The following is a 115,343-nucleotide window of genomic DNA, read 5'->3' on the forward strand; positions in this document are numbered from 1 at the left end:
GGGCGCCTCGAGCACCTGCGCGGTATCGGGTTGGGGTTTAGGAACTTCGGCCACTACGTGCTGCGCTGTCTTCTCCACTCCGGGCAGCTATCAGCCCGGGTCAACGCACTCTAGAACCGGAAGAGCCTCTATACCCAGGAGTTCAAGCAGCTGGCGTTGCGTTTGATGGAGGATCATCTTCACCACACGCAGTGCTCGCAGTGGTCGGCCGCCCAGGGTGAGCCAAACGCGCCTATCACACCGCCTTCACTGTCGGTTACCGCTACAGCGCCGGTTGCCGCGTCCAGGTCAACGCTGGCTCCTTCGGGAAGTGCCACGGGAAGCGGTACTCTGTCGGGGCTTGTTCTGACTCGATCGTGATGACCGATCGAACACCGGCATCAATATCAGGGTTGACAGCGGTGTCTACCTGCTGGACTGCGACGCTGAAATCGTCTTCGGCATCAGAGTAGACAGCAGTCCCATCGGCAGTGACCTCAGTGCCATGCATCGGATAAATGTCGCCGACGCTTAGCCAAATACCCGAGCATCGCCGCCTGCCAGTTGCGCAGACGAGTGCACTCATCGTCTAGGTTCTGAGGTTCTCTGCGCAATTGGATGTAGCTAGGTGTACTGACCGGGAGTGGCGGCACAACCTCCCCGGACATCACATCTAGCCAGCAGAATCTCCGCGCTGCAGCGGACGACTGAACCGATTGTGGCGCGCGTTTAGGACGAATCCTCGCGTCACACAACCGTGTAGGCGGCAACGAGGACAATCGTCGTCAGAACAGCTGCCACCCAGAATGCGGTTCGCGCGGCAGGGCTGCTTGCCGGGACGACGGGTGTGGGCTCCATGCCGATGCCGCCGCGCACATAGCGTTTGGCAAGGATGCCGGCGCCGCGCGGCATAACGCGGGCGATCCCGAGCACGAATCCCACGGCGAGTCCGCCCAGGTGAGCCTGCCAGGCGATGTTCGAGTCGATCGTCACGAGTGCCATGTTGAGGCACAGAAACAGCACGATGCCCATGAGGTTCCGGTCCAGCCGGCTGGTGGGGGCCAGCAGTGTGCCCACAACGGCGAACACAGCACCCGATGCGCCCACGTACGCAGAGCTGAACTCGGGTGTTCCGGGTGCAGCCAACAGCAGCGTGAGGACGGACCCGCCGAATGCGCCCACAACGTAGGTGACCAGCATGAACACGTGTCCCACGGAACGTTCGACAAACGACCCGAAGAAGAACAGGCCCAACATGTTGAACAGCACATGGCTGGGGTTGGGCTGCGCGTGGACGAGTGCGGCAGTCAGTGCGCGCCACGGCTCTTCGTGCGCAAGGACAGGAGCGAAAGCAAAACGCCTCTGCAGTTCGAGCGACGGCAGGAACTGCAGCAGGAAGAACACGAAGGTGATCGCGATGATCGTCCACGTCACGTACGGCCGCGTCAACACGATTGCCGAGCCGCTTGAGCTTGCCTGCTGAGCGGGCACACTGTTCGGGTCGGGTTCTTCCGAAAAGGGGGCCGCACCTGCTGATTCGCTCATGCACACGAGGATAGCCGAGCACCTCCACCACCCTGATCAGGCTTGGGATGACGAGGTGCCGCCCGCCTTACTCAACACCAGAACCCGGGAGGTGCTGGGGAAACCGAACGGCACCTCGGCGGTCTGGTTCAGGACCGGCACCCGGGTGGCCGGGGCTGGGGCTGGATCGGCGCCTCGTGGGTGTGGCCCTGGGAAAGCAACAGCGCCGCAGCAAAAGCTGCGGCGCTGCAAAAAGCTCAGATCAGAGAACTTCGACCGATTCGATGACAACGTCCTCGATCGGACGGTCCATGGCGCCGGTGGGCGAGGCTTCGATCTTTTCGACAACCGCGAGGGACTCGGCATCGGCAACTTCACCGAAGATGGTGTGCTTGCCGTTGAGCCACGGAGTTTCGGCGGTGGTGATGAAGAACTGCGAGCCGTTGGTGCCGCGGCCGCCGCGGGTACCGGCGTTCGCCATGGCCAGAAGGCCCTTCTTGGTGAACTGCAGTTCGGGGTGGATTTCATCGTCGAACATGTAGCCGGGGCCGCCGGTGCCGGTGCCGACCGGGCAGCCGCCCTGGATCATGAAGTTCGAGATGATGCGGTGGAAGCCCAGACCGTCGTAGTACGGGGTGGGGTTGGAACGGCCGGCGTCGTCCTTGTATTCGCGTTCGCCCTTGGCCAGTTCAACGAAGTTGGCAACCGTCTTCGGAGCGTGGTTGCCGAAGAGGTCAAGTTTGATGTCGCCCTTGTTGGTGTGCAGGATGACCTGCTGTGTAGCAATACTCATGACCTCAGTCTGTCATGAACCACTGACATGAACCTTATTTGCCCCTGATGTTCCGCTGGGAGCTTACGCTGTCAGTGGAAAACGTATGGAATGCGGTCAGCTGTTGGTGGAAATACCGTCAAAATCTGGCTTTTCAGCCGCCTGGGGTCCCCTCGTGTCAGTGCCGACCAGTACGATGGAGAGGACGAATGGCGCACACATATGCCCTGCACTGTGCAGGGTCGAACATCCCAGGAGGGTGAAATGTTCAAGAAGAAGTCCGCACCGAAGTCGTTTCTCGAGAACGTCGACAACGCCGTACACAACCTGACCGAAAAGGCAGGTCAGCTCCTGCAGGACGGCACCGAGGCTGCACGCCCCGCCCTGAAGGAAGCCGGAGACCGCCTGCAGAAGACCGCCGACAACGTCCGCCCCCAGCTCGAAGACTGGGCTGAGCAGGGCCTCGGCAAGATCGAAGACGGTCTTGAATACGGTCGCTCCAAGGCTGCCGAAGCCCAGGGTCTCCTGGTTGCTCGCGGCGGCGAACGCGCTTCCGACCACGCAAAGACGATTGCCGCTGGTTCGAAGGACGCAGCGAAGGCCATTCGCAACGCTGAAACCCCCAAGGCTCTTGACGAACTGATTGAACGCGTCACGGGCAAGAAGGGCCAGGTCAAGAAGTTCAAGAAGCTCGCCGCTAAGCGCGCTGACGAACTCGCCAAGGCTTCGCGCAAGGCCTCGAAGCAGGCTGCGAAGGAAGCTCGCAAGGCTCAGGGCAAGCGCGGCATGTGGATCGTGTGGCTGCTGGCTCTGACCGGTGTTGGCCTGATCGGCTACTACGTCTGGACGAAGGTCAAGCCGGTTGAAGACCCATGGCCGGAACCGCTGCCGGGCAACCGTCCCGCGGATGCTCGTCCGGTCGGTTCGCACCGCACCACCACCGTTGTCGAAGACGTTCCTGCGCCGCTGAACGAAGACGGCGAAGTGATTGTCGAACAGGACGGCCGCAACGTTGCTGAAGGCGACGCCGCTGTTGTCAACGACCTGATCGACGAAGACGAAGAACAGGACAAGGCCTGATCTTCGTTCTGAGGTAGGGAGCGTGGCCCGGCTGGGATGTTTGGCCCGTTAGGCGGGTGGCCCGGTAGGGGCCGCACAGCTGAAGGGCTCGCTGCCTGAGGCTTGCTGCCTGACTGATTTCCCGAGGCGGAACTCACCTGTGGTGAGTTCCGCCTCGTCTGTGTTTGGGGTAGGAGCACGAGGTGTGGGTCCGGGCGCTGGCGAGTGTGCGGGCGCGTCAGAACCAGCTAGACGAGACGAGTGTGCGGGTGCGTCAGAACCAGCTAGACGAGCCGACTAACCGGCTGCCGCCACATACCTACACCACACCAGCAAGTGAAAGAAACACCCGTTAGACGGAATCTGCGCCTTAGCCGCACAAAGACTCCCCTTAGCCGGGATCTGCGCTTTAGCAACCACTGCTAACGGGAGTTTTTGTTGCTAACCGGTGGGCGGCGCGTCAGAACCAGCTAGACAAGGCGACTAACCGGCTGCCGCCACATACCTACACCACACCAGCAAGTGAAAGAAACACCCGTTAAACGAAATCTGCGCCCTAGCCGCACAAAGACTCCCCTTAGCCGGGATCTGCGCTTTAGCGGCTCTTCCGGTTTCAGAGTGCGTGACGCGGTCTCTGACTGCCGGGTGTTGGTGATGAATGAGGGGCGGGCCTTGGGTGAAGATAGAAGTTCCTCAACTCGTCTCTCACCCAAGGCCCTGTCGTGCAATCTACCGTTTCTGCCGCGCCGTGTCCCGTCGCTGATGTCATTTGCCGCACTCTCGAGCTCGGCATCCACATCACCGGCGCTCACATCACCGATGATGACATCACTGTCATCGAAGCCTCACTACGAGAACCTCTTGGGTACTGCCCCGAGTGCGGTGCTGAAGGCCGGCTGCGTGACCACGTGATCCGCCGGCTGACGGATGTCCCGATCACCGGCCACCCGACCCGCCTGCACGTACGTCTGCCCCGCTACCAGTGTGTCCACGCCCAGTGCCCGCGCACGATCTTTCAGCACCAGCTCGAAGCGGCCGAACCCGGGGCGAAGACCACGAAACGCGCTACGACCTGGATCCTGAAACGGCTCATCCAGGACCAGATGAGCATCTCTGCTATCAGCAGGGCACTCGGACTCGGCTGGGACCTCGTCAACCAGCTGGCCACCACTGCCGCACAGTCCCTTGTCTACGCCGATCCCACTCATCTGGCCGGGGTTCGGGTCCTGGGTATCGATGAGCACTGCTGGAAACACGTGCGCGGACAAGGAGAGGACTCCTTCGCAACGATCTTCGTCGATTTGACCCCGCTCATCGACGGGACCGGTCGAGCACGGCTACTGGACGTGAAGGCAGGCCGTTCCGCGAAGGTCGTGACCTCGTGGCTGCAGGAACGTTCCCCGCAGTTCCGTGACAGGGTCGAGGTCGTGACGATGGACGGGTTCGCCGGCTACCACACCGCGACCACGAATGCGCTGCCGGACGCGGTGCCGGTGATGGACCCGTTCCACGTCGTCCAGCTCGCCGGGCAGAAACTCACTGCGTGCAGACAACGGCTCCAGCAGCAGATCCATGGGCACCGGGGCCGGAAGACAGACCTCCTGTATCAGGGGCGACGGACCCTGTTGACGAGGAGGTCCCTGCTGAACAAGAAGGGTAGGGACCGGCTGGAGCGGTTGTGGGTCGAGCATGATGACCATGTCGCGTTGGAAGTGACGTACCTCGTCTACCAGGACGTCATCGATGCGTACGAGCATCCCGATCGGAAGACCGGCAAGAAGCTCATGCAGACGGTGATCGAGAGTCTGCGCAGAGGCCTACCTGAAGGGCTTGAGGAGCTTGCTCAGTTGGGGCGGACGCTGTGGCGGAAACGGGCTCAGGTGCTGGCGTTTTTCGATCGTGGTCGCGCGTCGAACGGGCCGGTCGAAGCGATCAACGGGCGCCTCGAGCACCTGCGCGGTATCGGGTTGGGGTTTAGGAACTTCGGCCACTACGTGCTGCGCTGTCTTCTCCACTCCGGGCAGCTATCAGCCCGGGTCAACGCACTCTAGAACCGGAAGAGCCGCTTTAGCAACCACTGCTAACGGGAGTTTTTGTTGCTAACCGGTGTGCGGGTGCGTCAGAACCAGCTAGACGAGGCAACTAACCGGCTGTTCCCCTCTGACGGGTGTGCGGGTGCGAAGTTTTAGGACAAAGCAGTGGCCGGGTTCCACATGGAACCCGGCCACAGCACACACAGAAAGGAGATATCACCGGGACTTCGAAAGTACTCCGGAAGCACTGGATACGACTCAGAACACTGCCCATCGTCTTCGATACGCAGCATCCGGAGTTTTTTCCGATGCACTAGCCACACTATCCGGGAACCGCGGAATCTCAAGGATTAAGCCCGAGCTTTTCGAACGATATGTCGGACACCCCGCGATTCCGTGTTCCGAGGGTCGACCGTGGCCTGACCGCCAGCAGATCCGGCGAGCAGCCGACGAAGCTAGGAACCCAGCCGAAGCCTCCTGCCCAACCAGCCGAACCCCTCACCCAATCTTGGGCCTGGGGAACGGCATGAGCGCTTCGATAGCAGCGGCGACTCGCAGCACTGTCGCTTCGCGGTAGGGCATGCCGACAATCTGCACGCCAGTGGGCACTCCTGCCGAACCGATGCCGCTTGGCACTGACATGGCGGGCATCCGGTTGGCGATGTTGAACGGCACCACCTGGTGCGCTTCCCAGTAGAAGCTGTGCTCACCGTCAGGCCGGTCGATGCCGGTGGTGAAGTCCTCCCCAGCATCGAGGTCCTCAACAGCCGAGGTTGCCGTGATGAGCACGTCAACCTCGTCGAGCGCAGCCAGCAGCTTCTGCTGAATGTCAGATTCGATGAGAGCAGCCTCCAGCAGCGAGGTTTCCTCAGCAAAACGCTTGGTCCTGCGGACGAACTCCTGCGTGTAGGGCTCAAGAACCGTGATGTCTCCCCTAGCTTGCCGCTCAACGTTGGGCGCCAAAAGTCCACCGTAGTGAGCCATCGAGGCGCGCGTGACGTCCTCAAGCTTCAGCTGGACATCAACGGGCACGACCTGCGCACCCGCTGCCTCCAATGCCTCAGCGACTCGCTCAACACCCAGGCGTGTGGATTCATCAAGCTCATAGCAGCCCAAGTCGGCACTGACGCCGATCCTCCAGCCGCTCAGGTCGACGTTGTGCACCTCGGCCCCCGCAGGCACCTCCTGCCCCGAGGTGTAGCTGTACTGCCCGAAGTGATGTTCCACGGGAAACGATCCGCTGACGGGAATCGTCGCCATATCGAGCTTTGACGGCCCCATGATCTGGTTGAAGACCAGCGCGGTGTCCGACACGGTCCGTGCCAGAATGTGGTCGCCGCGGTACCAGTCGATGTTCATGGGCACCGCGCCGGGCGTGCGCCCGTACGAGGTCTTCAGCCCGGGCAGACCGCAGAACGCCGCGGGGATTCGGGTGGACCCGCCGATGTCACTCGCGGTTGCAAAGGGTGTGAAACCTGCAGCAACTGCCGCACCGGAACCTCCCGAGGAGCCGCCCGGGGTCTTGTTCGGGTTGTACGGGTTGCGGGTAACTCCCCATTCGCGGGTGTGGGTGAACGTTGCGCACGACATTTCCGGGGTGGTGGTCCGTCCAAAGGGAATCGCTCCGGCTTGTTTGAGCCGAGCAACGATTTCGGCGTCCTTTTCGGCAACTTTCCCCTGCAGAGCTTGGGATCCGCGTGTTGCTGACAGGCCCGCCACGTCGTGCTGTTCTTTGACGAGGAACGGCACACCCAAAAGCGGCCGCTCAGCATCGAGGTAAGAAGAACCGGTTGTGCAGCAGTCACCCGCACCGTCCTGATAGCGCTGTGTGGCTTCCGCTGCGAGCTCGCGGGCGGATTCCACCTGCAGGTCGACAACCGCGTTGATCCCAGTGGCTTTGTCGAGCGTTTCAATTCGCTCAACCAGATGGTCGAGCACCTCAAGCGGGGTGAACGTACCTGCGCGGAATCCGCTCAGGAGTTCACGAACTGATAGCCAGTGCAGCTGATCGGCAGTCATAGCACTCCTTTGTGGTGACTTATGTCGGTGCGTGGCAAGCCGTAATGGCTTTGCCCTACTTTAAAGCCCACACACGGATTTCACTATGCTCAGCCGACCGCATTCAGCCTTCACGGCTGACCAGCTGGCCCCACACCACAAGCTTCTCCAGCCAAAGACACGAGCCCAGTTCACCCCGCCCGGCGGGGCGTGTCAGTACAGTTTGTTGGCTCCACCGTCAGCCATAAGCGTCTGCCCCGTCATGTACTTCGAGTCGTCCGACAGGAGGAACGCAACGATTGGTGCGACGTCGTCGTGGGGGTCGCCGAAGCGGCCCAGCGGAACCTTTTTCAGGCTGGCTTCGTACATTTCGGGGAACGCTTTCGCCCACGCTGCAACACCTTCGGTCAACGCCATGGGGCTGACGATGTTGACGCGGATGTTGTCTGCCGCCCATTCGTTGGCCACAACGCGCGTAAGTCCTCGAATCGCCTCTTTTGCCGAGGCGTAGGCCGCCTGGGTGGGCTGGCCGACAATCGCTGCTCCGGAACCGAAGTTGACGATCGAACCGCCGCCCTTGAGGTGGGGGTAGGCGGCGAGCATGAAGTTGCGGGTTGCTTCGAAACCCGTGCCAAAGGACAGCTTCCATTCGTCTTCGCCAAGGTCGGCAAAGGGCGCTTGTTTGGAGGCGTGGGCGTTGTTGACCAGGCCGGTCAGGCCGCCGAACTCTTCTACCGCGAGCCCGACGGCCTTTTCTGCAGTTTCCGGCAGGCTGACATCGGCAGCCAGGAAGCGCACGCTGCCCTCAAATTCAGTTTGGAGTTTCTGGCCTGCGTCTTCGTTGATGTCGACGGCGACGACTTTCGCGCCGCGTTCTGCAAGGAGCCTGCTGATTGCTCCGCCGATTCCTGCGGCTCCTCCTGTGACAATGATTTTCTGACCGTCGAGCTGCATGGGCTTCCCTTTCTTCTGCTGCCTGCGCCTGCTCACTTCCATTATCGGGCTTGTTTCTGACCTAAGCCCGTCACCCCGCCTGCGCGCGTCCGCCGGCCTGCCGCACAACAATCGCCAAAAGGAGCGAGGCGCCGCCTGCTACCGCTGCGAACATGGCTCCCGCTGTGATTGTGACTGCGGCACCTCCGGCCCCAGAGGCAGCCCCGAAGGCCAGGGGGACGGCGAGTCCGGTGATCCGCTGGGACATACCCATGGCTCCGAAGTGCGCCCATGGACGGAACGAACCGATGGCCGACCGGTTGACGTTGAGCACTGTGACGACGATTGTGCTGGCCACAACAGGCCCGCCCAGAGCAATGCCGACCGCCACCATCCAGGGCTGATTGCTGATGGCCGCCATAACTCCGCCAATGCCTGCAATCACAGTCGTGATGATGAATTCAACGTTACAGCGCACAAAGCCGCCCCGGGCAATGAACGCGATAGACAGAACAGACAGCAGTTCACGCAGAACCAGGCCCACACCGATTGCCGCACCGACAGTGCTTCCGGCACTGGCCTTTTCCACCGGCAGGACAGAACCGTGAAGCAAGAACATGAGCGGCGTGCTGCAGGAGACCACGAGAGCCAACATGAGCGTCGGCGAATGCACTGTCGCTGAAACTGAGGCCGCCATGGCCGCCAGCGGGTTCAAAGAAGCGCCCTCTTCTGTGCGCACGGGCCGGGGGAATCGGTAGCTCAGTGCCCCGAAGGTCAGTCCCAGACCCACCAGGAACCACCACATGATCCACGCGAGGTCCTGAGACAAGACCGCCGAGATGATGAGAGCCGACCCGAGAGCTCCACCTCGTTGGAGGATGACGTTGATCCGCTGACCGTCGGTCTGCCGCGGCCCCAGGAGGTTCGAAAAGTAGGCGATCCCGGGGATGTACAGCAGGCTCGAACAGACCGAGAACAATGTGGCCAATACCAGCCACGCCCATCCGTGGACACCGTCCAGGGCGGCGAACAGCGCAAGAATTGTGACCAGGCCGCCGGCGATTCGGGTGACTCGCCGGTTGCCGATCCTGGCGGACAGTGCAGTGGCGAAGGAATCAAAGGCAATGCCCGCTCCCATGTACAGGGCGAGCGCAATAGGCCTGATGACAGGGTCGGAAATAGACAGCGGGATGGCAGTCATAAGCAGCGTGTGCACCCCGAAGTACAGGGAAATCTGCGTGGAAATCGCCCAGTAACGCCGGCCGCGCCTGCGAAGCTTCGCCCAGTCGATTCTGTGCTGCCGTCCCACGCTTGTCCTTTCTGCTCGCTGTTGCGTTCGCTGCGGGCTGCACCCAGCCGCCCGGTGTCCTCGGCCCCTCTGCCGTCAGCGCACTCAGTCGCCCCTACCGCCGTCACATGTTGCGGCTTCGCTGCCACAGCAGTGCGGTCAGGAGCGCTGCCGCTGATTCTGGGTTATCAAGTGACACTCCCAGTGTCGATGCTATGCGCCCGGCTTTTGCGTAAACCGCCGGCCTGCTGATTCCCAGCTGCCGCGCCACGGCAGCCTTCTGCCCGCCGCACAGCAGGTAGACCCACAGGAACTCAAGATCTGCTGACGAGGCGCCGCTCGCCTCCCGCGGCTTGTTTCCGCGGGGTTCGGGGCCGGTTGGGGTGGTGGGTTTCAGCAGCGGTCCGAGTTCGGCGTGGGCGAATGCGCTCATTCGCGGGTCGTCACTCAGGCTGGCGATCAGCCCGTTGAGCCGCAGATCGGAGAACCTGTAGAACGGCTGGCGGCGAATGGACATGCCCGCGGCCACGTGGGCGGCTTCGACCGCGGTGGGGATGTCATCGGCAACCGGGACGAGTGTCTGGCTCAGCTGACCTGCGCCGACCGTGATGGTTTCGGGGATGGCCTCGGTGAGGTCGCAGCACAGTTCAGCGGTGAGGTCGTCCGCCGAACCACCCACACTCGATGGAAGCCCCAGGATTGCGACAACTGTTCCGGTGCGCCACGCGGATGTCACGGCAGTCAGCCCCAAGCGTTCGGCGGCGGCCACGAGTTCCAAACGCAGGCCGCGTTCGCGCAGCTGGTAGTCGGCCGCTTCGTCTTTGGTGACGCTCCCGCTAGCTGCATCGCCGTCGTCCTCAGCAAAGCCACCGCCGCACATTTCGACCGCTATTGCCATGAACCCGCCCGGGCCGTGCAGGTCAGCTGCGCGGCCGCGTCTGAGCGCCTGTTCTTCGCTCATGTGCGGAAGTTCTGACACGAAGTGGTCGCTGGCGCGCATCCGCAGGTCGTATGTGGTCTGTGAGTGTGCGCGCACCAGCGTGATGGCCTGGCTTGCCCGCTGCAGGACCTCGGCCGCGTAGGGGTCGTCTTCACGTGCCGAAGGGGCGACCACCCGACCCCACCTGCGGCCTTTGACGCCCACCGGGACTGCCTGGGCAGTCGATGGCGGCCAGTTCTCTGTTGCCGCAAGGGCATCGGCAGGAGCATGAGCGAGGATCCTGTGGGCTGCGTCTTCGAGCACCACCGGGGTGCCCAAACGCCTGGCGGCTTCGCGCACGATCACGCTTTCGTCCGCACCGCTCAGACTCAGTTCGGTAAAGGCCTCGTGGAGTTCGCGGGTGCGTTCGACAATGCTGAGCTGCTGGCCGATGAGCACCCGGTGGGCTTCCTGCGTGATCCGCACAAACCGCACGCGGGATCTGAGCGCTATGACGGGCATACCCGCTCCCTTCCCGGCCTCAGTGAGCACTTCAAGAGAGCGGGGGCTGGCGAGCCCCACCTCGTCAATTGCCTCAACCGCGAACCCCACGGCCCCGGCCCTGCGCGCCTGGTCGAGAAAAGCGCGGGTGTGCTCGACGGAGTGTTGGAAGGCCGGCGAGGACGACAGCAGCATCTCGCCACCTTCCAGCAGGTCGGTGACTGCGTCAGTTTCAGCAATGTGGACCCAGCGGACCGGGGTGTCGAGGTGCTCTTCACCTGCGAGAACTACGGGATTGCCGAGTTTCACCTGCGGCAGCTGCAGGAAGTTCCTCACGGTCAGGTCGCGCAGGCCGTCGGTTTCCGGCACGGAGGCCGTGTGCTGACCAGCACTGATGTCCTGCATAGACTCCGCCTTTTCATTGTGTAAAGAAAGCTTAGGGCTGACTTTACAGAATGGCCCTTGGCGTGGCTGGTCAGCTGAGACATACTGACGCGGATAGGACGAACCGCCGCCCTTCCGAACTGCGTTCAACGCCACGTTCAGCACAGCGTCCAGCAAAGCCGCTGGATCATCGCTGAATCGGATCGCAGCAGCGAGGGGCACCGTGAGCAAAGGGGCTCTTATGAACATCGACCTCGATGACGCTGCACGCACATACGAACTCGACCGTGCGCACGTTTTCCATTCGTGGTCAGCTCAGGCGCAGATCAACCCGATGACCATCACGCGCGCCGAAGGTTCGCACGTGTGGGATGGCGAGGGGCGGAAGTTCCTCGACTTTTCATCGCAGCTGGTCAACACGAACATCGGACACCAGCACCCCACAGTCATTCAGGCCATTAAGGACCAGGCTGATTCAATTGCGACGATCGCCCCGTCCCACGCCGTCAAGCCGCGCTCTGAGGCTGCCGCGCTCATCACCGGCCTGGCACCAGACGGCATGGACTACGTGTTCTTCACCAACGGCGGCGCGGATGCGAATGAAAACGCTGTCCGTCTGGCCCGTCTGCACACGGGACGCCAGAAGGTGCTGTCGGCTTACCGCAGCTTCCACGGTGCCACGAGCCTGGCGGTGAACCTCACGGGCGACCCGCGCCGCATTCCCAATGACATCCCGGGTGAGGGCGTTGTTCACTTCTTCCCGCCGCACACCTACCGTTCGCACTTCGGCACGGACAGCGAACAGGATGAAACGGAACGTGCTCTGCGCCACCTGGAAGACGTCATTGTGCTTGAGGGCGCGCAAAACATTGCTGCCCTGATTCTGGAGACGATTCCCGGCACCGCCGGCATCTACGCTCCTCCGCCGGGGTACCTCGAAGGCGTGCGTGAACTGACCCGCAAGTACGGAATCATGTACATCGCTGACGAAGTGATGGCCGGCTTTGGTCGTTCCGGTTCGTGGTTCGCTTTTGAGCAGTTCAATGTCGTTCCGGACCTCATCACCTTCGCCAAGGGTGTGAACTCCGGATATGTGCCGCTCGGCGGGGTCATCATGTCCAATGAGATCAAGAAGACCTTTGATGACCGCGTTTTCCCCGGTGGTCTCACCTACTCCGGCCACCCGCTGGCGACCGCGGCTGCAGTTGCGACGATCAAGGCCATGCGCGACGAGGAAATGGTGGAAAACGCCGCACGCCTGGGCGATGAAATCATCCGCCCGGCGCTCGAGAAGATGCACGCCAACCACCCGTCGGTCGGCGATGTGCGCGGCCGCGGCTGCTTCTGGGCGATTGAGCTGGTCAAGAACAAGGAAACTCGCGAACCCCTAGCACCCTACGGTGCGACGAGCGAGGCGATGAACGCCACGATCGCCAAGATCAAGGAGTACGGTGTTCTTCCGTTCGCTAACTTCAACCGCATTCACGTGGTGCCGCCGCTGAACACATCGGACGAAGACGTTGCGGCGGGCCTGGATGCCATTGACCGTGCCCTCGATGTCGCGGATACGTTCACGGAGTAAGGAGCCACGATGTTCGGACTTCCCACAGCAACACTGCTCATCATTGTGGGCATCCCCCTGGGATGGATTGCCTATACGCTCATCTTCTTCTTTTCGTCGTCACACTGGGGTGCCGAAGATGCAGAAGAAACCCCAGCCGGCACCAACGGTGCCGGTGCGGGGCAGGTGAGCTCCACCTCGTCAGCTCAGGCAGGCCGCACACCAGGGGCAGCGGCTCCTGAAGAAGGAGGTGCGCTGTGAGCATCGAACTGACATTCCTCATCATCTACTTTGTCGCCATGATTGCGATCGGCGTGTGGACCATGCGGCGCAGCTCAACTGGCGAAGAGGGCTTCCTGCTGGGTGGGCGCAGTCTAGGTCCGGCGGTGACGGCGCTGAGGCTGCAGTCGTCGTCGATGTCCGGCTACATGTTCCTCGGCGCGGGATCGCTTGGCTACACGCAGGGCTACTTCGGCATGTGGTACGCGATGGGTGACATCGGCGGTGGTGTGCTCAACCTGTCGATTCTGGGCAGGCGCATGCGCAAACTGTCGCAGATCCTCGGATCGCTGACCTCAATTGAGTATTTGGAGCACCGTTACCCGTCGGCGTGGACGCGAGCGGTGGCCGCACCGATCGCGCTTGCGTGCATGTTCCTGTACGTTCTGACGCAGTTCATTGCCGGTGGGCGCGGACTGGAAATGGTCACCGGCATTGACTTCAAGTGGTCGCTGCTCATTGCGATCGGCGTGATTGTTCTCTACACGTTCCTGGGCGGATACCTGGCTGTTGCGTATTCGGACTTCGCGCAGGCGATCATCATGCTGATCGGCATGCTGTGGATTCTCATTGCCACGCTCATGGCGGTTGGCGGTCTGACCGCGGGCAACAACGCTGTTGCCGAGATCAACCCGAACCTGCTGACCATGTGGGGTCCTGATGGTTTTGAGTCCGTCCAGTGGGGTGTGATCATCGGTGCGCTGCTGATCTTCTCGATTGGCTACATGGGCTATCCGCACGTCAACGTCAGCCACATGGCCATGAAGAAGCCGTCGGTTGCGCGCACTGCGGCGCTGTACTCCACGGGCTTCAACCTGCTGTTCGTGCCGGCCCCGTACCTTGTTGGTGTTATGGCGCTGGTGCTGCTGCCGAACCTGTCGGATCCGGAGCTGGCGGTGTTCGGAATTGCCGAGGCGGTGCTGCCGAACTTCGCTGTCGGCATTGTGATGGCTGCGATTATGGCGGCGATTATGTCGACGGCGGATGCGCTTCTGCTGCAGAGCGGCACGATCGCTTCGCACGACATCTTTGAGCGCTTCATCAGCCGCAGCGGTTCGCAGCGCCAGGCGGTGTGGGTTTCGCGCATCACGGTGCTGGTGCTTGCTGTGATCGGATTTGTTGTTGCTGTGACGGGTGCGCCCGGTGTGGCTGACCTGGTCATCTTCGCGACCACGATCCTCGGCACGTCTTTTGTTCCGGCGTATGTTGCCGCTGTGTGGTGGAAGAAGGCGAACACCGCTGGAGCGATTTCGTCGATGATCGTCGGCGCTGTGGTTCCCGTTGTGTGGCAGCTAGGCGGTCTGACGGAGAAGACGTCGATCGACCCGATGGCAACGGTCGTTGTTTCTGCGCTGACGCTTGTTGTGGTGTCACTTGCCACGCAGAAGTCCAACCCGGTGCCTGAGCATATTGTCGACGCCCTGAACGAAACTGCGAAGGTTGGGCCGATTCCGGCTCGCCTGGCCATGGGGCAGAACCCCGGTCTTGCCGCGCAGGTTCCGGTCGAGGATGAGGCTGGTTCGGCGGGTGCCGGTTCGGCTGGTGCCGCGGGCGGTGCCGGTTCGGCTGGTGCCGGCGGTCAGGTGACGGAGGCTGACGAGGTGGAAGGCACCTCGCGTGACTGACCCGAACCAGATGACGGGGTCAGCTGGGCTGCGTGCAGTCCGGCTGATCCCGTCGGTTTCGGCCGCTGAGGCCGAGGAGGTTGTTCGCCGCAGATTGGGCGGCGGGCAGGCTTCCGCGCGGCTTACGCATCACCCGTTTTGGCATGTGCGGATTACTGCCCAGCGCAAGCGGGGGCCGGTGGGTGTTGTTGATGTGTTTGTTGATGCATTGGGTGGTTCGTCCTTCATCACGCACGTGCCCACTGATGGTGAAGAGGTTCCAGCCGAAGGTCCGCTTGCCGAGCCCGCTTCTGGGTCAGTTGAGCAGGCGGCCCGGGATTTGGCTGGAGCCGCGCTGCGCAAACGCTACAAGCTGGGCGCCATGTTCGATGTTGAAACCAGCCAGCCGCGTGGTGTGCTGAAGCCGAACTGGATCGTGACCGGCCAGGGCCGAGGCATTTCTGCCCGCATGATTGTTGACGGCTTCGATGGCTCCCACTGGGTCATCGAGGCAAAGAAGACGAGCTGATCGTTTTCGCGCGCAGTCGTTTTCGCGCGCAGTCGTATTCGCGCGCAGTCGTTTTCACACGCAGTCGCGCACAGTCGCGCGCGAGGTCGTTGCGGCTCTCCCCACCTCGGCGGCTTCCGGGCAGGCCAGACCCACGCTTTAATGCAGAGTCACGCGCTAATGCGCTGCTTTAAAGCGTGAATCTGCATTTCCGCGTGAGAACGGATGGCGCTCAGCCCCGAATGCAGACCAGCACCCCTCCGCCAGCCGCACGCTCACAAGGCCCGACCCGGCACCTCGGCGGTCGCCGACCAACCCAAACCTCACGCTTTAATGCAGATTTGCGCGCTAATGCGCTGCATTAAAGCGTGAGTCTGCATTTCCGCGTGAGAACGGGCCCGTGAAGGCAGGAGACCGAGGCGGGCCGCGTGAGAACGGACCGGTGACGCCCCAAAAGTAGCCGCCACCTCATCCCTGTTATCCTCCTTATTTCCCGGCTAACCTTGGAGCATCATGGATGCCGAACAGATCGACCGGTTGCGCCGTCTGAACCCCGCGTGGAAGTTGCTGCGCGCTCAGAACGCGCCCTTGATTTTGTCGTTTTTGGGTCGGTATTTCATCGAGGAAAACCACGGCGCGACGGCCGCCAGCACACTTGCGGGTGCGCTGGATGACGAGCTCTACGGGCTGAATGACCAGGCCGTCAGCCTTGGCGAACCTGCGCCGTACCCCAAGGACCCTACGGATTATTTAGAGGATTGGGCGGCGGACGATTCTGGTTGGCTGCGCAGGTTCTACCCGGTGGATTCTGACGAGCTTCACTACGACGCCACGCCTGCGCTGGAGAAGGCGTATTCGTGGGTGCTCGGCCTGCAGGTGCGCCCGTTTGTGGCCACCGAGTCGCGGCTGCAGACGATTGTAGAACTGCTGCGGCAGATCTCGATGGGTTCGGAAGAAGATCCTGAGGAACGTATTGCGGAACTCAAGCGACGCCGCGATTCAATTGATCGCGAGATTCGCCAGATTGAACAGGACCCGCAGTTTGGCATGCTCGATGGCACCAGGCTGAGGGATCGGTATCAGCAGTTTACGTCCACCGCCAGGGAACTGTTGGCAGATTTTCGGCAGGTGGAGGAAAACTTCCGGTCGTTGGATCGGAGTGCTCGAGAGAAGATCGCCACGTGGCAGGGCAGCCGCGGCGAACTGTTGGATGAACTTGTGTCGACCAGGGCCAATATCGATGGTTCGGATCAGGGACGCAGCTTCCAGGCATTTTATGACCTCCTGTTGTCGGAGGCCAGACAGGAAGAACTGTCGCAGCTGCTTGGCCGCGTGTCGGAACTTGCTCAGATACAGACAGACAGCCGGTTACGCACTATCCACCACGACTGGGCGGATGCCGCTGAACGCACTCAGCAGACGGTGCGCCAGATATCTGAACAGTTCCGCAGGTTCCTGGATGACCAAATCTGGGTGGAAAACCGCAGAGTTCTGGAACTGGTAAAAGACATCGAGCGCCATGCCATTGATGTTCGTGCGCAAGCGCCGAAGAAGGACTCTCCCGTCGGCATCGAAGTCGACGTCCCGGGCGTTGATGTGGCGCTGCCGTTGGAACGCCCTCTGTATGACGTGCGTCCAACCACCGAGGTCGACAGCCTTCTGCAGCCCAGCGAGGCCGAAGACCTCGACACCACCGCGCTTACATCACAGGTCTTTGTTGACCAGACGAAACTCTTGAGCCAGCTTGCCGCGATCATCCCACAGGGCGAATCGGCGCTGCTGGACGACATTGTGCAGATGTACCCGATAGAACAGGGCGTGAGCGAACTCATCGGCTATCTGTCCCTGCCGGCTGAGGATGTTCAGGTGGATATCAACGACGATGTCGAATCGACCATCGAAGCCCAGGATGACGAACTCACGTACCAGGTGCGGCTTGCTCAGATTAAGGTAACCAGATCTTGAGGACACTACAGCCATGAGAACTCCCGAGGAAACAGCGGCGGCGCGCAGCATCATCGCCCTGATGCGCGGTGTGGTGTACCAGGAAACTGCAGAAGACGTCTGGCGTGACCTTCTTAAGAACCCCGCCCCGGTGCGCGATCATTTCAACACCATCGGCCTGGATGTTGTGGTGGATGAAAACGAGGGCTACGCCTATCTGCGCATGCAGGAAGAACGGGAGGGCGAAGAACCACTCCCCCGTTTGATCACACGCCGCAAACTTCCCTACAACGATTCCCTGCTGCTGGTGTTGCTGCGCAGACGCTTGGTGGAATTCGAATCCCACGGCGATCAGGGCCGCCTGGCGGTGGATCGGGATGACATCGTTGATTCGCTCCGGGTCTTTCTAGCTGACTCTTCTGACGAAGCCCGGATCATCAACAACATCGACCAGAGCATAGGCAGGATCGAGAAGCTTGGTTTTCTGCGCAAATTGCGCGGTGAAAACGATGTGTGGGAAGTCCGCCGAATTCTGAAAGCCTATGTCGATGCGCAGACGCTGTCTGATTTTGCGCAGAAGCTGGACGAATATAAGTCCGTACTGAACCAGGGTGGGCAATGAGCGAAGGTCTGTTCTCCACAGTTGAAGTTGAGGCGACGGGCAAACCGGGCTACAGACTTGAACGGATTGAACTGTACAACTGGGGTACGTTCGACAACCACGTCAGCTACTTGTGCCCGAATGGCGAAACGGCGCTGCTGACAGGTGATATCGGCAGTGGAAAGTCGACGATTGTCGATGCTGTGAGCACCTTGCTGTTGCCTTCACACACGATTGAATACAACAAGGCCGCAGGTGCCGGTAGGCGTGAGCGTAGTTTGCGCAGCTACGTTGAGGGCCACTACAAATCTGAGCGCGACGAACAAACCGGCACATCCCGCCCAGTGGCTCTGCGCGGCCACAATGCCTATTCGGTGATTCTGGGGACCTTCACCAACGAGGGATACGGCGAAACTGTGACCCTGGCCCAGGTGTTCCAGCAGCGCGATTCAACGGGCCAGCCGTGGCGACGGTTCTTCTCTGCACCCAAGCGGCTGACCATCCTGGATGACTTTTCAGGCTTCGGCACCGATATCAACGACCTGCTGCGCAAGCTGCGGAAGAAGGACGTCGCTGTTGACGACACCTTCCCGAACTACGCCCGCCGCATGCGCAGGCTTCTGGGCATCCGGTCAGAACAGGCCATGGACTTGTTCCAGCAGACGGTGTCAATGAAGGCCGTGGGGGATCTCAACGAGTTTGTGCGCACTCACATGCTCGAACCCACCGATGCTGGTGGTCGGATCAGGCAGATCATCGACCACTTCGATGATCTTGAAAATGCCTACCAGGCCGTGCAGCGAGCACAGGAACAGTTGGAGCTGCTGACCCCTCTGGTAGAAAACGCGGATAAGTACGATGCCGTGATTGCCAAGAAGGACAATCTGGCCAAGCAGCGTGATGCTGTGGCTATGTTCTTTTCCGACATACGCGCGACGCTGCGAACTGCCAGTATCGAGCAGCTGGAAACTGATCTCACTACCGTCAACCAGCAGTTGGTGGCGAAGCGGGAAACCCGTGACAAGCTGTCTGCGGAACGTGACGATCTCATCGCGGCGCGTGCCTCGGCCGGCGGCGAGCGCCTGGAGACCCTGAGGCACAAGGCTGCGTCTGCGCGTGAACAGCAAGAGCAGCGCGAAGCTCGCAACCAGCGCCTGCAGGTGAAACTGCATGATGCAGGCTTGGCTGAGGTTAAAACGCGGGCTGATTTCAACCAGATTCCCGGCAAGGCTCAAGATCAACTGGCGGTGCTGGAGCCAGAGGCCACCGAACTTGATAAGAATCGTTCGGCCATCGAAGCCGAAAAGCTGCTGCTCACCGAGCAGGAACGCGAAAACAACCGCGAACTGAAAAGTCTGGCCGCCCGCCGGAACAACCTGCCCAGCAACCTGCTGGATATCCGTGAACAGCTCAGTGCCGCCACTGGAATTGCTGAAGACGAGCTCCCCTTCGCGGGTGAGCTTCTGGATGTTGCCGAAGAGTTCGAAGAATGGCGAGGCGCCGCTGAACGTGTGCTTAGAAACTTCGCCTTGTCGATGTTGGTTCCGCAGGCACACTACGCCGCGGTTGCCGAATGGGTGAACAGAACCCGGCTGCAGACCACGGGTCACGGTGGCCGCACCACGGGTGTGCGTTTGGTGTATGAACGTGTACCGGATCGGCATGTGCCGCTGCAGCGCAAACCTTCGGCTGGGCTGCGACTTGCGGACACGATCGAGATCGAGGATTCACCCTTCCGCGCCTACTTGAAGAGCGAGGTAGAGTCCCGCGCTGACCACCTGTGTGCGGACACCGTTGAGGAATTTCGCGGTGCGCAGCGCGCGGTCACGCGTGAGGGCCAAGTGCGTTCGCGTGACCGCCACGAAAAAGACGACCGGCGTCGTGTGGACGATCCACGCGGTTGGGTCTTGGGCCGGATCAGTGAGCGCAAACAAGAAGCTCTGATTCGTGAAATCCAAGAACAGTACCAGCGTCAGTCGAAGCTGAATGAGAAGCGGGAACAGCTTGTGGCCAGACAGGCAGAAGTCCAGGCCCAGTCCGAAGCCCTGCGTGCGGTTCTGGACTTTGACTCATGGGATGAAGTCGATTGGGAATCAGCTCGGGCTCGTCTGCAATCTGCTGAAGCTGAGATTGAGCGTCTGGAGAGCGGTTCCTCGGAGCTGGCGGAGATCACCCGCAGCTTTGAGTCCGTAGAACAGCAGATTAAGGAAAACGAGAACGCGCTAGATAATGTTGCCCGGAAGGCAACGACCCTCGAAGTGCGCTTAGGACAGGAACGTTCAGCGCTGGAACGTGACCGTGAAATCCTCGCGGCAGGCACTTTCGAAAAAGCCCAAGAATCCTTCGAGGACCTCCAAGCCCGCGTACCTAAGCGCATCGCGTCCGTTGAACAGGCAGACGAGCTCCAAGCCTCGACAGTCAGTGCGATTGCGAAGGAGATCGAATCGGCGCAGGAGAAGATCAACGGCCACACCACAACGCTGCTGACGCAGATGGGCAATGTGCGCGAACAGTTCCCTGCAGAAACCACGGAAATGGATGCCAGCGTGCACGCGCGCAATGCCTACCGCGAATTCCACTCGCGAGTGAAAAATGACGACCTCCCGAGGTTCAAAACGGAGTTCAAGGAGCAGCTGAACACCAACGCGATTCGCGAAATTGCAGGTTTTTCCAGTTGGCTCCGCCGGCAGGCGGATGAAATCGACGTGCGGATCGGCAAGATCAACGAGGCCTTGTCAGCCGTGGACTTCAATGAGGGCCGCTACATTCGTCTGGAGAAGTCCGCCACCATTAACCAGGATGTGCGCAAGTTCCGCAGTGATCTGCGTGATGTTACCGCCGAAGTCAGTGACAACGACGATTCGTCCCTGTACTCCGAGCAGCGTTTCCAGGATGTGCGGGCGATCATCGAGCGATTCAAGGGCCGCGAGGGGCACACAGACGCCGACAAGACATGGACGGCTCGTGTTACCGACGTGCGCAATTGGTTTACGTTCTCAGCTTCGGAGCGTGATCGTGAAACTGATGAGGAGTGGGAGCACTTCCGCGATTCTGACGGCAAGTCCGGCGGGCAGAAGGAAAAGCTGGCGTACACGATCCTCGCCGCTTCGCTTGCTTACCAATTTGACCTGAAGTGGGGTGCGGCGAAATCGAAGGACTTCCGCTTTGCCGTGATTGATGAGGCTTTTGGCCGCGGTTCGGATTCCTCGACCCGCTACGCCTTGGACCTGTTCCGCAAACTGGGCCTGCAGCTGTTGATTGTCACGCCGTTGCAGAAGGTCCACATCATCGCCCCGTACGTCAAGAGCATCGGCTTCGTCGACAACTTAGGCGGCGATAATTCTCGCCTGCTGACCATGACCATCGAGCAGTACTACAACATGGCCGACTCCGGCGGCTCGACACCCGGAGGTTCGAAGCCCGGAGGATCGGTGTGACTCGAGTCCGCGCTTGGAAATCCCCGCAAGACATCCGCACTGCGGTGCAGCGCCGCTGGAAAGACGGGTCGCTGCTGCGCGCCTACGCCCAGGGTGAGGAATTCCCGGTGATCACGGTGCCCCTGGGCGGGCCGACTTCCGCTGAGCTCGCTTCCCGCTGGGACGAATGGCGTGCCTGGTCTTCTGACCTTTCCCACGATTCGCGAGGTGGGGCTCACTACGACCTCGAACTCAAGTCTGTTGGGGGTCGGGGTGCGGTAGGTGCGAACTCGGTCCCTCACCGGGCCGTAATCAGTCGGTTCGATCAGGCTTGGAAGCTTCTTTCGGTCGGCCGGGATGTTGCCGCCTTTGATGAGTTGTTGTCGGTGACGAAAAAGCGGCAGTTGGAGGCTCCCTGGCACTGGGTTTTGCGCCGACCGCTGGAGGCGCTGCGGTTGGCAGCGGAGTGGCCGCAGGTGTTGGCGGCCTACGAGTGGTTGGATGCAGCGCGGGATTCAGGCCGCTATTTGCGGCAGGTGGATGCGGCCGGGGTCGATACGAAGTTCGTGGAGTCCAACCGGCGACCGTTGGCGGAAATGCTCGGGGTGGCTGCTGCGAAGGGCAAGTTCGAGCAGGCGTTGGGTTTGGCGACAAAGCCTGCGTATGTGCGCATGCGGGTGGACCCTGCGCGTTCGCCGGTGCCCGGCGTGGATGAGCTCACGCTGCAGGCGGATCAGTTGTCGGAGTTTGGTTTCATACCGGACATCGTCCTGATTGTGGAGAACGAAATTACGTTCCTAACGGTTCCTGTGCCTGCCGATGGGGCCGTGGTGTGGGGCAAGGGTTTTGAGAGTCAGCGCAGCCAAACACTCGCGTTTTTTGCGGGATCGGATGTGTTGTATTGGGGCGATGTGGATACACACGGGTTCAGCATTCTGCACGGGGTGCGGGCACAACTGCCGCAAGCTGAATCAGTGTTGATGGATGAAGACACCCTGGAAGCGCACCGTAAATTGTGGGGTTCTGAGCCTGCGCCGACGAATGCGTATTTGGAGAATTTGACCCCAACGGAGCGAGCGCTGTACGACGATTTGGTGTCGGATCGACTGGGCCGCAATGTGCGTTTGGAACAGGAACGCATCAACTGGGCGTGGGCGTTGCAACGGCTCGACTACCGCTGGGCACAGTAGGGGCTGGAGCGGGGTTCTGGAGGTCAGACTCACGCTTTAATGCAGACCAGCACCCCTCATCAAGCTCGCTCACACGGCCCGACCCGGCACCTCGGCGGCCTCCGGGCAGTGCAGATTCACGCTTTAATGCAGATTTGCGCTGTAATGCGCTGCATTAAAGCGTGAGTCTGCATTTCCGCGTGAGAACGGCCCGTGAAGGGACGAGGTGGAGGTTGGGTGGGCCCGTGAAGAGACGAGGTGGAGGTCGGGTGGGCCTGCAGGCCGTGGTGGCCGCATAAAGCTCACCCACCACCAGCAGCACACTGCACAACGGAATCCGAAGCTAAACAGACCTAGACAACTAATTCCGTCGTCTGATATGCTGAAACAACGATTTACGACGGAAAGGGCGATTATGTCTGCTGAAGACGCAGTTTCGGATGCCGAGCTCGACAGCAAGTCGAAGGCAATCATCGAGGCCTTGCAGCAGGACGGTCGACGCAGCTACGCCGAGATCGGCCGCGAAGTTGGGCTTTCCGAAGCGGCAGTACGACAGCGCGCAGCGAAGCTCACCGCTGCGGGAGTCATGCAAATCGTCGCCGTGACCTCACCCATGCAGCTTGGCTTCAACCGCCAGGCCATGATCGGCGTGCGAGTCAACAGCGACATCACCGGCACAGCCGAAGCACTCAGCAAACTCCCCCAGGTCAACTACACCGTCGTCACCGCCGGCGTCTACGACATCCTCATCGAAGTCGTGTGCGCCGATGACGACGAACTGATGGAAACCCTCCAACAGCTGCGCTCATTCGAAACCGTCGAATCAACCGACACGATGATGTACCTCAAACTCTGGGACCAGAAGTACAACTGGGGCACCCGCTAGCGCCTAGAACCAGCTAACACCAGGAACCGACCGGGGCCAAACGGCACCTCGCCCCACCCAAACAACACCCACAAAACCCGAAGCAGACACCTCGTCAGCGAACCCGCCAAGCCGAGGCAAGAAAGCAAGGATTCCAATGTCGAACATCGATCTTCAAGCAGGCCTGCGCGATCACCTGTGGATGCACATGGCCAGCCACGACCACCTGTTCACCGGCGGCCGCACTCCCGTCATCACCCACGGCGAAGGCCACCACGTGTGGGACGACAAGGGACACAAGCTCATTGACGGCCTTGCCGGCCTGTTCACCGTCCAGGTTGGCTATGGGCGTGAAGAACTCGCCCAGGCTGCCTACGACCAGACCAAGAAACTCGGCTTCTTCCCCCTGTGGTCCTACGCGCACGAACCGGCTATCGAACTGGCCACTCGCCTGGCCGCCTACGCACCGGGTGATCTCAACAGGGTGTTCTTCACCTCGGGTGGTGGTGATTCTGTCGAGTCCGCACTGAAGCTCGCCAAGAACTACTTCCGCCTGACCGGCAAGCCGGGTAAGCACAAGATCATTTCGCGTGCGACCGCTTACCACGGCACCCCGCACGGTGCCCTGAGCGTCACCTCGCTGCCGGACCTGCGCAACCAGTTCGCACCGCTCGTGCCCGGTGCGCACAAGGTGCCGAACACCAACTTCTACCGCGCGGACGACCGCTTCTCAGGCGACGAAAAGGCATTCGGCCGTTGGGCTGCCGACCGCATTGAAGAGGTCATCGAATTCGAAGGCGCAGACTCCGTCGCCGCGGTGTTCCTCGAACCGGTGCAGAACTCCGGCGGTTGCTTCCCGCCACCACCGGGCTACTTCGAGCGCGTGCGCGAAATCTGCGACGAACACGACGTTCTGCTGGTGTCAGACGAAACGATCTGTGCATTCGGCCGCATCGGCTCAATGTTCGCCTGCAACGACTTCGACTACGTGCCGGACATCATCACCACCGCCAAGGGCATCACCTCCGGCTACGCCCCACTGGGTGCGATGATCGCCTCGGACCGCCTGTTCGAACCCTTCGGCAAGGGTGGGGAGACCTTCTACCACGGCTACACCTTCGGCGGTCACCCCGTTTCCTGTGCCGTTGCGCTGGCCAACCTCGACGTCATGGAAAAGGACGGCCTGAACGACCGCGTGGCAACGAACTCGCTGGCTTTCCGCAACACGCTGGAAAAGCTCACGGACCTGCCGATTGTCGGCGACGTCCGAGGTGAGGGCTACTTCTTCGGCATCGAACTGGTCAAGGACAAGGCCACCAAGGAAACGTTCACAGAAGAAGAGTGCGAGCGCGTCCTCAACGGCTTCGTGTCACCGGCGCTGTACGAACGCGGTCTCTACTGCCGAGCTGACGACCGCGGCGAACCCGTCATCCAGCTGGCTCCCCCGCTGACCTGCGGGCCGGAGGACTTCGCGGAAATGGAGCAGATCATCCGCTCCGTCCTCGTCGACGCAGCCGAAAAACTGTAAGGGGAACGGGGCCGAGGTGCCGCAACCGGCACCTCGGCAACCGGCACCTGGGCAGGGGTCGGGAACTTGGTAACCGGCACCTCGGCGGCCCCCAACCAACCCAGACTCACGCTTTAATGCAGCCTTACGCGCAAATGCGCCGCATTAAAGCGTGAATCTGCATTACCGCGTGAAAACGCGCCAGAAAACGGACGAGGCGGAGGTCGGCTGGGCCCGTGGAGCCTACTGTCCACCGAACAGCCGAGGCGGCAACCTGCGGCTAGCCCCAGCCATCCCAGACTCACGCTTTAATGCAACCTCACGCGCAAATGCGCTGCATTAAAGCGTGAGTCTGCATTACCGCGTGAGAACAGTTCGCTTCAAACCGTGAAAACGGACCAGCAAACGGACGAGGCGAAGGCCGGCCACCCGGCCCAGGCCCGCTACGCCTTCACCTCGTCTTTTGGTTTGGCTGTGGCAATAAAGACAGCAGCGATCAACTGCGCTGCGGCCATGTAAAGGGCGACGGGAATCCAACTGCCGGTGGCGGCGTACAGGCTGGTTGAGATCAGCGGTGCCGGGGCCGACGAGATCAGCCCGCACAGCTGGTAGCTGATCGATGCGCCGGTGTAGCGGACGCGGGGTTCGAACAGCTCGGCGATGAAGCCTGAGGATGTCGCATACACGAACGAGTGCCCAATGGGGAACGCCAGCACCATCGCGGCGTAGGCGGCCCAGGTTTGGCCGCTCATCATGAGTGCGAAGATCGGCACCGAAACGGCCGCGGTGACGATCGAACCGACGATCATCATCTTCTTCTTGCCGTGCTGATCAGCGAAGATGGCGACCAGCGGAATGGCGATGATGTCGAGCAGCGAACCGAACGCAATGGCCAGCAGCACGGTGCCGCGACTCATGTCGGTTTCAGCCGGCGTCAGGGCCAGCAGGTACACGGTGACCAGGTAGAACAGGGTGTTTGAACCGACCAGCGTGAAAATGCCGACGAGCAGCGAGTGCTTGTGGTCGCGAAACATTTCGAGGGCGGGGACGACGGCGTGCGATTCGTCCTCGTGCATCTTCTGCATGTCCGGGGAGTCTTCGAGCTTCAGGCGGATAATGAAGCCGACCAGCACCAGCAGGGCGGACACGAGGAACGGGATGCGCCAACCCCAGCTGAGGAACTGCTCTTCGGGCATCATCTGCACCAGGAAGAACGCACCGGAGCTCAACAGCGAACCGGCGGGCACACCGGCCTGCGGCCACGAACCGTAGAAGGCCCGCTTGTGCCTGGGCGCATGTTCGACGGCCATGAGGACAGCACCACCCCATTCGCCGCCAACACCGAAGCCCTGGATCAGACGCAGGATCACCAGGAGGATGGGCGCGGCAACACCGATCGTGGTGTAGCCGGGCAACAGGCCGATCGCGACCGTCGCGCCACCCATCATGAGCAGCGACAACACGAGCATCTGCTTGCGACCGATCCTGTCACCGAAGTGCCCGAACACCAGACCACCCACGGGCCGGGCGATAAAGGCCACCGCGAAGGTCGCAAGGGCACTCATCTGGCTGGCCACCGGGCTGAGGCTGGGGAAGAACTGATCGTTGAGCACCAGCACCGCCGCGGTGCCGAAGAGGAAGTAGTCGTACCATTCGATCGCCGTGCCGAGGAAGCTGGCAAAGGCAACTTTGGCTGGGTTTTCCGGAGTTTTCGCAGCTGACGAGGTGCCGGTTTGGTCGGCCGCCGAGGTGCCTGCTGGGGTATTGGCTGGGTTGCCTGCTGGGCTGCCGGCGGGGCTGAGCTTGTCGCTCATCGTTGAGCCTCTCTGTATGTCTGTGTGTGCACGAGGTTCTGCTGAAAACAGCATTTCACCTAGTGAAAGTGGCCGCAGTCACATTACATCACGTGCGTTGGGACACAAAGGCCAGCCCAGAGTCACGCTTTAATGCAGACTCACGCGCTAATGCGCTGCATTAAACCGCAAATCTGCATTACCGCGTGAGAGCACGGCAGTGAAGGGACGAGGCGGAGGTCGGGCTGGGCCTGCCGCAACCACACCCCGGCCAAGCCACAGTCACGCTTTAATACAGAATCACGCGCTAATGCGTTGCATTAAAGCGTGAAACTGCATCACCGCGTGAGAACACGACGGGAAGGGACGAGGCGGAGGTTGGGCGGACCGGTTTGGATAGCCGGGGCAAAGCTGGGGGCGGCTAGCAGCTAAACCAGCCACAGTCACCCAGACTCACGCTTTAATGCAGACTCACGCGGTAATGCGCCGCATTAAACCGCAAATCTGCATTACCGCGTGAGAGCACGGCAGTGAAGGGACGAGGTGGAGGCGGCCAAGGCCCAACGAAGCCCGGCATGACGGGGCTCGAGTACAATGAGCCCACTCGAACTACACAGCGCTCACCTGCAAGTTGGGCACTGCACTCCCCGACGGGCGCCCCGACTTTCGTCCCGGCAGCCACCTCGGCAGAAAGAAAGATTGGTCCGCTTTGTCTGAATCGGCTTCGCACTCGTCGCACGGCGCCCCTGACGCCGCCCACATCAACGGCAACATCGACGCCGCACCGCGTCTGGTCGCCTACGACCCCGACAACAGGCGGCCGCTGTTCGCGTTCGTCCTGTACATCCTTGCGGCACTCATGATTGTCGTCGCACTTGTCATCAGCAGCGAAGCCAGCGAACCCCTGCAGGCCGCTCCCCTGTGGGGCTCAGCAGTCGTCGTCGGCGGCCTCGGCGTTGTGGCTCAGCTGCTGCAGCGTCTGTGCCGAATCCTCAAGGACATCCGCGCGGAGCTTCAGAGCCGCCGCTGAAAACTATCCCGCAGCAGAGCTAAAAGCCGACTGTTATCTACTGACGTCACGAGCTCCACAGCCCCTTGGTGAATACTCGCGTATTCCCTGAGGGGCTGTGGCGTTTGGCCATCAAGACGCACAGTTCTACCGCTTTCTTGGTCGTCGCTGACGACAATCCCGACCTCTGCAGGCTCCGAAGTGACGAGCGTCGGATCAATCAGCATTGCAACTGTCAGTGCATCATGAACCCACATCCCCGGGATGTTCCGGGTTTCAGATGAGAAGCTGACCCACGGGCGCAGTGTGGGAACTAGAGCCCGCGTGAGGGAGCTGTCTAAACGCTCGAAACCATCAAGGTCTTCGTGCGTAAGCATGGTTGTCGTCGTAACATCCATCGGGACGAGCGTCATCGGCGCGCCACTGGCAATCACGGCGCCCGCCGCTTCCGGATCCAAGAAAAAGTTGGTATCAACCGGGAACCGATCTGCGTCAAAAGCCCCGCCCATTACGACAATCCGTCGGACAGCGTCAGCTGTTTCAGGATACTTTCGCAACATCGAAGCAATATTGGACAGCGGCCCGATCGCTGCAATCGTAACTTCTCCGGGGTCAGCCAAAACCGCCTGCGCTAGCCAGTCGACGGCCCCTTCGTTGAAAGCATCCGCCGAACTCACGGCGAACGGCGCAGGCCCCCAAAGTCTCTGAGCGAGCTCTCCAGTCCGCTTGCGCTGCGCTTCCTCCACCCATTCGCGCACTCGCCGCTGGTTCACATAGGGCTCCCCGCACACGACCGGAACATCCACCTCGAGTTCTTTCAGCAACCACGATGCAGCCGCTGCGCCTTCTTCACGAGCAGTATTACCGCTGACAACTGAAACCCCTACTAGATCAACCAACTGCGAACACGCAGCCAGAGCGATGGCGATTCCGTCATCGGTATTCGCACCAGGAATCCCATTTCCGGGATCGGTATCAATCACCAAACGCAAAGAACTGTTCTCCCGTTCCATCAAGTCCGCTACACATAGCTGCTCTCGCAACCGCAAGAAGACCGCCGAATCAGATCCCCTTGGGCTGCCAAAAGCTGCGGCTCATCCGCTTGGAGCAGACATTCAACCGCGTTTTCCGCGTTGTCCGCAACGAACTGCTCAAATGTCGTTAAAGACGGGATCGTGAACGAACCCATCGATGTTCCGTTTAAGGCTGCGACTGCTACATCTTTCGGCACAGAAACGCCAGCCTCAGAGCACGCCGCAAGGAATCCAACAGCCTGGGATTCGTTTGCTGCAAACAGCCCGTCGAAATCAACGGCGGACTCAATCAGCTTTTCTCCCGCCTGATATCCACCTGAACGGGTGTAAGGCGCGCTCTGCAGCAAGCCTGAGTCTTCCTCGAACCCCCGGGCCCGGAGTGCTTCAGCCCACCCCTGCATGCGAACTCGGGAATTGCGTTGATCAAGCGGTCCTGTGACCATCGCTATTCTTTGCCGACCGTGTTCAGCAAGGTGATCAACCGCTTTGAAAGTCGCCGCACCCTCATCCAACCGCATGCAGTGTGCGAAGGATGGGGCATCCCAGGAATCGAAAACCAACACACGGGTTGTGTCTCTTAACTTCTCCAGTTCCGGAGGGCACCCATCGACACCGTAGAAAAGAAGACCCTCTACCCGGTTCAGAACGAAGCTCTCCAAAAGCTTGACTTCCTGCTGGCGGTCATCGGCAGAATCGCCCAGCAGAATATTCAAGCCCCGCTGCCGCGCCGCGTTGCCAACCGCATGCGCCAGCTCAGACAAGTACGGATTCTTGATGCTGGGAACAATCAGTCCGATCGTGCCCGTCGTACCCGAAGCCAAAGCTTTGGCCACCCCATTGGGGCGATAGCCGGTTTCCTTAATGGCTTCGATGACGCGTTCTCGCAGCGCTTTGGAAACTGGGCGCGGGCCGTTGTTGACAACATAGCTGACGACAGCGACGGAAGTTCCCGCAACACGGGCCACGTCTTTGCGGGTGACTCTTCCCCCACGGTCATGCATACTCGGCCTCGCAATCCCAGCTTCCCAGCATGGGCACCAACAATAGCTAACGGACTTAGATTGCGTCTCGAATATCGTTGAGGTCGCGTCCGCGCGTTTCCGGTGCCGCGAAAGTCGTAGCCAGACCGATTCCAGCCATCACCATCCAGTAGATGGCGAGCGGCCACCAAGCTCCAGCCATGGCCAAGAGAGCAGAGGCGACTGCCGGGGCGGTACCACCGGACAGAATTGATCCCAGTTCCTTCGCGACCGCCATCTTGGTAAAGCGGTTCTTTGCGCCGAACAGTTCCACGCCATAGGCAGCCTGCACACCAAAGATTCCCAACGAGGCTACGCACATAGCAACAACAATGACGATAACGGTCACCACGGGATCGCGAAGTTCAAGGATCCAAAAGACGGGGACTGCCATCAAAACGAGTGCGAAGCAGAACCAGCGGTACACGATGCGACGGCCGAACTTATCGGACAGGTGGCCGGCCAGTGGAATGACAGCAAATCCGAGGAATGATGCAATGAGCACCGCCGTCGTTGAAACAGATTTGTCGATCAGAAGAATGTTGGCGACATAGCCGACAAGGAATCCCTGCGCCATGTATGACGGCCCATTTTCACCGATGCGAAGACCGAGCATGACGAAGAAAGCGCGGTTCCGCTGCCAAAAGCTGCCTTCCTCGGCAACCGACTGAACCTTCTGCGTACGCTGTTCGAGCTCTTCCTTGTGCTGAGCGAAAACCGGAGTTTCTTTCATAGTGCGGCGAATCAGAAGTGCACCGAGAGCAACGAGAATCGAGGCCAGGAATGGAATTCGCCAACCCCAGGAGTAAAGCGCCTCATCTGGCATCTGGACTACAAGGAGCCAAGCGCCTGAAGCGAGGAGCGTACCGCTGTTCGAGCCAATGGCAACGATCGACGCAACAAGCCCGCGCTTCTTCGCGGGGGCATACTCAGTCAGCACGATCGCCGCGCCCGACAGCTCAGCGCCAGCACCAAAGCCTTGAAGGACGCGCATCAACAAGAGAAGAAGCGGTGCGCCAAGACCAATCTGCTCATACGTCGGCAGCAAGCCAATAGCAGTAGTGGCCCCACCCATGAGCGCAACGGTCACGACCAGGACGACTTTCCGCCCCTTCTTGTCACCCAGGCGGCCGAAGAAAATCGCCCCCAACGGCCGCGCGAAGAAACCAACCGCGTAGGTGGAGAAGCCCGCGAGCAGGGATACCGCCGGCGACTCCGAGGGGAAGAACAGGGTATTGAACACCAAAGCAGTTGCCAGGCCGTAAAGCGCAAAGTCAACGTACTCCATCGTCGTTCCCAACCAGGAAGAAACGACAGCGGTTATGAAATTCGATCGCCCTTCTTTGGACTTCAGCTCTGCATCAGCAGCGAGGTTTTCGGCCATCTGGCGCTCCTATTCTACGCGGGTAGACCTTGTTGCTTTCGGTAAATTAAACACTCAAAGTGACAGATAAGTAAACAGGACAACAAGGCCTGTTGACGGAGCCAGCAACACAGGTCCCGAATCCTCAAGGACATCCGCGCGGAACTTCAGAACCGCCGCTGAGCGGTTAACGCACTCAAGCACCACAACCTCAAAACGCCGGTGGGGTATGCACTTCTGCATACCCCACCGGCGTTTCAGTTCAGGGAACTAGCCTTCAGCGGCCTGACTCCAAGGGGCCAAACCACCCCGGCCCCTCGGCCGCGTCAGCCGACCAACCGCTGAGCGGCTCACCCTTCTTTAGACCTCAGCACGCGGAACTTGGTCTGGCCGTTAGGCTTGTCGCCACCGTCGATCTTCATAGCGACAGCAGAATCCGTCATCGTCAGCCATCCCAGGTGCAGCTTCCCGGCTTCACCTTCACCCGCGCCAACGCCTTCGCGCCACAGTTCTTCACCGGTGTTGGCATCGACGGCTACAGCTGAATCGTCTTGGGCGAACACCACGGCGTCCGCACCGGCCACATACCCGGCGTCACGGGCAGCGGAACTTGCTTCCGCCTCGGCGGGGGCTGACCAGAGGACCTCACCATCGGTCATGGAGACCGCATCGAGTGTGTTGTCGGGGCTGGGCACGAGCCCGTACAGCTGCCCATCTTTGGTGATGCCGGCGGGAGCGTCGAATGGCAGTCCGGCGCCGGCCAAACCCTGCGAAAACTCATCACTCACGGGTTTGCGCTGCACACCTTCGAGTTTGCCGCCGGTGAGGTTGTCGCCGACTTCTGCAAAGACCGCACCTTCTTCCGTTGCGGTGTAGCAGTACTTCTTGCCGCCGAGTTCGTGCATGCCGCCGGCAATGCAGTCGGCACCATCGGCATCGGTGTTGATTGTGACGGCGGGGTCCTTTGCAGCATCGACGTCCGACCATTCCTTGACGGTGTAGATGTCAGATGTTGTCGACAGGTCGGGGGTTTCCCGCTCCAGCGCGTAGTTATCAGCGTCAACGGCGGACAGCTGGTAGATGTTGCCAATGGCATCGGGGTTGATATCCCCGCCATCGAGCCTGGTCACAACGGCTGCTTGGGCTTTGCCGTCTTTCAGGGAGGTCCGCTGCAGGACCCGCTTGTCAGGGGCCGAGCCCGCATGCGTCAGGTATTCGCCGCTGGGGTCGACGGTCGGCATGCTGACCTGGCTGCCCTTGGGCAGCGCGGGCGACTGCCAGTGGGGCTTGATCTCTTGAGCGCCCGAGGTGCCATCTGGCAGCTGCAAGCCCACGACTGCCGGTGACTCACCTGAGCAGGCGGCAATCTGCTGTGCATCCTGGCCAAGTCCTTGGAGCGCAAGGACGATCGTGTCGGAATCGGTGACAGGTTTGTCGTCAAGAAGCCAGTACGCCTTGGCAGAGCACTTGCCCAGCGAACCGGGGTCGAAGGTCCACTGTTCTTCGCCATCTGCCGTGTTGAGACCGTGGATTTTCCCGGTTTGCGGGTCTTGGTAGATGAGGGTGTCGCCCTTGATGTAGGACTCGGGGCCGGTGATTCCGGCATCGGTGGGTGGGATGGCCGCTGATTTGGACCACAGCTCTTTGCCGTCACCGTCGAAGGCGCGCATTTTCTGCGCGACACCGTCATAGAGCACCGCGAAGTTATTACTCGAAGCGAAGACAGTTGCCGCCGCATCGAGCTTCTGCCAGGAGCCCCATTCGAGCTTAGGCTCGCTTTTGTCCGGGTTGGCCGAATCACCAGAGCCGCCGGACCCTCCACACCCGGTGAGGACGAGTGAACTGGCAAAGACGACGGCCGCGGTGGCGCGCAGGGCCTTACGACGAATCATGGTGCTCCTTGACTACGGCTTGCCGGACGGCAACGCCCCTCATCGTAGCTAAGACGTTCCCTGTTCAAACTGGAGCGAGCGCAGGTCGCCGAGGTGCCGGTTGCCGAGGTGGGCTGCCGGTCGCCGAGGCGGATGCCCGGGTGAGCGCCGGGCGGCCGGTTGGGATGTGAGCTGGGGTGGGCTGGTGAGGTGGGCTTACCTCAAGGCTCGCCCGTATCCTTAGCCAGAAACGAAAACCGCCCAAGGATAATGCTTATCCTTGGTTAAATTAGCGATTTGCCCGAGGATAAGCATTATCCTTGGACAAAACAGCGCTGAAGGAAAGGTTAGTGCTTATGTCGTGGACGGCTCGGGAGTGGACTTCTCCTGACAGTGCGCGGCGTCCGCGTGAACGCTGGCAGGGAACCTATTGGGCGTATCAGCCGTTTTCGCTCACTGAACCTGAGTGGCGCATCGATCCTGCCGTGGCAGCTGAAGCCGGTCGTGTAGAGCGGCGTATCCGCAACCTGAAGTTTCATAAGGCCGCGGGCAAGCTCGAAGCGGTCTCGCGGTATCTGCTTCGCAGCGAAGCAGTCTCCAGTTCCTATATTGAGGGGTTGCGGTCCAATGCGCGCAACATTGTGTTCGAAGAGCTCAAACGGCTTGAGCACACTGCGAACGGCACGGCAGCTGCCGGGCACGCGTCGACAGCGGCTGAGGTTGCCGACAATATTGCCGCCCTGACGAGCGCTGTTGAACGTTTGGGTACGGCTGAGCGCATCACATGGGCCGACATCGAACAGCTGCAGAAAGAACTGTTGCCCAGCCTGAGCGCGCCGGGCATTCGTGACAGGCAGAACTGGGTGGGAGGAAGTGAGATTCACCCCGGCCAGGCGGAGTTCATTCCTCCGACTGAACAGGCGCTGGCTCCCGCGGTTGAGGATCTTGTTGAGTTCATGAACGGAGCTGCGACAGGGTGCCTGATTCAGGCGGGCCTTGTGCATGCGCAGTTCGAAACGCTGCACCCGTTTGCTGATGGCAATGGGCGCATTGGGCGAGCACTCATTCACACGGTGTTTGTTCGCGGTGGTCTGACGGAGGGGTCGGTTCTGCCCATCAGTCAGGTGCTGCTGACCCGGTCAGACGAATACGTCGCGGAACTCATGGCTTTCCGCGGCATCCCACGTGGCGCCGAATTTGTCACGAGCGCTGAACCGGTCCGTGAACTGAGCGTCAGCGACGGCATCAATGCCTGGCTTCGGCATTTCATTTCCGCGGCGGATGAGGCTGTCGATCTGGCGTCTGCACTTAAAGATGAGCTTGATGAGTTCGATCGCGATAGCCACGCCCTCATCACCACCTATGCGGAGCGGACCGGAACGCGGATTCCGCGCAGCGATGCATCGGTGTGGAAGATCCTCGACATCCTGCCGAAGCTTCCGGCTTTGACTGTCGATGTGGCTGCTCGGCTGACCGGGACAAGCTCCACTTCGGCGCAGAATGCTCTTGAGCATCTTGTGGAGGCCGGCGTGCTTGACCGGCGCAACATCGGCAAAGGCAAACGCGGTTTCGTGTCCAATGACCTTTTCGATTTACTCAACTCAACCCAGCGAAAATGGGCAAGCACCCGGTTCGATACGCGCATCAGCAAACCGAACCGGCCAGCCCCGGGCAGTCCCGGCAATAAGAAACGGCAGCCGTAACCCCACCTCCTCCGTCTAGGCCTTTTTGCGTTCGATCACTTTGCGCTGTTCTAGGCGCAGCGTGACGTCGGCGGATCGTGCAAGCTGCTTCGAGTGGGTGACGACGATGACGCATTTGCCCTGCTCATGGGCTGCATCCCGCAGAATTTCGATAACCCCTTCGGCGGTTTCCTCATCGAGGTTGCCGGTGGGCTCATCAGCCAAGACGACCGGTGCAGAGGAAACCAGGGCTCGGCCAATGGCCACCCTCTGCTGCTGACCACCAGACAGGGCAAGCACGTTCCGCTTCGCAGCAGCAGCATCAATGCCCAGCCGGGTGAGGTCGTCAACGCTGGCCTTGGGGTTGACCAGGCGCAGGTTCTCCAGAGGCGTCAGGTAGTCGATGAGGTTGTAGTTCTGGAACACCAGCGCAATCTGGTCTTTGCGGTGACGGGTGTACCCGGTTTCGGCAATGTCATCGCCGCCAAACCGGACGGTGCCCTGACTGGGTGCATCGAGTCCAGCCAGCAGGTTCAACATGGTGGTCTTGCCCGCACCCGACGAACCGACGATCGCGTAGAACGTGCCCTTTTCGAAGTCATAGGTGACGTTGCTGAGCACCCGCTTGGCAGAGTTGGGATAGCTGAAGTTGACGTGATCAAGCTGCATGATGGCCATGATGTTTCCTAACTGAGTTTTGCAAGAATTCGTTTGGGGCGCTGCATAACAAGCGGCAGAACTCCCACGGACACCCCGATGAGCACAATGACGGCTCCCAGCACCAACGCCAGGACAACATCACCGGCACCCGTGCTCGGCTGAAGCGACGACAGCGCCTCCCCACCCACCTGGGCGAAGACCGCCTGTCCCAACCGGGAGGAAAGAACCGTTCCGACTACCGCAGCAATCACCGCCGCGACACCGGCGAAAATGCCCGCTTCAATCGCGAACTGCGACAGCACATTGCCTTTGCTTTTGCCCAGGGACAAAAGGATGCCAATTTCGTGAATCCGTCCGCGCGCCCAAAATGTGCTCACCAGTGTGAGCACGCACGCGCCGGCCACACACAGGCCCAGCAGCAGGATTCCCAGCAGTCGGTCCACCCCGGAAATCGCCTGGAGAACAGGGGCGAACTGTGCCGAGTTGTCCTCCAGTGTCAGCTCCGGTGCGATGCCTTTGGCAGCTTCGAGCGCTTCCGGCAGCTGCTGCGCGTTCTGCGTGAAATAGCGGCCCGTGGTCAGGGGCGCGCCGAGCCTCTGCGCGGATGCTAGATCCACAAAAACGTGGTTCTCAGATGCCCCGGACGGCAGTCCCGTGGGGTTGTCGGTTTTGCCGTCGAGAATGCCGGCAATCGTGACCGTGATCTTCTCACCATCGCGAGTAAGCGCGAGCTTGTCACCCACCCCAAGCTTGTTGTGATCGGCGAACTCGCGGTGAATGATCGCCTTCCCCGCGCCGGCCTTCCCAGCGCCAACCCGCGAGCCACCATCAGTGCCAGCCTGCGAACCACTGTCCGCGCCACCATCCGCACCCACGTGCTCCCCTTCGACAAGCCGGTACAGCTTGCCCTGGAATGCCGGGTTGAGCGAGGAATCACTGGTGCCGGTGACACTGACATCGCCTGCGAACTGCGGGTCCAGCTGAACTCCACTGGCGCCCAACACCGGCTGCGCTCCTTCGGGCCGGGCCAAGACGGCCGCTTCAAGACTGTGCCGCGCCACCTGGGGCAGGCCTGCCAAACGCTCAGCCACCTGCCGATCGATTCCAACGGAATCCCCCGAGGTGCCGCCCGGCTGGACAGCCGGGCTCCCGCCCGCCCCAGGTGTCTCACCTGAACCGGGTGCCACCTGACCACCCTCCCGAGGTGCCGGGTCACCTGCCGAACCGGACTCCACCTCGTCAGCGGTCTCACCTGCCGACCCACTCGCCGTGAATCCGGCACCGACGTTGGTGTTGATGGCGTTTTTGACCTCAGCCATGGTGGAGCGCACACCGGATTGGGCGACGAGTGCTGTGAAGACCACGGTCATGATGAGGGTCATGAGCAGGGTGCGGCCGGGTTTGCGGGTGACGCAGCGGATTGCGCGTGACCAGGGGCTGGTCATGTGGCGTCCACCAGGATTGCGCGGGGGCTCTTGCGCATCATCGGCACCGTGGTGATGGCAACGACAATGGCGATGACGGCAACACAGATAATCGCAGCCTGAATGACCGAGCCTGACGTCAGGCCCACTGTCAGGTTGTCCAGTGTTTGGGCGGATGCGGAAGATTCCATGTCGGCACCGAACTGGCCAGCTTGGGCCATGTCCTGTGCGGCGGATTTGTTGACGCTGGCCAGGGTGGTCTCACCCATCCACTGGGCGAATCGGCCGGCGGCGAAGTAGGCGGCGACGAATGCCGGTACCGCGATCAGGATCATCTCGGTGAAGTACTGGGCTGCGATGCTGGTTTTGGTGGTACCGATGGACAGCAGCGTGCCGGTTTCTCTGTTGCGTTCGCGCAACCACAGGAACAGGACCAGGGCGACGACCGCGGCGGCGAAAATGGTGGCGGCAACGGTGGTGTTGCGCATGATGCTCTTGATGCCCTCAACAGCGCCGGTGATGCCCGAAAGGTACTGGGCGGATGGCGAGATCTGGTAATTCTGCCAGTCGATGCCCTGGCCTTTCGCGGCTTCTGTCACCTGGTCGAGGTCGGCATCTTTGCTGATGAAGAAGTTCGCGTCCTGGTAGATCTCGTTATCTGGCGTGAACTTGTACAGCGCGCGTGTGGTCTCTAGGTCAGTGAACACGGTGTTGGCGAAAAGCTCATTGCGCGTGGCTGCCGGGCGGGGGTTGTCGCCGGATACGAGGCCCACGATTTCGGTTGTGACCTCTTCTGTGGACTGGCGTTCGTTGTCGACGTCGTACTTGTTGCCCTTCAGCGTGAGTTTGCTGCCCACGGTGAGGTTGTTGGCTTTTGCGAGGTCTTCGTGGATGACGGCTTTGTTCTTGTCATCGGACTTCAGGTGGCGGCCTTCGGTGAGTTTCAGTGTGCCGCTGCGGAAGTTGTTGTCGATTTCGCTGTTGTTGACACCCCACACGTTGACGGCGTTGCCGAACTGTTCTTCACGTTGTTTGTCGTAGTCGTCGTGGTCGAGTTTCTGCACTTTCGCACCCACGAGGTCAGCGGTGACGTTCTGGCGGGCCACGTGCGATTCGACACCCTCCAGCCCCGCGAGTTTGTCGATGTCAGCGGGTTTGACGGTGCCGGCACCTCGTGGTGTTCCGAGGTTGTGCTGGGGGTTGTTCTCCAGGACGAACCCGCGGCCAGTCTTTGCTTCGATTTCGCCTGACACGTGGTCAGCTGAGCGGCTGACGGCACTGGCGGCCATGACCACGGTGGCCATGATGGCCAGAACAGCAAAGATGATGAGTGTTTTTACTGGCTTGCGAACACAGTAGCGCCAGGCTCTGCCTACGAACGTCAAAACTTCCCTTCCACGGTGACAGCGGCAGCACCCACGCGCGGGTTGTGGTGCGCTACCGAAAAGATCCTGGAAGAACGTACTACCGGAATCTGGGCTGATTCTGAATGCCCCCTGCGTCCAAACTGTGGGATGACGAGGTGGAGGTGCGGTATGGGGGTGTGTGCGGCTTTGCGTGGGGGTTAATTGTCAGCCGATAGTTCCGTATCGTTCTACGAGGTCGATGATTTTCTTCAGGACGCGGACCTTGACCTCGCCACGTGTTTCCCCATCGGAGGTGCGGCATGTTTACTAAACACGCTAATTCCACTATCTGCAAAAGCAGACTCGGGAACACGTCAAACACCCCTGCAGGTGAGCCGGACGATCAGTCCTTGCGCTTGAGACGTTCATAGATCAGGGGCAAGAGCACGCGATCGACATCGGCCTTGAACTGTGGATCCGATAGGTACTTGATAGCGAATTCTTGGTTTTGGTTCATCCGGTCGAGCACGATGTCTTGGATGCGTTCGGCGTAGACGATGGAGAACATGTCGAGCGAGTTGTGGGCACGTGACCTGACTTCGGCATCTTCGACCATGTCTTCGGTGAGCTGCTCGATGACTTTATCCACATGGGTGAACTCGGTGCCCCAACGGTCGTTGAGCTTGGAGATGATGTTGGACAGACTGTCCTTTTCGTCCACGCTCGCGCCGCCGATGTCGGGGTTGTTCGACAGCTGGCCTTGCTCATCGGACAGGTCTATTGAGCCTTCGTAGACTTGCTGGAGCCGGTAGTACTGTAGAGCGACCTCGTCTTCCAGATGTGGGGCGGGGTCGCCCTCAATATAGAGCTTGCGCACCAGCAACTTAGCGTATGCGGCGAAGCGGTGGAGTGATTCGTCGTCGAAGCGGATGATGTGCGTCAGGAAGTCGTAGTTGCGGTTGAACTTGTTCATCTTGGCCCGCACTTCAAGCTTGTCCTCGTCCTTGAGTTCATCAAACCGTGCGGCGGCAGGGTCGAGGTACGCGTTGAGTCGGCTGAAGTCGAGGTTCGTTTGCTTCTTCGATTCGGTGAAGAATACCTTGGCAAAGCCCTCGATCTCCTGGTCCGTCCACAAATGATATGAGGCGAGGGAGTGGTAGAGGTCGTAAACGATGTTCGGGTCGGTTTCCTCGGTGATGCCGGTGGAAATGTAGTAGTCCTGGAACGACTTCTGGATCTCCTCAGCGGTATTGACGAAGTCGAGCACGAATGTGTCGGTCTTGCCCGGATGCATTCGATTGATCCGCGACAAGGTTTGCACCGCTTTGACCCCGTGGAGCTTCTTGTCCACATACATGGTGTGCAGTAGCGGCTGGTCGAAGCCCGTCTGGTACTTCTCGGCCACGAGCAGCAGCTGGTATTCGCCAGTGGCGAACTTCTCCGGCAACTCCGCTTCGGGGATCTGGTTGAGCTGTTCCTCGGTGTATTCCGCGCCCTGGTCTTCGACCGCTCCTGAGAATGCCACGAGCACGCCAAGGTCTGCATAACCCTTCTGTGCGATGTAGTCACGGAAGGCGAAGTAGTAGCGCACGGCATGCAGGCGTGAACCGGTCACCAACATGGCTTTGGCGTCGCCGCCAATCTTGTGAGCGACGTTGGCGCGGAAGTGTTCAATGATGATCTCGGCCTTCTGCCGCAGATTGTATGGATGCAGACTCAGGTATTTGCCGAGCGCCTTATTGGCTTGCTTGGTGGAGTACTCAGGATCGTCCGCCGTAGTTTTCCCGACCTGATAGTAGGTCTGGTACGTGGTGTAGTTCTTAAGCACGTCAAGGATGAAGCCCTCTTCGATCGCCTGACGCATTGAATACACGTGGAACGGAACTGGGGTGGCATCCGGTACCGGGGTACCGAAGATCTCTAGCGTCTTCTGTTTCGGCGTCGCAGTGAACGCGAAGAACGAAAGGTTCTGCTGACGCCCCTGCGTGCGCAGCTCCTCGGCGATCTGCTCATCAATCTCTAGCTGTTCCGCTTCGACCAGGGCTTCGGCAGCCGCGTAGCGTTCAAGCAGGCCGTCCTCAGACTCCTTGCCAGCAGTGGCGGTGTCTGCGAGCACTTGCTTGAGCTTCTCCGACGCCTCGCCTGTCTGTGACGAGTGTGCCTCATCAACGATGACCGCGAAGCGCTTACCAGTCGTCGCCACATTGCTCACGTCAACAAACGGGAACTTCTGCAACGTGGAAATGATGATCTTCGCACCATCGGCCAGCGCCTCTGTCAGTTGGTGGGCGTTCTTATCGACCCTCACCACCACGCCGGCTGTGTGGTCCATCGCGTAAATCGTGTCCTGCAGCTGCTTGTCCAGCACGCGCCGATCGGTGATCACGATGATCGAATCAAACACTGCACGCTGCTGATCATCATGCAGGTTTGACAGATGGTGGGCCAGCCAGGCGATCGTGTTCGACTTACCTGAGCCAGCAGAGTGCTGCACCAAATAGTTTTTCCCCGCACCATGATTCTTCGCGTCGGCGATGAGTGCACGCACGGCGTCAAGCTGGTGGTAGCGCGGGAAGATCAATTTGTCTTTGCGTCGGTCGTTCTCGTGTGGGATGAACTGAACGAAACGATGCAGAATATCGAGCAGTGAATCCTTCGCCAGCACCTCTTCCCACAGATAGGACGTCTTGTACTTACCTGACACGGGCGGGTTACCAGCACCATTACCGAAGCCACGGTTAAACGGAAGAAACACCGTGTCCATACCTGCGAGCTTGGTCGTCATCCAGGCCTCGTCAGTATCGACCGCAAAGTGCACCACTGCACGGCGGTTCAACCCAAACAGCACCTCACTGGCCGGGCGGGACCGTTTGTACTGATCAACCGCGTCACGGTAGGTCTGTCCGGTGAGTTGGTTTTTCAACTCTAGGGTCACCACCGGGATACCGTTCACAAACAACACGGTGTCGACAGAGTTGTTGTTTTTTGTCGAGTAGTGCAGCTGGCGCATTATCGTCATACGGTTCGCCCAATACTTCTCCGCCAACAGCTCGTTCAAGTCCGAGCCCGGAGCGAAGAACACCACCTTGAAGCGTGCTCCCAGATCCTCGACACCGCGACGCAGAACCTCGACAACTCCGCGCCGGTCAAGTTCACGGGCCACCCGCTTACAGAACTTCTCACCAGCTTTTGCCCCGTGGATGCTCTCTAAACGTTCCCACTGTTGCGGCTGCGTGTCCCGCACGAAGTCGAGCAAATCCTGCGGATATAAACCCAAGACCCGGTCATAGCCGTCAGGGCTTCGCGACTCGTACAAGTCAAGCTCCGAGGAGCCAACATGAGTCAGCGCGTACTCGATCTCGTCTTCAAACCTGCGTTCAGAAGTATCCATCACGCTTCCCCTCCCACACGGGCCTTGCCCGTCACCGCATCATTAATAACCTGCTTGCGATACTTACCCAGCAGTTCGATCTGCCTGTTTATATTCGAAATAGTTGAGTCAATCTCATTAGTCCTTGCATGAAGAAATTCTACAATTTCTTGTTGCTCAGAAAATGGTGGAAAGGCAAGCATTCGCTTAAGCACGGCATTAGATGAAACACGGAGACGAATTTCAAGAATTCCGTTTGCATACTTGCGAAGCTCCTTCTGAAAGCGCCGAGTCTGAAATACATAGTTCAAAAATTCAAGGGAAGTTCCCACTTTGTTCCTGAAAACATAGTAGACAGGACTGACGAGGCCAAAATACCTAGAAATCCCGACAGAACCAATGATGACATTCATGCTGTTCATTACGATTGTGCCTGGAGGCGCCACTTTATATGACTCAAGCTCTGCCTTTGCCTTATTTCCCGCTGCGCCACGCTCCTCATAGGGCACCACCCCTCTGTCTTTCACCAGAGAAAGAACTTGCGTAGAAATAATTGGGGTGTTACTCATGTCTACCTGTTCCATGTGCCATTGAAGCCGCTCTACTGCCCAATGCTCGGGAACCTCACCAATCCACTCAATTCCGCTGTCCTTGATTGGTGCATCCGGATCTAGGCCGCGAGTCACGGTGCGAGCGATCAGCTCACGGCGGTACCGCTCCAAGAGTTCAACCTCACGCGATAACTTCTCGATGAGAGCGTCAATCTCAGAGGTCTTCGATTCTATGAATTTGGCTATGATGCGCTGTTCTTCAATTGCCGGGTGCGGCAACGGAAAGTTCAGAAACGTTTGCGCAGGAAGCCTCCAACGTCCCATGTTGGAGACACCCTGGCCATACTTGTAATACACGCGACGTGTGTAAAGGCTCTGGAATACATACGAATAGAACGGACTGTGAACGCAACTAGGTTCAATTGGGGCAAAGACACGATAATCAGGGCTGGTAAGCCCGTCGTATTGTGATTGATCTACCCAACCAGTCAGAAGGTCCATTGAGTTCATGGCAAAGTCGCCAACGAATACCTCTTGGTAGCCGTCATAGGTCCCGGCCATCTGGCCTTCGTTTACACATATATTCTTCGGTCGGATTCCCTGCTGAGTGATGGATAGAATAGTCTGCCCTTTATGGGGAACCTGTCGTTTCAAAATCCTGAACAATTGTTTGGTTTTGACCGCATCCCATTCTGCGGGCAGATCGCCGATCCATTCGTCGAGTTGGCCTTGCATCACTTCACCTGCTCGCTGAACAGTTTTGCGATGTCCGCTTGGATGCTGGCGGAGAGGGCTTGGATCTCGGCGAGGGTTTCGACGGGGTCTCCGAGCTCTTCGTACTTGTAGAAGTAACGGGTAAAGGGGATTTCGTAACCGATCTTGGTTTTGTCGTGGTCTATCCATGCGTCGGGAGCATAGGGAATCACTTCGCGCTGGAAGTAGGCCTCGATATCCTCTCGGAACGGGATCTGCTCAGTATCGCGTAGGTCTGTGTCTGGTTCGGGGTTACCTTTCGCATCCACACAGATGTCCGCGTCAGGATTCCCCGAGCCAAGTTCGGCGACGATCTTGCGTAGTGCTGCGATGCCGATCTTCTCGTCACGGTCCTTGATACCTTCTCGGAGGAGGTCGGTGAACTCGTCTCGGTTGAGGTACACGTGCTCGGCGTCGAACGCCTCGAGGGTGGCGATGACCGCGTCCTGCACCCGCTTACCCGCCTCAACTTCTTCGCTACGTGCAGGTTCGGTTCGCTTCCTCGACGTGGCAAGACCCGCGAATGGCTTGGACTGGCGGAGAGCTTCGATCGCGTCTGAGGTGGCTTGGAAGCTCAACCGTAGCGGGCGCTCAACGACCACTTCGTGGTAAGCAAAGTCCTCGGTGTCGAAGATCTTCGACTCTTCGGTTTCCTGGAACGCTCCGTAGATGCGGGTGATGCCAGCAATGTTGTCTTCGGTAAGTTCTTTGCGCTTTTCACCCAAGGGTTTACGCATTCGCTGGAAATACGCGGTGGCGTCGATCAGTTGCACTTTGTTTTTACGGCGGTGCTCTTTCTTGTTCGACAGCACCCAGATGTAGGTGAGAATGCCGGTGTTGTAAAACATCTGATCCGGTAGGGCGATGATCGCTTCTAGCCAGTCATTTTCAAGAATCCAACGGCGGATCTCTGATTCACCCTGGCCGGCTCCACCTGTGAAGAGGGGTGAGCCGTTGAACACGATCCCGATTCGCGTGCCAGGGGCATTAACGAGATCCTTGGGATTGTAGGGCTTCATCTTCGAGATCATGTGTTGCAAGAAGAGGAACGATCCATCCGACACACGCGGCGTTCCCGCTCCGAAGCGCCCCTGGTGGCCCTTGCGTTCAGCCTCGTCAAGAATCGGGTCGGCGTACTTTTTCCAGTTCACGCCGAAGGGTGGGTTGCACAGCATGTAGTCAAACCGCATCCCTGCCGTCTTGTCGTTCGTCAGCGAGTTACCTAAGTAGATGCGTTCTTGGCGTTCGCCCTTGATCATGATGTCCGACTTCGCCACCGCATACGTCTGCGGATTGAGCTCTTGCCCGTAAACCTCGAGGCGGGCAGTGTCATTCAGATCCTCAACATGCTGCGCAGCGATCGAGAGCATTCCACCGGTGCCGACCCCGGGGTCATACAGCGACGCCATAGCACCGTCTGCACAAAGCCGGTTGATATCTTCCTCGGGGTTAAACAAGAGGTTGACCATCAGGCTAATGACCTCACGCGGGGTGAAGTGTTCACCAGCAGTCTCATTTGACAGTTCAGAGAATCGGCGGATGAGCTCTTCAAAGATGTAACCCATCTGGTCGTTACTGACCACGTCAGGGTGGAGGTTGACCTTCGCGGAGGTGAACTCGCTGAGAACGTGATACAGCAGATTGGCCTTGTCGAGGCGTTCAATCACGTTGTAGAAGTTGTAGGCCTCCATTACTTCACGCGCAGCAGGCGCAAACGCCTGCACGTAGTAGGTCAGGTTCTGCTCAAGGTTGTCCGCGTCATTGAGAAGCGTTTTGAGGGTGAAGTTCGAGGTGTTCCAAAACGGGTAACCGGTCGCCTTGGCGTACTGCAGTTCCTTGACCTGCTTCGGCACCGAGGCGGCCTTGATGCTCAGGACTGCCTGCTTGGTGTCAACCAAGACCGAATCGAGGCGGGTGAGCACGGTGAAGGGCAAGACCACGTCGCCGTATTCGTGTTCCTTGTAATCACCGCGCAAGATCTCCGCGATACTCCAGATCAGGGACACATGGTTCGTTTGTTTCTCAGTGCTCACTTGGGTCAATTCCTTCATCCATCAGCCGTTCGTAGCGCTTATTGGAGGTCAGCACAGCGATCGGTTTGCCATAACGCAGTACGTAGGCAGGTTCATCCTCCTCAGCAACCTCTTTGATCAGGCGAGATGCTTGACCTCTTGAGAGATCGCCGATGTTGATTTGACGCATTGGAACCTTGCGTCGTTTCATCACCATGGCCTCCATGCCGCTCGAACAAGTCCATTCCAGCTTTCCATGAACCAGCCCTCAATGGGGGCCACAACACAGTTATGTCTCACGTGACTTGACCCGGTCAAAGTTCATGAAGAACAGCATCCAAGCATGCCTGAGGGCGTGCACTGACGGGCCGGAGTCGAAGTGCCCGTTACATTCATTGGCGGGTCCTCAAACGGGGATCTGGTCGCTGGCCCTGGTATGGCTTTCTTGCCCTGTCACTGATCATCCGGAGGGGTGTTGCCACCAGGAATCCAGGACGCGCGTTGACTGCCAATAGGGACGCGGCCGGACGAACTCGTCCAGGTCTCTTCGTAACGTGGACGCCAGCATCGGGTGTCACGACACCGGCGACCGGGCAGCAGCAGGCGAAGAAGCCTGTCATGACAGCCGAATACGACACCGCGCTGGGACTCGACGTCGGGAAGTCCACCCATCACGGCTGCGCTCTGACACCCGAGGGGCAGCGCGTGTATGACCATGAGCTGCCCCAGGACGAAACCGCCTTGCGAAAGGTCTTCACCGACCTGCAACAGCACGGGGCGGTGCTCATCGTCGTGGATCAGTCGAACACGATCGGGGCGCTGCCGATCGCGGTGGACCGCGATTCCGACATCCTGTCAGCATTGAAGGTGCTGTCCGGATTCGACGAGGACTTCACCAGGGAATCGACCCGCGTAATCAACCGGCTACGGTCCCTGCTGGTTCAGGTCCACCCCTCCCTGGAGCGTTTCCTCGCCGGGGCCGTGCTCTCACGAGCAATCGTGCTAGAGCTGTTCAGCCGCTACCACGGGCTCGCCGGACTCAAAGCTGCCGGCAAGGCCGGGGTGAAGCCGTGGGCGCGCAACCACAGCCGCAAGGGCCCCGGCCCGCTCATCGACCACATGTCCGCGGCGTTGACTGGGCAGACCATCACGCCCCCCCGGCGCCGAAGTAGTCGAGCTGGTCATCCCGCGGATCGCAACACAGATCAAGGAGCTCAAACATCAGCGGGACATCGTTGCCGGTGAAGTCGAGAAGCTAGTCGATGACCTCCCTCTTACCCAGATCTTGACCAGCATCCCGGGAGTCGGGGTCAAGACCGCAGCACAGATCCTCCTGGCCGCTGGTGACATGTCCGCGTCCCCCACCCCGGGCCACCTGGCTGCCTACGCCATCGCCCCAGTCACCCGTCGTTCGGGCACCTCGATTCAAGGCAAGTTTCCCTCACAAACCGGGAACAAGCCGTTGAAGAACGCCCTGTTCGGATCCGCATGGGCAACATCGTGTCACGACCCCTTACCGAAGGCGTACTACGACCGGAAACGGGCCAAGGGGAAACAGCACAACACGGCCGGCATGTGCCTAACCCGGCAACGATTGAACGTCATGCACGCAATGATGAAGCACGAGACGCTCTATGAACCGAGAATCCCCCCCCCCCTAACTGTCCGACAACAGCCATAGGGACACCCTCAATACGCTGGGACTCTTCTCGAGTCACTAGAACGGTTGTACAAGTAAAATAGAGCCATGAGCTTTCCGGCAACCGTGTTGCGCGTTCTCGTCGCATCCCCATCTGACGTACCCGATGCCCGAAATGCAGTCGAAGATGCTCTGCATTCATGGAACCGAGTCCACGCGACGACTCGGAATGTAGTCTTACTGCCGTGGCGGTGGGAGACCGGCTCTGTGCCTCTGCTCGGAGGTCACCCCCAGGAGATTATCAACGCTCAGGGAGTCGAAGGAGCCGACATTGTTGTCGCACTTTTTGGCAGCCGCCTCGGCTCACCAACACCAGATGCAGTGTCGGGAACAGTTGAAGAGATCGAACGTGCCGTCAACAGCGGGAAACCCGTACACCTGTATTTCTCAAGAGCCCCACTGCCACATGACGTCGATACTGCACAACTCGAGGGTCTCCGAAATTTCAAGAATAAAATCAGGGAGCGGGGATTGCTCGGAGAATTCGATGACATTCGCCAACTGGAGAACCAGATCTGGAACGCAATCGAACATGACCTTGCCAAGATCGATCCCTTCATTACTGAGGTACTCCATGCGCCGACCGGTGTCCGTTTCCGCGTTGACTCAAAGCGCGAACAACACGAAAAAGAAATCGATAAGCGCGGCAAGATCAAATACAAAACGAAATATTGGCTTGAAGTTACCAATATCGGCGATGAGGCCGCTGAATCCGTGAAATTTGAAGGGGATTCGTCGTCCGGGGTTATGCGCATCACCACCAATGATGAACCCATCACCCTAGAGCCTGGCAACGTTTGGAGGATCCCAGTCGTCTACGCAATGGGAACGTCGGGCCAGACTCTAACGATTAGTTGGATCGAGCACGACGAAGAGCGATCGAAGACCTTCAACGTTCAGTGACAACAGCCTCCTCACTAGTTGTACCAGTCAAACGGCTAAATCATAGTTCGCGCGCGTTTGTATCCAGCGTGGCATGAAAGTTTCACACACGCGGTTCACTCGGGTTTTGCCGATGGTCGTCAACCGAGCCAACAGTTCGCTGACTTCCTGCGGCGTGTAGTACTCACCACCGGATTTTCCGGCCTGTGATGCGTACATCTGCATGAGGAATTCGTAGGCATCACCAAACATGTCGATGCCCTCATCATGCTTTTCGCCCAGGTCAAGATCGCCGATGGCATTGAGAAGGTTCCTCAGCTTGTCATTTCGGCGCTCAACCGTGTTGCCCAGGCGGTTCGAATTGACGTCGAGGTCGTCGAACAATCCTTTGATGTCATCTTCGCTGCGGTGGCCGAGCGACGAGCCTTCGATGCTCTGGAAGACCTTTTCCAGTGTTTCATTGAGGTTGGGATCCTGCGCTGCACGCGCCCGCACGTTTTCGAACAGCTGGGAGGGAAGGATGAAGAAGCCCTTTTCATCCACCATCATTTCGCGGATCGGTTCGGCTTGGACATCGCTCAGATCCGCGTAGCGAAAGCCTGCTCCTTCGTTCGCTTCAATGAAGTTCGAGAGGTTCTCTGAGATGAAGCGGTAGAACAGCAGGCCCAGCACTTAGCTTTTGAAGTCCGAGCCGTCGACGGAGCCGCGGAGTTCCTTTGCGACCTGCCAAATGGTCCGGTGCAGACGATCACGCTGAACTTCACGCGAAAGAGCTTCCACAACAACCTCCACATACCGGGGCATACGGGTCCGACCCGAGCTTCACATCGTTAGTCAGATTAGACGGTTCAGCCTCAGAAACTAAGGCGCGCGTTGTCCCAGCGCGTCGCTTATGCCGCGGCTTCTGTCGAGGTCGTACCGTTTACGGCCTCGAAACAGGCACACGCGAGAAATTACGCCACAGCGTGGGACGTTTGTTGTTTGGCAAGCAGCGAAACCACCACCAGCATGATCACCGCTGCTGGCGCCGCCTCACAAGGGGCGCTCGATGACGGGAATCCACGTCCACTAATCCACCTTTATGAAAGTTCACGATTCTTATGATTACGCCTCAGAACGGGCGCTCACGCTTCAGAATGTATTCACGCGTGTAGGGCATCGTGAACGTCACGACGCCTCGTGCGGGCGACTCGATGACGCCTGCGGCCAACAACCGGTTGCGATAGGCCCCAGCATTGCGGGGGTCCATGTCCATGCGCTTGGCCACGTCGATGGTCATGGATGGCCCTTCGTCTGCAGACATGGCGTACAGATAGTCACGATCGCGTTTGGAGAGCCGAGCAAATGTAGGTTCGTGAATCTGCCGGTACATGGCCCGTTGAGCGTCTGCCGCCGCTTGACGCACGTGCGAGATCGTAATGACGTCTTCAATGCCTGCAAGTTTGAATGCCTCATCGCCGATCAACTGCACCAAGTACGGGTACCTACCGGAAGCCGCGACAGCCGCCTCTAGAGCCTGTTTCGACATCGATTTGCCCGTTTTCTCCAAAGGGCGGGTAAGCCCTTCCCGGGCTCCGGCCTCCGTTAGAAGCTCAAGGTCAATGCGCTCTGCACGCCGCAGGTACGTCGACACACGGTCATTCACCAGGTCATCGATGGAGGCTGGCAGGCCTGCGCCGACGAATGCGACGGGGGCTCGTTCGGAAACAGCGGCGCTCAGGGCATCTGTAACCTGACGCAGCTCATCGATATTTGATCTGTGCACCTCGTCCAGAGTGACGAGCAGTCCTGAACCCCGCTCAGCAAGTGCTTCAACTGCACGTATGAGCTGGTGCTGGAAATCGGGAGTTACGGGGAAACGGTCTTCACTTGTGGTGGAAACGCTGCCGCCGAAACCCATCACATTGAACCCTCCCCCGGTGATGCGCATGTTCGACTGCGATTCCCAATCGAGCGTCGCCATAGCTTCAGGGATTCGGGCCTCAGTCAACCGCTGAACAACACCTGGGCTGGCCTGGTCCTGAGCACATATCCAACCGCGCGACTGAGCGACCTTTTGAAACACCTTCAACATCACGCTCTTGCCCATACCGCGCTGTCCGGTGACGAGAGTGGCCTGGCCGCGAGCCCCGGGCCCCTCATCAAGCATCCGTGCGAAAGCATCAACCAGCTGCTGTCGGTCAGCCAGGCGGGGCGGAATCACCCCGAAGGTCGGCGTGAATGGCGAGCGCACGTAATCGCCATCGGGAACCGGCGGAATATCGAATGCATCAGTCATGTGCCACTCTCACGATCGCTTATGAAAGTTTATGATAATTATGATAACCGCTCTGACGTGACTCCGGCGATCCTGCACGAGCAGCGGCGGGGAGCCAACCAGACAGGCACCCGCAGTGCTGGAGCAAAGCGAGGGTCGCTGTCGCCGGAATGCGCTGAAATGCTGCAAAAGTCCTGCTCAGATAGCGATATGGTTCTATCGCCACCCACTTTTGTGACATAGGTTATACCCACACACAATCCACAAGGAGGTGGACATGGCACGCCCTAGCGCTCTTATTTCAGCAATGACAGCCCTCGCTCTGGTCACTGCAGCCGGATGCGCGCCAGGCTACGGAAAACAAACAGAAAGTGGAGACGGCACAATCGGCGCAGCATCGAGCTGCACCAGTCACAGTCTCCGACTGTCGCACCAATGGCCCGCAGCCCGCGATGGCGACAGTGACTTTCGATCACAGCTTGCCGAAGACTTCGCCAAAAAGGTCACAGAAGAAACCGATGGTGAAGTCAACATCAAGGTTTTCGCGAATTCGACGCTTTCTAAACCGAATGACCAGTACGACGCGATGCTTGCCGGTTCGATCGACGGAGCGATCATGCCTCTGGACTACGCATCCGGGCATGTCCCCGCGTGGTCGATCACTTTGATGCCTGGCCTCGTCCGCAGTCACACCGAAGCACAGGAATGGGACGAAGGTCCCATGGGCAAAGCAATAGATCAGTCAATGCTGGACAACGGGCTGGTCCGCCTGGTTCACGTTTGGAACGCCGGAGGGATCGGCTCGAAATCAGCCCCAATTGTCACGCCTGAGGACCTTCCTTCAGGAACGACGTTGAGGGCCGCCGGCAACTACGTGGAGCACATGCTCCATGAAGCCGGCGCAGGTATTACCAGCCTGCCCAGCTCCGAAATCTATTCGGCCATGCAGACCGGTGTTCTCGATGCCGCTGTCACGTCATCGAGTTCCTTCGCCTCCTACAGGCTCGAAGAGCTCGTGAAGTCTTACGTTTCGCCGACGAAGAACACCTTCTGGTTCATGTACGAACCCTTAGCGCTGACAAGAAGCGCTTTCGAACAGCTGTGCCCTGAGCAGCAGGAAATCCTGTGGGACGTAGCGGCAGACCTTCAAGAACAGTCCTACGCCGATTCAGAAGCCGATGACAAACGGGTCGAAAAGATCTTTGCCGATGCTGGTGTTGAAGTCACTCAAATTGACGATGAGGCTTTCGCCAAGTGGCTTCCGCTTGCCCGCAAACAATGGGATGCCTACAGCAAGGATGTGCCCGGCGGTGCTGAGCTCATGGAGCTTGCCAGGAAGAACGGACACGGTGAGCAATGAACCCGAAGAACAATACGGTTAAACCAGCCGTCTGCCGAATCATCGACACGATTTCCGAGGTTTCCGGCCTTGCTGCGGGCATTTCCATGATCGCCGCAACCCTGGTCACCGGGTGGGGAGTGTTCGTCCGCTATGTGCTCAAAGAGCCCACCGGCTGGCAGACCGAGGCAACTATTTACCTGCTCATCTGCGTGGCATTCCTCGGTGCCGCCTACGGAGTGCGACACAACGCCCACGTCGGCGTCGACCTCCTGCCAGAAGCCCTCCCTCTCAAGCCCCGCCTCGTCCTGCGAATCATCACGACCATCATGGTCCTCGCAGTTGTCGCGGTCGTTGCGTGGACTGGCGGAAAGATCTGGCTTCAGGCCTATGCGCTCGATACCCGTTCAGCGAGCGCCTGGGCACCACCCCTCTGGATTCCGTATGCCCTGATCCCCTTAGGGATGGGCCTCGTGTTTCTCCAGTACGTAGGGGAACTCATCGAAGCAGTGCTCGCTTTGATCGGCCGCTTGGATCCCAAACACGTAACCCTGCTGGGAAGCACGAGTGAAGCTGCCGAAACACAGGCGGACACTCTGCTTGAAGCATCAGGACAGGAGGAACAGCCATGAGTCCCCTGCTTTCCGGCGGACTGATCATTGTCATTTCGCTTGTTCTGTTCGCATCAGGCATGCCGATCGCCTTTGCTCTGGCGATCACCGCTCTGACAGCTATCCTCATCTTCCTCGGCCCCGAGCACACCGAACTCTTCGGCAAACTCACCTTCGATTCGCTCAACGACTTCGGGCTGCTGGCGATCCCTCTGTTCGTCCTCATGGGCAACCTTTTCGGCGGTTCGAAGGCGTCCCGTCAGCTGTTCGTCGCCGGTGAAGCATGGCTGTCGCGCATCCGAGGCGGACTGGCGATGAGTTCGGTCGTCGCCTCTACTGTCTTCGCAGCAATGACAGGGTCCTCCCCCGCAACCGCAGCAGCCATCGGGCGCGTTGCGATCCCTGAAATGCAAGCGCGCGGGTACTCCGCTCGAATCGCAACGGGTGCTGTGGCGGCAGGCGGAACTCTCGGAATCCTGATCCCACCAAGCGTCACACTGATCCTGTACGGCATTGCCTCGGAACAGTCCATCGGTCAGCTGTTCGCGGCTGGCATCATTCCGGGCATCGTCGTCATGATCATGTTCTGCATCTGGATCTACATTGCAGTCACACGCGATCAGAAGCGCCTCAGTGCAGAACAGTCGAACGGCGAAACCAGCCGCGTCATCGGAATGTCCGAAGACGGCCCTGTCACATGGACCTGGGGTGAGCGGTTTGCCGCCCTGGTGAAGGTTCTGCCGTTCGGCGCTCTCGTGGCAGCCGTTCTGTTTGTTCTGTACCGCGGTATTGCGACACCGAGTGAAGCAGCCGCCATCGGTGTCATCCTGGTTGCTCTGCTTGTGATCGTGTTCTACCGCGAACACAACGGCAAGGAGCTCCTCGGGGTGCTCCAGTCTTCGGTGTCTCAGTCCTCGATGATCTTGATGATCACAGCGTTCTCGGCAGTGATCGCCACGGTGCTGAGCTACCTGGAAGTGCCGCAAGAACTGGCATCGACGATCACGGACTTTGAGCTCAACCGCTGGATCGTACTGATCCTGATCAACATCGTGCTGCTGGTGATGGGACTGTTCCTACCGCCGGTATCCATCGTCGTCATGGTGACCCCCATCCTGCTTCCACTGATTCTGGAATTGGGATTCGACCCCATCTGGTTCGGCATCGTCATGACCATCAACATGGAAATGGGACTTATCACGCCACCGGTTGGACTCAACCTGTTTGTGATCAAGGGAATCGCTCCGAAGATCAAACTGACGGACATCCTGGCCGGATCAGCCCCGTACATCGTGGTGCTGGGCTTGGCAATTGTTCTGTTCTCGATCTTCCCCGAGATCGTCACGTGGCTACCTGAAGTCCTCTATAAGGACTAAGCCACCAACGGTCTAACTGAACAACGAAAACAGCTGCCCATTGGTTCGTTCCAATGGGCAGCTGTTTTCATGAGTTGCTGGCAATGCCAAGCGCCAGCAGAAGACGTCCTTTACCCTCAAGCTTCCACACAACGCAACCCTGCTGACCCTCCGCGGACTCTTCTCGCTGCCCCGAACCGAGGAGAGCAACAAGAGGGACGAAAAGACAGAAACGCAGCCCTCGAACCGGCATAAGGGACTGCGTAAGCACCCGCGCAAACCTCACGAGGCAAGAAAAGGCCCCGACCATTTGTGCATTGCCCTAGGGCAAGAGGCCTGGTCGGGGATCGATCGCAATTGACTCTACTCGTGGCGTTCCCTTGAAACAAGGGTCGGCCCACATCGAAATCCACTTAAGGCAGAACTTGGTGCCGGTTGAGGAAATCAGCAATTTCAGCGACGCTGCCCCGATTTTTCACGACTGTGATTTCAACAAACTCAGCTGCGATCATCTGTTAGCAAGGATGTCCAACGTTTCGCGCCAGTCGGCCCGAGCCTGATTCAAAAGCCTGTCGACATCCGCCGCTCTCGCATCCACAGCGTAAGCCCCAGGTTTGCGGGGTCCCTCACCGTGAAGCGACTGCTCGGTGCACCCGCGCGTGATGGCAGATTCCGAAGCAGTTTCGCCTCTTGCTTGGCCGCCGTCAGGACCTTCATAAGCCTCAGACCACAGCCTCTCACTGTTACTCATCAGCAACTCTCTGCCTCTACCGGACTGTCCAACGTACACTTCCCCAGCCGACACAAGCGTTTCGGAACAGACTATAAGCGGCGGGTGCCTTTCATTCTAGGGATCGCAAGTGGACATACCCCTGGGTTATAAAAAGCAATATCTCTGAACTGCCATCAACAAGACACCACGACAATGAAGGAGCGTCCCAGGAAAACCCGGAACGCCCCTTCACTCCTCACGAGCCACCTACCACGCTCACTCCCCCGCGGATTCGCTCCTCACGGCATCACGCAGGCGGTGCTTGAGGATTTTGCCCGACGGGTTGCGCGGAATGTCCCTGTACAGCACCTTCCTGGGCAGTTTGAACTTTGAGAGAGTCTGCGCTGCGTGCTCACGAATCGACTCCAGCGTGGGCGGGTTCTCCGGATCAGCCGGCACGACCACCGCAACAACCGTCTCCCCGTACACCTCGTGAAGATCACCCACAACAGCCACGTCCAGAACACCGGGGTGACCAGAGACAGCATTCTCCACCTCGGCGGAATAGATGTTCTTCCCACCGGAGATGATCATGTCCTTCATCCGGTCGACCAGCGTCATGAACCCATCAGATTCACGTTTTGCCAGGTCACCGGTGTGCAGCCAACCATCCCGGATGGTCTTCGCGGTCTCTTCCGGCTTGTTCCAGTAGCCCTTCATCATCGATTCGGACTTAAGAATCATTTCGCCGACCTCACCTTCGGCAACATCATTGCCCTCAGGGTCGACAATCCGATACACGCCATTCGGGTTCGCCCCACGGCCAGAAGCCCACGGGCGCTCCAAGATCTCCTCTTGCGCCTGACGAGAACCACACCGGTTCCGATCAGTGCGAGCGCCAGGGCGACAGCTGCACCGATTTCAACACCGGTACGAGGCAACGGCAACTGCGGCTCTTCAGGCGCGGGCGGCGTCGGCGTAGGTGTTGTTTCCGGAGTGGGTTCCGGCGTCGGCTCCGGCGTCGGTTCCGGAGTGGGCTCAGGTGTTGGTGGTGGGATCTGCGTGTTCGTGATGGTGAATCCATCCTTCGCATTGCCGCTCACCGTCGAAGTGAAGCCGTCCATGCTCAGCTCTTCAACCGAGTACTGAACCTCAATCTGTGTGCCGTCAACGGTCTTCGTCTTCGGCAGGCCCTTGAAGGTGTGCTTCCAGCCGTTGTCAGCATTCAGCTCAACCGGGTCACCCACAGGTGTCGACTTACCATCGACAGTCTTCACCAGCTGCACCTTCGCTGGCACGGTCCACTCAGCATCCAGCTCGGAACCATCAGCAGCCTTCCACACCTTTTCGACGGACACTTCAGAAACCGGTGGAATCTGCGTGTTCGTGATGATGAAGCCGTTTTCAGCGTCACCAGACACTTCGGACTTGAATCCGCTGACCGCGACTTCTTCGACCGAGTAGGTTACGTCCAGTTTCTTGCCGTCAACCTGGTGTGCGACCACTTCTACGTCGAACGCTCCACCGCGCACCAGAAGAAGTCACGGGCGCTGGGGCGGTTGGCGACGGCATTGTATGGGCCGAGTGGACTGTGAACCCACCCGCCAAAAGGTGTCGGCAAACGCGGATGACTTGCCCCAAACCAGCCCGTAACGTAGTAAGCGGTTGACAACTAGGCCAAGACCCCCAGACGCTCGGTAGCCCGTCTGGGGGTCTTGCCGTATTCGTGGGAGGTGGGTGTGGTACCGAGGAAACCGAAACGCTCCTGCTCCCAACCCGGCTGCCCAGAACTCACCGACCACCGCTTCTGCCCGGCTCACGCTCGTGCAGAAGACGAGCGGTACCGGACGTATCAGCGTGACCCTGCGATCAACAAGCGCTACGACCACCGCCGGCGCAAAATCCGCAACGCCTACATCCAAGCCCACCCGTTGTGCGAACAGTGCCAGACTCAGGGGCGTGTGACGCCAGCCCAAGAGGTTGACCACATCGTCCCGCTCGAAGATGGTGGCACGCATGATGAGGCGAACCTGCAAGCCTTGTGTAAGCCGTGTCATTCGTCCAAGACTGCGCGTGGTAACGACAGGTGGAGATACCGACGGCATGTGTATAAGAAATAATATGAGTAAGTTTGAACTGGGAAAGTATCACTGTTTTTACGGCGATGGCATGGGAGCGGGAGTAGCTGACTCCATTCGCTCTTTATTCCAATAATCACTCTGTTCAACAGGCGCTTGCGTTGATGTTGGAGAGTCCTGCACTGGAGTAGCTTGCCGTGAATAAAAGGCAAGAAAAACTATCCCGATCACAAGGCAGATAATAAATATTGCGACCGATATAGGCAACCAACGCCTCTTTGTCAGGCTCATTTAATACCTTGGAAAAGATTTTTTACCGCGTCATCGAAAGGTGTAGAAATCAGTAACTTACTTCCTGAAGTTGTACGGCGAGATGTTACACCGAAAACATGTCCCAGATTCGCATCGATTCTTGTTCGTAGCCAGGGGCCTCCACTTGCTCCACCGGTCATGTCGCAGGGCATTATCATGTCGCTGGACCAGAAACGCCACTTCTTGGTATTCCCATCACAGTAGTAAGGAGTTGTGCCATCGTAGGGTTTTTCTGCAGGCCAACCCCATATTCTCACTCCAGTTTGATTGTGTCCATAGTTATAAGCAAGTCCATTGCCACCGGCTTCCAGGCCACTCGAACAAGCCCTTCCCAGCTTTCCACATACCAGCTCTCAATGGGGGCCATAACACAGTTATGTCTCACGTGACTTACTCGGCCAAGGTTCATGAAGAACAACATGCAAGCAGGCCCGAGGACGTGCACTGACGGACCTGAGTCGCTGTGCCCCCTTGAGCCCCCACCTCACAAGCGGAACTGGAAGACGCCTGATCGGCTGAATCTCCACCTCGTACGTGGGTGATGTGTCCTGGAGCCCAGGACGCATCGCCCACTTTGCTTTTGGGATACTCTCGACCCGCTTAACCCTCAAGCCTCACAAAGCCCCCTCTTTCGTAACAATCGCGGGGCACTATCCGGCAAACTACGTCACCTGGTTCATGAAAAAGGACCCTGCCATGGCGAAATTGGGTCTGAAACTTCCCGCGCCGATCAAAGTGCTCATCATCGGCTTCATCATGATGCTGGCCTTGCGATCATCACCGAAACCTTCTGGCTTCTGTGCGAGCTGATCACCCTTATCTACGCAACCCTGCGGACTCACTTCGGACCAACCACCCCGCCAACTGTCAGCTCAGCTGAGGTCACTGATCGACGGCAAACGCGACGGATAGTCGTCGCTGAAGCTGGAGAACTCCAACCAGCCGATAAACCCGCCACTCACAAACAAGTTCGCCTGCCATGGCGTACCGTTGACGTCCATCACCAAGACAACGTGCTGCTCGGTTGAAGCACGGTAGTCACCGCCATGATCAGCCTCGCCCTTGCGGTTCTGATATGCGAAATCAAGGCACGGGCAATTGTCCAACTCGCACCCGGACTCAACCATCAGGCAGTCAACCTGCTGGGTTAGTTTTGCCCGGTCAATGTCCGCCGCGGTGTCGACCCACCCATGCTCACACATGTGCCGGACGAAGCCGGTTTCCTCTTGCGTCAGCGCACGCACCGGCCCACCACCTTCGGTCTCTTGAAGACTAATCCGCTGTTGATAACAGCGAACACCTCGGCCAGGTTTTCAACCTCATCAACCGACAAATAGTCGTACGTACCGCGGTCAACGACACACAGTGATTTCAGTTTGTCGTCGAGATCAGTAAGCACTGCGACCATGGCACAGATCATATTCCCTCAAGGTGCTGACTCGGCACATTCTGTCGATACAGAAACCAAGCCCGGCAAGGCAAACGACCCTGCAACCACCCGATGGCGGATTCCGACGCAGTTTCGCCTTTTCCATGGCCGCCTTCTGGTCCGCCACACCAGTGAAGGGGCATCCCAGGAAGACCCGGAACGCTCCTTCACTCCTCACGAGCCACCTACCGGGATCACTCCCCCGCGGATTCGGCCCTCACGGCATCACGCAGGCGGTGCTTGAGGATTTTGCCCGACGGGTTGCGCGGAATGTCCCTGTACAGCACCTTCCTGGGCAGTTTGAACTTTGAGAGAGTCTGCGCTGCGTGCTCACGAATCGATTCCAGCGTGGGCGGGTTCTCCGGGTCAGCCGGCACGACCACCGCAACAACCGTCTCCCCGTAGACCTCGTGCAGATCACCCACAACAGCCACGTCCAGAACACCGGGGTGACCAGAGACAGCATTCTCCACCTCGGCGGAATAGATGTTCTTCCCACCGGAGATGATCATGTCCTTCATCCGGTCGACCAGCGTCATGAACCCATCAGATTCACGTTTTGCCAGGTCACCGGTGTGCAGCCAACCATCCCGGATGGTCTTCGCGGTCTCTTCCGGCTTGTTCCAGTAGCCCTTCATCATCGATTCGGACTTAAGAATCATTTCGCCGACCTCACCTTCGGCAACATCATTGCCCTCAGGGTCGACAATCCGATACACGCCATTCGGGTTCGCCCCACGGCCAGAAGCCCACGGGCGCTGAAGAATCTCCTCGTGCGTGAGCACCGCCCCACCGGGACCACCCTCAGTCAGGCCCGTACCCTGGGTCAGCCGAGCATTCGGGAACGCATCAATAACCCTGGTGACCAGCGAACCCGGCATGGGTGCCGCCCCGTAGAAGATCCGCTGCATCGACGAAACGTCAATGCTTTCCACATTCGGCACCCGCAGCATGAGCGCCAACATGGTCGGCACCGCAAACGTGAACGTGCACTTGTGTTTTTCAATTGCGTTAAGCGCATCCTGCGGGTCGAACGTCGGACGGATGACGATCGCGCCAGCGGCCAGAATCGTGGGGAACAGAACGTTCGTCAACGGCGCCGAGTGGTACATCGGCGCAATCATCAGCACCCGCTCACCCTCGTGCAGACCCGTGCTCAAGCCCAGCGACAGACCGGCCCAAATGGCCGCGTGATGATCCAGGACCGCTCCCTTGGGATTACCCGTAGTTCCCGAGGTGTAAAGAATGAGCGCGTTATCGCTCTCCTCTACCGCTGTGCCCAGGTTGGTGTCATCGGCCCGGGTTGCCAGGGCGAGCGCGTCTGTGAACCGGTCAGCACCCGGGGTCGAGGGGTCAACAGGACCGAGGCTCAGACCGATGGGGGCTTCGGGGGCGGGGGTCTCTTCTTCCCCACCGCCGAGGTGGTTGAAGGCATCCGCTGATGGCTTGGCAAGTGCCGGGTGGGCAACAAAGGCCTTCGCACCGGAGTCACGCAGGAAGTACGCCAGTTCCGGGCCCGTGGACTGGGGGTTGGCCGGGGACAGAACAGCCCCGAGCTTGAACACCGCATAGGCGGCAACCACGAAGTACGGGCTGTTGATGCTGTTGAGAACCACGCGGTCACCCTTGCCCACACCGTGATCGGCCAGCACTCGGGCGAACTGATTGGCCGCGGCATTCAGCTGCGGATAGGACATGGTGAGCTCGTCGCTGATGAGCGCTGTGGCCTCAGGCCGGCGCTGTGCTGTGCGTTCAAGAATGGTGGACAAGTGGGCCATGGGTGATCCTTTCGCGTCTTTGAGATGGTCATCCCGACCTACGGGGGCTCTCCTTCAAACCCCTGTTGTTCTCCAAGTGTATTGGTTATTATCCATTTGGAGAAGAGTGAAGACCGGGACTTCGGAAACATCCGAAACCACTGGCCCGAAAACGGCCTCACAACGGGACCCCAACACGAGAGGACACGCACATGGCTGACGTGACACGCAGCGATATGTCCTCAAAAGCGCGCATCCGCACAGCAGCGCTCAAACTGTTCGCAGCACACGGCCACCACGCTGTGTCACTGCGGCAAATCGCCGAAGCCACCCCGATTGCCCACGGCTCGGTCGTCCACCATTTCGGCAGCAAAGCCGGGCTCATCCGGGCAATCGAAGATGACATCCTCGCCCGTCTGAGGGAAGCCCTCGACGACCTCCCACCCGACATCAGCACCGCCGAGGAACTGCGTCGGATCCGCGACGCCAACGTCGGGCGCTTGCTGGAGGCCAACCCCGAGATCGTCGACTACACCCGGCGCATCCTGCTGGCCCCGGGAGCGGATGCCGAGGGCGCCTCGGGCCTGGCCCACCGGATAACCGAACTCACCCGCGACGTGATCCGGGGTGCCCGCAGTGCCGGCTTTTCCACCTCGACTGGGCCCGAAGCAGTCCAAGTAGCCGAACTCCTGGTGCGCTACCTGGGCCGGCTCTTCCTGGTGCCCATGCTCGACCACATATGGGACGGCCTCGAAAACTCAGACGGACTGCCCCCGCGCAGCACCACTGACCTTGCCGTCCGTGTCACCTACACAAGCGACACAACCGAACCCCACACAAAGGAGCACACATGATCCTGGATAACTACCGCGGAACCTGGGAAGACGAAGACACCAGCGAACTGCGCAAACTGACCCGCGAATTCATCGCCAACGAAATCACACCCCACCAGGAACGCTATGCCGAACAGCACCGCGTTGACCGCGACGTGTGGCGCAAAGCCGGGCAGGCCGGGCTGCTGTGCATCTCGGTGCCCGAAGAATACGGCGGCGGAGGCGGCGACTTCCGCCACGAAGCGATTGTGCTGCACGAACAGGGACTCGCCTTCGACGACGCGTGGGGCTACTCCGTGCACTCGTCCATCTGCGCGCACTACATCCTCGAATACGGCACCGAAGAACAGAAAAAAGCCTGGCTGCCGAAACTGGCCTCCGGCGAATACGTCGCAGCAATCGCCATGACCGAACCCGGCACCGGATCCGACCTGCAGTCCATCCGCACAAAGGCTGTGCGCGATGGCGACGAATGGGTCATCAACGGCTCCAAAACCTTCATCACCAACGGCACCCACTGCGACCTGGTGATCATCGTGGCCCGCACCTCGGACGAACCCGGGGCCAAGGGAATCTCGCTCATCGTCGCCGAAGTCGGCGGCGAAGACGTTGTCGGTGATTCTGGAACGTGGGCGACTGGCTTTGAGCGCGGCCGCGTGCTCGACAAAATGGGCATGCGCGGACAGGACACACGCGAACTGTTCTTCACCGACATGCGGGTTCCGGTTGGGAATGTGCTTGGCGGCGAGGCCGGCGAAGACAAGGGCTTCTACCAGCTGATGAACCAGCTGCCGCAGGAACGTCTGGCGATTGCCGTCGGCGGTGCCGGAGTCGCCGAAGCCGCAGTGCGGGCGGGTATTTCTTATGCCAAGGACCGTGAAGCGTTCGGAGTGCCGATCGTCAAATTCCAGAACACCAAATTCGTTCTGGCCGAAGCATCCACCGAAGCACTGGCCGTACGCACGTTCGTCGACCACGCGATTGCCGAACACACCGCTGGCAAGCTTTCCACCGAAAAGGCCTCAGCCGCCAAATACTGGGCAACCGACATGCAGAACACCATCGTCGACAAAGTGCTGCAGGTCTTCGGCGGCTACGGCTTCATGAACGAATACCCCATCGCGAGGACTTTAGTCCGAAGCGATGAACAGAAGATCTACGGCGGCACAAACGAAATCATGAAGGAACTCATCGGCCGGGGGTTGTGAGTTACCAGCGCCGGGGTGGCCGGAAGGTGGCGAGTACGGCCGGGCGGCGGCCGGCCGGGTGGCGAGGCCCGGCCGGGTGGCGAGGCTCGGCCGGGCGGGTGAGGCTCGGCCGGCCACCCGGGCCGGCGCCTCGTGAGTTTGGCGCGCGAACCGGACCGGCGCCTCGTGAGTTCGGAACTGAAAATCATTCCACCGGCTGCGGCGCTGTGCCGTCGCCCCAAGGGCGGTCCGACAGTGCCTCGCGCCCGTGCGGTTCCCTCCACACCGAAGTGTCCGGACCCAACGGCACAATGCCGGTCGGGTTTACCGACTTCTGCACGATGTAGTAGTGATCTTTGATCTGCTGGAAGTCAATCGTGTCACCAAAACCGGGCATCTGATACAGGTCGCGAGCATACGCCCACAGCGCCGGGAAGTCGCGCAGCTGCTGACGGTTGCACTTGAAGTGCGAGTAGTACACAACGTCAAACCGCGCGAGCGTCGTAAACAGACGAACATCCGCCTCGGTAATCGCGTCACCCATCAGGAAACGCTGGCCTGTCAGGCGCTCCTCAAGCCGGTCCAAAGCCGTGAACAGGCGCTCGAAGGCGTCGTCATAAGCCTCCTGCGATCCCGCGAAACCACAGCGGTACACACCGTTGTTGACCTCGGTGAACACCCAGTGCATCAGCTGGTCCATCTCATCCCGCAGCGCTTCAGGGTACAGATCTGGCGCGCCTTCACGGTGGAACGCGGTCCATTCCGTCGAGAAATCCAAGGTGATCTGATTGAAGTCGTTCGTGACCACCTGGCCGCTTTCCACCTCGACAATTGCCGGAACGGTGATCCCCCGCGGATAGTCGGGGAAGCGCGCAAAGTAGGCCTGCTGCAGCCGTTCGATGCCGAGCACCGGGTCGACGCCACCCTCGTCCAGGTCGAAAGTCCAGGAACGCTCATCGTGCGTCGGTCCAGCCAATGCCAGCGAAATCGCGTCTTCCAAACCCAGCAGCCTGCGCACAATCAGCGTGCGATTTGCCCACGGACACGCCTTCGCCGCCGCCAGACGGTACCGTCCGGCCTCGACGGGCCACAGAACCTGGTCATCGTGCTTTTTCGGCGTATTGGCCGGGTCGGCCACAATGCGATCGTCGATGTAGCGCATGTCGCGCTCGAACGCCTTGCCCTTGGACACGTAAACGCCCGGCTTCGAGTGTTCTGGGTGCAGCTTTTCGCGGTCAGTCATGTTTGGATTGTTACATTTGTAGATTGAAGATTCAATCAATGGCGGGGGCCCTTTGGGTTGGCCTTCCCGCCTTTCTCTACTCAACCAGGCTTTGCCACGCGGCCACATCGAAGCGGCGCAGACCGGCGACAGACGACATATGGCGCACCGCGTTCTCGATCTTGCTGCGCCACACCGCGATCGCCTCGTCTGCCCGGCCTTTGCGCACAGCCGCCAGAATCGCGGCATTGTCCGAGCGGATCTTCGCCGCCGCAGGCGCGTAATCCACCCGCAGAATCGCAATGAGCAGCCGCAACCGCTGCCCCAGCGAATCGAAAACATCCGCCGTGTGCTCCAAACCCGACGCCTCCGCAAGCCCCTGCTGAAACTGCAGATCCAACCGATCCACCGACCGCGGGCCCAATGAATCATCCGCCTCGAGCCTCGACAGGGCGCGGTCCGCAATGTGCAGGGACCCGCGAGCCTGCTCCGCACGAGGCGCCACCCGGCTCCCACTCAGCTCGCTTGAGGCGCGCTGGCTGGGGGTGGTGTGACCGGCTGACGCCTGGTGGGAGTTGGCGCTTCCCGCGGCCGTGCGTCCGGCTGTGGGTTGGCGCGAAGCTCGCCCTGCCGAGGCGCCTCGCATCACCACGATCCCCACCGCGTACCGTGCGGCGTAGAGGTCGAGCACACTTTCACCGGACACAACCGGCAAGCGGAAAATACTGCCAGCGCGTTCGAGCACACCGCTGGTCTGCAGCTGGCCCAGCCCGCGCACAATCTCCCTTTGCGCAACGCCCATCCGATCCGCCAAATGCCGCACCGACACCTGATCGCCCGCATGCAGATCGCGTTCGCGGATATCGGCTTCTAACTCCGCCACCAGGGTTCGCCGCCATACCGTGTCGCCGACCTCGCGCCACGGATGTAGGAATGGGCGCCGAGTATCGGCCTGGTTGTTCTGGTTGTGGTTGCCCGGATGTTGGCCGCCCGCGCTGGTTCTGCCTGCCGCAGCTGAATCGCTTGAGCTGTCTGCCGTGTTTGCTGCATCAAGAGAGCCAGCAACACCGGAAAGTGAGTCAAAAGTAGATGGAATTTGGAGCGCCTCAACCGGCCTTCTCCAGAAGAACGTGTTGACGTCCGCGGCGACCGCATCGGCCAAAAATTCGAGAACATCGAACGGAACGCCGTCCGCAGCGGGGACGCTTTCACGCCCGGGTGCTCCGGCGGGATTGCCGGCCGGCTCGCTCAGGCTGGGCTCGCCGCCGTGTCCCAGCGAACCTCCCAGAGCAACACCGCTGCTCACGCGGGTGAGGAGTCCAGCGATCGCTCCAGCGAAAGCGTCGAAGTCATGGAACTCGCGCACACGGGCCGAGCCATCCGGCGTGACGGTGTGGATGCTGAACACATCCCGATCTGCCCACTGCCGCAAAGCGCCCAAGAACGCCCAGCCGCGACGACGCTTGTTTGTCGACCCCCACCCAGGGCGCGAGGCACTCACCCTCTCCCCCGCCCTGAAGATGAGCGTCAGGCGGCTGTCTTCCACCCGGATTTCATCGATGAGCACCCAAGTCGGCAACTCATCCGCGTTCGGCGCACTGTCAGCCACACCCTCCAACCACCGGCAGGCGCGTGAAACAAGCGTCTGCGAAAGACCCAATTCTTCGGCCAACCCGCGAGTCCCGTAGGCCTGGCCCACAACATCTCGCCCAGCCAAAGCCATAGCTCGTGCCACCGCTCGGTTCGCGCGCGGCTGCTTTTCTGGCCGCCCCATCCGCACCCGCTGGGTTGCCTGAACCCGCTCCTCTGCCTGACTGCCTGCCGTGCCTGACACAGGACCTCCTCTTCGAAGCCTTCTCCCCCGCCAAGGTGCCGCCCACCCCGCGTGCACAACTCCCGCGAAAGCTGAACTCACCTGGGCATCACTGACTTTTGACTCAGATTATCGCCTGCTGTGCTCTGCTGTCAGCCATTCGGATTCACAATGTCGAAAACGGCTCATGCACCGTGGCGTGAGCACACACCGGGCGGCCGAAGTCAGAAGACCACAGCCATCCGGCGGCCTGAGCATCTCAGTGAAGAGGAGCGATCGTGTCGCATACAGAAGCAGATTTCATCACCGACGCCGAACTGTCCACAGTCAGCGCCGAAGCCATCAGCACCGTCCGCAAGTGGCTGCGCAAGGCGAACCAGCAGGGTGAGGCGAGTTCCACCTCGGCAGCTGGCGCAACCGGAACCACCGCAGCCAAAGAGGCAGCCAACAAGGCCACCCGCCAGGCTGACAAGGGCGCGCGCCTCCTGGCGGCGGTGCTGAAAGACCCCAACGGACTGCCGTTCACGCAGGGCTTTGTGGACCGAGTCATCCGCACGGAAGACCCCCGGGCCGCCGCAAAAGCACTGACCGAAATCGCCGAACTCACCCCCAAATCCCTGCCACTAGCGGAGCGCATGCAGATCAAGGCCGGCGCCGCCATGGCCGAAAAACTGCCGCACGTCGTCATCCCCGTCGCCAAGGCTCGCTTGCGGCAGATGGTCGGGCACATGGTGATCGACGCCCGCCCCGAACCCTTCGGCAAAGCTGTCAAGGCAATGCACGAGGCCGGACACCGCCTCAACATCAACCTGCTGGGCGAAGCGGTGCTCGGCGAACAAGAGGCCGACCGCCACCTGCAGGACACCCGCAGGCTTCTGGCCAGGGACGATGTCGACTACGTATCGATCAAGGTGTCCTCCGTTGCCTCGCAGATCAGCATGTGGGACTACCCGGGCACGGTCGACTACGTGGTGGACCGCCTGCGCCCGCTGTACGAAGACGCCGTCGAACTCGAAGCCGCCGGCCGCGGCCAAAAGTTCATCAACCTCGACATGGAGGAATACCAGGACCTCCACCTGACAATCGACGTCTTCGAACGCCTGCTGAGCGAACCGGCGTTCAAGCAGCTGGAAGCCGGCATCGTTCTGCAGGCCTACCTGCCGGATGCACTCGCAGCCACCCAGCGGCTGGCCGAATTCGGCGCACAGCGCGTGGCCGACGGCGGCGCCGGCATCAAAGTGCGCCTGGTCAAGGGTGCGAACCTGTCCATGGAGCGCGTGCACGCCGAAACCGCCGAATGGCCCCTGACCGTCAACCCCTCCAAGCAGGCCACCGACGCCAACTACAAGCGCGTGCTCCACTGGCTGCTGAACCCGGAGAACATGAAGGGACTCCGCCTGGGTGCCGCCGGACACAACCTGTTCGACATCGCCTTTGCCCACCACCTGTCGAAGCGGCGAGGCGTTGACGACCGCGTCGAATTCGAAATGCTGCACGGCATGGCCGAAGAACAGTCCGAGCAGGTCGCAGCCGACGTCGGTGACGTCCTCCTGTACGTTCCGGCCGTCGCACCCGAACAGTTCGACGTCGCGATCTCCTACCTGGTGCGCCGCCTAGAAGAAAACGCCGCAAACGAAAACTTCATGTCCGGCATCTTCGACCTGACCGACGGCGGGCCCATCTTCCGGCGCGAACGCAGCCACTTCCTGGCCTCGCTGAGTGACCTCGAAACCGTGCTCGCCCGCGAAGGCGACACACCTCCCGGCCCCAACCGCACCCAAAACCGACTGCACGAGGCGCCGCTCACCACCCAGTCCGACACCTCGGGTGAGAACGCGGGCACCGGTGAAGGTGAGGAAAGCGCGGCAGATGCGGGCGCATCGGGTGAAACACCCGCGGCCAACCCCGAAGGCGCCTCGGGCGTGGGTCCTGCGGAGACCACCCCCGCAGCGGCCCCCGTCCGCGGCTTCGCAAACGAGCCGAACACCGACCCCGCCCTGCCGGCCAACCAAGAGTGGTCCAGGCAGGTGATCGCGGCAGCAGAGCACATCGACATCAGCCCGCGAACCGCAGACGACTTCGACGTCGACGCGACAGTGCAGACCGCCAAACAGGCAGCAGCCGACTGGGCAGCACTCGGCGCACGCGGCCGCCTGCCCTACTTCCAGCGGGCAGCCGAACTGTTCGCACAGCGACGCGGCGAATTCCTCGCAGTCGCAGCGGCCGAAGCAGGCAAAACACTCGCCCAGTCCGACCCCGAACTGTCCGAAGCCATCGACTTCATCCGCTATTACGCCGACCAGGCCCTCGAGATCGAAGAAATCGAAACCCGCGACGGCGTGCAGTTCACACCTGATCAAGTAACTGTCATTACACCTCCGTGGAACTTCCCCGTAGCAATTCCAACGGGATCGACCGTGGCAGCACTCGCCGCAGGTTCAGCAGTCATCCACAAACCTTCGGGCATGACGCCCGAGTGTTCGCGGATGATCGTCGAAACGCTGTGGCTAGCCGGCATCCCGCGCAACGTCCTGCAGCTGGTGCCGCCGATTGAAAGCGAAACCGGCAAGGCGCTGATCAGCCATCCGGACGTTGACAGGGTCATCCTGACAGGAGCCTCTGACACAGCCGCACTTTTCCGTTCGTTCCGCCCCTCCCTGGCGATTAACGCAGAAACCAGCGGCAAGAACGCAATGATCATCACCCCGTCCGCCGACCGCGACCTCGCCGTGGCCGACCTTGTGAACTCAGCATTCGGACACGCGGGACAGAAGTGCTCGGCCGCTTCGCTGGGCATTCTGGTGGGCTCGATGTACGACTCACAGCGCTTCCTGAGCCAGCTGGTCGACGCGACGGAATCTCTCATCGTGGACTCCCCGCTCAACCTGTCAGCCACCATCGGACCGCTCACCGGAGCCCCCAGCGACAAGCTCCAGCGCGGACTGACCCGCCTGGAAGTCGGCGAAGAATGGCTCATCAAACCGAAAGTGCTCGCTGCGGCACCCGGCATCCCAACCGGAGACATTTCCCCTGGTGAGAAGCAGGTGGGAGCCGGCGGCACCTCGTCAGATTCGGACCAGCGGGCACCGGGCATGCCCGGCCCGCTGTGGCGTCCGGGTATTCGGACCGGCGTGCAGCCGGGATCGTTCTTCCACATGACGGAGTGCTTCGGGCCGGTGCTCGGGCTCATGCACGCGCGCGATCTCGACGAGGCCATCCGCCTGCAGAACGCCGTCGAGTACGGCCTGACCGCCGGCATTCACTCGCTCGATCCGCGCGAAGTCGACGAATGGCTCGGCCGCGTCCAGGCCGGCAACCTGTACGTCAACCGCGGAATCACGGGCGCGATCGTGCGCCGTCAGAGCTTCGGCGGCTGGAAGAAGTCGTCGGTCGGGCTGGGCTCCAAGGCCGGCGGTCCCAACTACGTCCACATGATGGGCACCTGGGCGGACAGGCCTGGTTCGGCTGCTCTGGCTGACGAGGTGGAGGCACCCGGGTCCTCGACATCTTCGGGTGCTGCGGGTGGTTCAGTTTCGGGCACTGCGGCAACGCGCGATGAACGCGATTGGCTTGAACGCGCCCGCCGCTCTGATGACGAAGCCATTCGCCGCGAGTTCGGCGTTGCCCGCGACTCGGACGGTTTCGAATCGGAGGCGAACATCTTCCGCTACCTGCCCACGGCGGTGACCGTGCGCGTGACTGCTGCGGCAAAGCCTGTGGAAATCACCCGCGTAGCCGAAGCTGCTCAGCGTCTGGGCACGCCACTGACCTGGAGTGTCGCCTCTGACGCAGAAGGATCTGTCCGCGCGGCAGCGGTTGCGGCTGCTGGTTCTGGGGTGGACGCTGGCGGAAGCGCGAACGGCACGGGTGGCGGCGTTGCCCTTGAATCGGCCGCGGAGTTCGGCAAGCGCCTGTCCGATGGCCAGCTTCTGGTGAACGGAGCAGCCCGCGTGCGCAACATTGGCGCGGCGGAAGCCGAAGTGCTCGAAGCCATTGTCGACCGGCCGGAAGTGGCAGTGCTCGATGAACCGGTGACCGCCTCGGGCCGCATCGAAGGCCGCTACTACCTGCATGAACAGGCAATCTCGATGACGCTGCACCGCTTCGGCGACCCAGACCCGGGCTTCCACCGCCTAGCGGAACGCCTAGGCCGGACGGCGTAAGCAGGCCGAATCTGCTCTGGCGTGCAAAAACTCGGCCGAAATCGCAGTTTTCGGCCGAGTTTTTGCACGTATAAGCAGAATCCGGAGTTTTTGCACGTGGCAGCAGAGTTACTCCCCTACCTTGGTCTCCTCCGTCACAGCAACGTTGGAGTTCAGCCACCACGTGTAGTGGTCGAGAACGTCGTGGGCGATCCGCTCACGCGAATAGTCCAAGATGTCGTAGGTTCCGCCACCGGGAACCTTGACCTCAAGCTGGCTTGAGACATCGTCTGCTTCGCGCATGCGGGTGCCGTAGGTTGCGGCCTTGATCTGGCGAATCTGCGCCGTGTAGTCGAAGTTCTCCAGCATTTCGTGCGTGCCCTGAACAGTGAGCGACACGGAGTGCTTGATCTTCTTCGACACGTCGTCTTCGCGGACGATCTGCGCGTCAACACCCTGCTCACGCAGTTCAGCTGCGACTTCTTCCAGCGCGGGGATGACGACCTCGGACATGCGCTCCTGCGTGGATCGCAGCGACACATTGCCGAACTGGCGCCGCAGACGATTCCGCCAGCTGCCAGCACCAGCACCAGCGCCACCCGCCGCACCAGCACCGGCACCGCCGCCAACGACACCGCCAGCACCGACAACCTGCGAGCGCAGCGAATCCATCATGGCGTGCGTCTGCTTGCGTTCGCCTTCGAGTGCGCGCAGCAAGCCAATGGCAACCAAAATCATGACGAATGCGAACGGCAGACCCATAACAACCGTCGCGTACTGCAGCGCGGTGATGCCGCCGACCACCAGCATGGCGATCGTCAGAACACCGGTTGCCACGGCCCACAGGATGCGCACCCACGGCTTGGCGTCGGTTTCGGCATCCGGCAGGCGGCTGGTGAGGTTTGCCATGACCAGCGCACCGGAGTCAGCCGATGTCACGTAGAACAGCAGACCGACGAACGTTGCCAGTCCCACCAGGAAGAACGCTCCGGGGAAGTCCTGCAGCAGCATGTAGAAACCGGACTCCGGTGTCTCGACTGCAGCTTCGGCAAACGCGGTGTCGCCCGAACGGATGCGCGCAATCGCCGTGTTGCCGAACATCGTCACCCACATGAGGATGTAGATGAACGGGATGGTGAGCGTGCCGATGACGAACTGGCCCAGCGTGCGGCCCTTGGAGATGCGGGCCAGGAACATGCCGACGAAGCTTGCCCAGGCAACCCACCAGGCCCAGAAGAACAGGGTCCACAGGTTCATCCATTCGGCCGGGTGGTCGTATGCCATCGTGTCGAGCGTCAGGCCGGGGAACATGCTGATGAAGTCACCGACGTTCATGGTTGCGGCACGCAGCAGGAATGCGGTGTCGCCGAACACCAGAACCCAGCCGGCCAGCACGAGTGCGAGCACCACGTTGAGCTGGCTGAGGATGCGGATGCCCTTATCAACACCGGATGTCGCCGACACGATTGCCACGAGAACCGCGACGACCACGAGGCCCACCTGAGCGGGAGTGCCCTGGTCGATGCCGAACATGATGTCCAGGCCCACGTTGAGCATGACCACGCCGATACCGAGCGAGGTTGCAACACCGAAGATGGTGCCGAGCACCGTTGCGATGTCGACGGCGTTGCCCACGCCGCCCTTGATGCGCTTGCCGAACAGCGGGTAGAGCGCCGAGCGGACTGCCAGCGGGAGGCCCTTGCGGTGGGCGAAGTAGCCCAGGGCGATGCCCATGAGCGTGTACATGCCCCAGCCGGTGATGCCGTAGTGGAACAGCGTCCACACGGTGCCTTCGCGTGCAGCGTCAAGCGATCCGGCTTCCGTCACGGGAGGCGCCAGGTACTGCGATGCGGGTTCGGCAACCGCGAAGAACATCACGTCGGTGCCGATGCCGGCTGCGAACAGCATGGATGCCCACGCGAACGTCGAGTATTCGGGCCGGTCCGTGTCTTTGCCCAGGCGGATCTTGGAGTACCGCAGGGCGAGCACCACCACGAACACCAAAATCGCGGTGGCCAGCAGGATGTAGAACCAGCCGAACCAGTTGCCGATCCATCCCACGAGCACGCCGAGTGTCGCCTCGGCCGACTCCGTGAAGAACAGCGCCCACCCGGCGACCAGCGCGATGAACACTCCGGTCACGCCGAGCACAACCGGCTTGACCTTGGGGCTGGTCACCTGGGGCCGAAGCTCAGGTTCGACTTCTCCAACAGCTGACGAGGTGCCGCCCGCCGCAGTCTGGGACTGCGGCTTGGGGTTTGATGGGGTGCTGCTCACTTGTCATCACCCGCAGCCATTGCCTCAAGCGCACTGGGGATGTCCGTGCGGGCGTTCCACGCGCTGTTGCGCGGGTCGCCTTCGGGGTACAGCGGCATACCGGACTTAGCCTTGTAAACAGGCGGGTATTCGGGCTCGAGCATGGTGTTGCCGGCAATGAGGTCGGCAGCGCGCTCAGCAACCATCATGACGGGTGCGTAGATGTTGCCGTTGGTGATGGTCGGGAAGACCGAAGCGTCGACAACGCGCAGACCCTCGGTGCCGTGGACCTTCATGGACGAGGGGTCGACAACCGACATGTCGTCGACACCCATCTTCGCCGAGCACGACGGGTGCAGAGCAGTTTCGGCGTCGCGGCGGATCCAGTCGAGGATCTCCTCGTCGGTTTCAACGTCCTTGCCGGGCGACAGTTCGCCGCCGTCGAACGGTGCGAACGCCGGCTGGGACAGGATGTGGCGTGCAGCGCGCACAACCTCAACCCATTCGCGACGGTCGTTTTCGGTCGACAGGTAGTTGAACAGGATCGAGGGGTGCTGCTTGGGGTCGTTCGACTTGATCTTCACGTGACCGCGAACATCGGAGTTCATCGGGCCGATGTGCACCTGGTAGCCGTGTTCGTGGTCACCGCCGGTGCCGTCGTAGCGAACAGCGATCGGCAGGAAGTGGAACATGAGGTTCGGGTACACGACGTCGTCGTTGGTGCGGATGAAGCCGCCGCCCTCGAAGTGGTTCGAAGCACCCACACCGGCGTTGGCGAACAGCCACTGCGCACCGATCCACGGGGCCTTCCACATCTTCAGCCACGGCTGGATGGAAACCGGCTGCACGGATTCGTGCTGCAGGTAGACCTCGAGGTGGTCCTGCAGGTTCTCACCAACACCCGGCAGGTCGACGCGCGGCTTGATGCCGACCGAACGCAGGTGGTCGGGGTCGCCCACACCGGACAGCTGCAGCACCTGAGGTGAGTTGAAGGCACCTCCACAGAGGATCACCTCGCCGGCGGAGACGCTGTGCGGCTTCTTTCCGCCTCGTACGAAGTCGACCCCGGTCACACGGGTGCCGTTCCAGCGCAGCTGGGTGACAAAAGCGAGAGTCGCAATGTCGAGGTTCTTGCGGTTCTTGACCGGCCACAGGTAGGAACGCGAAGCGCTCATGCGCGAACCCTTGTAGGTGTTCGCATCGAAGGGGGCGAAGCCCTCCTGACGGTAGCCGTTGACGTCATCCGTCGGAGCGTAGCCGGCCTGGCGGGTGGCCTCGAAGAACGCCTGGAACAGCGGGCTGTTGGCCTTCTTGCGCTCAAGGGTCAGCGGACCGGCGCCGCCGCGCCACTCATCAGCACCGGCCAGCGTCGTCTCCATGCGCTTGAAGTACGGCAGGACGTGGGCGTAGTCCCAGTCCTCCATGCCTTCGAAGGTGGCCCACTTGTCGTAGTCACCGGCGTTTCCGCGCTGGAAGATCATGCCGTTGATCGAGCTCGAACCGCCCAGCACCTTACCGCGGGTGTGCGCCACGCGGCGGCCGCCCATGTGCGGTTCCGGGTCAGTCTGGTAGCGCCAGTCGTACATCGGGTTGCCCGACGGGAACATGAGTGCGGCAGGCATGTGGATCAGCGGGTCGAACTTGAAGTCCGCACGTCCGGCCTCCAGCACGAGCACACTGGTGCTGGGGTCAGCCGACAAGCGGTTGGCGAGCGCCGAACCGGCAGAACCGCCGCCGACGATCACATAGTCATAGTGCTTCTTCACTTGAACGCTCCTTGGAGTTGTGAACAGAAGATTGAGGGGTAGATCAGGCTCTGCGAGTCAGGCTTTGCGGCCGGAGAACCAGTCGGCCGGTGCCGGCTTGGTGTTGTGCCAGACGTGCTTGACCTCCTGGTATTCGGCCAGGCCGTCTTCGCCGAGTTCACGGCCGATGCCGGACTGCTTCATGCCGCCCCACTCGGCCTGCGGGACGTACGGGTGGAAGTCGTTGATCCAGACGGTGCCGTGGCGCAGGCGGCCGGCGACACGTTCGGCGCGGCCGGCATTTTCGGTCCACACAGCACCGGCAAGGCCGTAGATGGTGTCATTGCCCAGTGCCACTGCGGCGTCTTCGGCTGCCTCCGCGGTGTCACCGGAGAAGGTTTCGACGGTCAGCACGGGGCCGAACGATTCGTCGTGGACACAGCGCATCGACTGGTCGCAGCGATCGAGGATGGTCGGCAGGTAGTAAGAGCCCTGCGCCAGTTCGCCTTCGCCGCGCTTGCCGCCGGTGCGCAGAACAGCGCCGTCTTCGATGGCCTCTTCGACGTAGCGGTGCACCTTGTTCAGGTGGTCTTCGCTGATGAGCGGGCCGGTCTCGGCGTTTTCGTCAAACGGGCCGCCCAGGCGGATGAGTTCGGCGCGGCGAACGAGTTCGTCGACGACCTCATCGTGAATCGACTCTTCGACGATCAGACGAGCACCAGCCGAGCACACCTGGCCGGAGTCCAGGAAGATCGCGGTGAGCGCGTTGTCAATTGCTGCTTCGAGATCAGCGTCGGCAAAGATGATGTTGGGGTTCTTCCCACCCAGTTCCAGGGCGACCTTCTTCACGGTCGGGGCGGCAGCGGCCATGATCACGCGGCCGGTTTCGAGACCACCAGTGAACGACACGAGGTCCACCTGCGGGTTTTCCGTCATTTCGGCACCCACGGTGCCACCCGGACCGGTGACGAGGTTTGCGACACCGGCCGGAAGCCCCGCCTCGTCAAGGGCATCCATGAGCCACATGGCGGTCTGAGGAGTCAGCTCGGCCGGCTTGAGCACGAAGGTGTTTCCGGCGGCGATGGCCGGAGCGATCTTCCAGGCCGTCTGCAGCAGCGGGAAGTTCCACGGCGTGATGAGCGAGCACACGCCCACCGGTTCGGTGACGACGCGGCTGGAGATGGACGGGTCACCCGGGTCGACCACGCGGCCGGCGTGCTTGTTCGCCAGGGCTGCGAAGTGGCGGAAGACGTTGATGATGTCGTCCATGTCCTGCTGGGACTCGACGAAGCGCTTGCCCGTGTCCTGCGATTCCATGCGGGCGACCTTGTCCTTGTCGCGCTCAAGGATGTCGGCCAGGCGGTTGACGATGGCGCCGCGGTCGGCTGCCGGGGTCGTGGCCCAGGTTCCTTCGTCGAAGGTGGTGCGGGCGGCTTCGATGGCGCGGCGGGCGTCAGCACGGTCGCCTTCGCTGACAGTGATGACGTGCGATCCATCGGCCGGGCAGAGGATGTCTCGGGTTTCCTGTGATTCCGCTTCTTGCCACTGTCCGTTGATGTAAATGCTCGGCACGGCACTTCCTTCGCTTTTGGCTTGTAGGTTTGCTGCGTTTGCTGGCTGGTTTTCCTTGCGAGGGTTTCGCGCGGCGAGAGCTTCGCTTACGAAAGCTGCGCGTCCCAGCCTCACGCTTCTTTGCAACGATAACGCACGTTATATCGAAAATAAAACGAGCGTTATACTTTTGTGCTGCGCAGACGAGCTGTTAAGACAGCGTGACCTTCAAGTTGAGTAAAGCTGCAGGAGTACGATTGCGAACCATGAAGCCGACCGAGCAGGCAACTGAAACAGCGGCTAAGCAGGCGAGTGAGCCTGCAAGTGCACCCGCGGATGGGTCAGCAGGCAATCAGCCTGTTGAACAGGCGGGTAGGCCTGCGGGTAGGCCTGCGGCGAGTTCGGTGCGTAAGCAGGCGACCAAGCCAGCGGGTAGGCCTGCGGCGAGTTCGGTGCGTAAGCAGGCGACCAAGCCGGTCCGCGAACGACTGTTGGATTCCGCCGACGCGCTGCTGTTCATCCACGGAGTTATTTCCACACCCGTCGACCGGATCCTCAAAGACGCACAGGCCTCCCCGCCGAGTCTCTACTCACACTTCGGGAGCAAAGAAGGGCTGATCGCGGCTGCTCTGCGCCGTCGTCTGCATATTTGGACAGGCGTGTGGGATGCCGAAATCGCCGCGGCTGACTGTCCGAAGGACCGGGCACTCGCTCTGTGGGATGCGCTCACGACGTACCAGGGCGAACACATGACCGAACGCTGGTGCGCCTTCAGCGGGACCGCTGCCGCCATCGAACACCCCAGCGCTCAGCTGCAGGCCGTTCTCGACGAAGAAACCCAGCTGCTGCGCACACGACTCCTGGCCGCGGCCCGCGAAATCACAGGCGAGGCGGCAGGAAGTGAGGACGCTGGTGAGGTGAGCGGCACCTCGTCCGCCCGGGCAGGTGGCGCCCCGGGAAGTGGGGATGGCCAGGTGAGCGGCGCCTCGTCCGCCCAGGCGGGCGACGCCCCGGGAAATGGGAGTGAAGAGGTGAGCGGCGCCTCGGCGGGTTCTGCTGCGGCGGGCTCTGGCAGCCGAGCGGAGGCCTTAGCGTCGGCGCTCATGGTCGCGTACACGGGCACGATGTCCTTGATGCTGCGCGAGGACTACCCCACCGCCATCGCCGAGGGCCGTGCGAGCGCCGAAGCACTCATCGACGCGTTCACCGCGGCGTAAAGCACAAACGGCAACGCGCACCGGCTTTCACGTCTGCTTGGGTGGTCAAAAACTCGGCCCAAAACCGCGTTTTTAACCGAGTTTTTGCACGCAGGAGCAGATTCTCCAGAGCTTTGACTTCGGTGCTCCGTGCAGGGGACAACTCCGGTGCTATCCACAGGGTCCAGAAACCCGTGGCGCCCGCTGCTCGAGCGCTCCTACCTTCCGAATATGGGGCATGGAGAAAACACGACGTCCGGTTTATGGAAACCGGCCACAGGTATTGCCACCACGGGAAGCCTTCTGAACAACGGTGTAACCAGGTGGACAATCGATGCCAACAGCCGACAGCTGGTTCACGGTGTACGAGCGTTCGGTGACATTCGAAGCATCGGCAGGGCGCCACGTTGGGCAGATGACTTGTGGTTTAAACAGCGGGAACTGCTTTCTGCCGTGCAGAGCAAATACCCCGAAGCGACCGGAGTAGGGCCTACTGCGGGGGCGCTCTACGGCATGGTTTTGCCTTACAGACTCCAGCGTGAAGAACTGGTGTTCGTAAGTACCGGCCGCGGAGGCAGACAGATTCGCATGAAGAACGTCAGGTCCAACCGCAAACCCATAGATAAAAGAGTCCTTTGGTTCGACCTTCCAGTCGCATCCGGACTGGAAGTTATGGCTCAAATCGCTGCGGAATTGAACTTCCGTGAGGCGGTGCAGCTTCTTGATGGACTCTTGGGGCCGTGGAACGGTGGTCCGAAAGTCGAACACGCCAAACTTAAAAGCTTCATCCGGGAGCTGCCGCAGTCCCGCATCTACAGAACTCTGCGCAAAGCCCTGCCGCTGGCCAGACCAGGGGTGCAGTCGCCTCGGGAAACGAGCCTGCGCCTCGAGATCATTCGCGCAGGACTGCCCGAACCGGCAGTCAACCCGCGGGTCTATCTGCCGAGCATCGGCGAGTACAGGAAACCCGACCTGGCTTGGGAAGAGTACAAGGTGTGCTGCGAATACGAAGGCATCCACCACATGACCGATGCGGACCAGTGGTCCAGCGATATCCGCAGATACCGCGCTTTCGAGGCGGCAGGCTGGACTGTCATCCGAGTGACCAAATCAATGCCGTCCGCCGAATACCTACAGGCGATTCGAGACGCCCTGCGAGCACGAGGCTGGAAACCCTAACTACACCTTGAAGCGTTCAGGGCCCTTCAGTGCTCGCAGTGCGTAGACGATCGCGGCCAGGTCGATGACTTCCTGCAGCAGCGCACCCACAACGGCTGGAATGAAACCGAAGAAGGCGAAGCCCATCAGCACGAGCGACAAAATGATGCCGATCCAAATGGCGCTCTTCGCCACCGCCAAAGTCCAACGCCCAATGTCGACAGCCTTGCCAACACGGGAAATATCGTCACGGGTGATCACGACATCAGCAGCTTCGGAGGCCTCTGTATCGCCGCGAGCCCCCATCGCAATGCCAACCCCGGCAGCCGCGAGAACCGGCGCATCGTTGACACCGTCACCGACCATGATGACCGGCTTCGGCTCGATCTCGTGCAGCAGACGAACCTTGTCCTCCGGCAGAAGCGAAGCGTGCACATCGTCAATCCCGACCTCCGCAGCAATCGCCTGCGCAGTGTGCGGATTGTCGCCAGTGAGCATCGTGACCTTTTCAAAGCCATGACGCCTAAGCTCCGAAACCAACTGTCCGGCGTTGTCCCTCGCCTGATCATCAAGGATCAGCGCACCGGCATACTCACTGCCGATCGACACATAAGCGACAGTCTGTCCGGCCTCGAACTCAACCTCAAACGCCTCCGGCGCCATGCCGCGAACAAAACCAAGCGTGCCAACACGAACAACGGAGCCACCCGCGCCGCCAGCAGCACCGCCACCGGCCGCGCCAGTAACACCGCTGCCAGCCGCACCATCCGCACCCGCACCAAAGTCAACCTCAGCCTCGACACCCTCGGTCGCAACCTCACGACCATTCCGTGCCTCAGGCAACTCAAGCCCTTCAGCAGCCTCAATCACACCGAGTGCCAAAACGTGCGATGAGAACTGTTCGGCAGCAGCCGCAACAGCCAGCAGTTCGTCCTCAGAGACACCAACGGCGCGCACCTCGGCAACCGTCGGCCGGCCGTAAGTCAGTGTGCCCGTCTTATCGAAGGCAGCGGTCGAAGTCGAACCCAACGCCTCAAGGACGGCACCGCCCTTGACAATGATTCCCGCATTGGACGCCCGGCTCATACCGCCAAGGAACGCGACGGGAGCAGCAATCAGCAGCGGGCACGGCGTGGCCAGAACCAGCACCTCGGCAAACCGGACAGGGTCACCGCTGAGCCACCACGCAAGCCCTGCAATCAGCAGCGACACCGCCGTAAACGGCATGGCGTAGCGGTCGGCCACACGAACAATCGGCGCCTGCTGATCCTCAGTCTGGCGCACCAAAGCAATGATCTTCTGGTACTGGGAATCTGCCGCCGAACGCGTTGCGCGCATCCGCACGGCCTGCGTGCCGTTGACCGAACCAGACAGAATCGTGTCGCCGACATCCTTCGCGACAGCCGCCGACTCACCCGTCAAAGACGATTCATCGAACGACCCCGCATCGATCGCCTCGCCGTCAACGGGAACAACTTCGGCAGGCCGTACCAGCAGAACATCGCCGGGCTCCACCTGGTCGATTTCAATGTTTTCTGCCTGGTCAACGGGGGCATCAACAGCCGGCAGTCGGTGTGCCCGCTGCGGAGCCCGATCCAACAAGCTGCGCAGATCACGGCGGGCACGCGCGGCCGCGTAGTCTTCCAGCGCCTCGCCACCGGTGAGCATGAGCGCAATAATCGACGCCGCCAAATACTCGCCGACCGCAAGCGAGGCGGTCATCGCCACGACGGCCAGAATGTCGAGCCCGAACTCCCGCCGCATCAGCTGCTTGACCATGTCGATGACGGTCAGCAGGATGACGAATCCGACGAATACCGTCGCCACCAGCTGCGCAGCGGTGGTCAGGCCGGAAAAGTGCAGCGCGAGAACAACGATGAGCTCCACCAGCACCGCGGCCAGCAGCTTGTACTCACGGAAAATGCGCATCACGGTTCCCATACTCCGATACTGCCCAATCCGCGGATTTCCGCCAGCAAGCTATGCCTTGCCTAACAGGGACGGAAGCGCTTCGTCTGCCTGCGTTTACATTCTGCTGCCACGTGCAAAAACTCGGCCGAAATCAGCGATTCCGACCGAGTTTTTGCACGTGGCAGCAGAAACCGGAGTTTTTGCACGCAGGAGCAGAGTCAAGCAGAGTCAGGACGCAAAGCCAAAGCCAAAGCCGGGCCCAACTCAGAGCCCTAACCCCAACCCCGCAGTCAAACCCCTACATCAGATGAACTCAACGCCCTGGGCCAGGGGCAGTTCGCCCGAGTAGTTGATGGTGTTCGTCGCCTGGCGCATGTAGGCCTGCCAGGAATCGGTGCCGGATTCACGGCCCCAACCGGTTTCCTTATTGCCGCCGAATGCGCCGCCGATTTCAGCACCGGACGTACCGATGTTGACATTCGCGATGCCAGTGTCGGAGTAGGCGAGGAAACGCTCGGCTTCTGCAAGTTCCGAGGTGAACACGGCACTCGACAGGCCCTGCGGAACCGCGTTGTTGAGTTCCACGGCGGCGTCGAAGTCGTCGTACTCCATGACGTAGAGGATGGGTGCGAAGGTTTCATCTTCCACGATCTGCGTCTGCGACGGCATGCGGACGACGGCCGGTTCGACGTAGTAGGCGTCGTCAGCTTCGTCGGTGAGCACGCGCTTGCCGCCGCAGACAATCGTTCCGCCCTGTTCTTCTGCCGCGCGAAGTGCGTTCTGCATGGCGTCGAAGGAAGCCTTGTTGATGAGCGGACCAACCAGCGTGCCGTCGTCGGTGGGCGAACCGATGGCCAGCGTGCCGTAGGCCTTGGCCACACGGTCAACGAGGTCATCGGCGACCGAGGAGTGCACAATCAGGCGGCGCAGCGTGGTGCAGCGCTGGCCGGCCGTGCCCGCGGCTGCGAAGACAACGCCGCGCAGAGCCAGGTCGAGGTCTGCGCTGGGTGCGACGATTGCCGCGTTGTTGCCGCCGAGTTCCAGCAGCACCCGGCCGAAGCGTTCAGCCACAACCGGGCCGACCTTGCGACCCATGGCAACCGAACCGGTGGCCGAAACCAGGTCGACGCGCTTGTCGGCAACCATGGCCGCACCGAGGTCGCGGTCGCCCAGCAGCACCTGGCTGAGGTTTTCCGGCGCACCGCAGTCCTTCGCGGCGCGGCGCAGCAGAGCTTCCGCACCAATGGCCGACAGCGACGAGGTTTCCGACGGCTTCCACACCACCGTGTCACCGGCGATGAGGGCGAGTGCGGTGTTCCACGCGAACACAGCCACGGGGAAGTTGAACGCCGTGATGATGCCGACAACGCCCAGCGGGTGCCACGTTTCCATCAAGCGGTGGCCGGGGCGCTCCGACGGCAGGGTCTTGCCGAACAGCTGACGCGACTGACCGAGCGCCAGTTCGCAGATGTCGATCATCTCCTGCACTTCACCGGCAGCTTCAGACGGAATCTTGCCGGCTTCGATCGTGACGAGTTCGCCCAGGTCAGACTTGTGTTCCTCAAGAAGCTGGCCCCAGCGCTGCACGACCTTGCCGCGCACCGGCGCAGGGACATCGCGCCACTGCTTGAAGGCTTCGCGGGCAGCGTCGAGCTTGCGCCCCATCGCGGCTTCGTCATCGGCCGGCACCTGGCCGAGTTCGGCACCGTTGATCGGCGAACGCAGGGTGAGGCTTCCCGCACCACCTGACGAGGCGGAGGTCAGCTGGTCAAAATCGGCACCGCACGCGGCGAGCGCCTTCTTGGTGGTCTCGAGGATCTGCTGCTGTGTCGGCAGTGACATGTGCGTGTCCTTTCTGAGTTGGTTCTTCAGTCTTGTGAGTACGTGGTTCGTTGTGACTTCGGAAGATTGGTGAGTTTGGGGCTTGCGGGTGGAGTACTGGCGCTGCGGGGTTTCGTCCCACGGGCGCCGTACCAGCCCAGCTGCGCCGCACCAGCCCGACGGGAGTGCCGGCGCCACGATCTAAAGCCGGCGGCCGCGCTTACACGACGTTCATTTCTTTGCGGACTTCGCCGGATGCGAATCTGTCCAGGCTCAGGCCCGAAATGTCGATCAGCGGGGTGCGGTCCAGGTAGAGGTCCGCCATGATTTCGCCGACCGCCGGGCCTTGCAGGAATCCGTGACCGGAAAAGCCGGTGGCGTACATGAAGCCGTCGACCTGCGAAGACTTGCCGATGAGCGCGTTGTGGTCGGGGGTGACTTCGTAGAGTCCCGCCCAGCCGCGACGCAGCTGAACATCGTCGAGCATGGGGGTGCGTCGCTCCATGAGTTCGGCGAGCACTTCAAGCCACGCGGGGTCCTGCTGGGTGCTGAAGCCCCACGTGTCTTCAACCTCCGGGGCGCCGAACAGCAGTCCGCCTCCTTCAGAATGGAAGTAATAGCTGGTCGAAAAGTCGATGGTGAACGGCAGCCGGCGCGGGTCGAAGTTCACCGGTTCACTCACCACAATGTGACGGCGCAGCGGTTCAACCGGCAGGCCAATGCCCACGTCGGCACCGATTTTCTTCGACCACGCTCCGGCCGCGCACACCACGGTGTCAGCGGCAATCGGCCCAGCCGATGTTTCAACACCAGTGATCCGGCGGGAGCCGGGCTCCGCCTCGTCCCCCTCTGCGATGACCCGGGTGACTTCGACCCCGCGGAGGATCGTGACCCCCAGCCGGCGGGCGTTCTTGGCGTAGCCGGCCACAGCGGCCTCGGGTGTGCAGTGGGCGTCGAAGGGGTTGAAAGCGCCGGCAACAAGGTCGTCGGTGCGGATGACGGGGTTGAGTTCGCCGCATTCAGCCGGGGAAATCATGCGAGACGACTGACCCAAGGACGCCTGAAGTTCCACGTTGGCGGCCATCTTTTCGGCATCGGCTTCGTTGTCCAACAGGAACAGGTAGCCGGACTGGACCATGTCGATGTTCTGGCCCATCTGCTCTTCAAAGCGGCGGAAGATCTCCAAGCTGCGCGCGCCGAGCATGATGTTCGCTTCGTCCGAGAACTGGCAGCGCAGACCACCGGCAGCACGGCTTGTGGAACCGCCGGCCAGTTCGCCGCGCTCAATGAGCACAATGTCTTCAACACCGGCCTTTGCCAGTTCGTACGCAGTGGCTGTGCCCATGATGCCGCCGCCGATGATGACCACGGACGCGGACGTGGGAACAGTCTGGGGAACATTCACATTCACGAAAGCTCCTCTCGTCGGGCTGCCGATCAACGCTGATGGCAGCGGGCTGTTCAACGCTGAACAGTGCCCGAGGGATACGGCGATGAGGTCGACGCTGACCTGTTCGCCGGTGGTCCCAACGGGCCACACCACCATCGTGAACCCACTGAGCCGTAAGGACAAGCGATATATTTTTAAGCTTCCGTTTAGCTTTGCTGATGAATCGTGTAGCTTGCTCATATGCAGTGGACGTTGACACAGTTGCGCACCTTCGTCGCAGTCGCCGAGCAGGGAACAATGGCCGCAGCCGCCACCCGCCTGGGATACACGGCCGGCGCGGTCAGCCAACACATGTCGGCACTCAGCCGAGCAGTCGGATCACCCGTCGTTTCACCTCGGGGGCGGTCCGTTGTCCTCACGGAAGCCGGGCGGGCACTGCTGCCCCGCGCCCGAGCGGTCGTCGCCGCCGAACGCCAAGCCGCCCGAGCCATGCGCGGAGCCTCCGCCGACACGACTGTGACCGTGGGAGTTTTCGGTTCGGCTTCGGTCGCGGCCATGCAGCCGGCTTCGCAGCAGTTGGAGGGCAAGGGCATTGACGTGCAAACCATCGAAGTTGACGTCGAAGAAATGCAGGAAGCGGTGGCCTCGGGACTGATCGATGTTGGGATCGGCATCGACTACCTGGACGCGCGCCTGCCCCCGCGCCGTGGAGTGCACATGAAGCCTGTCCGCCGCCAACGGCTGCCCGTGGCCGTCGGCCCCGGCGGCCTGGCGGCCCTTACCGCCGAAGGGCGCGAGGGAAAGAGCCTTTCCGCTGGGCTCGAGGACGGCCCCAGCATCGACGAAAATCACGAGGTGGATGCAGCTGCTCACGAAGCCGCACCTGTGGACTCGGGCGGAGTTGGCGACGGGGCTGGCGGCGGGGCTGGCGGGGCTGCCGGCGAGGCTGGCGGGGCTGGCGGCGAGGCTGACGATGGAGGTGCCGCCGGAAGCACTCGAGGCGCCGGCGGGTCTCCTGTCGGACTGGGGGTGGCGCCAGGCCGCGGTGATGTTTTCCGCGATCAGGAAATCCTGCGGCGCGCACTGGGCCGCGTACCGTGGATTCTGCCGCCGGCTGATTCAACGTGGGGTCGGGCGTTCCGGCTGGCCTGCAGGGAACTCGGCGTTATGCCCCGCGAGAAGCACCTTGTCACTGACTCCGCGGTGGCACTGGCCATGGCTTCATCAGGGTTGGGCGTCACCTTGGCTACGCCCTACCTGATGCGGATGGCCCCCGCGAACGTCCACATTCTTCCCAGAACAATCTGCGGCAGCCGCGACATTGTCATCCTCACGTCCACCGATGCGCCGTTGACACCGGCGGCGCGCACTGTCGTCGACGTGCTCACCGACGTGTTCAATGCCTGAGGCTGGGTTGCCGCGGCAGTCATCCGGGCATGGCGGCGACCAGCCGTCTAGGTGGCACAGACTCACGCTTTAATGCAGATTCACGCGCTAATGCGCTGCATTAAAGCGTGAATCTGCATTTGCGCGTGAGAACGCGCCGGCGGACGGGCCGCACGGCGCCGGGCCGCGCCTACCGCCGGGCCGGGCTGGACGCCGGGCCTCGCCGACCGCCGGGAGAACGCCCCCGCGGACGGGCCGGGCGAACACCCCCGCCGCTCAGTAGCCTTCCGTTACGACTTCGATGAACCGCAGACCCGGGGCCGAGGCGAACTCGGCAAGGGCCGCATCGAACTCTTCCGGTGTGCTCACCTTGGCGGTGCGGGCCCCGTAGGCCGCTCCGAGTGCGGCGAAATCGGGGTTGTCCAGACTGGTGAAGACGGGGCGGCCCGGGTATTCGCGCTCTTGGTGCATGTGGATGGTGCCGTAGAGCGAATTGTTGACCACGATCACCAGCACGTCGAGGTTGTTGGCGGCCATCGTGGCGAGCTCTTGGCCGTTCATCATGAAGCAGCCGTCACCGGCAAACGTCACAACTGTCCGATCGCGGTGCTCCAAGGCGGCCGCGAGCGCTGCCGGGATTCCGTAGCCCATCGACCCGGACTGCGAAGCAATGTGCGAGGGGAAGGTCGAGTAGGTGCGGTTCTTCTGCACCCAAGCCGTGTAGTTCCCGGCGCCGTTGGTGATGATGGTTTCCGCGTCGAACCGGGCGTTGAACTTCTGCATGAACGGCCCACCCAGGGAGGTCTGCAGGTTCCGCTCGATGTAGCCGGCCCAATCGTCGTGCAGCTTCTTCTGCCAGGCCCGACGGGCATCGGCGAGCGCGGAATCTCCGGCTCCCCCGCCAGCCGCGCCACCGTCACCCGAACCACCAGCACCAGCCGAACCACCCGCACCAGCCGAAGCACCACCCTCGTGTTCAACCAGCGCGCGCATGAACTCCAGTGGGCTGGCGGCAGTCCCAACATGAGCGGGGAAGAACCGGCCGATGACGTTCGGATCGGGGTACACGTGGATGACGCCAGGCCCAGCCTGGCCATTGGCCGCGCCGCCACGGTAGTTTTCCCATTCCTCCCCCGTGTTGGGATCAGGGCGGGAGCCGAGGAAGAAGATGACATCCGCCTCGTCAGCGTTGTTTTCCAACACTGACCTGCCGAACTCAAAAGTTCCCGCGTAGGCGGGGGACGAATTGTCCACCAGGTGCATCCGCCTGTGCGCGGCTGCCAGCGCAATCCCATTGCGCTCGCAGTAGTCGGTGACAAGCGGGCCAAGCTCCGGCGCGTAGCCGGTGGAACCGAGGATGATGAGCGGCTTTTCGGCCTCACTCAGCAGGCGGTGGGCTTCCTGCACCGAGTGCGCATCAGGCAGCACGGGCGCGGGCATGGTGCGTGATTTCAGCGGGGCGTCGGTCTGTTCGACCAGCATGTCTTCGGGCAGCACAACAACCACCGGACCGGGCTCGCCGGATACCGCGGCATTGAGCGCGCGAACCGTGAGTTCGGGAACCCGCTCGACCGTGTTGATTTCGATGACTTCCTTGGCCAATTCGCCGAACATCTGTCGGTAGTTGACCTCTTGGAAGGATTCGCGGTGCTGGTGATCGCGTGGAATCTGGCCGATGAACAGCACCATGGGGCTGGCGTCCTGCTTGGCCACGTGCACGCCGATGCTGGCATTGGTGGCCCCCGGTCCGCGGGTGACCATGCAGATGCCAGGTTCGCCAGTGAGAGCACCGTGGGCGGCTGCGGCCATTGCGGCGCCGCCTTCTTGCCGGGTGACGATGATTTCAATGTCGTCGGTGTGGTCGTACAGCCCGTCGATCACCGACAGGTAGCTTTCGCCCGGCACCCCGAACACGCGCGTCACACCGCTGGCCACCAGCTGTTCGACGAGCGCGTGCCCGCCTTCGCGGACCGCGCAGTCGAGGGGACTTTCGTGTTCTCCCGCGCACGAGGCGGGGTCATGGTGAACTTCCGTGCTCAGGCTGGTCTGGACTGCTGTCGCGGACGGTTTGGCTGACACTCTCTGCTGCCCCCTTGCAGTGGATCGTGGTTGATGTCTGGCTCTACCCTAAGCCCAGATCAGCGCCCAGAACAGGGCTGTGCGCTCGCGGTGCTGGACGGCTGCGCTCAGCACGGCGGGCGCACGGGTCTGATCAGTGAATCGCTTCAGCGATAGGAGTGTCGCCGTCGTCGAAGTTGATCGTGCGGCCGATGGTGTTGTCGTCCTCGACCGCGGCCGCGATGACCTGTGCGACGTTTTCGCGCGAAACCTCGCTGCCCTTTCCGTCAACGGTGATCGTGCCGCTGCCAGGTTCGAGCGTAAGCAGGCTGGGTCCGAGGATCGTCCAGTCGAGATCCGTCCCGCGCAGGTGTTCATCCGCGATGCTCTTGGCTTCCGCGTACTGCCAGAAGCTGTCGTCAGGGTCCACACCGTGATCGCGGCTGGCGTTGAAGTAGGAGACCATCACGTAGCGCTTGGCGCCTGCCTGCTGGGCGGCGTCCATAGAGCGGATCGCAGCATCCTGGTCGACTGCCTTGGTGCGGGCCGGGTTTCCTCCACCTGCACCCGCGGACCAGACGACCGCATCCTGTCCTTCAAGCAGCTGGGCCAGCTGAGCGGTGTCGAGCTGTTCAATATCAGCGACCTTCGGGGTCGCGCCGGTTTTGGCGACGTCGGCTTCGTGGTCGGGGTTGCGGAACACCGACGTGACCTCGTGGCCTGCCTTGACCAGCAGGGGTGCTGCCATCAGGGCGATTTTTCCGTGTCCGCCGATGATCGTAATGCGTGACATGAGACCTCCTCAGATCGTGGGCGTCGCGTACAGCACGACATCCAGGCGGCTTATTCCATCCGCTGCGGTCTGACGGGAAAACGCCCGGGCTAACGAGGTGCCTGCCGGCCGCCACTGAGCAGTCACCACCGCTTAGCGGTGACTGTGCCTTAAGCGCTGCCCTCTCCGAACAGCTCCCGCAGGTCATCCGCGGAGATTCCGCGGGCAAAGCCAGCACCGCCGTCCATGAGCGAATCAAACAGCCGCGCCTTGCGCTGCTGCAGGTCGACAACCTTCTCTTCGATCGTCCCCTGCGCCACCAGGCGGTAGACCATGACCTTTTTGTCCTGCCCAATGCGGTGAGCACGGTCGACCGCCTGCGCTTCGGCTGCCGGGTTCCACCACGGGTCCATGATGAACACGTAGTCAGCGGCCGTAAGCGTAAGCCCGGCACCTCCGGCTTTGAGCGATATGAGGAACACCGGCGCCCTGCCTTCCTGGAACGCCGTCACCAAATCCGCTCGTTCGCTCATGGGAACCGAGCCGTCCAGATACAGGTGGGCGGCGCCTCGGGAAGTGAGTTCGTCCGAAATGCGCTGCAGGAACGACGTGAACTGGCTGAACACGATCACCCGGTGGCCCTCGTCGATCACCCGGCCCAAGGATTCAAGGAGCGTCTGCATTTTCGACGATTCGATCGACGAATTGCTGCCGCCTTCGACGATTGCTGGGTCGAGCGCCATCATCCGCAGCAGCGTGAGCGACCGGAAAACTGTCATCCGGTTGCCGTCAACATCCATGTCGTCCAACAGCCGCAGAACCTTTTTGCGCTCCCGCTGCAGAAGCGTGTTGTACGCCTTGGCGTGTGCGGGAGTGAGTTCGACGCTGATGATCGACTCCTGCTTTTCCGGGAGGTCTTTCGCCACGAGCTCCTTGGTGCGCCGCAGCATGAAAGGCCGCACCGTCTGCCGCAGCAGAAGCATGCGCTCTGGGGCTTCACCGGATTCGATCGGCTTGGCGAACTCCTCGTTGAACCGCCGGTAGGGCCCCACGAGCCCCGGCACCGCAATCCGCAGCAGCGACCAGAAATCAGCGAGCGCATTTTCCATGGGCGTACCCGTGATGACCAGGCGAAACGGTGCCTGAATCTTTGAGGCCGCCCCAAAGCCCTTGGACTGCCGGTTCTTAATGGCCTGCGCTTCGTCGAACACCGCACCGGCCCACGGCAGCTTTGTGTATTCTTCGGAATCGCGCCGCATGATGGTGTAGGACGTGACAATGACATCCGCGCCGCTGCGCGCTTCTTCCAGCGGAGTTCCGCGTTTCTTGCTGGTCTGGCTGACCACCCGCACGTCGAGCCCGGGCGTGAACCGGGCGGCTTCCGCCTGCCACACGCCCACAACCGACGACGGCGCCACCACCAGGAACGGGGCCGAGATGCCGGCCCTGTCATCTGCTTCTGCCGGGTGGTCTGTGCCTGCCGGGGCCGAGGTGCCGGCAGGGGTCTCTGCCACCGCACCCGCCGCGGTTTCGCGGGCGTGGGCAATGAGCGCGAGCGTTTGAATGGTTTTGCCCAAGCCCATGTCATCAGCGAGGATTCCGCCGAGACCAGCCCCGTACAAGAAGCTCAGCCACTGGAAGCCTTCGCGCTGGTAATCGCGCAGTGTGGCTTTCAGCCCCGCAGGCAGCGGGGCGGTCGGAAGTTCGTCCACTTGGGCGAGCGCGCGAATGCGCTCAAACCATTCAGTGTCGCCTTCAATGGTGTCCGCGATGTCTTCGAGCGCTTTGAACTGACCCACCTGGTGTTTGTCGATGCGCTGTTTGGTGGGCGACCATTCCTGCAGGACCGTTGCTTCGCGGATGAGGTCGCGCAGCTTGTCGAATACCGGGTGGTCCAATTTGAGGTAGGACTTATCCGGCATGAGCACCGCGTCTTGTCCGCGGGCGAGCGCCGTGAACACCGTGGCGAAGGGAAGTTCGCGATCGCCCACGTGCACTGACATGGCGAGGTCGAACCAGTCGTTGCGCTCATTGACGACCGCACTGACATTCGGTGTTCCCTCAATGTGCACGTAGTCGGGCCGTGTGCCGAAAACCGACACCTCGATGAGCGGCGATTCTTCCAGCTGCGGCAGAACTTCGGCCGTGAACTGAGCGGCTTCAACACCGTCAAAAGACAACGTGTCTTCGCGCGCCTGATCGGGCCACTGCCGGTGGACTTCCATGAGGATGTCGCGTTCAGCCTCGATATTGCGCTGCCCGCTGGCACCGGCACCTCTGATACCGGCACCTCTGATACCGGCACCTCCGCTGCCGGCAGGTGGGTTGAGCGGCAGACGCCGATTGGGCATCCGATACCGCCACTGCCACGAAAGGTCGACGTGATCGCCGGTGAAAGAGGCCGTGAGGTTCAGCTGCGGGGTTGTCGAGTCCGGCAGTTCCACCGATGAATCCGTGCTCACTACGGCAGCCGACTGGCTCAGCACGGTCAGACCCTCATCGAAGAACTCCTGCCGATCCTCAGCGGGCACACTGAAGCCGTCGGACAGCAGCAGCCTCTGCAGGCCTTCGTGCGCCGGGCGATCCAAACGCGCAATGCGAACGTGAACTCCAGTACCGACCGCAGCACCGGACCCATCGCCGCCCGCCGCATGCTCGGAGTCACCGGGAAGAACAATGTCGGCAAGCGCGTACGGTCCTAAGAACTTGGGCCTCCGGACGGGTTCACCGTCAATGCTGAGGGCGGGTGTCAGCTGCAGCCCGCCGTGTGCCCGCGTTCCCTCCGCGCTGGCAATGGAGAACTCAGCCGACGCCGTGTCGCCCCACTGAACCGATTCAATCGGCGCCAGCCCAATGAACTCGACCCCCATCTGTTGGGCGCGCTCCAGCAGTTCCCACATGAGCCTGCTGCCGGTGTCGGCCAGATCGATGTGATCTTCCCGCATGGCCCGGCCCACACCTTCGGACAGGTGCAGACGGTAGATCTGCCCCAGAATTGTGGCCTGTTCGGGGTCGAGCCCAGGATCACCGCCGGACATAAGCGAGCGCCAGGTCAGCCCGCCTTTGATCCAGGCATCGCGCTGGCCGCGCCGCATAGGGCGGATGACCAGCTGCACATTGGGGTCCAGGGCATCCTCGGCAGACACCGAGGTCCCGCCCCCAGCCCGCTGGTCGAACCAGCTGATGCGCCGCTGCAGCTCAAAGGCAATCGCCAGGCCGCCGCGCGCCGGAACGTCCGGCGCTTGGAGGAACCGCAGGGCCTGCCGCCAGGCCGGTTCGGGTGCGCGCACGGGGTCTTCGGTCGGCAGGTCGGTAAACAGAAGGTCGGGGTCGACTTCCCCGCCGTCCTCAGCAAGAACTGGTTCTTCTCCCCAGGCTCCCGAGGTGGAATCACCTGCCGCTGCCCGCTGGGCTCCGCTGAAACCCGTGGGCCAGCCGACGGGGTTTTCGCACGCCGGAGTGGTGCGCCGATCATGTGGAACGGGGGCCAGCTGGCGAATGGGAACGTCAAGTTCGTCAATGTGTCCCGTGGACTTTTCGACACAGTCCGCGACGAAGCTCAGGTCAGCACTCGCCAATGGCGACAGGTGGCCCACTCCCCCAAACTTCTGGACGCTGGCCAGCGAAGTAGTCCAGCGCAGAAGCGCTGCCGCGTGTTTGCAGTCCCTGCCCACTGGGCAGGTGCACATGCACGCTGTGGGAGTGAACCACTGGAGTTCTTCAGCCCGGCTGCGTGCAGGCATGGGCAAATCCAAAAGGTCGAGCTCGCGGGGAGCAGAAGCCCCCGCGAGCTCGACGTGTACGGAATAGGAATCAGTGCCGACAACCTCGGCTTCGATCACGCTGTCGTCGGCAAACCACGACACCGCTGCCAAGCGCTGTTCCTGCGCGTAGGCAATACCGCGGTTGAGCGCACCGGAATCGAAGCGTGAGGTCAGGTCCCGGTAGGCAACAGCGGGCAGCAACAGGCGCGGTGTTCGCATGAACCCATCATGTCACTGCCCACTGACACGTGGTTCACTCGCGCGACGAACCTACGCGGTTGCCCGCCTTCCATTCGGCCCAACCCGGCTGGTCGGCCATGAAGGCTTCGATTTCTTCCTTCGAAGCGACCAGCTTGGGGTCGTGCTTGAGGTAGTGGCGGGTTTCGCGGGCAATGAGACCCGACAGGATCAGGATGCCAACAAGGTTCGGCAGAGCCATGAGGCCGTTGGCTACGTCCGCGAAGTTCCACACGACCTCGAGCTCCGTGGTGCAGCCGACGAACACGACCAGCGAGAAGAAGATGCGGAACGGAACAACCGCGCGGCGGCCGAACAGGCGCTCAAGGTTGCGCTCGCCGTAGTAGGACCAGCCGAGGATGGTCGAGAAGGCGAACAGAACCAGGCCGACCGTGACGATCCAATGACCCCACTGGCCGGGCAGACCGAAGGTGAAGGCCTCACCGGTCATGAGCGATGCCGAGATCTGCTCACCGGCTTCGTCTGTTGCCTTCCACACGCCGGTGGTGATGATGACCAGACCGGTGAAGGTCACAACGATGATCGTGTCGATAAAGGTCTGGGTCATCGAAACCAGACCCTGACGCACCGGGTGCGTCGTCTTGGCGGCAGCGGCGGCAATCGGAGCCGAACCCAGACCGGATTCGTTCGAGAACAGACCGCGGGCAACACCCATCTGGATGACAACCAGGATGACCGAACCAGCAAAGCCGCCTGCGGCAGCGGTACCGGAGAAGGCACCTCGGAAGATTTCACCGAAAGCAGCCGGGACACCCGAAATGTTCGCAATGAGGATGTAGATGGCAGCACCGACGTAGAAGACGATCATGACCGGCACGAGAGCCGAGGTGACCGAACCGATCGAGCGAATGCCGCCGACCAGAACAACCAGGGCCAGAACGGTCAGAACCAGACCGGTGACCCAGGTGGGCACGTGCCAAGAGTTCTCAACGTTCGAGGCGATCGAGTTGCCCTGCGTGAGGTTGCCGATGCCGAAGCAGGCAACCGCGGCGAAGATGGCAAACGACAGGCCGAGAACCTTGCCCACCGGACCCTTGATGCCGCGCTCCAGGTAGTACTGGGGGCCACCGCTCTTCTCACCGGCGGTGTCAGTCGTGCGGAAGCGCACCGCGAGGAACGCTTCGGCGTACTTGGTAACCATGCCGACCAAGCCGGTTATCCACATCCAGAACAGAGCACCGGGGCCACCAATGCTCAGGGCCGTTGCAACACCGACGATGTTGCCCGTGCCGACGGTTGCCGCAAGCGCGGTGGTCAACGCCTGGAACTGCGAAATATCGCCTTCCTCTTCGCCCTTGTCGCGACGCTTGATCAGACCCAGGTTCATAGCCGGGATCAGCTTGACGAACTGCAGACCACCCAGGCGGATGGTCAGGTACAGACCGGTGCCGAGCAGCAGGGGAATGAGCAGGAAGGGTCCCCAGATAACGCCGCTGATGGCAACCAGCGCGTTGTTGATCGATTCGACCATCGTTTTCTCCGTGAGTATGTGTGTTTTCTGAGCATTTGCTCGGAATGGAATGCCAGAACCTTACATCTTGTGACGCAAACCACCAAAAATGTGCGCGGTGGGTCACACACTGCGCTCTGCGACTCAGTCGCTGAAGTCATGTCAGACCCCCCGACTATGGTTAGGGCCATGAACGCTCAGAGCGCAGAAGAACAGTCGAATCCCTACGGCAGCCAGCAGGCGCAGCGGCGTCGGCGCACCCGAATTGTGCACCTGCAGCGCATGAAAGACGCGGGTCAGAAGTGGGCCATGCTCACGTCTTATGACCAGTTCACGGCCAGCATTTTCGACGAGGCCGGGATTCCCGCTCTGCTCGTGGGCGATTCCGCGGGCAACAACGTGTACGGGTACTCCACCACTCTGCCCGTCACACTCGACCAGCTGATCCCGCTGACGCGCGCCGTCGTCGAAGCCGCACCGCACACGCTGGTTGTCGCGGACCTGCCCTTTGGGTCCTACGGAGCCAGCCCCGAACAGGGCTTCCATTCGGCCGTGCGGCTCATGAAAGAAGGGCTTGCCCACGCGATCAAGCTCGAAGGCGGAGTGCAGATGGCACCCACCGTCAAACTGCTCACCGACGCCGGCATCCCCGTTATGGCGCACCTGGGCTTCACCCCGCAGTCCGAACACGGTCTGGGCGGCTACCGCGTGCAGGGCCGCGGAGACTCAGCAGTGCAGAAACTCGTCGACGACGCCCTGGCGCTGCAGGAAGCCGGCGCGTTCGCTGTTGTGCTGGAAATGGTTCCGGTGGCCGCAGCCCGCGCCGTGACAGAAGCGCTGCGCATTCCCACCGTGGGGATCGGCGCGGGACCGGACTGCGACGCGCAGGTGCTCGTCTGGACGGACTTCGCGGGCATGGGCTCAGGCCGCACACCGCGATTCACCAAGAAGTACGCCGACGCCCGTTCGCTGCTGCGCGAAGCCGCAGTTGAATACGCATCCGAAGTCGCCGACGGCGTCTTCCCATCCGAAGAACACAGCTTCCTCGAGTAATTGCACGAGCAATCCCAAGGCCCACATGACTGAATCCAACACTCCCGAACTGACATCCCACGACCCGAGCGTCTACCACTTCGGGTCGGACAACTACGCCGGAGCGCACCCGGAAGTTCTTGAAGCGCTCACGCGGGTCAGCGGCGGACACGTGCCCGCCTACGGCGACGACCCGTACACCGTGCGCCTGCGCGAATGGGCGCGCGACACCTTCGGCCAGCAGGCCCTCATCTACCCCGTGTTCAACGGAACGGGGGCCAACCTGCTGTCCCTGTCAGCTGTAGTTCCGCGCTGGGGCAGTGTGATTGCCGCACCCAGCGCACACATCAACACCGATGAAACCGGCGCTCCAGAAATCACGGCCGGGCTGAAGATCCTGCCCGCGCAGGCAGAAGCCGGCAAGATCACCCCGGAGGGCGTGCGGGCGGCCGCATCGAACCGCACGTTCATTCACGAATCCCAAAGCTGCGCGGTGTCGCTGAGCAACTCCACCGAACTGGGCACCGTGTATTCGCCGGATGAATTCCAGGCGATTGCCCACACCGCTCATGAACTCGACATGGCCGTGCACCTGGACGGATCACGGCTGGCCAATGCGGCAGTCAGCTGTGAGGCCCAGCTTCCGGACATGACTGCCGGGGCCGACATCGTGTCACTCGGTGCCACGAAGAACGGCGCCATGAACGCAGAAGCCGTGGTGGTGCTCCAGCCCGAACGGGTTTCCGGCATCGACTACCTGCACAAAGTGCTGCTGCAGCTGTCGTCAAAGGCTCGCTACCAGTCGGCACAGCTGCTGGCCATGTTTGAAGGCGACCTCTGGCAGCGCAATGCCCAGCACGCCAATCGGCAGGCCGACCAGCTGGCAGACAAACTGTCCGCCGCCGGATTCACGGTGCCCATGAACGTGCAGGCGAACACCGTCATCGCACAGATCGATCCGCACGTCGCACAGGCTGCGCAGGCCGAAGGCCTCCTGTTCTACGCATGGCCGGCCGTGCCCAGCGGCTACCGCTTCATGTGCGCGTGGGACACACCGGATCACGCCATCGACATGCTCGTTGAACTCTTGAGCGCCCACCGGGGCTGAGCACCGGCAGTTCATCCGCGCCGATGCTTTCACCAACCTGCGCTGGGACATTCAGCACACCCGCCGGGAGGTGATCCACGCCACCACATACGATGGGGGCGGACATCGTGAGCCGCGACGGTGCGGACTGCGACAGCTTAGGCCGCAGAGCTAAGGAGTGTTAGGCCGGATGAAGAATTCACTGCAGGACATCACAGTTCTCGACCTTTCCCGCGTGCTGGCAGGCCCGTGGTGCACCCAGAACCTCGCCGACCTGGGGGCCGACGTCATCAAGGTCGAACGGCCCGGTCCCGGTGATGACACTCGCAGCTGGGGTCCTCCCTACCTCGAGGGCACAACACCCGAAGACGGCTACTCGGCCTACTACATTGCGGCCAACCGCAACAAGAAGTCCATCACCGTCAACTTCCGCTCCGAAGAGGGCAAAGACGTCATCAAGCGGCTGGCAAAGGACGCCGATGTCGTCGTTGAGAACTACAAGACCGGCTCCTTGGCCCGCCTGGGCTTGGACTACGACACTCTGCGCGAAATCAACCCCGAACTCATCTGGGTGTCCATCACCGGCTACGGTCCCACCGGCCCGAAGGCTGAAAACCCCGGCTATGACTACGTGTTCCAGGGCATGAGCGGCTTTATGAGCTACACCGGCCGCGCCAAGGGCGAAGAAGGCGCCGGCCCCATCCGCGCCGGTGTTGCCATCATCGACCTCATGACCGGCATGTACGCCACAACCGCAATCCTTGCGGCCCTGCACGAACGCGAACGCACCGGCAAGGGCCAGCAGATCGACGTCACCCTGGCCGATGTTTCGGTTGCACTCAACGCAAACCAGGCATCCAACTACCTGGTCGGCGGTGTCCCGCCAACCCAGACCGGCACCTCGCACCCCAACGTCGCCCCATACGACGTCTTCGAAGTGGCAGACGGCCACATGATCCTGGGGGTGGGCAACGACGAACAGTACCGCCGTCTGACAGAACTGCCAGACTTCGAGCTGCTGCGCGGGGACGACCGCTTCCAGTACAACCGCGATCGCATCCGCCTGATCGGCGAACTGCGCCCGATTGTCGCCCAGATCATGAAGCAGAAGACCATGGACTACTGGACGCACGTGCTCGACGAAGCCGGCGTGCCGTTCGGACCCATCAACACAATGGACAAGGTCTTTGAAGACCCGCAGGTCAAACACCGCGGCATCAAGATCGAAGCTGACGGCCACTACGGATCCGTGCCGATGGTCCGCAGCCCGCTCGTCGAAGACAACGCCGACGCCACGGCACCGCCGGCACTGGGCGAACACACCGACGAAGTCCTCGCGCAGTTCGGCTTCACTGCAGAGCAGATCGCGCAGATGCACGAGACCGGCACGGTGTGAAAACACGTGTGCGCCGCTGGTCATCCAGCGGCGCACACGCGAAAACTCAGGCCTGAACGGCCCTAAACCTGACTGTCCTCAGGCCTTAAGAGCCTTGTCGATTCCGTCGAACAGACGCTGCACGGTGCCTTCGACGTCGTCCCACTTGTCGAGGCCGAAAAGTCCCACGCGGAACGTGCTGAAGCCTTCCGGTTCGCCCACCTGAAGCGGAACACCCGAAGCCACCTGAAGGTCACCGGCCTTGAACTTCGCACCGGACTGTTCCTGTGGGTCGTCGGTGTAGACGACAACAACCGAGGGGGCTTCCCACCCTTCAGCGGCAACGGACTTGTAGCCGCGTTCGGCCAGGCCAACGCGTACGCGCTCACCAAGTTCAACCTGCTGGCGCATGATCTTGTCCAGACCGCGCTCTTTGGCTTCGCGCATAACGTCGAGGTTGTGCAGCATGGCGTCCGTCGGCATTGTCGCGTGGTACATGTGCTTGCCGGCGCGGTAGGTTTCCGAAACGGTGTGCCACTTCTTCAGATCCATCGAGAAGCTGCTGGATTCGGTTTCCTCCAGGCGGGCGAGCGCACGTTCGTTCAGCATGACGTAGCCCATGCCCGGCCAGCCGCTCCAGCCCTTCTGGGGTGCAGAGATGAGCACGTCGACGCCGAGTTCCTTCATATCGACCCACAGCGCACCGGAGGCAATGCAGTCGAGCACGAAGAGGCCGCCCTGTTCGTGCACAGCGTCGGCGAGCGCCTTGATGTATTCATCAGTGAGCACAATGCCGGAGGCGGTTTCCACGTGTGCTGCGGCAACGACTTTGGAACCCTGCTTCTTGATTGCGTCGATCACCTGGTCGACTGCCGGCGGGGCGAAGCCGGGCGTGGCTGAATCGTCAGTGGCGACAGCGGACACGACTTCGTGGTCGGTCAGCTTGCCCATTTCGATGATCTGCGACCAGCGGTAGCTGAAGAATCCGTCGCGCACGACCAGCGTGGGCTGGCCTTCCATGAACTGGCGGGCAACCGATTCCATGCCGAAGGAACCGCTGCCGGGCACGACGACTGCAGCGTCTGCGTTGTAGGTGTCGCGCAGCAGGCCGTAGAACTCCTGCATTGCGTCGACGAACTTCTGGGACATGTGGTTGACGGCCCGGTCGGTGAAGACCACCGAGAATTCCTGCAGGCCGTTCGGGTCAACGTCTTCGCGTGGCAAACTCATGCTTCCAGCCTACCGCCGCGAAACTGCCGAGGTGCCTGTCCCCACCCGCTGTATCCGCGGGTCTACCATTGGTGCGGCTGGTTGGACGCCGGCTGTGCCTGGGAGGTTGTATGTCTGTTGTCGTTGCCCGCACTGTGAAAGAGCTGCGCGCTGCTCTGCGGCGCCTGCTGCGCGAACGAGGCGGCGACACTGTCGGGCTCGTCCCCACGATGGGCGCGCTGCATTCAGGCCACGAAGCGCTGTTCCGCGCCGCCCAGGGCAATTCCGTGGTTGCCGCATCGATCTTCGTCAACCCTCTGCAATTTGACGATGCTGAGGACTACGACAACTATCCGCGCACCCTGGACGCTGATGTCGAGGTGCTCGATCGTGCCGGTGTTGACCTCGTCTTCGCTCCCAGCGTCGAAGAAATGTATCCCGGTTACCCGGACGGTCCACTGGTCCGCGTGACCGCAGGAAGTATGGGCCGGGTGCTTGAGGGCGCATCACGGCCCGGGCATTTTGACGGTGTGACAACGGTTGTGGCGAAGCTGTTCAACATCTTCAGCTCCCCTGCCACACTGCACGCCTACTTCGGGCAGAAGGACGCGCAGCAGCTCATGATCATCAAGCGCATGGTTGCTGACCTCGACATGGAAGTCGAAATCGAGCCCGTCCCCACTGAACGCAGCCTCAAGGGCCTGGCCATGTCCAGCCGCAACCAGCGGATGAGTCCAGAGGAAAGCGAAACCGCGCTCGTTCTGTCCCGCGCACTCACCCAGCTAGCCGAACGCGCTCAGGCCGGTGGTGAGCTCCACCTCGACCGCGTGCGGGAAGAAGTCGACAGCACAGAAGGGGTCACGCTTGACTACCTGACCCTGGTCGACCCGGCAACCCTCGAAGTGACCGAAAACCTGCCCGCTCTTGCGCTCATTGCCGCTCACGTCGGGCCGGTCCGCCTGATCGACAACATGATGATTCCGGCACCCGCGGGATCGAGCAGCTGACCGTCGCCTGATAATCCGCGGTTGACGCGGTCTGCATAATGGTTGCTGGTTATGCTCCGGCCGCTGACCTTACGATGACTGCACGACACACTGGCCACGAGCGCCAAGCGAGCTAAGAAAGCAAAGACTATGAGCAGCTACCCAGGCAGCAACGATCCCTACAATCCGGACTTCAATCAGCAGAACGGCGCCGGCCAGAACAACCCGCAAGACTCGTACGGTCAGCAGGACCCCTACAGCCAGCCGGGTGCGTACGGACAGCCGAACCAGCCTGACTACGGCCAGCAGCAGGGCGCAGCCAGCCAGCCGGGTGCGTACGGACAGCCCAGCCAGCCATCGCAGCCTGGCGCATACGGCGGACAGACACCCCACAGCCAGCCCGGCGGCTACGGTCAGCCCGGCGCTCAGCAGCCTGGCGGCTACGGACAGCCCGGCCAGCAGGACCCCTTCGCGCAGCCCGGCCCGTTCGGTGCGAACGCAGCTTACGGCCAGCCGGCACCTCAGCTTCTGACAGCTGATGACTACCGCGCGCAGGGAATGCCGCTGCCGCTGAGCCAGCCCGTCTACGGCGTTTCCATGATGGAGGCGTACAAGCGCTTCTGGAAGAAGTCTTTCCGGTTCGCCGGATACGCTTCGAAGTCCGAATTCTGGTGGCCTGCGCTGGTCAACACCATCATCATGTTTGTTCCAGCCCTGCTGTTGTTTGCCATTCAGATCATCGTCACGTTCGCCGCAGCATCAGCATCAGACCCCGATGCCGCCGGCGCGGTCGTCGGGCTCACAGGCATCGTCTTGTTCCTCCTGTGGGGCTTCATATTCCTGTTCAGCCTTGCCACTTTGATCCCGACGCTGTCGGTCGGCTGGCGCCGTCTGCAGGACGCCGGATTCCCCGGTGCGCTGACGTTCATCAGCTTTGTTGCCAGCATCGTCGTCTACATCATGTGCGCGCTGGAGACCAAGCCCGAAGCACGTCGCCCCGAATGGGAGGACACCCGCGGCGACTGACCTACCGCGGCAACTGAACCACTGAAATGCCGGCGCACAGCTTCTGCTGTGCGCCGGTTTTCTTTATGCGAAAGTCCCCAGACCACCTCGGCCGCAGGATCTCTGACCCCTGCGGAATCCACCTCGAGCCTGACCCAGATTCCGCCTGTTCTCCAACATGTTGGGCAAACACAATGTGAACTTCACCATAAAAATTCGTATTCTTGCGGTGCACAGTTCCACAGAATTCAGTCTCGTCGCGCACGAGCGGCGGCCGCTGACAAAGGAGACAGCATGAACGCCCCTGGACAACAAGCGGGCAGCTATACGCAGGCTTCCCACGATTCCATTTTCAAAAAGGCAATGGGCCGACTCGACGCACTGTTCGTCGGCTTCGGCGCTATGATCGGCTTCGGCTGGATTGTTCTGGCCGGCGGCTGGATCGAACAAGCCGGCACGATGGGTGCGCTTCTGGCATTCGCAGGCGGCGGCGTCATCATGGCGTTCGTCGGTGTTGTGTACTCCGAACTCGTGGCCGCTATGCCGTTGGCCGGCGGTGAGCACAACTACCTCATGCGAGCCATGGGGCCGAAACTGTCGATGATCGGCTCGTGGTGCATTGTCGGCGGCTACATCACGGTGGTGATGTTCGAAGCCGTCGCAGTGCCGAAGACCGCGCTGTACCTGCTGCCGGATATCGAAAAGATCCTCCTGTGGAACGTTGCGGGCTTTGACGTGTATCTGACGTGGGCGCTCATCGGCGTTGTCACCGCGGTCATTCTGACCTACATCAACATCCGCGGTGTGAAGGTCGCATCCCTCGTCCAGACGTTCGTTGTGTCGTTCCTGCTGATCGTCGGTCTGCTGCTGGTCACCGGTGCTGGTGTCGGCGGCGAAATGAAGCACGTCGAACCGTGGTTCTCCGGCGGCTTCAGCGGTTTCGCTCTCGTGCTGACCACCGTGCCGTTCCTCTTTGTCGGCTTCGATGTTCTGCCGCAGGCCGCCGAGGAGATCAACGTCAAACCGCGCCAGATCGGCAAGCTCGTCGTCATGGCCGTGCTCATGGCCGCCGCCTGGTACGTGGTCATCATCTTCACCACCTCGATTTCGATGCCCCACAGCGACATTGCGGCGCTCAACGCCGACGGCGGGCTCGTCACGGCAGATGCTCTTTCGGCCATGCTGGGCCACCCCACGTGGGGCAAGATCGTGATCGCCGGCGGTCTGGCCGGCATCATCACCAGCTGGAACGCGTTCCTCATGGGAGCATCCCGCCTCATGTGGGCACTTGCTCAGTCGGGCATGCTGCCGGCATGGTTCGGCAAGATCCACCCCACCTACCGCACCCCGATCAACGCTCTGCTGTTCATCGGCACGCTCTCGGTTATTGCGCCGTTCCTCGGTTCGGCAATGCTCGGCTGGGTTGTCGACGCCGGTTCGCCGATGATCGTCATCACCTACTTCCTCGTGTCGATTGCATTCATCAAGCTGCGCAAGAAGGAACCCCAGATGGAACGCCCCATGCGCGTAGGCGGCAAGGGCAACGGCGGCATCGTCATCGGTGCCATCTCGGCCGTTCTCTGCCTGTTCCTGTTCGTGCTGTACCTGCCGGTCACCCCGTGGTCGGCTCAGCTTGAATGGCCGTCGTGGCTGATGTTCGGCCTGTGGCTGGCTGTCGGCGTCGCCCTCATGCTCCGCCTGCCCGGCGGTGTGCAGCCGGGACCGAATGCCGAAGCTGAGCTTCTGAAGAAACTCGGTCGGGAATCCCACCGCTGATCCAGTCCTAAAAAGCACGAGGTGCCGCTCACCTTCCCAGGTGAGCGGCACCTCGTGCTTTGTCAGTTAGGAAACGGGGCCGAAGGTGGCATCGAGAGCCGCTGCGAGATCGCCGATGATGTCCTCGGCGGCTTCCAGGCCGACGGAGAACCGCAGGTGACCCCACTTTTGGAACTCGGGTGGGTAGGCGGCAACGCGAGGACCCTCGGTGCCGACGTGCACGGCCTGAGTCGTGAAGTCGAGACTTGAGGCGTCGGATTTGTCGGGACGTTCGGCCCGGAACTGGAAAGACTGGGGTGTGTGCGTGCTCATGCGCTCACGATAAAGCTCGGTGGTGATTTCCGGTGGTCATCTCTAAACAGTTTCGTCACACGGACCAGGCAAGCCCGGGGGCAGAAGGACAAAGTCCTGAAAGACACCGCCAAGTATCCACAACGCCTCTGCGCAGCCGTTCCTCGGCAAAGTTCATGTCAGTGCTCCTACGTAGACTGTTAGCCAGAGCCAGATCTCGACTTGAAAGTGGAAATTGGAGGTGACGGAATGACTGTCCACATTGAAGTCGCGCCAGATCTGCTCCAGTGGGCAGTCGAAAGAGCGGGGTGGGACGACAAAACTGTCGCACGTCGTGCGCCCAAACTCGATGAGTGGCTCTCTGGCTCCCGCATTCCGACATTGAAGCAGCTGGAAAAGTTCGCCGCGGACACTCACACCCCCTTCGGGCTGTTGTTTCTGTCTGAACCGCCTGCAGAAGACGTGCCTATCCCAGACATGCGCACCATCGGAAACGCTGCTGTCCCCCGGCCGTCTGCTGACCTTCTGGACACGATCTACCTGTGCCAGGCCCGCCAAGACTGGTACCGAACCTATGCGCAAGACAACGGCATAGTCGCACCTGAGTTTGTCGGCTCCGCAACGACCCAAGCGTCGCCGGTGCTCGTGGCGGACAAGATGCGTGAATTGCTTGGCTTTGATCTACCTGAGCGGAGCACATTTGTCAGTTGGCAGGATGCCCTGCGCCGTCTCATTGATCGCATCGAAAACATCGGTGTGCTGGTAATGGTCAATGGGGTGGTCGGAGCGAATACTCATCGCAAACTCAACCCCGAAGAGTTCCGCGGTTTCGCCCTGGCTGACCCGCTTGTACCTCTGATCTTTGTAAATGGCGCTGATACCAAGGCCGCACAGATTTTCACTTTAATCCACGAACTGGCTCACATATGGCTGGGAACAAGCGCCCTGTCCGATGCCGCTATGGCCACCAGCCACGGCGCAGCCGAGGAACTTTGGTGCAACCAAGTTGCCGCCGAGGTGCTGGTTCCGCTTACTGCGCTCCTCGATGACTACCGCGGTGAAGCGGATACCGAAGAGCTAGAACGCCTTGCCAGAAAATACCGAGTCAGCACCCTCGTGGTACTCAGGCGCATCTTCGACGCTCAACTGCTGACCTGGGAAGACTATCGTGAGCGCTATAAGAACGAACACAACCGTGTGATCGGCATTCTCGCGGCTAGCCGCGACAAAAGCAGCGGCGGCAACTACTACTACACGCAGCCACTTCGGCTTAGCCGCCAATTCGCCCAAGCGGTGATCGCCAGTACTTTCGAAGGGTCCACCACCTACCGGGAGGCTTACCGCTTACTCGGCACCAAGAAACACGCAACTTTCGAGAACCTGGCCACAGAATTAGGAGTGGCCTGATGTACCTCCTGGACGCCAACGTTCTCATCGAAGCTAAGAACCGTTACTACGCCTTCGATATTGCACCTGGATTCTGGGACTGGCTCCATCAGGCCCACCTGCAGTCATTAGCGTGCAGCATCGAGGCAGTCCGAAGCGTTACCTGCCCGACCCCTGTTCACCGGTGTTCGGACTGACTCCGTTAGGCCACTGCCCTTGCCAAACCTCCCGTGATCGGGGACCTGGCCATGATCGCGCCGATGACGATGGCCATCAAGACAATCAGCATCGCTTCTCCTTCCGTAACAACACACTAAACAAGGACCCGATACGCCACCGGTGGTGCGCGCAATCCTTGAGGAAAAGCACAGAAAGCGAAAAGCACGAGGTGCCGCTCACCTTCTCAGGTGAGCGGCACCTCGTCCTTTGTGTTGGGGTGGGCGGTCCGGTGGCCGGTCAGCCTTTCTTCAGTTCCGCGAAGGCCCGCTGCAGCAGTCGGACTGCCGCGTCGACGTCGATGCCCTGTGCGCTGAGTGCCCTGGCGTGAGCGCGGGAGGCTTCCAGTGCGGGATCGGTGTCATCCGGGGTGTCTTCCGTGACGATCGTTCCGTTCCGTCCGGCCGTGCGCACATAGCTGCGGCGTTCCAGTTCCCGGTACGTGCGGGCCACGGTGTTGGGGGCCAACCCAAGGTCACCGGCCAGGCGGCGCACTGCCGGCAGACGAGCCCCCGGCGGCAGCTGTCCCGACTCGATTTGGGCCATCAGCTGATCGCGCAGCTGTTCATACGGCGGAACATCACTCTTGGGGTCGATGCGCAGCATTACTTGCCCTCCCCCTGTTCGCCGTCGGCCGGGTTCTGGTTGTTGGGTGAGCCGGCTTCCGAGGTCCGGCTGATCTCAGCCGGCGCGTTCGGCCACAGCTTGCGCCACGGGGTGCGGTTCAAACGTCCCGGCAGAAGGGGCAGGGTGACCATCGCCGCAGCAACAAGGCCGATGATGAAAGCTGCGAAGGCGAGCGTGATTGTCAGGTCTTCTGCGCCTTCCCGCACAGCTGGGCGCGATACGACGTCAACAACGCTGATCAGCGAAAAGATTGCCGCGACGACTGCCATGGCCACCGCGTTGTCACCCAGTGCGCGCAGGGCTGTTGTGCGTTCTGCGTCATCCCATGCCAGTTCGAGGTCGTTCCCTGCGTGCTGCGGGCTTGCCACAAGTTTGTGAGCGGCGTAGAACATGACGGCCCACATGGCCAGAAGCACAATGTTTGCCCCGGTAAGAGCAGCAAATCGACCGTCGAACTCAGCCGGCATGTGCGGAACTTTGGCGGCGAGCACCCACATTCCGACGGTGCTGATAACCAGTGATGCGGGGACCAGGAAGAAGCAGATCACCTCGCTCTTGCTGACGTAGTCCGGCACGGTTGTGTGTATTGCTCGGGCCACCCGTGGGCGGTCTTCGGCAAGGGGCGTCGTGCGCAGCACCGGCAGCACACTGCCGAAGGCGCTTCCCACCGCGACCCCGCCCAAAATGAGCGGTGCGTAAACGGCTTCTCCGTTATCCCAACCGGCAATCATCCGAAGGAGAGCCACTGCGAGGAAGCCGATCAGCAGGCCCCCAATTGCCCACGTGAGCGATGACCGTTCACGGCCGACCAGCCGATCGGTGATCGCCGGGCGAAGATCACCGGGAAGCGGGAGTCCCTGTTTGGCTGCGTGCTTATCGATTTCTTTGGTGTTCACTTTGCCGAACCCGCCCGTGAAGGGAGCTTGGGCCAGCACTACGCCGATGATGATCACAATCCAGAATGTCTGCATCGCCTCTCCTTTCGTATCAATACATAAAATAATGTACTGATACAAAGTTGGGGTGCGCAACCCCCTTCAGGAAAAACACAGAAAAAAGGACGAGGTGCCGCTCACCTTCTCAGGTGAGCGGCACCTCGTCCTTTGTGTTGGGGTGGGGCCCCAGCGGGGCACGCCGCGGCGAAGCAGCGCTACAGCACCAAAGCGCTCATCACCTCGACACCCACCACGCTTGTCAGCTGGGAGCGGTCACAGTCCGCGCGCTGCTCCGAGTTCGCGGAAGATCGCCTTGTTCAGGCGGAAGCCAAGTTCGGCTTCGGCGATGAGAGCTTCCTGCTGTGCTTCGCTCAGCGACACAGCGTCAAGCTTGGCCCTGTAGTCGTCCTTGAACAGCTTCGGCTTGTCGATTCCGGGGAAGCGCCACATGTTGAGTGCTTCGTCTTCGATCGAGTAGTGCCGCTTGACCAGTTTGCCGATTGCCAAGCCGCCGGACAGGTCACCCAGGTAGCGCAGGTAGTGGTGGGCCAGCAGCTGTTCGGGCTCAAGCCCAGACTGGAAGCGCTCTGCCAGCAGGCGCGTTGCTGTGACCGGCACCGGCGGCTTCCTGTCAGTGCCGAGCAGCTGGTCGAGGTCGTCATTGATTGCCTGCGTGCGTGCCAGTCCGGGGTGGTCGAACATTGCGAGCACCGAACCCGATGATGCGGCCTGCACAGCCGATTCCAGTGCCGGATACAGCACTGCGTACTGTTCCAGCAGCGCAATGTAGGCTTCGCGGTCGAGTTTTCCTCCCATGAGATCGACAATGAAGCGCTCGGATTCGGCCGCGCTGTGTTCGCGCTGGGTTTCTTCGCGCAGTCGCTGTGAGAACGACGCAGTTTCCGCGGGTGGGACTGTGATGGTCATGTTTCCTCCACGAGGTGTTGGCCCGGTTTCGGGGTTTCTTTCTTTTTGTCTGTAAGCGGTTTAGGTCCAGGTGCTCGGGTCAAGCCCGATGTTTCTGCGCAGCAGCCAGCCGATTCCGACGGTTGCCGCGATGCCTGCGGCTGCGGTTGCTCCGCCAAGCCCCCAGCTCTTCGCACTGATTGAGCCCATGCCTTCGGATCGGCGAGCTTCGGCTGCGGTGGCAGCGAAAGCGGTCTTGTCTTCCACGTCTGCCGGCTGAGCACTGGGGTTCTGCGGCAGAGCGCCCGGCCCACTGCCGGATCCGGCAGCGCCGGGGCCGCCGACGCCGGACCCGCCGACGGTGCTTGAACCGGGCACGGTTGAACCGGTCGCGCCTGCACCGGCAGCGCTTTGACCAGGTTTGGCCGGTTCTGGCGCTGGGGGCTCGAAGCTGTTGTCAAAGGCAACCGTCAGCGGCAGCGCGGGTTTGCGTGCGTCTGCAATTCCGCCCGAGGAGTACCAGTAGGAGCTCTGCCCGGTTTTGACGTTGAAGTCGACAAAGCTCTTGGGGAATGAACCCCATTCGCTTCCGGTGCGGTCCTGCGGCGTAATACCGTCGCCCGCGTTGTATTCAACACCCAGATAGTCGGGGGTGACGGTGAATCCACCGTCCTTGACTGCCTTGCCCACATCGAGGCCGGAGAAAGTCGCCAGCGTGATGGTTTCGGACTTCAGCTTCTCCCATTTCGACAGGTCGTCCATGTCTGCGCCGTAGCCGGATGCGGTACCCGTCAGCTCGCCCTTGCCGTCCTGTGTGACTGTCAGCTTCGGATCGGCGACCGACCAGTAGGTCATGCCGGAGTAGAACACGATCGTGAAGCCGCCGTCCCAGCTGGCAGTGATTCCGCCGTCCTCGAAGTCAATGCTTCCGGCGCCCATGTTCAACCGCGATTCGTGGTGCGAGTTCTTGTCGGCTGCTACGACTCGCCCGCCGTAGCGGTCATCACACTTGTTCTGCCATGTCGCGGTGTGGAACTTTCCGGAGGCATCGGGCTTTTCGATCTTCACGTTGCCGTCTGTTGGCTTGTACAGCTTTCCGGGTGCGTCCCACACAACAGCCCCGCCGCTGTCCGGGGACACTCCCGCGGACAGGAAGTTGCAGGTGCCGGGTGCGAACCCACCGGCGCTGCTTTCCTTGTTGATCGCCCAGAACAGGGTCGCGTCTGATCCCTTCGGGGTTTTCGATGGCTTCTTTTCTTCTGACGGGGTACTGCCCGGCTTCTCCTCGCTGTCTCCCCCGGTGTCGGGTTTCGGCTTGGGCTGCTGCGAATCAGTCGAAGGCTGTTCGGGCACGATCGGGGTGCCCGTGAACGACACGCTCAGCGGGCTGGGCTTCTTGCGCACATCAGCGGCTCCGCCGGAGGTGTACCAGTACTGGGTCTGGCCGGTCAGCACATTGAAGTCCACCCAACTCTTGGGGAAGGAACCCCAGCCTTCTTTTTCTTTGTTCTGGTCTGGCTGTCCGCTGTCGATGCCTTCGTAGTCAGGGGTGACGGTGAAGCCGTTTTTATCGAGCTCAACCGTGTTGTTTTCAAAGTCGGCGATGGTGCCTTCAACGGGGTTGAGCTTTTCCCACTTTTCTAGGTCCTCCATGTCGGTGCCGTAGCCGGAGAAGGTGCCGGTGAGCTTGCCCTTGCCGTTCTTCACTTCGAGCTTGGGATTGCTCACCGACCAGTAGGTGTATCCGGAGTAGTACACCAGGGTGAACGAACCCTCCCACTGAATGGTTCCCGTGTTCGCAACGGTGTCCACTTCTCCCTTACCGCCGGAGAACTGGACGTAGTTTCCAGAGTTCACGCCTGAGGTGTTGACGCGTTTGCCTTCCGGGGTCTGGCACTTGTTGTCCCACGTGATCGGCTGAGCTTTTCCATCCTCAGTGGGCCGCAGAATCTCCACGTTGCCGTCTTTCGCCTTGAACAGTCCGCGCTTTTCGGCGTCATTCGGCCACAACGAGGATCCCCCGTTGTCGCCTGCCACACCTGCGGAAAGGAAGTTGCATGAACCGGGCAGATACGCACCTGAGCCGGATTCTGCATTGATTCCCCACGTGAGGGCGGCGTCTGAGATTTTCAGCTTCGACGACTCACCCTCGGACCCTTCCGTGCTGTCAGCAGGCGATGCGAAAGCTGCCGTGCCGATTGCGATACCCGCAGCAAAGAGGAACAGCAGAAACGCTGCCGCGGCTGCCACCAGGGTTATTGCTGTGCGCTTCATCGCTGATCCTCCCGTGCATCTGCTTCGCCCAGCAGGCGATCCATGACGAGCGTTGGGGAATCCCCGCCGGCAGCACCGGGTGGTGCGCCCTCGGAATGCACCTGCTGACTGCCCGCCGCCTGGCGCTGCGTGTGGCTGCCGGTGGCCCCTGCGTCGTTGTGGATGAGTTCAAAGAACCGCATGGGTCCGGCCGCAGGATGGTCCTGTGCACCGGACTGCCCAGCGTAGGAGTGCTGTTCGGCGATGACCGGATAGCGCACTCCCGCGTCTTCCATGTCAGCGCGGGCGATCTTGGCATCGGCTGCCCTTTCGCGTTTGCGGGTGCGCGCATCCTGCTTCACGCGGAACTTCTGCAGTTTGCGTTCGCGCTTGTGCTCTGCCGCGATAGCGCGCTTAGCCCTACGCGTGCGCACGCGCTCCAATGCTTCGGGGCTGACACCCAGAAGCAGCGATTTCACTGCCATGTAGGAACCGACTCCCACGGCCAGGGCAACCGCACAGATGGCGAGAACAACCCCGATCATCAGCAGAAACACCATGCGGTTGGCGTTCGTGTTGATCGCATCAACCTGATCGGGCTCCAGCAGGGGCCCTGACACCGGCTGCTGTCCACCCGCTGCTCCCGGTGCCGGTGCGGCGGGGGCGTCTGCGTTCTTCTGGTCCTTGTTGTCCTTCTGCGCATTGGCTTTCGGTGCGGCTGCCGCGCCGGATGCGCCGTTGTTCTGCTGCTGTTCGCCGCCGGACTGGCCAGCCGCTGCGGCAGCAGGGAACTCAATCGGCGTGAAGGTTTCGTTCTTGGCGTTCGCCACGCCGTGCGCGCCGATCGTGATGATGCCGCAGCGCTCACGCGTGCAGTCAACATCGACCGGATTGCGCTCGCGGTCATAGGACGTGAAGCGAGCGCCCGGCAGGATGATTTCGCCGGACCATGTTCCGTCGGCCTTCAGTGTGCCGCCGTTGGCAGCGTGAGCTGTTGACGATCCCGGGAACGTGACGAACAGCTGATAGCCCACCGGATTCGATTCATCGTCATAGGCGTAGCGCAGGTTTGTGCCCGTCTTGCCGCCCTTGCTGGGCTGCCACGTGCCTTCGGCAACACCGAACAGAACATAGATGCCGCCAAAGCCGTTCTGCACCGATTGGAAACCGCTGCCGGAAAGTTTGAGGGTCGAGGTGCCGTCAACAGAAGGCGTCCCCGACACGGAAACCCGGGCCGCCGCCTGGGCGGGTTCGGGACTGACAGCGGCACTCGCGAAAGCGCCCATGCCGCCTATGAGCACAGCGGCAGCCGCGGCAGCCAACCGCCGCAGACCCAGCCGCTTCTTCCGGCTGCCCGGTGCTTGTCCAGGCTGATTCATGACATGTCCTTTCTAGAAGGGCGAACCGGCACCACAAGCGGTGAACCGGATACCGGGTCGGTGAGAACAGTGACGGGATGGCCGTAGGCTTCGCTGATCCGCTCGGCTGTCAGCACCTCTTCCGGTGTGCCGTCAGCGGCGATGCGGCCGTTGTTGAGCAGGGCGATTCGGTCCGCGTAGGCACCGGCCAGATCAAGGCTGTGCAGAACCACAACAACAGCCGAGCCGGTGGCCGCATATTCACGGGCAATCGTCAGTACGAGCTCCTGGTGGCGGATGTCCATAGCCGCTGTCGGTTCGTCCAACAGCAGAATTGGGGCGGCCTGCGCAAGGACGCGGCCCAAAGCGGCGCGCGACCGCTCCCCTCCGGACAGCGAGGTGAAGGTGCGGGAAGCAAAGCGGCTCGTGTCCGTGCGCTCCAGGACTGCGGACACGATCGTGTCGTCATCGGCTGCCGCCTGCGTCCGCTGCCACGGGGCGCGGCCCATTTCAACGACCTCCAACACCGTAAACGGGAACGACACATCGACCTGCTGCAGCAGAACAGCCCGGCGCATAGCCAGTTCGCGGGTGTTCCAGGCATAGGACGGGTGATCGTTGATGGTGACTGACCCGGAGGCTTCCTCAACATCCCCGGTGATGACACCCAGAAGTGTGGACTTCCCGGCGCCGTTGGGACCGACAAGAGCCAGCACCTCGCCCGCCCGGACATCCAGACTGGCCCCCTCAAGTACCTTCCTTTCGCCGTCGTAGGACACCGTCACCTGGTCCACCGACAGCACGGTGCTTCCCGGTGCGGGGACTTCCGGCAGACGGCTTTCACGGCTGCGACGCAGCTTTTCGATCATGCCCAGCCTCCTGCCTCACGACGGCTGCGGCGCAGCAGATAGAAGAAGTACGGTCCGCCGATCAGCGCGGTCAGCATGCCAATCGGGAGGTCGGCGAACTCGATGAGCGTGCGCGCAGCCAGGTCGGCAAAGGTCAGCAGCACCGCGCCGCCGAGCACCGATGCCGGCAGCAGCAGACGGTGGCCCGGTCCCAACAGCATGCGCATCAGGTGCGGAACCACCAGACCGACGAAGGCGATGATGCCGACAAACGCAACCGCAGCACTGACCAGCAGAGCCGACAGGACCATGGCGTACAAGCGCAGACGCTCAACATCGACACCCAGGTGGCGGGCCGCCTTTTCACCCAGAGACACCAGGTCCAGGCCCCGGGCCAGAAACATCGTCAGGCCGATTCCCACGACCACCAGCGGAACGACAATCGCAACCTGTTCCCACCGGCTGCCGTTGAAGCTGCCCATCTGCCAGAACACGATCTGCTCACGTGCCTGCGTGGGGGCTTTGAACACGATGAACGAAATGAGCGCACCGGAAATCGCGTTGACCGCAACACCCGTGAGGATCAAAGTGACGACTTCCGTCCGGCCGTTCGACCGCGCCAAGACGTACACGACGATCGTTGTGACCAGACCGCACACAAACGCCAGGAACGGAACCGTGAATCCGCCCAGGAAGCTCAGGCCGTGCAGAAACGCAAACGACGCACCGACGGCAGCACCGGAAGACACTCCGATCGTGCCCGGTTCAGCCAGCGGGTTGCCGAAGATGCCCTGCATAACAGCACCGGCAATAGCCAAGGCAGCACCCACGAAGACCGTCAGAACAATCCGCGGGAAGCGCACTTCCCACAGGGCCTCAGCACCGAATTCGTGCGACGGACCGGGCAGCCAGTTGATGCCCACCGACTGCAGAACGGAACCCACAACTTCCTTCGGCGCAATGTAGAGCTGACCCAACATGGCCGAAAGCAGAGTTCCGCCAAGAAGCAGAACCACCAAAGTGGTGAAGACGGTGGTCACCCGAGCAGCCGACACCCTCCCGGAAGTCTTCTCACCGCGTCCCTCCCCCGGAACCCGGGCGGCAGGTGCCGAAGAAGCAGAACGGGAGCGGCGCCTCGTGCGCTGTTCGTCCAAAGGCGAACCGGCAAAAGGTGCGGGCGCGTCGAAACGCTCAGCAGATCTGGAATGAGTAGTGCTCAAGGGTTTTCTCCTTAGGCGTCCGCTTCAGCGGACTTTTCCTGTGGGACGTAGGCGTATTCGGGGGCGTGGACTGCCGTGCCCAGGGCTGCGATGACCTCCGCGGTGCGTGGGCCGAAGCTCATGACTTCGTAGTCGCTCATATCGACAATCCGACGGTGTTTGCCGGCGGGAGTCTGCGCAATGCCCGGCAGTTTGAGGGCTTCGTCGATGCCGCCGACGCTCTCCAGGCCCTTCGTCATGACCAAAATGACGTCCGGGGCGGCCTTCACCAGGGCTTCCGCGTTGGTCGGTGACATGCCCGCAAAGCCGACTTCAGTCGCAACATCACGTCCGCCGATTGCCTGAATGAGTGAATCCGCGCCGGAGCCTTTGCCGAACCAGTAGTAGATGTCGCCGCGCAGATACAGGAACACCGTGCGCGGACGGTCCGCCGGATTGTCCGGTGCGAGTGCCTGGATTCTCTTTTGGGTTTCGGCGATTTCCTTATCGACGCGCTTGGCCAGCTGTTCACCCGCATCTTGCAGGCCCAGCGCTTTGGCAACCGCAACGATCTGCGGGCTGACGCCCTGCACACCGTCCTCTGTCGCCGATGGAATGAACACCACCGGGATGCCGGCATTGCGCAGCTGAAGCTGAACGTCATAGGGGCCGATCGTCGAATCGGTCAGCACCACTGTGGGTGCCAGATTGAGGATTGCCTCCGCGTTGAGTTCGTGCCCGTTCTGGGTGACCAGCGGAAGTTCTTTCTGGCCCGGCATGAGCGACGACATCTGCGTGGAAACATCACGGCCGACCAGATTGCAGCCCAGACCCAGGCCGACAACCGCGGCGGCCAAACCGCCGTTTTGGTTGAGAGCCAGAATTCTCGAGGTGTCACGCACCGTCTGTTCGGGGCCATCGTCCGAGGTGACAGTCACCGGGAGGGTCTGCTGCTGATCTGCGAAATCTGCAATCGGCCGGATTTCGGAGGCCTGGGTGTAGGCAGTGGTCGGGCCGTGGATCTTGCTGACCGGACGTTTTTCGGAACTGGGAACATCCGGGATGTTCGGAAGCTGCGCCGCCGAGGTTGCCGGCGGGGGTACGCACTGTTGGGAGTGCGCGACATTGAGGGTGCCGACGTTGTGCAAACCGTTGTTCCACAGAAAAAGCCCAACGGCGAGCAACGCTGCGGTTGCCGCGGCACGCCGTTTTCTTCGGCGAGGCATACGGCGCAAAGCCCGATTCAGGCCTCCTGGGCGACCTGGCTCTTCAGCCCGGCGCCACGCCCGAGAGTTGAGTTTCATTGCTTCCTTTTCTGTTCGAGTGCGCCTGAGGCACTCAACAAACATTCACCGAACCGTGAGTTGACTTACAGGGTGACTATAACTAAGGATAGCCTTACCTAAACGTTTTAGGTCAAGTCAGTTTCTCGTAAATCAGTTGCGAAATGTACGCACGACGTAAGTCCACAAGGAGAACAATGAAGTCATCATCGAGCGCGCCTTCGCGCCGCAATTGGCGCGCCTGCCTGGCCGGAAGCGTGGCACTCGCGCTGGGCGGGGCCGGTCTGCTGTCCGCGCACCCCGCCCAGGCCGCAGAACTCAATGTTTCGGACGCTGTCTTCAGCTGGGGTATCAACGCCGAATCCGGTGCGGGCGCTTATGCTCCCGGCACATGCAACTTCCTGTCCGCCGGTGTATCCGGCGATGCCGGGCAGTCCTCGCCGTGGTCCAAGGCAGACGCCGAAGCTAAGAAGCTCTTCAGCCCGGAAGAGGGCAATGTCAAGATCCTGCGGCCTACCGCTGATGGCGGCACACAGCCGATCACGTGGGACAACAAGTGCCAGACCCCGGAAGGCGAGAGGCTCAACACGTGGAACGGCGACAAAGCCAAGCGATCGGGCAACTTCGTTGAGATCTCCGGTGGCAAAGGCACAATCGACCCTGAAACGAATTCTGGAACCATTCAGTGGGAGGGTTCGTTCACCGTGGTGTACTACTCCGGATACACCTACTGGTCGGTGAGTGACCCGAAGCTCGAGGTGAAGAACGGCAAGGGCAAGCTCACCGGCACCTTCTCCGGCTACGGCACCGACATGGAGGACCTGTCCAAGTGGGAGAAGCTCAACCCCGTTGAAGGCACCATCGCCGACTTCGAAAACAACACGGTCGAGCTCGATGAAAACGGCTTCACCGTCACCCCGGACTACGAAGGCATCGACAGCGGACAGCCAGACCAGAACAAAGAAAAAGACGGCTGGGGTTCGTTCCCCAAGAGTTGGGTGGACTTCAACGTACTGACCGGCCAGACCCAGTACTGGTACACATCCGGCGGAGCTGCGGACCCACGCAAGGCCCCCACTGCTCTCACCGTGAAGTACAAGGCCGAAGAGCCTGAACCGCAGGTCGATGAGGAGACGATTAAGAACACCACTAAGAGCACGCACTCTGTTTCTGACAAGGGCCTGACGGTCAATGTGACCGGCGAAGGCTACGGCGTGCTGCCCAAGGCCAGCACTGGCCGGGATGCCAACGGTGTCTACGTCGCAATTGTCGACCGTAAGGTCAAGAACAGCGAAATCGAACTGTCACGCCCGTCCGCTAGGTCGGCTGCCGCAGAAAAGTCGTCGAAGGAACCGGTTGCCGTTGAGTACATTCCCAGCAGCGCCATCAAGGACGGCAAGCTCGACGCCCAGACGACCGCAGCAGCAGACAAGCTGAACAAGGACACCGACTACGACACCGTCGTATGGGTAGCCCACGGCAACCCGAACGACGACACCGTCCTCCACCGCTCCAACATCAACCTCACCGACGAACAGAAGAACACCCTGTTCCCAGCCGAAGAGCCCCAGGAACCGGAAGCCCCCGAACCGCAGGATCCGAAGGAACCGGAGGATCCGAAGGAACCGGAGGATCCGAAGGAACCGGAGGATCCGAAGGAACCGGAGGATCCGAAGGAACCGGAGGATCCAAAAGACCCTGAAACAAAGGATCCCGAGGCACCAGAAAACGGCAACGACAAGCCAACGGACCCCAAGGAACCTGAAACCAACGAGCCCGGCACCCCGGACGACGGCGGCGACAAGCCCAAGGACCCCGAGGTGAAGGACCCCGAAGCCAACGAACCCGGAACCCCGGACGACAGCGACGAGAAGGACAAGGATCAGGACAAGGAGCGTAAGACCGAGAGCACGCCGACTGTCTCGGGCAAGAACCTGGTCGTGAACGTCTCTGGCGAAGGCTACAACGACCTGCCTAAGGGCGTGTACGTTGCAATTGTCGACCGCGAGGTTAAAAGCACCGACATCACCCTGCCGAGTGCTATGGCTGGTTCAGGTGCGGTGCAGCCGGTCACCTTCTCGGCTTCCGCAGCAAAGCAGTCGACAGAACCCGTTGCCTTTGAACACGTCTCCGCTGAGGACCTCAAGGACGGTAAGCTCAGTGCCAAGGTGACCGCAGCAGCAGACAAGCTGAACAAGGACACCGACTACGACACCGTCGTATGGGTAGCCCCCGGCAACCCGAACGACGACACCGTCCTCCACCGCTCCAACATCAACCTCACCGACGAACAGAAGAACACCCTGTTCGCGACTGAAGACCCGCAGGAACCTCAGGACCCACAGGAACCGCAGGATCCGAAGGAACCGGAAACTCCTGACACCCCGGAAAACGGCGGCGACAAGCCGACCGACCCCAAGGATCCCGAGACTAACGACCCCAAGGATCCGGAACCGCAGGACCCGAAGGATCCCGAAGCCAACGAACCCGAAGCACCCGACACCCCGGACGACGGCGGCGACAAGCCCAAGGACCCCGAGGCTAAGGACCCTGAAGCCAAGGACCCCGAAGGGAACGAACCGGACGCTAAGGACCCCGAAGAGGCTCCTGAAGCAGGCGAAAACGACAAGGGCAAGCCGGAAGCCAAGGACCCTGAAGACCAGAAGCCCGGTGCGGAAGCTCCTGGAGCTGACAAGCCCGGCACCCCGGACAATGACGGCGACAAGCCCAAGGACCCCGAGGCTAAGGACCCTGAAGCCAAGGACCCCGAAGAGGCTCCTGAAGCAGGCGAAAACGACAAGGGCAAGCCGGAAGCCAAGGACCCTGAAGACCAGAAGCCCGGTGCGGAAGCTCCTGGAGCTGACAAGCCCGGCACCTCGGGAACTTCAGGTTCTCAGGACAACGGCACGAAGCCCAGCTCCTCCGCATCCGGCAGCCTGCCGCGCACCGGTGCGACCGGTCTGGCAGTTGGGCTTGCTGGCATCGCACTGCTTGCAGTCGGTGGAGTGGCCGTAATCATTTCTGGTCGCCGAATCTAAGCGAAACGCAGGAACTTCTGCAGTGACTCTCTCCTGGCCGGTCGGGCGAAAGCCCGGCCGGCCGTTCGCTTCCCACCCTTTCGACAGGCATCGAACCGCCAGACCTTTATGCCATCTGTATTAGGGGTCTGTGGCACAGATTCATCCGCGCAGATGGTCAGCCAAACTCAGAGGCCGGCTCCCCCGAGAAGGGTCGGAAGTCTGCGCTTCTCCTTGCCCCAGCATGAACAGCAACTGGGGCTCAGCGCATTACTGCTTGAAGAAGTCGTTTGCGCCGGTGATGTTGCCGGCATCGTCGTAGACGTAGAAGCCCTTGCGGTCAGCCACGCCGCTGAATCCAGCGTCGATGGCCTCCTGGAGCTTGTCGGCGAAGCCCTTGCCGATCTCTGTGCCGGAGTTGCGGGCAATGTGGGAGGCAACGTGGAAGCCGACGACGTCGTAGACCTCGAACGGACCGCGGGGGTTGCCTGTTCCGAGTTTCCAGGCGTTGTCGATGTCTTCGGGGTTGCCGACTCCATTCATGTACAGGTCTTTGCCTGCGTTCAGCCACGGAATGAGCATCGAGTTCAGGAAGTGCCGGGGGTTTCCTTCTTCACGTAAGCGGGAACCATGCCGGTTTCTTCCGCGTACTTCAGTGCTTTTTCGACGAACTTTTCGTCCGTCTTCGGGGTTCCCATGACTTCGGCGAGGTTCTGCTTCCAGATGCGGTTGGCGTAGTGGATGGCAAGGAAGCGTTCGGGAGCGCCGGACGAGTCAGCAAAGAGCGACGGCAGCAGCGACGAGGTGTTCGTCGCAAACACGGTTCGCTCATCAGCCAGCTTGCCCACCTTTTCCCACGTCTCGCGCTTGAGTTCAAGGTTTTCTGGGACTGCTTCGATGACGATGTCCGTGTCTGAAACTGCCTCTTTGAGATCAGTGGTGGTGGAGATCCGCTTCAGAGCTTCATCGAACTTGTCGGCAGTGAAGTCCTCAAGGTCTTCTTCGTATCCGGCGCGCATCCAGTCCCAGCGCGCGGGAAGCTTATCGAGCGATTCCTGGAAGGCATCGTAAATGGTGACGTCTTTGCCGTGGTATGCGGCCTGCATGGCGATCTGTGATCCGAGAACGCCGCCGCCGAGGATGCTTACAGTCTTGAACTCAGTTATATTTGTCATCTCCAAAGAGAAAAGTCCTCTTATTCGCGCGGGTCAACATCTCTGAGATCTCGAGCTTTCTGCCAGTTGGCCCTCTATCTACGCAAATGCCTGGGCGCCGCGAATTATTCCGTTGGCGATTCCGTCTGTGCAGGTGCTTCGATCGATGCGATCGCCAGAGCCGCTCGGGCTGCGGTCTTCGCGGACAAACCTCACCATTCCTCGTGCTCGCGGCTGTCCCACGCGTGTTCTTCTCCGAGATCAAGCGTGGCCAGCAGGGCGCGGTCATCGTCATCCAGCTCGAAGTTGAAGGTGGCATTCGAGG

At 61.1% G+C, this 115,343-nt stretch carries 86 protein-coding genes and 1 pseudogene (1 of these 87 running past the window's edge); 36 read left to right on the forward strand and 51 right to left on the reverse strand.

All coding sequences use genetic code 11. The features are described 5' to 3' along the window. Positions 1-262: 262 nt before the first annotated feature. From Bravens_RS02065 to Bravens_RS02075, 3 genes are all read right to left on the reverse strand, one after another. Complete coding sequence (locus Bravens_RS02065; protein ID WP_062019869.1) at positions 263-490, reverse strand: hypothetical protein; 228 nt, start codon at positions 488-490, stop codon at positions 263-265. Between the two features lie 236 nt (positions 491-726). Beyond that, on the reverse strand, positions 727-1,524 hold the full coding sequence (locus Bravens_RS02070; RefSeq protein ID WP_062019871.1) for a rhomboid family intramembrane serine protease: 798 nt from the start codon (positions 1,522-1,524) through the stop codon (positions 727-729). A gap of 241 nt (positions 1,525-1,765) precedes the next feature. Continuing rightward, positions 1,766-2,296 carry a peptidylprolyl isomerase gene (locus Bravens_RS02075; RefSeq protein ID WP_062019873.1) on the reverse strand — a complete coding sequence of 177 codons (531 nt, stop codon included), beginning with the start codon at positions 2,294-2,296 and terminating at the stop codon, positions 1,766-1,768. 243 nt (positions 2,297-2,539) lie between these two features. Here Bravens_RS02075 and Bravens_RS02080 point away from each other — a divergent pair, with 243 nt between their 5' ends. Together Bravens_RS02080 and Bravens_RS02085 are read left to right on the forward strand one after the other, a co-directional pair. Continuing rightward, positions 2,540-3,355 (forward strand): hypothetical protein, encoded by an 816-nt coding sequence (locus tag Bravens_RS02080; protein ID WP_157452682.1) that lies wholly within the window; start codon positions 2,540-2,542, stop codon positions 3,353-3,355. A gap of 701 nt (positions 3,356-4,056) precedes the next feature. After that, complete coding sequence (locus Bravens_RS02085; protein WP_062019877.1) at positions 4,057-5,385, forward strand: ISL3 family transposase; 1,329 nt, start codon at positions 4,057-4,059, stop codon at positions 5,383-5,385. A 480-nt stretch (positions 5,386-5,865) separates the two neighbouring features. On the opposite strand, the gene Bravens_RS02090 is transcribed toward Bravens_RS02085, so the two are convergent. From Bravens_RS02090 to Bravens_RS02105, 4 genes are all read right to left on the reverse strand, one after another. Next, positions 5,866-7,386, reverse strand: a complete 1,521-nt coding sequence (locus tag Bravens_RS02090; RefSeq protein ID WP_062019879.1) for an amidase — start codon at positions 7,384-7,386, stop codon at positions 5,866-5,868. A 192-nt stretch (positions 7,387-7,578) separates the two neighbouring features. Beyond that, on the reverse strand, positions 7,579-8,319 hold the full coding sequence (locus Bravens_RS02095; RefSeq protein WP_062020011.1) for an SDR family NAD(P)-dependent oxidoreductase: 741 nt from the start codon (positions 8,317-8,319) through the stop codon (positions 7,579-7,581). 70 nt (positions 8,320-8,389) lie between these two features. Continuing rightward, on the reverse strand, positions 8,390-9,607 hold the full coding sequence (locus Bravens_RS02100) for an MFS transporter (protein ID WP_062019881.1): 1,218 nt from the start codon (positions 9,605-9,607) through the stop codon (positions 8,390-8,392). 103 nt (positions 9,608-9,710) lie between these two features. Continuing rightward, positions 9,711-11,411 (reverse strand): PucR family transcriptional regulator, encoded by a 1,701-nt coding sequence (locus Bravens_RS02105; protein ID WP_062019883.1) that lies wholly within the window; start codon positions 11,409-11,411, stop codon positions 9,711-9,713. A 220-nt stretch (positions 11,412-11,631) separates the two neighbouring features. On the opposite strand from Bravens_RS02105, the gene Bravens_RS02110 reads away from it, so the two are divergent. The 10 genes from Bravens_RS02110 to Bravens_RS02155 all read left to right on the forward strand — a co-directional run bounded on the left by Bravens_RS02110 (position 11,632) and on the right by Bravens_RS02155 (position 24,865). Beyond that, positions 11,632-12,972 carry an aspartate aminotransferase family protein gene (locus tag Bravens_RS02110; protein WP_062019885.1) on the forward strand — a complete coding sequence of 447 codons (1,341 nt, stop codon included), beginning with the start codon at positions 11,632-11,634 and terminating at the stop codon, positions 12,970-12,972. Positions 12,973-12,981: 9 nt separating this feature from the next. Next, positions 12,982-13,212: a hypothetical protein gene (locus Bravens_RS02115; protein ID WP_062019887.1), complete on the forward strand. Its 231-nt coding sequence runs from the start codon at positions 12,982-12,984 to the stop codon at positions 13,210-13,212. Then, positions 13,209-14,855: a sodium/proline symporter gene (locus Bravens_RS02120; RefSeq protein ID WP_062019889.1), complete on the forward strand. Its 1,647-nt coding sequence runs from the start codon at positions 13,209-13,211 to the stop codon at positions 14,853-14,855. The genes Bravens_RS02115 and Bravens_RS02120 overlap by 4 nt, the downstream gene beginning before the upstream one ends. Further along, the gene (locus Bravens_RS10505; protein WP_157452683.1) at positions 14,848-15,363 is read left to right on the forward strand and encodes a hypothetical protein; all 516 of its coding nucleotides are present in this window, start codon (positions 14,848-14,850) and stop codon (positions 15,361-15,363) included. Before Bravens_RS02120 ends, Bravens_RS10505 begins: the two co-directional genes overlap by 8 nt. Positions 15,364-15,855: 492 nt before the next feature. Then, a complete protein-coding gene (locus tag Bravens_RS02130) occupies positions 15,856-17,307 on the forward strand; it encodes a DUF3375 domain-containing protein (RefSeq protein ID WP_019174087.1) in 1,452 nt (483 codons plus the stop codon). A 13-nt stretch (positions 17,308-17,320) separates the two neighbouring features. Continuing rightward, complete coding sequence (locus tag Bravens_RS02135; RefSeq protein ID WP_062019893.1) at positions 17,321-17,908, forward strand: DUF4194 domain-containing protein; 588 nt, start codon at positions 17,321-17,323, stop codon at positions 17,906-17,908. Further along, a complete protein-coding gene (locus tag Bravens_RS02140; protein ID WP_062019895.1) occupies positions 17,905-21,324 on the forward strand; it encodes an ATP-binding protein in 3,420 nt (1,139 codons plus the stop codon). The genes Bravens_RS02135 and Bravens_RS02140 overlap by 4 nt, the downstream gene beginning before the upstream one ends. Next, positions 21,321-22,493 (forward strand): Wadjet anti-phage system protein JetD domain-containing protein, encoded by a 1,173-nt coding sequence (locus tag Bravens_RS02145; RefSeq protein WP_062019897.1) that lies wholly within the window; start codon positions 21,321-21,323, stop codon positions 22,491-22,493. Before Bravens_RS02140 ends, Bravens_RS02145 begins: the two co-directional genes overlap by 4 nt. 394 nt (positions 22,494-22,887) lie before the next feature. Further along, positions 22,888-23,358: an Lrp/AsnC family transcriptional regulator gene (locus tag Bravens_RS02150; RefSeq protein ID WP_062019899.1), complete on the forward strand. Its 471-nt coding sequence runs from the start codon at positions 22,888-22,890 to the stop codon at positions 23,356-23,358. 136 nt (positions 23,359-23,494) lie between these two features. Continuing rightward, positions 23,495-24,865 carry an aspartate aminotransferase family protein gene (locus Bravens_RS02155; protein WP_062019901.1) on the forward strand — a complete coding sequence of 457 codons (1,371 nt, stop codon included), beginning with the start codon at positions 23,495-23,497 and terminating at the stop codon, positions 24,863-24,865. Positions 24,866-25,287: 422 nt separating this feature from the next. On the opposite strand, the gene Bravens_RS02160 is transcribed toward Bravens_RS02155, so the two are convergent. Then, positions 25,288-26,658 carry an MFS transporter gene (locus Bravens_RS02160; protein WP_082790976.1) on the reverse strand — a complete coding sequence of 457 codons (1,371 nt, stop codon included), beginning with the start codon at positions 26,656-26,658 and terminating at the stop codon, positions 25,288-25,290. Positions 26,659-27,346: 688 nt separating this feature from the next. On the opposite strand from Bravens_RS02160, the gene Bravens_RS02165 reads away from it, so the two are divergent. After that, positions 27,347-27,667 carry a hypothetical protein gene (locus tag Bravens_RS02165; RefSeq protein ID WP_062019903.1) on the forward strand — a complete coding sequence of 107 codons (321 nt, stop codon included), beginning with the start codon at positions 27,347-27,349 and terminating at the stop codon, positions 27,665-27,667. Here Bravens_RS02165 and Bravens_RS02170 read toward each other — a convergent pair. The 4 genes from Bravens_RS02170 to Bravens_RS02185 all read right to left on the reverse strand — a co-directional run bounded on the left by Bravens_RS02170 (position 27,652) and on the right by Bravens_RS02185 (position 32,954). Beyond that, positions 27,652-28,659, reverse strand: coding sequence for a nucleoside hydrolase (locus tag Bravens_RS02170; RefSeq protein WP_062019904.1), 1,008 nt, complete (start codon positions 28,657-28,659; stop codon positions 27,652-27,654). The genes Bravens_RS02165 and Bravens_RS02170 overlap by 16 nt on opposite strands. Before the next feature lie 8 nt (positions 28,660-28,667). Next, positions 28,668-29,645, reverse strand: a complete 978-nt coding sequence (locus Bravens_RS02175) for a LacI family DNA-binding transcriptional regulator (protein ID WP_167346382.1) — start codon at positions 29,643-29,645, stop codon at positions 28,668-28,670. A 91-nt stretch (positions 29,646-29,736) separates the two neighbouring features. After that, the gene (locus tag Bravens_RS02180) at positions 29,737-31,083 is read right to left on the reverse strand and encodes an MFS transporter (RefSeq protein ID WP_062019908.1); all 1,347 of its coding nucleotides are present in this window, start codon (positions 31,081-31,083) and stop codon (positions 29,737-29,739) included. Between the two features lie 329 nt (positions 31,084-31,412). Continuing rightward, positions 31,413-32,954 carry an outer membrane protein assembly factor BamB family protein gene (locus tag Bravens_RS02185; RefSeq protein ID WP_062019910.1) on the reverse strand — a complete coding sequence of 514 codons (1,542 nt, stop codon included), beginning with the start codon at positions 32,952-32,954 and terminating at the stop codon, positions 31,413-31,415. Positions 32,955-33,289: 335 nt separating this feature from the next. Here Bravens_RS02185 and Bravens_RS02190 point away from each other — a divergent pair, with 335 nt between their 5' ends. Continuing rightward, positions 33,290-34,636: a Fic family protein gene (locus Bravens_RS02190; RefSeq protein ID WP_062019912.1), complete on the forward strand. Its 1,347-nt coding sequence runs from the start codon at positions 33,290-33,292 to the stop codon at positions 34,634-34,636. Between the two features lie 15 nt (positions 34,637-34,651). On the opposite strand, the gene Bravens_RS02195 is transcribed toward Bravens_RS02190, so the two are convergent. The 7 genes from Bravens_RS02195 to Bravens_RS02225 all read right to left on the reverse strand — a co-directional run bounded on the left by Bravens_RS02195 (position 34,652) and on the right by Bravens_RS02225 (position 44,945). Next, a complete protein-coding gene (locus tag Bravens_RS02195; RefSeq protein ID WP_062019914.1) occupies positions 34,652-35,293 on the reverse strand; it encodes an ABC transporter ATP-binding protein in 642 nt (213 codons plus the stop codon). A gap of 8 nt (positions 35,294-35,301) precedes the next feature. Beyond that, positions 35,302-36,720, reverse strand: a complete 1,419-nt coding sequence (locus Bravens_RS02200; protein ID WP_062019916.1) for an FtsX-like permease family protein — start codon at positions 36,718-36,720, stop codon at positions 35,302-35,304. After that, positions 36,717-38,084, reverse strand: coding sequence for an ABC transporter permease (locus Bravens_RS02205; RefSeq protein WP_062019918.1), 1,368 nt, complete (start codon positions 38,082-38,084; stop codon positions 36,717-36,719). The genes Bravens_RS02200 and Bravens_RS02205 overlap by 4 nt, the downstream gene beginning before the upstream one ends. Before the next feature lie 364 nt (positions 38,085-38,448). Next, positions 38,449-41,436, reverse strand: coding sequence for a type I restriction endonuclease subunit R (locus Bravens_RS02210; protein ID WP_209435907.1), 2,988 nt, complete (start codon positions 41,434-41,436; stop codon positions 38,449-38,451). Next, positions 41,436-42,701, reverse strand: coding sequence for a restriction endonuclease subunit S (locus Bravens_RS02215; protein ID WP_062019921.1), 1,266 nt, complete (start codon positions 42,699-42,701; stop codon positions 41,436-41,438). Before Bravens_RS02215 ends, Bravens_RS02210 begins: the two co-directional genes overlap by 1 nt. After that, positions 42,701-44,752 carry a type I restriction-modification system subunit M gene (locus Bravens_RS02220; RefSeq protein ID WP_062019922.1) on the reverse strand — a complete coding sequence of 684 codons (2,052 nt, stop codon included), beginning with the start codon at positions 44,750-44,752 and terminating at the stop codon, positions 42,701-42,703. The genes Bravens_RS02215 and Bravens_RS02220 overlap by 1 nt, the downstream gene beginning before the upstream one ends. Next, entirely contained in the window at positions 44,742-44,945 is a 204-nt protein-coding gene (locus Bravens_RS02225) for a type II toxin-antitoxin system Phd/YefM family antitoxin (RefSeq protein WP_209435908.1), read from the reverse strand. The genes Bravens_RS02220 and Bravens_RS02225 overlap by 11 nt, the downstream gene beginning before the upstream one ends. Before the next feature lie 404 nt (positions 44,946-45,349). Between Bravens_RS02225 and Bravens_RS02230 the strand changes: the two are divergent. Beyond that, positions 45,350-46,412 (forward strand): annotated as a pseudogene (locus Bravens_RS02230) (IS110 family transposase). Positions 46,413-46,478: 66 nt separating this feature from the next. Continuing rightward, complete coding sequence (locus Bravens_RS02235) at positions 46,479-47,333, forward strand: hypothetical protein (protein ID WP_062019923.1); 855 nt, start codon at positions 46,479-46,481, stop codon at positions 47,331-47,333. Positions 47,334-47,360: 27 nt separating this feature from the next. Here the strand turns inward: Bravens_RS02235 and Bravens_RS02240 are convergent, their stop codons facing one another. Both Bravens_RS02240 and Bravens_RS02245 read right to left on the reverse strand, forming a co-directional pair. Further along, on the reverse strand, positions 47,361-47,984 hold the full coding sequence (locus tag Bravens_RS02240) for an N-6 DNA methylase (RefSeq protein ID WP_062019924.1): 624 nt from the start codon (positions 47,982-47,984) through the stop codon (positions 47,361-47,363). A 439-nt stretch (positions 47,985-48,423) separates the two neighbouring features. Then, positions 48,424-49,590 carry an ATP-binding protein gene (locus tag Bravens_RS02245; RefSeq protein ID WP_062019925.1) on the reverse strand — a complete coding sequence of 389 codons (1,167 nt, stop codon included), beginning with the start codon at positions 49,588-49,590 and terminating at the stop codon, positions 48,424-48,426. 256 nt (positions 49,591-49,846) lie between these two features. Here Bravens_RS02245 and dctP point away from each other — a divergent pair, with 256 nt between their 5' ends. From dctP to Bravens_RS02260, 3 genes are read left to right on the forward strand one after another with little or no spacing between them, the layout of a single operon-like run. Beyond that, on the forward strand, positions 49,847-50,929 hold the full coding sequence (gene dctP, locus Bravens_RS02250; protein ID WP_062019927.1) for a TRAP transporter substrate-binding protein DctP: 1,083 nt from the start codon (positions 49,847-49,849) through the stop codon (positions 50,927-50,929). Further along, complete coding sequence (locus tag Bravens_RS02255) at positions 50,926-51,540, forward strand: TRAP transporter small permease subunit (protein ID WP_062019928.1); 615 nt, start codon at positions 50,926-50,928, stop codon at positions 51,538-51,540. Before dctP ends, Bravens_RS02255 begins: the two co-directional genes overlap by 4 nt. Beyond that, positions 51,537-52,895, forward strand: coding sequence for a TRAP transporter large permease (locus Bravens_RS02260; RefSeq protein WP_062019930.1), 1,359 nt, complete (start codon positions 51,537-51,539; stop codon positions 52,893-52,895). Before Bravens_RS02255 ends, Bravens_RS02260 begins: the two co-directional genes overlap by 4 nt. 967 nt (positions 52,896-53,862) lie before the next feature. Here Bravens_RS02260 and Bravens_RS02270 read toward each other — a convergent pair. Both Bravens_RS02270 and Bravens_RS02275 read right to left on the reverse strand, forming a co-directional pair. After that, a complete protein-coding gene (locus Bravens_RS02270; RefSeq protein WP_062019933.1) occupies positions 53,863-54,330 on the reverse strand; it encodes a class I adenylate-forming enzyme family protein in 468 nt (155 codons plus the stop codon). Beyond that, positions 54,327-55,091: a Cna B-type domain-containing protein gene (locus Bravens_RS02275; RefSeq protein ID WP_062019935.1), complete on the reverse strand. Its 765-nt coding sequence runs from the start codon at positions 55,089-55,091 to the stop codon at positions 54,327-54,329. Before Bravens_RS02275 ends, Bravens_RS02270 begins: the two co-directional genes overlap by 4 nt. 234 nt (positions 55,092-55,325) lie before the next feature. On the opposite strand from Bravens_RS02275, the gene Bravens_RS10830 reads away from it, so the two are divergent. Both Bravens_RS10830 and Bravens_RS10510 read left to right on the forward strand, forming a co-directional pair. Continuing rightward, positions 55,326-55,706 (forward strand): HNH endonuclease, encoded by a 381-nt coding sequence (locus Bravens_RS10830; protein WP_082790979.1) that lies wholly within the window; start codon positions 55,326-55,328, stop codon positions 55,704-55,706. Between the two features lie 804 nt (positions 55,707-56,510). After that, positions 56,511-56,786, forward strand: coding sequence for a hypothetical protein (locus Bravens_RS10510; protein WP_145990155.1), 276 nt, complete (start codon positions 56,511-56,513; stop codon positions 56,784-56,786). A 62-nt stretch (positions 56,787-56,848) separates the two neighbouring features. Here the strand turns inward: Bravens_RS10510 and Bravens_RS02280 are convergent, their stop codons facing one another. The 3 genes from Bravens_RS02280 to Bravens_RS02290 form a co-directional block, all read right to left on the reverse strand. Further along, the gene (locus tag Bravens_RS02280) at positions 56,849-57,220 is read right to left on the reverse strand and encodes a hypothetical protein (RefSeq protein ID WP_062019938.1); all 372 of its coding nucleotides are present in this window, start codon (positions 57,218-57,220) and stop codon (positions 56,849-56,851) included. Then, a complete protein-coding gene (locus Bravens_RS02285; RefSeq protein WP_157452685.1) occupies positions 57,208-57,384 on the reverse strand; it encodes a hypothetical protein in 177 nt (58 codons plus the stop codon). The genes Bravens_RS02280 and Bravens_RS02285 overlap by 13 nt, the downstream gene beginning before the upstream one ends. Positions 57,385-57,599: 215 nt before the next feature. Further along, complete coding sequence (locus tag Bravens_RS02290) at positions 57,600-59,183, reverse strand: class I adenylate-forming enzyme family protein (RefSeq protein ID WP_062019942.1); 1,584 nt, start codon at positions 59,181-59,183, stop codon at positions 57,600-57,602. A gap of 191 nt (positions 59,184-59,374) precedes the next feature. Between Bravens_RS02290 and Bravens_RS02295 the strand changes: the two genes are divergently transcribed. Both Bravens_RS02295 and Bravens_RS02300 read left to right on the forward strand, forming a co-directional pair. Continuing rightward, a complete protein-coding gene (locus Bravens_RS02295) occupies positions 59,375-60,016 on the forward strand; it encodes a TetR/AcrR family transcriptional regulator (RefSeq protein WP_062019944.1) in 642 nt (213 codons plus the stop codon). Next, entirely contained in the window at positions 60,013-61,203 is a 1,191-nt protein-coding gene (locus Bravens_RS02300) for an acyl-CoA dehydrogenase family protein (RefSeq protein WP_062019946.1), read from the forward strand. Before Bravens_RS02295 ends, Bravens_RS02300 begins: the two co-directional genes overlap by 4 nt. Positions 61,204-61,387: 184 nt before the next feature. Here the strand turns inward: Bravens_RS02300 and Bravens_RS02305 are convergent, their stop codons facing one another. Further along, on the reverse strand, positions 61,388-62,425 hold the full coding sequence (locus Bravens_RS02305; RefSeq protein WP_062019948.1) for a glutathione S-transferase family protein: 1,038 nt from the start codon (positions 62,423-62,425) through the stop codon (positions 61,388-61,390). A 76-nt stretch (positions 62,426-62,501) separates the two neighbouring features. Then, positions 62,502-64,238 carry an FCD domain-containing protein gene (locus Bravens_RS02310; protein ID WP_062019951.1) on the reverse strand — a complete coding sequence of 579 codons (1,737 nt, stop codon included), beginning with the start codon at positions 64,236-64,238 and terminating at the stop codon, positions 62,502-62,504. 257 nt (positions 64,239-64,495) lie between these two features. Between Bravens_RS02310 and Bravens_RS02315 the strand changes: the two genes are divergently transcribed. After that, complete coding sequence (locus tag Bravens_RS02315) at positions 64,496-68,380, forward strand: proline dehydrogenase family protein (RefSeq protein ID WP_062019953.1); 3,885 nt, start codon at positions 64,496-64,498, stop codon at positions 68,378-68,380. A 108-nt stretch (positions 68,381-68,488) separates the two neighbouring features. Here Bravens_RS02315 and betT read toward each other — a convergent pair whose 3' ends face one another. Genes betT through Bravens_RS02330 form a run of 3 tightly spaced genes read right to left on the reverse strand, consistent with a single transcriptional unit; the run spans position 68,489 to position 73,932 of the window. After that, entirely contained in the window at positions 68,489-70,636 is a 2,148-nt protein-coding gene (gene betT, locus Bravens_RS02320) for a choline BCCT transporter BetT (RefSeq protein ID WP_062019955.1), read from the reverse strand. Next, the gene (betA, locus tag Bravens_RS02325; protein WP_062019957.1) at positions 70,633-72,381 is read right to left on the reverse strand and encodes a choline dehydrogenase; all 1,749 of its coding nucleotides are present in this window, start codon (positions 72,379-72,381) and stop codon (positions 70,633-70,635) included. The genes betT and betA overlap by 4 nt, the downstream gene beginning before the upstream one ends. Positions 72,382-72,438: 57 nt before the next feature. Continuing rightward, on the reverse strand, positions 72,439-73,932 hold the full coding sequence (locus tag Bravens_RS02330) for an aldehyde dehydrogenase family protein (RefSeq protein ID WP_062019959.1): 1,494 nt from the start codon (positions 73,930-73,932) through the stop codon (positions 72,439-72,441). A 431-nt stretch (positions 73,933-74,363) separates the two neighbouring features. On the opposite strand from Bravens_RS02330, the gene Bravens_RS02335 reads away from it, so the two are divergent. Both Bravens_RS02335 and Bravens_RS02340 read left to right on the forward strand, forming a co-directional pair. Continuing rightward, a complete protein-coding gene (locus Bravens_RS02335) occupies positions 74,364-75,128 on the forward strand; it encodes a TetR/AcrR family transcriptional regulator (protein ID WP_062019961.1) in 765 nt (254 codons plus the stop codon). Between the two features lie 567 nt (positions 75,129-75,695). After that, a complete protein-coding gene (locus tag Bravens_RS02340; RefSeq protein WP_157452687.1) occupies positions 75,696-76,286 on the forward strand; it encodes an endonuclease domain-containing protein in 591 nt (196 codons plus the stop codon). Here Bravens_RS02340 and Bravens_RS02345 read toward each other — a convergent pair whose 3' ends face one another. From Bravens_RS02345 to Bravens_RS02355, 3 genes are all read right to left on the reverse strand, one after another. Beyond that, on the reverse strand, positions 76,287-78,194 hold the full coding sequence (locus tag Bravens_RS02345) for a heavy metal translocating P-type ATPase (protein ID WP_244878094.1): 1,908 nt from the start codon (positions 78,192-78,194) through the stop codon (positions 76,287-76,289). A 285-nt stretch (positions 78,195-78,479) separates the two neighbouring features. Then, the gene (gene amaB / locus Bravens_RS02350; protein WP_062019965.1) at positions 78,480-80,018 is read right to left on the reverse strand and encodes an L-piperidine-6-carboxylate dehydrogenase; all 1,539 of its coding nucleotides are present in this window, start codon (positions 80,016-80,018) and stop codon (positions 78,480-78,482) included. A gap of 199 nt (positions 80,019-80,217) precedes the next feature. Continuing rightward, positions 80,218-81,408, reverse strand: a complete 1,191-nt coding sequence (locus Bravens_RS02355) for an NAD(P)/FAD-dependent oxidoreductase (RefSeq protein WP_082790982.1) — start codon at positions 81,406-81,408, stop codon at positions 80,218-80,220. Between the two features lie 231 nt (positions 81,409-81,639). On the opposite strand from Bravens_RS02355, the gene Bravens_RS02360 reads away from it, so the two are divergent. Next, positions 81,640-82,794, forward strand: coding sequence for a LysR family transcriptional regulator (locus Bravens_RS02360; RefSeq protein WP_167346383.1), 1,155 nt, complete (start codon positions 81,640-81,642; stop codon positions 82,792-82,794). Positions 82,795-83,049: 255 nt separating this feature from the next. Here the strand turns inward: Bravens_RS02360 and Bravens_RS02365 are convergent, their stop codons facing one another. The 4 genes from Bravens_RS02365 to Bravens_RS02380 all read right to left on the reverse strand — a co-directional run bounded on the left by Bravens_RS02365 (position 83,050) and on the right by Bravens_RS02380 (position 91,096). Next, a complete protein-coding gene (locus Bravens_RS02365; RefSeq protein WP_062019970.1) occupies positions 83,050-84,852 on the reverse strand; it encodes a thiamine pyrophosphate-dependent enzyme in 1,803 nt (600 codons plus the stop codon). A 133-nt stretch (positions 84,853-84,985) separates the two neighbouring features. Continuing rightward, positions 84,986-85,624 carry an SDR family oxidoreductase gene (locus tag Bravens_RS02370; RefSeq protein WP_062019972.1) on the reverse strand — a complete coding sequence of 213 codons (639 nt, stop codon included), beginning with the start codon at positions 85,622-85,624 and terminating at the stop codon, positions 84,986-84,988. A gap of 149 nt (positions 85,625-85,773) precedes the next feature. Next, complete coding sequence (locus Bravens_RS02375; RefSeq protein ID WP_062019974.1) at positions 85,774-89,586, reverse strand: DEAD/DEAH box helicase; 3,813 nt, start codon at positions 89,584-89,586, stop codon at positions 85,774-85,776. A 34-nt stretch (positions 89,587-89,620) separates the two neighbouring features. Next, positions 89,621-91,096, reverse strand: coding sequence for an alanine/glycine:cation symporter family protein (locus Bravens_RS02380; protein ID WP_062019976.1), 1,476 nt, complete (start codon positions 91,094-91,096; stop codon positions 89,621-89,623). A 168-nt stretch (positions 91,097-91,264) separates the two neighbouring features. On the opposite strand from Bravens_RS02380, the gene panB reads away from it, so the two are divergent. The 3 genes from panB to Bravens_RS02395 all read left to right on the forward strand — a co-directional run bounded on the left by panB (position 91,265) and on the right by Bravens_RS02395 (position 94,590). After that, on the forward strand, positions 91,265-92,128 hold the full coding sequence (gene panB, locus Bravens_RS02385) for a 3-methyl-2-oxobutanoate hydroxymethyltransferase (protein WP_062019978.1): 864 nt from the start codon (positions 91,265-91,267) through the stop codon (positions 92,126-92,128). 25 nt (positions 92,129-92,153) lie between these two features. Beyond that, positions 92,154-93,215, forward strand: coding sequence for a threonine aldolase family protein (locus Bravens_RS02390; protein ID WP_062019980.1), 1,062 nt, complete (start codon positions 92,154-92,156; stop codon positions 93,213-93,215). 169 nt (positions 93,216-93,384) lie between these two features. Next, positions 93,385-94,590 carry a CaiB/BaiF CoA transferase family protein gene (locus Bravens_RS02395; protein ID WP_062019982.1) on the forward strand — a complete coding sequence of 402 codons (1,206 nt, stop codon included), beginning with the start codon at positions 93,385-93,387 and terminating at the stop codon, positions 94,588-94,590. 78 nt (positions 94,591-94,668) lie between these two features. On the opposite strand, the gene Bravens_RS02400 is transcribed toward Bravens_RS02395, so the two are convergent. Next, positions 94,669-95,799 (reverse strand): aminotransferase class V-fold PLP-dependent enzyme, encoded by a 1,131-nt coding sequence (locus Bravens_RS02400; protein ID WP_062019984.1) that lies wholly within the window; start codon positions 95,797-95,799, stop codon positions 94,669-94,671. Between the two features lie 110 nt (positions 95,800-95,909). Between Bravens_RS02400 and panC the strand changes: the two genes are divergently transcribed. From panC to Bravens_RS02415, 3 genes are all read left to right on the forward strand, one after another. Next, positions 95,910-96,785 (forward strand): pantoate--beta-alanine ligase, encoded by an 876-nt coding sequence (panC, locus tag Bravens_RS02405; RefSeq protein ID WP_062019986.1) that lies wholly within the window; start codon positions 95,910-95,912, stop codon positions 96,783-96,785. 129 nt (positions 96,786-96,914) lie between these two features. Beyond that, positions 96,915-97,790: a DUF805 domain-containing protein gene (locus Bravens_RS02410; protein ID WP_062019988.1), complete on the forward strand. Its 876-nt coding sequence runs from the start codon at positions 96,915-96,917 to the stop codon at positions 97,788-97,790. A gap of 273 nt (positions 97,791-98,063) precedes the next feature. Next, positions 98,064-99,545, forward strand: a complete 1,482-nt coding sequence (locus Bravens_RS02415) for an APC family permease (protein WP_062019990.1) — start codon at positions 98,064-98,066, stop codon at positions 99,543-99,545. 66 nt (positions 99,546-99,611) lie between these two features. Here Bravens_RS02415 and Bravens_RS10655 read toward each other — a convergent pair whose 3' ends face one another. Then, entirely contained in the window at positions 99,612-99,857 is a 246-nt protein-coding gene (locus Bravens_RS10655) for a hypothetical protein (RefSeq protein ID WP_062019992.1), read from the reverse strand. A gap of 228 nt (positions 99,858-100,085) precedes the next feature. Between Bravens_RS10655 and Bravens_RS02425 the strand changes: the two genes are divergently transcribed. Together Bravens_RS02425 and Bravens_RS10740 are read left to right on the forward strand one after the other, a co-directional pair. Then, positions 100,086-101,243, forward strand: coding sequence for an ImmA/IrrE family metallo-endopeptidase (locus tag Bravens_RS02425; RefSeq protein WP_062019994.1), 1,158 nt, complete (start codon positions 100,086-100,088; stop codon positions 101,241-101,243). After that, positions 101,243-101,419, forward strand: a complete 177-nt coding sequence (locus tag Bravens_RS10740; RefSeq protein WP_244878095.1) for a DUF4411 family protein — start codon at positions 101,243-101,245, stop codon at positions 101,417-101,419. The genes Bravens_RS02425 and Bravens_RS10740 overlap by 1 nt, the downstream gene beginning before the upstream one ends. A 259-nt stretch (positions 101,420-101,678) precedes the next feature. Here Bravens_RS10740 and Bravens_RS02430 read toward each other — a convergent pair whose 3' ends face one another. The 8 genes from Bravens_RS02430 to Bravens_RS02470 form a co-directional block, all read right to left on the reverse strand. Next, entirely contained in the window at positions 101,679-102,044 is a 366-nt protein-coding gene (locus tag Bravens_RS02430) for a GntR family transcriptional regulator (RefSeq protein ID WP_019174168.1), read from the reverse strand. Beyond that, the gene (locus tag Bravens_RS02435) at positions 102,044-103,036 is read right to left on the reverse strand and encodes a hypothetical protein (RefSeq protein WP_062019996.1); all 993 of its coding nucleotides are present in this window, start codon (positions 103,034-103,036) and stop codon (positions 102,044-102,046) included. Before Bravens_RS02435 ends, Bravens_RS02430 begins: the two co-directional genes overlap by 1 nt. 237 nt (positions 103,037-103,273) lie before the next feature. Further along, positions 103,274-103,927: a biliverdin-producing heme oxygenase gene (locus tag Bravens_RS02440; RefSeq protein ID WP_061941810.1), complete on the reverse strand. Its 654-nt coding sequence runs from the start codon at positions 103,925-103,927 to the stop codon at positions 103,274-103,276. A gap of 60 nt (positions 103,928-103,987) precedes the next feature. Continuing rightward, positions 103,988-106,180 (reverse strand): HtaA domain-containing protein, encoded by a 2,193-nt coding sequence (locus tag Bravens_RS10665; RefSeq protein ID WP_082790983.1) that lies wholly within the window; start codon positions 106,178-106,180, stop codon positions 103,988-103,990. After that, complete coding sequence (locus tag Bravens_RS02450) at positions 106,177-107,538, reverse strand: hypothetical protein (RefSeq protein WP_062019998.1); 1,362 nt, start codon at positions 107,536-107,538, stop codon at positions 106,177-106,179. The genes Bravens_RS10665 and Bravens_RS02450 overlap by 4 nt, the downstream gene beginning before the upstream one ends. Further along, complete coding sequence (locus Bravens_RS02455; protein WP_062020000.1) at positions 107,535-108,386, reverse strand: heme ABC transporter ATP-binding protein; 852 nt, start codon at positions 108,384-108,386, stop codon at positions 107,535-107,537. The genes Bravens_RS02450 and Bravens_RS02455 overlap by 4 nt, the downstream gene beginning before the upstream one ends. Then, the gene (locus Bravens_RS02460; RefSeq protein WP_019174173.1) at positions 108,383-109,405 is read right to left on the reverse strand and encodes a FecCD family ABC transporter permease; all 1,023 of its coding nucleotides are present in this window, start codon (positions 109,403-109,405) and stop codon (positions 108,383-108,385) included. Before Bravens_RS02460 ends, Bravens_RS02455 begins: the two co-directional genes overlap by 4 nt. Before the next feature lie 191 nt (positions 109,406-109,596). Beyond that, positions 109,597-110,712 carry a heme/hemin ABC transporter substrate-binding protein gene (locus tag Bravens_RS02470; RefSeq protein ID WP_244878096.1) on the reverse strand — a complete coding sequence of 372 codons (1,116 nt, stop codon included), beginning with the start codon at positions 110,710-110,712 and terminating at the stop codon, positions 109,597-109,599. Positions 110,713-111,044: 332 nt separating this feature from the next. Between Bravens_RS02470 and Bravens_RS10745 the strand changes: the two genes are divergently transcribed. Further along, the gene (locus Bravens_RS10745; RefSeq protein ID WP_244878097.1) at positions 111,045-113,885 is read left to right on the forward strand and encodes an HtaA domain-containing protein; all 2,841 of its coding nucleotides are present in this window, start codon (positions 111,045-111,047) and stop codon (positions 113,883-113,885) included. A 249-nt stretch (positions 113,886-114,134) separates the two neighbouring features. On the opposite strand, the gene Bravens_RS10750 is transcribed toward Bravens_RS10745, so the two are convergent. The 3 genes from Bravens_RS10750 to Bravens_RS02485 all read right to left on the reverse strand — a co-directional run. Then, positions 114,135-114,407 carry a 3-hydroxyacyl-CoA dehydrogenase family protein gene (locus tag Bravens_RS10750; protein WP_244878098.1) on the reverse strand — a complete coding sequence of 91 codons (273 nt, stop codon included), beginning with the start codon at positions 114,405-114,407 and terminating at the stop codon, positions 114,135-114,137. A 44-nt stretch (positions 114,408-114,451) separates the two neighbouring features. Beyond that, entirely contained in the window at positions 114,452-115,039 is a 588-nt protein-coding gene (locus Bravens_RS10755) for a 3-hydroxyacyl-CoA dehydrogenase NAD-binding domain-containing protein (RefSeq protein ID WP_244878099.1), read from the reverse strand. A 191-nt stretch (positions 115,040-115,230) separates the two neighbouring features. Then, on the reverse strand, positions 115,231-115,343 hold the end of the coding sequence (locus Bravens_RS02485) for an aldo/keto reductase (RefSeq protein WP_062020005.1). 403 nt of this gene lie beyond the right edge of the window; 113 of the gene's 516 nt are visible here — the last part of the coding sequence; the start codon falls outside the window, past its right edge; the stop codon is at positions 115,231-115,233.

This window comes from Brevibacterium ravenspurgense (assembly GCF_001584615.1).
Taxonomy (GTDB): Bacteria; Actinomycetota; Actinomycetes; order Actinomycetales; family Brevibacteriaceae; genus Brevibacterium; species Brevibacterium ravenspurgense.

Coding starts and splice junctions, on each gene's coding strand:
- Bravens_RS02065 (WP_062019869.1), bottom strand. CDS start 490: ATGCATGGCACTGAGGTCACTGCCGATGGGACTGCTGTCTACTCTGAT.
- Bravens_RS02070 (WP_062019871.1), bottom strand. CDS start 1,524: ATGAGCGAATCAGCAGGTGCGGCCCCCTTTTCGGAAGAACCCGACCCG.
- Bravens_RS02075 (WP_062019873.1), bottom strand. CDS start 2,296: ATGAGTATTGCTACACAGCAGGTCATCCTGCACACCAACAAGGGCGAC.
- Bravens_RS02080 (WP_157452682.1), top strand. CDS start 2,540: ATGTTCAAGAAGAAGTCCGCACCGAAGTCGTTTCTCGAGAACGTCGAC.
- Bravens_RS02090 (WP_062019879.1), bottom strand. CDS start 7,386: ATGACTGCCGATCAGCTGCACTGGCTATCAGTTCGTGAACTCCTGAGC.
- Bravens_RS02095 (WP_062020011.1), bottom strand. CDS start 8,319: ATGCAGCTCGACGGTCAGAAAATCATTGTCACAGGAGGAGCCGCAGGA.
- Bravens_RS02105 (WP_062019883.1), bottom strand. CDS start 11,411: ATGCAGGACATCAGTGCTGGTCAGCACACGGCCTCCGTGCCGGAAACC.
- Bravens_RS02110 (WP_062019885.1), top strand. CDS start 11,632: ATGAACATCGACCTCGATGACGCTGCACGCACATACGAACTCGACCGT.
- Bravens_RS02115 (WP_062019887.1), top strand. CDS start 12,982: ATGTTCGGACTTCCCACAGCAACACTGCTCATCATTGTGGGCATCCCC.
- Bravens_RS02130 (WP_019174087.1), top strand. CDS start 15,856: ATGGATGCCGAACAGATCGACCGGTTGCGCCGTCTGAACCCCGCGTGG.
- Bravens_RS02135 (WP_062019893.1), top strand. CDS start 17,321: ATGAGAACTCCCGAGGAAACAGCGGCGGCGCGCAGCATCATCGCCCTG.
- Bravens_RS02140 (WP_062019895.1), top strand. CDS start 17,905: ATGAGCGAAGGTCTGTTCTCCACAGTTGAAGTTGAGGCGACGGGCAAA.
- Bravens_RS02150 (WP_062019899.1), top strand. CDS start 22,888: ATGTCTGCTGAAGACGCAGTTTCGGATGCCGAGCTCGACAGCAAGTCG.
- Bravens_RS02155 (WP_062019901.1), top strand. CDS start 23,495: ATGTCGAACATCGATCTTCAAGCAGGCCTGCGCGATCACCTGTGGATG.
- Bravens_RS02160 (WP_082790976.1), bottom strand. CDS start 26,658: ATGAGCGACAAGCTCAGCCCCGCCGGCAGCCCAGCAGGCAACCCAGCC.
- Bravens_RS02170 (WP_062019904.1), bottom strand. CDS start 28,659: ATGGAACGGGAGAACAGTTCTTTGCGTTTGGTGATTGATACCGATCCC.
- Bravens_RS02180 (WP_062019908.1), bottom strand. CDS start 31,083: ATGGCCGAAAACCTCGCTGCTGATGCAGAGCTGAAGTCCAAAGAAGGG.
- Bravens_RS02185 (WP_062019910.1), bottom strand. CDS start 32,954: ATGATTCGTCGTAAGGCCCTGCGCGCCACCGCGGCCGTCGTCTTTGCC.
- Bravens_RS02190 (WP_062019912.1), top strand. CDS start 33,290: ATGTCGTGGACGGCTCGGGAGTGGACTTCTCCTGACAGTGCGCGGCGT.
- Bravens_RS02195 (WP_062019914.1), bottom strand. CDS start 35,293: ATGGCCATCATGCAGCTTGATCACGTCAACTTCAGCTATCCCAACTCT.
- Bravens_RS02200 (WP_062019916.1), bottom strand. CDS start 36,720: ATGACCAGCCCCTGGTCACGCGCAATCCGCTGCGTCACCCGCAAACCC.
- Bravens_RS02210 (WP_209435907.1), bottom strand. CDS start 41,436: ATGGATACTTCTGAACGCAGGTTTGAAGACGAGATCGAGTACGCGCTG.
- Bravens_RS02215 (WP_062019921.1), bottom strand. CDS start 42,701: ATGCAAGGCCAACTCGACGAATGGATCGGCGATCTGCCCGCAGAATGG.
- Bravens_RS02235 (WP_062019923.1), top strand. CDS start 46,479: ATGAGCTTTCCGGCAACCGTGTTGCGCGTTCTCGTCGCATCCCCATCT.
- Bravens_RS02245 (WP_062019925.1), bottom strand. CDS start 49,590: ATGACTGATGCATTCGATATTCCGCCGGTTCCCGATGGCGATTACGTG.
- dctP (WP_062019927.1), top strand. CDS start 49,847: ATGGCACGCCCTAGCGCTCTTATTTCAGCAATGACAGCCCTCGCTCTG.
- Bravens_RS02255 (WP_062019928.1), top strand. CDS start 50,926: ATGAACCCGAAGAACAATACGGTTAAACCAGCCGTCTGCCGAATCATC.
- Bravens_RS02260 (WP_062019930.1), top strand. CDS start 51,537: ATGAGTCCCCTGCTTTCCGGCGGACTGATCATTGTCATTTCGCTTGTT.
- Bravens_RS02270 (WP_062019933.1), bottom strand. CDS start 54,330: ATGATTCTTAAGTCCGAATCGATGATGAAGGGCTACTGGAACAAGCCG.
- Bravens_RS02285 (WP_157452685.1), bottom strand. CDS start 57,384: ATGGTCGCAGTGCTTACTGATCTCGACGACAAACTGAAATCACTGTGT.
- Bravens_RS02290 (WP_062019942.1), bottom strand. CDS start 59,183: ATGGCCCACTTGTCCACCATTCTTGAACGCACAGCACAGCGCCGGCCT.
- Bravens_RS02295 (WP_062019944.1), top strand. CDS start 59,375: ATGGCTGACGTGACACGCAGCGATATGTCCTCAAAAGCGCGCATCCGC.
- Bravens_RS02300 (WP_062019946.1), top strand. CDS start 60,013: ATGATCCTGGATAACTACCGCGGAACCTGGGAAGACGAAGACACCAGC.
- Bravens_RS02305 (WP_062019948.1), bottom strand. CDS start 62,425: ATGACTGACCGCGAAAAGCTGCACCCAGAACACTCGAAGCCGGGCGTT.
- Bravens_RS02340 (WP_157452687.1), top strand. CDS start 75,696: ATGAAGAACGTCAGGTCCAACCGCAAACCCATAGATAAAAGAGTCCTT.
- Bravens_RS02345 (WP_244878094.1), bottom strand. CDS start 78,194: ATGCGCATTTTCCGTGAGTACAAGCTGCTGGCCGCGGTGCTGGTGGAG.
- amaB (WP_062019965.1), bottom strand. CDS start 80,018: ATGTCACTGCCGACACAGCAGCAGATCCTCGAGACCACCAAGAAGGCG.
- Bravens_RS02370 (WP_062019972.1), bottom strand. CDS start 85,624: ATGTCACGCATTACGATCATCGGCGGACACGGAAAAATCGCCCTGATG.
- Bravens_RS02375 (WP_062019974.1), bottom strand. CDS start 89,586: ATGCGAACACCGCGCCTGTTGCTGCCCGCTGTTGCCTACCGGGACCTG.
- Bravens_RS02380 (WP_062019976.1), bottom strand. CDS start 91,096: ATGGTCGAATCGATCAACAACGCGCTGGTTGCCATCAGCGGCGTTATC.
- panB (WP_062019978.1), top strand. CDS start 91,265: ATGAACGCTCAGAGCGCAGAAGAACAGTCGAATCCCTACGGCAGCCAG.
- Bravens_RS02390 (WP_062019980.1), top strand. CDS start 92,154: ATGACTGAATCCAACACTCCCGAACTGACATCCCACGACCCGAGCGTC.
- Bravens_RS02395 (WP_062019982.1), top strand. CDS start 93,385: ATGAAGAATTCACTGCAGGACATCACAGTTCTCGACCTTTCCCGCGTG.
- Bravens_RS02400 (WP_062019984.1), bottom strand. CDS start 95,799: ATGAGTTTGCCACGCGAAGACGTTGACCCGAACGGCCTGCAGGAATTC.
- panC (WP_062019986.1), top strand. CDS start 95,910: ATGTCTGTTGTCGTTGCCCGCACTGTGAAAGAGCTGCGCGCTGCTCTG.
- Bravens_RS02410 (WP_062019988.1), top strand. CDS start 96,915: ATGAGCAGCTACCCAGGCAGCAACGATCCCTACAATCCGGACTTCAAT.
- Bravens_RS02415 (WP_062019990.1), top strand. CDS start 98,064: ATGAACGCCCCTGGACAACAAGCGGGCAGCTATACGCAGGCTTCCCAC.
- Bravens_RS10655 (WP_062019992.1), bottom strand. CDS start 99,857: ATGAGCACGCACACACCCCAGTCTTTCCAGTTCCGGGCCGAACGTCCC.
- Bravens_RS02425 (WP_062019994.1), top strand. CDS start 100,086: ATGACTGTCCACATTGAAGTCGCGCCAGATCTGCTCCAGTGGGCAGTC.
- Bravens_RS10740 (WP_244878095.1), top strand. CDS start 101,243: ATGTACCTCCTGGACGCCAACGTTCTCATCGAAGCTAAGAACCGTTAC.
- Bravens_RS02430 (WP_019174168.1), bottom strand. CDS start 102,044: ATGCTGCGCATCGACCCCAAGAGTGATGTTCCGCCGTATGAACAGCTG.
- Bravens_RS02435 (WP_062019996.1), bottom strand. CDS start 103,036: ATGCAGACATTCTGGATTGTGATCATCATCGGCGTAGTGCTGGCCCAA.
- Bravens_RS02440 (WP_061941810.1), bottom strand. CDS start 103,927: ATGACCATCACAGTCCCACCCGCGGAAACTGCGTCGTTCTCACAGCGA.
- Bravens_RS10665 (WP_082790983.1), bottom strand. CDS start 106,180: ATGAAGCGCACAGCAATAACCCTGGTGGCAGCCGCGGCAGCGTTTCTG.
- Bravens_RS02450 (WP_062019998.1), bottom strand. CDS start 107,538: ATGAATCAGCCTGGACAAGCACCGGGCAGCCGGAAGAAGCGGCTGGGT.
- Bravens_RS02455 (WP_062020000.1), bottom strand. CDS start 108,386: ATGATCGAAAAGCTGCGTCGCAGCCGTGAAAGCCGTCTGCCGGAAGTC.
- Bravens_RS10745 (WP_244878097.1), top strand. CDS start 111,045: ATGAAGTCATCATCGAGCGCGCCTTCGCGCCGCAATTGGCGCGCCTGC.
- Bravens_RS10750 (WP_244878098.1), bottom strand. CDS start 114,407: ATGAATGGAGTCGGCAACCCCGAAGACATCGACAACGCCTGGAAACTC.
- Bravens_RS10755 (WP_244878099.1), bottom strand. CDS start 115,039: ATGACAAATATAACTGAGTTCAAGACTGTAAGCATCCTCGGCGGCGGC.